The following is a 115,343-nucleotide window of genomic DNA, read 5'->3' on the forward strand; positions in this document are numbered from 1 at the left end:
CACCCTCACCCTCACCCTCACCCTCACCCTCACCCTCACCCTCACCCTCACCCTCACCCTCGCCCTCACCCTCCGCAGCGTCGGTTACGGTGATGAGCCGCACGCTTCGGGTATGGGCGACCGCGCCCTCGGGTGTGGCAATCGTCAATTGAACGGTGTAGGCCCCCCGGTGCGCATAGGTGTGCGACGGATGTTGTTCGTTCGACACGGCTCCGTCGCCGAAGGACCAGAACCAGGTGGAGATGGCGGCATCCGCGGCGGAGGAACGGTCCGTGAAGCGCACCGCGAGCGGCGCGGATCCCGACGTTGGCGCGGCGTCAAAGGCGACCCATAGCCCACCCTCGCCTTCACCTTCACCTTCACCCTCGCCTTCACCTTCACCTTCACCTTCACCTTCACCTTCACCTTCACCTTCACCTTCACCTTCACCTTCACCTTCGCCTTCGCCTTCGCCCTCGCCCTCGCCCTCGCCCTCGCCTTCGCCTTCGCCTTCACCCTCACCTTCACCCTCACCTTCACCTTCACCTTCACCTTCACCTTCACCTTCACCTTCACCTTCACCTTCACCTTCACCTTCACCTTCACCTTCACCTTCACCTTCACCTTCACCTTCACCTTCACCTTCACCTTCACCTTCACCTTCACCTTCACCTTCACCTTCGCCTTCGCCTTCGCCTTCGCCCTCACCCTCACCCTCACCCTCACCCTCACCTTCACCTTCGCCTTCACCTTCGCCCTCGCCTTCACCCTCACCCTCACCCTCACCCTCACCCTCACCCTCACCCTCACCCTCACCCTCACCCTCACCTTCGCCTTCGCCTTCACCCTCGCCTTCACCTTCCGCCGCGGCAGGCGGAGCCGCGAGCACGAAAACTCCCGGGGTGTTGCTTCGGAACGTGACGGTTCGGCTTGTCGGATCATGAACCACCGACGCGATGTCGTCCTGGGTGAATCCGGTCCCTTCGACATGGCGGAACGGCGTCAATTGCGCCACCTCAAGCCCGTCCACTTCGTCGATCGTGTAGGCCAGGGTGAATTCCGCGGGCGCTACCTGCGCAAGGGAGAAATCCGATTCGGAACTGAAAAACTGGACAACGCGTGAGGCCTTCAGGAGGCCCGGGATCGCGTCTCCGGGGTCGTCAACGGCATTTATGTCCACGATGCAGTTAAACGCGCGGTCTCCGGTGCGGGTCCCGGCGCTGTAGAGCGTGAAGCGATCGCCCGCGGCGTTGCCGGCCGTTCCGAGCCAGGCGCCCGGCGTGTTGTCACCCTCTTCGCGCGGGAATTCCAGCGGCAGGACCGTGCTCTCGGGGCGCTCGGGGTCGGTGTTGGAGACCCGGATCTCGTAATCGTCCAGGATGCCGTCGCCATCCGTATCGATGTCGGGCGCGACATCGGCCACGGCGTCGATCTCCGGCGTCATGTAACCCAGTGGACCGTTCAGGAAGTCGATGAACGCGGAAATGCGGATAAAATGAAAGCGTTGCAGACCGGCGGGCTGGCCGCTGGCGTCAACGGCCCAGGCGATGTCGATGGCGTCGCCGCCGCCGCTGCCCGGGGTCAGCCCGGTGCGGAATGGGTCATCGGGCCGGACGTAGTTGTCCAGGTACTCCTGCTGCGTGGGCGACAGATCGAGGTAGCCCCAGTCGTATTCCGTGCCGTCGGCGTTGGGGTTGATCACGAATCCCGCCATCGGCGGCGTGGGGTTTTCGATGCCGTCGGGAAGAATATTTGCGCCCAGCATGCGGCTGCCCGGGATCACGTACCAGGGATCGTCGGGTATGCCGTTTCCGTTGACGTCCTCGCTGATTTCGATGAGGCCCGGTTCCGAAAACTTCCGCAGCGGATCGCCCCCGACCCAGTAGGCGTTGCCGTAGACGATGAAATCCAAGCCCATCGGGTTATTCGGGTCGTCTTCGACGGGGGTGTCGAAGGCGAGCACGATGTAACTGCCCGGCGTTCCGATGGAGTGGAGGCTGCCGTTGTTCGCGGCGAAGGTTCCGCCTCCGGTGGGTTTTCCGATGGCCTTTTCCGGCGTGTTGAAGCCTGGGTTTGGATTGATCGCGAGCACGTCGGCGACACGGTCCGCCCACGGATCATCGGCGCGCGCGGCCAGGGCCAGCGCGCAACAAATGGCGGATAGAAACCAGACCACCCGGGCCAGGCGGCCCGCGGCTATGTGGCCATGCTTCGGCATGGGCAACCCCTCGGTTAAACGCAGTAAAGGGGGCCATGCCTGGGGGGAGGAGGGGTGAATACGGCAACTCGCCGGGGCGCTTGAAACGCCCGCCATGCGCCGGCCCATCCCTCGGGGCCCCCGGGTGTATGGCGCACCCGTGGATTACTCGGCTGGCAGGTCTTCGGACTTTCAGGCGACCCCGATCCGTCGGGATTTCCTACCGGGCGCTGCTTCCCAACCCTGTATCGCCAGGATCAGTGCATTTCTTCCGGGCTCTTACGAACCCTTTGCGCCTTTCGTTCCTGATTACCGCTGCGGGGCAGTTCCGGACTTACACCGGATTCCCTCTTAGCGCACGAACGCGCGACCGCGTCCGTGAGAACCAGCACGCTCAGAATACTGCAAGCGGGCGCCGGGTGTCAATGACGGGTGAAGGGTGAAGGTGCGGCACGTCCGCCGCAGGCGGAAAGGGTGATGGGCGAAGATTAGGGTGAACTTCTGATACTACCGATTGGTGAACACGTGCAGTTGCCGATTCCCATTAACGCGTTGTAACCCGCAACAAATTCTATGGTACGGGCTTTCAGCCCTGGCCATTCTTGTTCGCCATTTGCCTGGGCCGTTGGCCCAGGCTGGTATGGGTGGCGCCTTTGGCGCCAAAGATGGTCCTGGTTTCTTTCAGGGCCGAAGGTCCGATCCATACCAGCATGGGGCAACGCCCCATGAATCGAGGCGCCAAACTTATCAAGGGCTGAAAGCCCGCATCATCGATCGGCCAATCGATTCATCGGTAATATCAGAGCTTCACCCGAAGATTAGATCGCGTTTTCTCGTGGCGCTGTTCCGCGGAGCGGAACGGAATGCATTCCCACGGGGGACCGTGGGAACGAGTTCCGGGGGTGAGGCACGTCCGCCGCAGGCGGAAAGGGTGAAGTGGCGGGGTGTCGCTGGTATTATCGGGGTTCGCGGATGGGCCGTGGGAGAGCGGACGATGATGGCATTTCTGGCGTTGACGCCGGTGTTGGCCGTGGCGATATTGCTGGTGGGGCTTCGGTGGCCGGCGAGCCGCGCGATGCCGGTGTGCTATATCGTGGCGGCGGGGCTCGCCGTGTGGGCGTGGGGCGTGCCGGGCGCACAGGTGGCCGCGGCGACCATCAACGGGGTGATTATCGCGCTGAGCCTGGTGTTCATCATCTTTGGCGCGATCCTGTTGCTCAACACGCTGCACGAAAGCGGCGGATTGCAGGTCATCCGATCCGGCTTCACGGGGGTGACGCCGGATGCGCGGATCCAGGTGATCATCGTGGCGTGGCTCTTCGGATCCTTCATCGAAGGCGCGGCGGGCTTTGGCACGCCGGCGGCGGTCGCGGTGCCGCTGATGGTCGGGCTGGGATTTCCGGCCATGGCGGCGGTGGTCGCCGGGATGATCATCCAGAGCACGCCGGTGTCATTCGGGGCGGCGGGCACCCCGATTCTGGTGGGGATCCGCAAGGGCCTCGAGAACAACGAGGCGGTGAACGGGTATATCGCGCAGCAGCAACTTGGCGACATTGACCTGCTGCTCTCGCACATTGGCGTTCGCGTGGCCCTGCTGCATGGCGCCGCGGGCGCGCTCGTTCCGCTGATTGTGGTGGTCTTCATGACGCGTTTTTTCGGGCCAAACCGCAGCGTCCGCGAGGGGCTCGCGGTGTGGCGATTCGCCGTCTTCGCGGCCTTCGCCATGACGGTTCCGTACATGCTGGTGGCCGTGTTCTTCGGCCCTGAGTTCCCCACCATTACGGGCGGCCTGGTCGGGCTCGCGGTGGTGGTGACGGCGGCGCGGAAGGGCTTTCTCATGCCGGATCGAAGCCAGCCCTGGACCTTCGGCCCCGCATCAAACTGGGATCTCGCATGGACGGGCGCGCTGCATGTGGAGGCCCGGCCCGATGCCGGCGCGGGGATGACCGCGTTGCGCGCCTGGTCGCCCTACATCCTCGTGGGTGCGCTGTTGTTTGCCACGCGGCTGAAGTTTCTGCCATTAGGCGCGTGGTTGCGGGCGTGGACCATCGAGTATCCCGAAATCCTCGGCACAAACATCACCGCGTCCGTGCAGCCGCTGTACCTGCCCGGCACGGTGTTCGTCGCCGTGTCGCTGATTACCTTCGCGCTGCATCGCATGGACCGCGAATCCTACCGGCGCGCGTGGGCCGCGTCGCTGCGCACCACGCGCGCGGCGTCCGTGGCGCTGATTTTCACCGTGCCGATGGTGCAGGTGTTCATTCACTCCGGCGGCGGGAGCGGCGGTCTCGATGCGATGCCGATGGTGCTCGCGTCGGCGGTCGCGGGCGTCGCGGGGCAGGCGTGGCCGCTCTGCGCGCCGCTCATTGGGGGGATGGGGGCCTTTATCGCGGGGAGCAACACCGTGTCGAACATGATGTTCAGCCTGTTTCAATTCGACGTGGGGCAGCGCATCGGGGCGGACCCCGCGTGGGTGGTGGCGCTGCAGGCGGTCGGCGGCGCGGCGGGGAATATGGTCTGCGTGCACAATGTCGTGGCCGCCTCGGCCGTAGCCGGGCTATTCGGGAAGGAGGGGGTCATCCTGCGTAAGACGGCGCTCCCCTTCGCGTATTACGCGCTGGTCACCGGGCTGATCGGCCTCGTGGTGTATGCCCTGGCTTCTTGAGTCGCGAGGCCGCGGTCAGAGCACTTCGTTCTGCCAGATTTGCTCCAGCGGCTGGCGCTTGCGGATGAGACGGAACGCGCCCGGGCCCTCGCGCAGCAATTCCGCGCATTCGGGGAACGAATTGTAGTTTCGAGACGCCATGCTGGCGCAGTAGGCGCCCGCGCCCTCGATCACCAGGAAGTCGCCGGGGCGCGCTTCGGTCAGTTCGCGCTCCAGCAGCCCCTCGGGATTGCCCGGCTCGGGCGTGAGGATGTCGCCGCTCTCGCAGCAGTGCCCCGCGACCAGGTACGTGCCGTGTCCCCGGGATTCGTTCGCTGCGGGAACCACCACGATGGGGTGCTGCGCGCCGTACATCGCGGGCCGGACGATCTCCGTCATCCCCGCGTCGATCTTCAAGAACGTGTGGCCGTCCTCGCCCGTGTCGACGACATCCGCCACCGAACACACCAGCGCGCCGGCGTTGGCGACCAGGAAGGTTCCCGGCTCCACCTCCAGGTGCAGCTTGCGCCCGTGCTGGCTCGCGAAGGCCACGAAGTCCTGCATGACCCGGTTGCCGATCAGGGCCATGTCGGCGGAGATCTCGCCCGCCATTCGACCGACCTTGAAGCCGCCCCCGAGGCTCAGGCGGGTGACCTCCGGGAGGCGCTCCACAATGCCCAGCGAGAGGCCGGCGCAATGCGCCCAGGTGTCGGGATCGGATCCCGATCCGATGTGGGTATGCATCCCGGTGAGCCGGAGCCGATGCCGCGCACAGATTTCCTTAATCTCGTCCAGGTGCTCGTGCCAGATCCCGAAGCTGGAGGAGGGGCCGCCGACGTTCGTCCGGTTGCTGTGGCCCGATCCGAGGCCGGGGTTGATGCGCGCGGAGATTTCCGTGCCGGGAGAGAGCCGGCCATAGGCTTCGAGCTGGTTCAGCGAGCAGGCGTTGAACAGCACGCCGCGGTCCACGAGTTCCTTCAGATTTCTCGGAAGCTCCTGCGCCGTGATCTGAATCTGCTCCGGCGCGACACCCGCGCGCAGGGCGCGCTCGGCCTCGTAGCCGCTGCTGGCGTCGATATGAAGACCCGCTTCGTTCAGGAGCCGGATGATCGCCGCCGTCGGTAGCGCCTTCATCGCATAGCGCGCGGTTATCCCGAACGCATTGGGAAACGCCAGCAACGCCGCCGCCTGCACCCGCAGGGTGGCGGCGTCGTAAACGTACACGGGCGTGCCATGCTCGGCGGCAACCTGGCGGACTTCTTCGGGATTCAAGAAACGGAGCGTTTCCATGTGCGCTTCTTCCTTTTTTCGGAGGGGACGGTGCGTGGTGGCCCGGAAAACCGCGTATTGCGGCGGCGAATTGGTGGCGGATTCTAACAAGTTAACCTGTCCTGATGCACCCCGGGCATGCGCATGCGGGCGACGACCGGCGCCGGATTTATCGATGTTGGGCGACTATTATGTGTCATATTGGAGCATCGGCGGCGGAGATTGCCCGGAACCCTCCTCGTATGTTACTCTTATCTTACAGAAATTAAAGGACTTATAGGGTATCCATGCTCCAGATTCGACCCGCCGCTACCGATCCTCGTGTTCGCGCGATGACCCGTCTCGCGCGGCGGGCGTGTTTGGTGCTGGTCGTACTGTCGCTGGTCGCCTCGGGCGAAGAGGTCACACGCGATGGCGGGGTCGTGTTCCAAAACAGTACGTTTCGCGAGGTGCCTTTTACCGTCGCCTGGATCGATTTGGAGCAGGAGGATTTAGAGCTTTTCTGGAAACGCCCCGACGGCGAGGCCCTGCACCATTTCCACGGATTGCGGGATTGGCTCCTTAGCCAGGGCCGCGAACTCGTGCTCGCCACGAATGCGGGGATCTATGCGGAGGATCGTACGCCGCTCGGGCTCCATGTGGAGCGCGGCCAGGAACTGCGGCCCCTGAACCCGCACAAGGGCGGCCGCGGCAACTTCGCGCTGAAACCGAACGGGGTCTTCTACATCGATGACGCGGGCGCGCACATCCGCACGACCGAGGACTACGCGGCATCGGGCGTGAAGCCGTCGCTGGCGGTTCAATCGGGTCCGATGCTGGTAATCGAGAACGCACTTCACCCGAAATTTGAGGCGGACTCCACCAGCGTATACGTTCGCAATGGCATTGGTGTGCAGACCGGGAAGCGCATCGCAATTGTGATTTCAGACTGGCCCGTCAACCTTCATACCTTCGCTTCGTTTTTCAAGGACGAGCTGGGGTGTCCCGATGCGCTCTACCTGGACGGGTCACTTTCCGGATTGTACGCCGCCGCGCTCGATCGGACCCCCGCCGGCGCGGAATACGTCGGGATGCTTGCGGTGACGCGGGCGCGGAAGGCGGGGGAGGAGGGGCATGAGTAAGGTCAAGTCGCACTTCGTCTGCCAGTCCTGCGGCGCGGTGACCGCCCGCTGGATGGGCAAGTGTCCGGAGTGCGCCGAATGGAATACACTGGCGGAGGAGGCGATGCTGGAGGAGGGGACCCACACGCGCCCGAGCATTGTCGCCGCGAGCCGCCCGATCCCGGTGTCCGACGGGAGCCAGGCGCCGCCGGCGCGCATTCCGACGGGCATGTCGGAATGCGATCGCGTCCTGGGCGGGGGCATTGTCCCGGGCTCCCTGACGCTGGTCGGCGGCGACCCGGGCATCGGCAAGTCCACGATGATGCTCCAGCTGTCGCGCTACCTGGCGGCGGAACACGGGCCGGTGCTGTACGTGTCGGGGGAGGAATCCTTCAGCCAGGCGCGGCTCCGGGCGGACCGGCTGAACGCGGTGCACGAGCGCCTTTTTATCTACACGGAGACCTCGGTCGCCAGCATTGCGAAGGAGATTCAGAAGGGCGGCTACGCGTTTGTGGTGGTGGACTCGATCCAGTCGGTCTACAGCAGCCAGCTTTCGGGGGTGCCGGGTAGCCTGAGCCAGGTGCGTGAATGCGCCAACGAGTTTTTGCGTCTGGCCAAGGGACGCCAGGTTCCGGTTTTCCTGGTGGGCCACGTGACGAAGGACGGATCGATCGCGGGACCGCGCCTGCTGGAGCACCTGGTGGACACCGTCCTGTATTTTGAAGGCGAAGGGCGGCAGTCGCTCCGGATCCTGCGCGGCGTGAAAAACCGCTTCGGCTCGACGAACGAAATCGGCGTGTTCGAAATGCGGGACACCGGGCTGCACCCGGTGCCCAACCCGAGCGCGCTGTTTTTGAGCGAGCGCCCGGTCGGCGTGAGCGGCACCGTGGTGATCCCGAGTATCGAGGGCACCCGCCCGCTCCTGGTGGAGGTGCAGGCGCTCGTGGGCGACAGCCACGCGGGTTCGCCGCGCCGCACGGTCACCGGGGTGAACCCCAACCGGGTGAACCTGCTGCTGGCGGTGCTGGAGAAGCGCGCGGGCCTGCATTTTTCGGATCGCGATGTGTTTGTAAACGTGGCGGGCGGCGTTCGGCTGGACGAGCCCGCGGCGGATCTCGCGGTGGCGCTGGCGCTGGTGTCCAGCTTCCGCGACGCGCCGGCCCCGGCGCACCTGGCCGCCTTCGGCGAGGTGGGCCTGGCGGGGGAGGTGCGCGCGGTGGACATGGCGCAGCAGCGCGTGGCGGAGGCGGCGAAGTTCGGATTCAGCCGGTGTATACTCCCCCGGGGATGTGCGAAGAATATTGCGGTGGACGGCGTGGCCCTCCACCCGGCAGGCGAGCTGGAGGCAGCCCTCGAACTGGCCATGGAGGCGTAAAGGTTGGCACGGAAGAAGAAACTGACAAGCGAAGAGGCGTTCCGCCAGGCGCTCCTGGTGATGGCGCCGGGCACCTCGATACGGGAGGCGATCTCCACGATCCTCCAGGCCGGCACGGGCGCGCTGCTATGCTTCGGCAATCCACGCCGCCTGCTCGACCTCTCCGAGGGCGGCGTGATGCTGGACGAGGAGGTGACGCCGCAGATGCTCTACGAGCTCTCGAAGATGGACGGCGCGATCATCCTCAACGAGAGCGGCACGCGCATCCACGCGGCGAATCGCTTTCTGAAGCCCAAAGCCAATATTCACAGCGATGAAACGGGCACCCGGCACCGGACGGCCCAGCGCCTGGCGAACCAGGCTGGCTGCGTGGTCATCGCGGTGTCGCAGCGGCGCTCCAGCGTGACCCTCTACGTGCACGACAAGCGGCATATCCTCGACAGCATCCAGACGCTGGTCAACAAGGCGGTCCAGGCCGTGCAGACGCTGGAAAAGTACATGAACGTGCTGAACCAGGCGATGCTGGATCTGACGGTGCGCGAGTTTCAGGACGTGGTCACGATTTTCGACGTCTGCAAGGCCGTCCAGCGGATGGAAATGGTCATGCGCATCGCCGAGGAGATCGAGCCCTATATCATTGAACTCGGTACGGAAGGCCGCCTCATCGAAATGCAGATGGAGGAGTTGATGCTTCCGGTAAAGGAAGCCGAACTGGTGATCAAGGACTACTTCCGGGAACGCCAGAACGTTACGTACGAAACCGTCCGCGAGCGGATAAGCGAAATATCGCAGCAGGACCTGCTCAATCTGGGCAGCATCAGCCATGCCCTGGGCTACGGGCCGGCCCTCCGCAGTGTCGACACCTACCTCAGCCCCCGCGGGTACCGCGTGCTCACCAGCACCCACCGGCTGTCCAACCAGATTATCGACAACCTGGTCCAACGATTCGGGACGCTCCAGCAGGTGCTTCGCGCGCCCAAGGACGACCTGGTCGAAGTGGACGGCGTCGGCGAAGTACTCGCCGAACGGATCCGCGTGAGCCTGAGCCTGCTTCGCAACCAACTCATCATCGATGAACGGAGATAATCACCGTATGCCCTTCGTAGCCGACTGCGAAATCACGGCCCACATGGAAGTGGCTCCCGGCCACTACCGGCTCGTGCTGCATGCGCCCGACATCGCCGCAAACGCGACGGCGGGCCAGTTCTGCATGCTGGAGGTCCAGGAAGGCTTCTACCCCTTCCTGCGGCGCCCCATGTGCTTTGAAAAAATTTTTCGCGACAGCATCTCCATCCTCTACAAAGTGGAAGGTGAGGGGACGCGGATGATGTCGAAATTGACGCCGGGCCAGTCAATGAGCGTGCAGGGGCCGCTCGGCCAACCCTTTCCGCTGGACAGCGCCTACAACCGGCACATCCTGGTGGCCGGGGGCATCGGGGTGGCCCCGTTTCCCGCGCTGGCGGAGGCGCTTATCCGCGAGCTGGGCGCAAAGCCGGAGGTCATTATCGCGGCGCGCACGGAATCGATGCTGCTCTGTGAGGCGGATTTCCACGAAATGGGCTGCAAGGTGCACCTCGCGACGGACGACGGTTCCGCCGGGACGCACGGATTCGCCTCCGAAGTGCTTCGGCAACTGGCGCCGGGACCGGGCGCGCGGGTGTACTGCTGCGGGCCGATGCCCATGATGCGCGCGACGCACGATGTATGCCAGGAGTTTGGTATCTCGTGTCTCGCCTCGCTGGAAGCCGAAATGGCCTGCGGCGATGGCGTCTGTCTCGGCTGCGTGGTCGAGGCGAACGTGGAAATTGAGGCCGAGCGCATGGTGCGGGTCTGCTACGATGGCCCAGTGTTTGAAAGTTCGTTGATCAATTGGAATGCCTACTGAGTCTGGTGGACTGAGTGGACTGAGTGGACGAAGTGGACGTGTCCAACTGGTCTAACCTGTACACTTGGTCCAGAGTTCCCGAAGAAGGCGCGTAGAAAGCCCTGAGCCATGGCCAATCTTGAAGTAAACGTCGGCGGTCTGAAAATGAAGAACCCGGTCACTGTAGGATCCGGGACCTTCGCCTACGGGCAGGAGTACGACCGCTATTTCGATGTGTCGCGCCTCGGCGCGGTGACCACCAAGAGCCTCTCCCTGGAGCCGCGCGCGGGCAACAAGCCGCCGCGCCTGGTGGAGACGCCCGCGGGCATGCTCAACGCAATTGGCCTGCAGAACGTGGGCATCGAGGCCTACCTGCGCGACAAGGCGCCCTTCCTGCGCGAAAAGGGCTGCACGATTATCGGCAACATCTACGGTAAGACGCCGGAGGACTACGCGACGCTCGCAGCGCGCCTGGACGAAGCGGGCGCGGCGGACGCCATCGAGGCGAATTTGTCTTGCCCGAATGTGCACGACGCGCGGACGGCGCGCGGCTGCACGCTGGTGGCGCAAATCCCGGAGCAGGTGCAGGAATACACCCGCGCGATCAAGGCGGCGACGAAACTGCCCGTGTTCATTAAGCTGAGTCCGAATATCATCGACATCGCCGAGCCCGCGCTGGCGGCGGAAGAGGCCGGCGCGGACGGCATCGCGATCATCAATACCCTGCTCGGCATCGGCATCAATCCCGAGACCCGCAAACCCATCCTCAGCAACATTGTCGGCGGACTGAGCGGGCCCGCGATCCGGCCGGTGGCGGTGAAGATGGTCTGGGACTGCGCGAAGGTGCTGAAGATTCCGATTATCGGCATGGGCGGCATCTGCAACGCGAGCGACGCGATGCAATTCATCCTTGCGGGCGCCACGGCGGTCGCGGTGGGAAGTTACTCCTTCCGCCAGCCCGACGCGGCGATCAAGGTGGTGGAGGGGCTGGACGCGTATTGCGAGAAGCACGGCGTGGGCAGTATTACCGAACTGATCGGCGGGATGATCGTGTAGGATCCGCCTTCGGAGGCCCCGCGGTTCGTTTCGGTAGCCCTTCGGGACTGGCTCCCGCTCCACATGATAGCTCTGTCGCAAATGCGATGTCGTGTGCGCGTGGCGAGGGCGCCTGCACTGAAATTTCAAAGGTAGCCGCGGGTGCCACGTTCAAGCTCCGCGGCTCCGCCGCGAAGGCTTGAGCGTGCGAGACTTCAGTGAAGCGCCAGCAGTCAGGGGCAGTCTTTCGTCTTTAACGGGTGACGCAACGCGTCATGAACGGCTGCTCTGAAAAACGCCTCCGCATCACCACAACTACCTCACACAAACCAGATTACAGCATCTCTCTCAAGGAAGCGTCAAAGGCTGGGAGCGCAGGCGTCCCCGCCTGCCAGGCGGCGAAGCCGCCGTCCATTTTCAACCTTAACGAGTGACGCAACGTGTCATAATAGGCTGTACCTTGGAGCCCTCGCGAACATGCAACCCCAAAGGAGCCTGACTCAATGACCCGACATGTCGTCCTGGCCCTGCTGCTGGCCCTCTGCACCCTTCCCGCCGCCGCCGAATTCCGCGCGGCCTGCGTCCAGGTGGACATCACGCCGGACACGCCGCAATGGCTCCACGGCTACGCGCCGCGCCAGTCCACGGGCGTTCACGACCGTATCTACCACCGCATCGCCGCGCTCGACGACGGAGAGACTACCTTCTATCTGGTGGCGACCGACTGCTGCACGATATCGCCCTCGTACTACGACGCGATGACGCGGCAACTCGAAGCGGAGACCGGGATCACGCCGGCGCAGATCTGGTGGTCCACCACGCACACCCATTCCGCGCCGCATGTCGGGCCGCAGGACCTCGGCCAGCTCTTCGGCGGCACGCTCGGCGATCGCTTCTCTATCACGCACGACACCGCCTACTGGGACCGGGTCACCCGCGCCCTGATTGAGGGCGTGAAGGAGGCGCGCGCGAAGCTGGAGCCCGCGCGGCTCGGCGTCGGCATTGGTGAGGCCCGCGCGAACATCAACCGCCGCGAATTGCGGGACGGCCAAATCGTGCTCGGCGAGAACCCGGAGGGCCCGGTGGACCGGCAGCTCGGACTTATCCGGCTGGAGCGCTCCGACGGCTCGCCCATCGGCCTCATCGCCAATTACGCCATCCACGGCACCTGCCTCCACGGCGGCAATACCCAGATCAGCGGCGACGCCCCCGGCTGGGTCTCGCAGTACGTGGAGGCGAAGCTCGGCGTTCCCCTCCTTTTCGTGAACGGCGCCGAGGGCAACGTCGCGCCCTTCCCCACGGTGGGCAACGACATCACGGACCCGCGCATCAAGAGCTTCGAGAGCACCCTGGGCGACCCCATCCTCGCACTGAACGCGTCGATCCAGGAATGCGCCAGCGATGTCTCCCTGCGTCTCTCGCAAACGAATATCGTGACCCCGCGCAAGGAGGGGCTGGGCTGGATCGACGAACTCGCGGACTACGCCCGGGTTGTCGACGGCGTCGACCATGTGCGAATCCCGATTCGAGGGCTCGTCATCAACGGCGACACGGCAATCTGGGCCGCGCCGCTGGAGCTGTTCAGCGAAATCGCGATGAACATCCGCGAGGCGTCGCCCTTCGCGCGCACGATGTACTTCGGGCTCACCAACGGCTCCCTGCTTTACCTGCCCACGAAAGCCGCCTTCGCCGAAGGCGGCTACGAGCCCAACGTGTCCCCCTTCCGGGAACAGGCCGAAGAAGATTTCACGTCGGGCGTGTCGGCGTGGCTGACGGGGCTGAAATAGCGTTGGCTTCACGCGGGATCGCGCATGGGCGGCACGCATACCTGGTCATCATGCCGCCGCATACAACGTCTTTGCTTCCTTCAGTACCTCGTCGCGGAAATACTTGCTCAGAGAATCCGGGGTGTTGAGCTCAGCCTTTCGCCCGAAAAACTCGGAGAGGGCGCACTCGATCTCGTTGAAACGAAAGAGTTTCATTTTCGTCTCCGGCTCGAACTCCACCAGGAGGACGATGTCGCTCTCCGACGTGAAATCATCTCGCAAGGCGGAGCCGAAGAGCTTCAGCGAACGGATACGATGCTCCGCGCAAAAGGCCCGGAGGGCTTCGTCGGATACAGTAATGGCGCCTGCTTGCATGGCTTGATTCCTCTGTCCATAGTGTACCCCCGCCGCGCCCGCAGGGCAAGCGGGCCGTGCGGGATGGGTAATTGTATTGAAACCCGATCTCGGTATATGGACATAACTTTGAGTCGATTTAGAACCTTGAATCAACGAATGTGCGCGTTTTGGAGCGCCGGCATCTGTGCCGGCAGAGATGCCAGCGCTCCAACACGCGCCCTTTGGAACATTCGTAACACTTTAGCGGTCTGAAGTGCGGAACAGTATGAGTTCGTACTATTGGAGACGGTGTGTATGGAGCGCCGGCGGCCCGCCGGCATTACACCGAAGGTGCAAGAATACGTTGCCGGAGTCCTCCGACGACACGCGGATTCTGATGCGACGGTAGCATTTCCAGAACGCTGCCTTGCGCCGGTGGCGCAATCTGCCGGCGGGCCGCCGGCGCTCCATAGTTGCACGTAGCCTTTATTCGGCAAGTCGCTCTCGATTGGCCACGGTGCTTCGTTCGGCTAAAGTGATACGAACATTCAAAGTGGTTCATCGGGCGCCCGGCTCGAGTTGGAAGTTTAATTGCGATTGCCCTCGCCGTGCGGGATGGGTATGCCAAATCCCGGGCCGATGCCCCGGCCTCCGGTCGTCTCCCGCGCCCTCCGATCCACCCCCCTTTTGAATTGAGGTCGCTGAATCGATACGATGGGCCATGGCGGCGCCGCTGCTCGGGCAAGGCCGGGCGCCGGCGCGATGGCGCTATGGGGGGCTGGCGATTTCGTTTCATTCACGCGCCCGGTCGGACCGGGGAAGGAGAGGCAGGCATGATATCCATGTTAATCCCGATGATTGTTTTTGCGGCGCTGGTTGTGTTCGCCGTGTTGTTTGTGATTGTGGTTTACAACAAACTGGTTACGCTCCGCAATCGCTTCAAGAACGCCTACGCGCAGATTGACGTGCAGCTCAAACGCCGCTATGACCTGATTCCAAATCTGGTCGAGACGGCGAAGGGCTACATCAAGCACGAGCGCGAGACGCTCGAAGCGGTGATCGCCGCGCGCAATGCGGCCTCCAGTGCGAATGCGGGCGCGGCCGCGAATCCCGGCGATCCCGGCGCGATGCAGCAGCTTGCCAGCGCGGAGGGCCTGCTGGGCGGGGCGCTGGGCCGCCTGTTTGCGCTTTCGGAGGCCTACCCCGATCTCAAAGCGAATACGACAATGAACGGTCTGATGGAGGAGCTGACGAGCACGGAGAACAAGGTCTCCTTCGCGCGACAGGCCTACAACGACGCCGTGATGGCCTACAATACGCAGCGCGAAGTCTTCCCGAGCAACATCGTCGCGGGCATGTTGAATTTCAGCGCGGCCGAGTTCTTCGCCGTCGAAGAGCCCGAACAGCGCGAGGCGCCCAAGGTCTCGTTCTCCTGAATGGCTGCGTGACGCTCCGGGCCGCCGCGCGCGCCTAAGCGGTTCGGGCTTGGGTTTCGGACGGTTCAAGGACGGCATCGATGGACTTTTTTGCGCATCAAGACAGGGCACGGCGGAATACAAAGGTCCTGGTTTTCTATTTTGCGATGGCCGTGGCGTGTATCACCGTCTCGGTGTATTTCGCGTGTCTCCTGCTTTTCTACGGCTGGCTTGCCCAGCAGGGGAGCACGGTCGGCCAGGGTGGGATCTCCTGGTGGCAGCCCTGGCTTCTGTTGTACGTCGCGGCGGGCACGCTCGGCGTGGTGTTCCTGGGAAGCCTCTACAAGACGGTGACCCTGCTCCGGGGCGGCGGGGCCATCGCCCGGGCGCTTGGCGGGCGGCTCCTGGTCCCCGGCACGCTCGATCCGGACGAGCGCAAATTGCAGAACGTGGTTGAGGAGATGGTGATCGCGTCCGGCACGCCGGTTCCCGAGGTGTATGTGCTCGACCACGAGAAGGGCATCAACGCATTTGCGGCGGGCCGCTCGCTCGACGACGCGGCCATCGGCGTTACGCGCGGCTGCATGACCCAGCTCAGCCGGGACGAATTGCAGGGCGTGATCGCGCACGAGTTCAGCCATATCCTCAACGGCGACATGCGGCTGAATCTGCGTGTGATGGGCGTTGTCTTCGGCATTCTCTGCCTCACGGTAATCGGGCGCGTGCTCCTGCACACGCGGGGCGGGCGCGACCGGAATCCGCTGATATTCCTGGGGCTTGCCCTGGTGGTCATTGGCTGGGTGGGCGTGTTTTTCGGGCGGCTCATCCAGGCGGCGCTCAGCCGCCAGCGGGAATTCCTGGCGGACGCCGCCGCCATACAGTTCACCCGCAACCCGACCGGCCTTTCAGGCGCCCTCAAAAAGATTGGTGGCGCGGGATCCCGGATCCACTCCGCCCACGCTGAAGAGGCCAGCCACATGTTCTTCGGAAACGGCATGGGCACGCCGTTCATGAACTCCTTTGCGACCCACCCGCCGCTGGAAGAACGTATACGCCGCATCGATCCGGGCTGGGATGGGAAGTTCAAGTTTCCCGATTCCCCGGCGCCGCGCGTGGCAAAGGTGCGGGATGCGAGAAAAGCTTCGGCCCCGCGTGAAGCCCCGGCCCGGCGTGGGCCGGTTCCGGCGATCCCCGCGATTCCGGGCTTTCCGGGCGCGGCGGATGGGGCCGCGGGCGTCGCCGGTGCGGCGGTAGCGATGGGCGCGCTCCTCCCCGGCGTTGGCAAGCCGACGGGGGCGCACTTGCGCCTGGCGGAGGAAATGCTGGGTTCGTTTTCCGAGCGCCTGAAGGACGCCGCGCACGCGCCGCAGGGAGCCGCCGCCATTGTGTTCGCGATGCTGCTCAGCGGGGAAGACGCTTTGCGGGAGCGGCAGCGCGCGGAACTGGCGCTGAAAGCCGCGCCGCGCGTGGCCGAGGAGCTCGACGCATTGTGGCGCGAGGTGGCGGGCGTGCCCCGGCCCGCGCGGCTTTCGCTGCTCAACCTCGCCCTGCCGGCCCTGCGCCAGCTCCCGGCGGACGAATTCCAGCGCTTCAGCGAGACGCTGCACTGGTTGATCGAGAGCGATAATCGGGTAGATCTCTTTGAGTTCGTGCTGCAGAAGATTGTACGCCGCCATCTGGCCGCCCGCGCGGGGAAGAAACAGGCGAGAGGCGGCCAGTTCTACGCGCTGAAACCGCTCCTGCCGGATTGCGGCGTGCTCCTGTCCGCGCTGGCCCACGCCGGAAGCCGCGAAAGCGGGGAGGTTGAAGCGGCGTTTGCCGCAGGCGCATTCCGCCTGGGGGCGGGGAAAGGGCCGCAATTGCTGCCGCGGGGCGAGATCGGACTGCAATCCATCGACGCCGCGCTGGATCGGCTTGCGCTCGCCTCGCCGGCCATCAAGAAGAAGTTCATCGAAGCCTGCGTGCAGGCCGCCGGTGCGGATGGCGTAATCCAGGTGCGCGAAGCGGAGTTGCTCCGCGCCATTGGTGAAACCCTGGAGTGCCCCATGCCGCCAATTCTTGCGCCTGGCGGCGGCGCGTAGGGAATGGACGGGCCGCCCGACCCGCGTTGGGTGTGGCGGGGTCTCTGGGTGCTATAATGTCCGCTCCAACCAACCCGAGGAAGGATTGCGCCTTGTCCCACCGTACTGAATTGATTACCGTGCTTGATGTGGATACGCTGGCGGAGGCCCGCCGCATTATTGACGCGAGCGCGGGCTGTGACTGGTATAAGATTGGCTCCCAGCTGTTCACCCGAACGGGACCGGATTTCGTTCGCGAGGTCCAGGGGCTGGGCCGCCGGGTGATGCTGGATTTGAAGTTTCACGATATCCCGAACACGGTGGCGCACGCGGCGGCGGCGGCGGCTGCGCTGGAGGTGGGGTTGTTCACGCTGCACGCGTCGGGCGGGCGGAACATGATCGCGGCGGCGCGGAAGGCGGTTGAGGACTCAGATACCCGGATCCTCGCGGTGACGATCCTGACGAGTTTTTCGGATGCCGATCTGCGCGGCGATATCGGGCTGCATGAAACGGCGGCGGAAGCGGTCCCCAGGTTGGCGAAGCTGGCGGTGGAGGCGGGCGCCCACGGGATTGTCTGCTCGCCCCAGGAGATCGGACTCGTCCGCGCGGCGGTGGGTCCAGATCCCATCGTGGTGACGCCGGGGATTCGCCCGGCGTGGTCGGCGAAGGACGACCAGGAGCGCATCATGACGCCGCGGGACGCCGCGCGCGCGGGCGCCTCGATGATTGTGGTGGGGCGGCCCATCCTGAAGCATGAAAACCCGGCGGAAGCGGTCCGTCTGATACAAGAGGAACTCGCGCAATGACCGAAGCGGAAGTGATTGAGACCTTTAAGAAAGCCGGCGCGTTGCTGGAGGGCCATTTTATCTACGCGAGCGGGCGGCATGGGCGCCAGTTCCTGCAGGCGGCGCGGGTATTGCAATTCCCGGAGTACACCGGGCCGTTGTGCGCGGCGATGGCGGATCAGTTCCGCGCGGATGGTGTCCAGCTGGTGGCGGGACCCGCGACCGGCGGCATCATTCTCGCCTACGAGACCGCGCGCAGCCTGGGTTGCCGCGGGGTCTTTGCGGAGAAGGAGCCGGACGGGAGCATGGCCGTGAAGCGCGGTTTCTCCATTCCGAAAGGTATCCGCACCCTGGTCGTGGAGGATATCACGACGACGGGTGGATCGGTATTGAAAACGATCGAGCACCTGGAGGCGCGCGGGGCGGAGATTGTCGGTGTGTCGGCCCTGATCGACCGGAGCGGGGGCAAAGTTTCCTTCGCGTATCCCTTCCGCCCGGTGGCGCGGCTGAATATGGAGAGCTGGGCGCCGGATGAAGTGCCCGAGGAGTTGGCCGCCGTTCCGGTGATGGAGCCGGACGATCTGGTGATCTGAATCGAAAAACTGCTGAACTTGGCCGGGCAGGGCGTGGATAGCGCGCCCTGCCCGGCTTTTTTTGTGCGTTCGCAGGTACAGCCTTTCAGGACGCTTCGCGTCACCCACTAAGGTTGAGACGCCGGCTGCTTCGCAACCGGTACACAGCCGGGACGGCTGTGCCACGTTCTTTGCACGCTTCACCTTGGTTCGTAAGAGTACCTTTGAAGGAATGTGGCACAGGCGTCCCGCCTGTGTATTTTCCGAGCAGCAGCACCGGGAAAAACTTCTTCGCCAGTCGGGCGGGGCGTCGGCTTCGCACGGCGGCGGGCCTACGTATTCGTGTCTCGGGGGGTGCTGAGTTACGTGGTGGTAGGTTTACAGCGTCGCGTCACGTTCATTCTTCCGCGTTGTTTTCGCGAAAAGTACTGCAAATAGAGGCTTTTCCATGTCTGAATCGAAATTGGCACGGGGTTTGCGCTATAGCTGGCAGGTCTGGAATGGCCGGTGAAGACGCGGCAGGTGAATCCGGGTTTTCAGCGATTCCTTCAAAAGACCTATGCCTCCCAACGCTTTGGCCGGGCCGGGCAGCCCCCGACCTGTCCGGCTCGGCCGAAGCTGAAAAAGGAGGCGCTCCAGTTGGATCCCACGGCGCCGCGGGCGGACCAGGATGCTCCGTTGTCCCGCATCCTGGCCGCCCGCAGGGCCGGCTAAGCCGCCCGCCGTTGCAATAGCTTTTCAGGCCCCCCGCCACCGGGGCGGCTTCCGGGTAGACACGGTTCGCGGCGAAACGGCCCCCGCGAGGGCAAGAACAGAAGGATACGATGAAGTACGGTTACCTGATAGACATGGATGGCGTAATCTACCGCAGCAATGATGTGATACCCGGTGCGGACGCTTTCATCAACCAACTCGTGGCGGAAGGAACCCCGTTCCGGTTCCTCACGAACAACAGCCAGCGGACGCGGCGCGACATGGTCGCGAAACTGAACCGCATGGGTTTCAAGGTGGGCGAGGAGCACATCTATACCTGCGCCATGGCGACCGCGCGTTACCTGGCGGGCCAGAAACCCGACGGCACGGCCTACGTGATCGGCGAGGGCGGCCTGCTCAACGCGCTGCACAACAACGGCTACGCGATCGTGGATCACGCGCCGGACTACGTGGTGGTGGGGGAGGGGCGCACGGTGAATTTCGAGGTCATCGAGACCGCCGTGAATATGATTCTCAAGGGCGCCAAGCTGGTGGCGACGAACATGGACCCGAACTGCCCGACCTCCACCGGGACCCGCCCCGGGTGCGGGGCGATCGTGGCCATGCTCGAATCCGCAACCGGCGTGAAGGCCTTCAGTGTGGGAAAACCCAGTCCGATCATGATGCGCGCTGCTCGGATTGAGATGGGATTACGTGCCGCGCAAACCATCATGATTGGAGACACCATGGAAACCGACATTATCGGCGGCGTGCAGCTCGGCTACAAGACGGTACTCGTGCTCTCGGGCGGAACCGGGGAATCAGACCTGAGCCGGTACGCCTACCAACCCGATCTTGTCGTGGAATCCATCGCGAATTTGAACCCGGCCGAACTTTTCCTGGAGCACGCCCCCGCCCTGGCGCGGGTGAGCCGGGCCGCGGTCTGATACACCACAGTTGAAACGCTTTTAAACGGCGCCCGGGGTTTTCACCAGGGCCAGTAACACTGCCTTGCCGGCGGGGTCGCTCTCTCCACCCGCCGGTCCACTCAAGGCCCTGGCTGAATCCTCATGCGCGCATTGCAACGATGCGACTTGTTTGCCCAATACACAGCTCATCCTTCCTTGCAGTACCCCGGGCGCCGTTTCCCTCCCTTCCCGACACCGCCGCGGCCCACTGGCCCGCCTTTTCGGCAAACGCCCATTTCTTGACATTGCCACAGGCCGCCCGTTAGCCTCTTGGGTACAGGAGAATCGGGAACAAGCGCACCCGGGCAAACGCGGGCTGGCGGCACGAGGAGGATTTCCCTGCATGATAGAAAGGATTACGATCCTTGGCGGGAGCAGTGTTTACATCCCCGAACTAATCCTTTCCATCATTGCCCGAAACGTCAATGTCAAAGAGATCGTGCTGCTGGGTCAGGAAGGGCGCAAGCTCCAGTTGGTGGCGGGCTTCTGCCAGCGCCTCCTCAACAAAAGCGGATTCCCCGCGCAGATCATCGCTTCCACGGACGTGCGGCAGTCTGTGGCCGGCGCCAAATACGTCCTCAATCACATTCGCGTCGGCGGCATGCAGGCGCGTATGCGCGACGAGATGTTGCCGCCCAAATTCAACATGATTGGCGACGAAAATCTCGGGGCGGGCGGCTTTTCCAACGGGCTTCGTACGCTCCCGGTCATTTTCGACATCGCGAAGCAAATCGAGGAGGTAAATCCCGACGCCACCTTCATCAACCTCACCAACCCGATGAGCATTGTGGTGGAGGGGCTGATGAAATACACGCGCCTGAAGGTGGTGGGCGTGAGCGATTTGCCCGGCGTCTACATGCGCAAGATCGCGAGCGTCCTGCAGGAAAACGTCGAAAACCTCCATTTCGACTACGTCGGCCTGAACCACTTGGGCTGGATACAGGACGTCAAGCTGGATCGCCGAAGCTGCATGAGCCGGCTGCTCGAAATCCTGGAGGCGCACACCGAGGATGGCTTCGATTATGAGCTTATCGACCTGTTTCGCATGATTCCCACACGGCAGACCGGCATGTATTTCCACCGCGCCGAAGTGCTCAAGAAACAGAAGGCCTGCTCGCGCTTTCGCGCGGAGATCCTGCACGAAGCCGAACAGCGCATCCTGAAGCTCTACGAAGATCAGCATCTGTACGAAGTGCCCGACTTGACCCGGCAGCGTAACGCGGTCTGGTATGAAGAGACGATTCTGCCGCTCATCGAGGCGTTGGAAGATTCCCGCCCGCGAAGTGTAGTATTGTGTGTGCGAAATGAAGGCTGTATCCGTGATTTGCCTGAAGACAGCAGTGTAGAGGTCCCGGCCCTGGTAAGCCAGAGCGGAATCGAGCCGCAGAAAGTAGGCAGCCTGCCGCGTTTTCTGCGTGGCGTATTCCTCGGCACCAAGGAAAGTGACCGGTTGACCGTGGAGGCCGTCCGGCACCGCAGTTGGGAGTATGCGCTCCAGGCGCTTACGATCAACCCGTTTGTGCCCTCACTGGAGACGGCCAGAAAATACTTGGAGCGAGTGGTTAAAGATGAACACATTGAATTGCATTAAGCACTTTCTGAACAAGCGCGTTCCGGCCGCCCTGCTCGCGGCCTCCCTCCTTTTCTCGCAGGGCGCCCCGGCCCAGGAGGTTCGCGGCGGCGGCGGCGCCTCGCTGGGAAGCATCGCGGGTTCCGAAACCCTGGTCACCGTGGTGCTCAAGGCCGGCGCGGAGGACCCCAACCTCCAGGTGTCCGAGGTGCGGGGCGAGACCATCAGCTTCACGAATCCAAAGGGGAATGAGACGGTATATCGCAAAGGCGATATCGACCACATCCGCGTTCAGGGCGATGTGGTCCAGCGCCGCCTGCCCATCGTTCGCGGCTCGGTGGCCCTGCGCCCCGAGGACCAGATGATCGTGGATCAGGCGCGCAGCCGCGCCGGCGAGATCTTCCGGACCAGCCAGGACAACCAGGAACTGCGGATCCAGGCCGCCGCCCTGACCGCCTATGCCGGAGACGAGGAAGCCGCCGGCTACCTGACCTCCCTGGCCGAATCGAACAATATTCGCACCCAGATCGATGCCGCGCGCGGGCTCTACCTCGCCGGAAAACCCGCTCCGGGCGCGGTCATCACCGGCGCGCTGGACAGCAACAACCGCAACGTTCGCGCCGCGGGCGCCGAGCTGGCCGGCCTCTTCAAGATCGAGGCAAGCACCCCCGTCTTGATGAATATGTTCAGTGACCGGTCCGCCCAGTATGCGGCCCCCGCCGCGGTGGCGCTCGCTCGCCTGGGAAACCGCGAGATCATTCCCGGCCTCTTCGATATGATCGGCAGCATCAGCGACGAGAAAAACAAGGCCGGTGTGCGCGCCTTGATTATTCTGGGCGGCGAGGATGTGATTGAATCGACAAGGCGCCGCATCCGGGAGACCCAGGGCCTCGAGCGTTTCCGGCTTATTCGCGTCCTGTTCGCGCTGGGCGACGAGGACGGGCGCAAGGAACTGATCCGGGTGTTTAACGAGGAGCTTACGATTACCCCGGAAGCCGCCCTGCTGCTCGCCTCCGACCAGTATTGGGACGCCGCCAAGTACCTCCAGGACCGGCTGCGCCGCCGCGAGGACGATACCTACGAGAACATGTCCTTCCGCGCGCGCAATGCGAACGCGCTGATGACAGGCGGCGATCCGTCCGCGGTCCACGTGTTTCAAGATCTGCTGCGCCGCGATGACAACAAGATCAAGGCCGAAGTGCTGGACCTGATCGCCGAGTCGGGCGCGCGCGACATGCTCAAGCTCATCCAGACATCCATCACAAACGTAGATCCGGCGCTATCAATTATGGCGAGCAATGCCGCGATGGCCATCGCCAATCCGAGTTTTCGCGAGCGCTTGCTGGACCTGCGGGTAAGCCCCTGATATGCAGCGGGTCCGTGTCCTGATCCGGGGGCGAGTTCAGGGCGTGGGTTTCCGTTTCTATACCTGCGCGCAGGCGCGTGAACTGGGCCTGTGCGGATGGGTTCGGAATCTGGCCGGCGGAGAGGTGGAGGCCGAGTTTGAAGGGCCGGAGAGCGCGATAGAGACGGTTCTGGTCCGGTGCGGGCGGGGCCCGGCGCTGGCCCGGGTTCTGGAACTTCTGGAGCTGGAGCGAGAGACCGTTGACGTGGCGCGAAATCCCGGTTTTTCCATGCGATCCTGAGCCGCCGCCTCGCGCTGGCGAGTTCGCGACGCCATCGCGCTATGGCGGGTGGGCGCCACGATACTTGCGGGGTGCGTGGAAGGCGGAGCGAGCTTGAATGCAGTCTAAACTCTCCAGACTCCGGGAGAAACTGGCCCTGGCCCGCGCCAAGTCAGTCGAAGACTCCGCGGCGCTCGAACGCATAAAGCTACTCCTGGCCAAAGCCGACGCGCGCCGGCTGGCCGTTCCCGAGGAGGCCCGCCGCTGGAACAAAGCCCTCGAAAACATGGAGCGATCCCTCGACGTGGTCCGCGCGCGGTGCGCCCATTCGCTGGCGCTGGTCGCGCGCCTTGAATCCGATCTGGCTCGCCTCGAAGCCGGCGGGGAGGAGGCCGCCGACGCCGGAAAAGACGCGCTGGCTGATGCGTCAATCGACGAGGAGTGGCGTGATCCGCTCGAGCGGTTGGATGGCTTCAACCTGGAGCAGGCGAGCCAGTTGCAAGCGCGGCTGGATGCCGGCGAAATCGAGGATCCCCAACTTGAGGTGGGCTTGGAACTCGCCAACCAGCTCCGATCCGATTCGCCCCCGCGGCCCGGAGAGCGGGAGCCCCGCCGTCAACTGGTGCTCCGCGCCGCGGTCGAGAAGATTAAGCGGCGGGATTTCGACGCCATGACCTTCGATGAGATCAAGCTGGTCATTTCCTGCCACGCGCTACTGACCCGCCGCCTGGAGCCGACCCCCCGCGACGAGCGCCTTCGCCGGATACTGGATGGCGCGATCCGCGTCCTGCGAAAGAAGAAGGACGAAATGGAAGGGCGTTAGTTCCGTCTTCTTACGTGCGCGCCACGTTCGCCGCGCGCGGGTGCTTTTTTGCAATAGGCACGCCCACCGTTTATCATACGGCAACCCCCGGAACGGCCCCAAATCCCTCACGCCCCACGGCTGTGGTCGCGCGTTCGACCGCCCGTCCCAGGCGCGTTCCGGCGCACGTATGAGTTTTGCCCCTTTTTTACCAGGAGACGAGCGTGACCTCGCCATTTGATCTATCTTCCTTCTCCCGAGAACATCTGCTTGACGCCGGGCGCGGTAACCTGTTTGGCGCGGACGCGCCGCGCCTGCCCCTGCCGAACATGCTTATGATGGACCGGGTTACCCATATCGACCGCGACGGCGGCGCCCACGGCAAAGGACAGATTATCGCCGAGCTGGACGTGCGACCGGATTTGTGGTTCTTTGGGTGCCACTTCGACAGCGACCCGGTGATGCCCGGATGTCTCGGGCTCGACGCGATGTGGCAGCTCGCCGGGTTTTACATGGCCTGGGCCGGGCACAAGGGCAAGGGGCGCGCGCTGGGCGTGAAAGAGGTCAAATTCACCGGCCAGATACTACCGACCGCCCGAAAAGTGGTGTACCGCATCGATATCCGGCGCCTGCTCGCCCTGAAGCTCGTCATGATCTTGGCCGACGGCTCGGTTGAGGTGGACGGCCGCGAAATCTACAAGGCCAAGGAACTCAAGGTCGGGCTGTTCGAGGACACCTCGGGCTTTTAGTTCGGCCAGGGGACGTCCAGCCCGAGCGCCTCGGGTCTTTCGTCGATGTAGTACAGGTCGAATTCCATCCATCCATTGCCGCCGGGCTGATCGTCCAGGTAGATCCTTGCGGTGTACCCGTTCTTCGCGCTCGGCTGTTCCAACACAAACGGGTGCAATGGGCGCGACTCGATATCGATCGGGATCACCGTGACTTCCCGTTCGGGCAGGGGGCCGTGGAATGTGAAATCCTGTACATGCGCCCCGTCCCACTGGATGTGGTCGATGCTGTATGTGTCCCCCGCCACGTTCACGATGTCGCGTCCGTCCACCAGGATACGCGCGTGGGCGAACTTCACCGCGTCGCCCTTGCGCTCGGCCAGCACCTCGCGATACCGCGCCTGCTGGCGGGCGATGGTTTCCTCGAGCCGGGCGCGGTCCGGCGCGGCGGCGAGGGTCTCCCGGGCGGCCTCGACGTCCTCCAGGGCCGCGTCCATCGCGGTCAACAGTTCCTCAATGCCCCAGAGGATGTAACCATATCCCGGGACGCTCCGGAAGGCTTCAAAGGTGCGGTGCGTATTCTGGACCGCCTCGGCGAGCCGTTCCCGGCGCGCCGGTGATGGGGCGTCGAAATAATCGAAGTAGGCGAAGATGCCCTCCGCATAGCGCAGGTTGGTTTCGACCAGGCGGCGGGTCATCTCCAGGCGATTATTCACCTCCTTCACGAGCGCGGGGTCCTTCAGCAGCGGCGCCACGCGATCGAACTGCGCTATCATCGCCTCGGCGACCGTAAGGCCCCGCTGGATGTCCGCCAGGGTGTCTACTTCCCACGGTTTGCAGCGGAGGTAGATGCGCCGGAGCCATTCCAGGTGCTCCCGGCCATGGTCGATGTTCGGGTAGCCCTGGACCGGGAACTCGCCCACGCGCATGTGGTAGTGGGAATTGAACTGGCCGTAGGATATCGGCTCCAGGTGCAGCCCGTACTTATAGGCGCGCGGCGACATCAGGTAGATCTCCGCCATGCCCTCCGCCGCATCCGGCCCGAAGTGAATCGCACAGAAATCCCGGGCAATCTGCGCCATGTCCGCGTCGGGCTCCCAGATCAGGCGGTGGAGCACGTACCCGTAGGCTTCCGATGTACCCCAGCCGTCGCCCCGGATGTTCGCCAACATCGCCATGCCGCGGACATTGTTGTCCCCCGGAACCATAAAGGTCTGGAGCCCGCGCTGGAAGTACTCGCCGGAAAACGTCGGGAAGATGTTGGCGCGCCCGCTCTCGTAGTAGTTCATCGTCTCGAAAAGGACGATCGCGTCGTGGGGAGACTGGTTGAAGGTCGGGTTGTAGGGCTGGTGCCACCACCGGTCCGCGCGCGTGACCTTCGGCATCACGTAGAAATTGTTCGTGGGGATTTCTTCCGTAAAAATCTCGCGGAACACTGCGGGCTGCGTATGTACTTCGTGGTCAACGAGGCTCCACGTGAAATGGAAGTACTGCTTGTCGAACTCATCCGACACCACCTCGTGCACCTTCTTGACGAAGGTCCGGAATCGCTTCGGGTACGACCAGTCCGCCTCCGGCGCCTCGTGCATGATGTCGAAGGGCAGGTAGTTGTCCCAGAATCCGGAAATATCGTCGTTGCACAGCTCGATACCGTCGAGTTCCGGGAGGGCGGTGAACAACATCCGGAATTTGTCCTGGATCGCGTCCCAGAATTTCGGGTCGCCCGGGGAAAGGGTGGCGCCGTGCTTCTCGAGGAGGGAGGGGTGATACGTGAAGGCGTTCGCGAAACTGAAATAATTCATGTGCAGGGAATGCGCATAGGCGATCAGCGCGCGGGTCTTTTCCCGGTTCTCCGCGTTGATAGTGGCTTCCGGTTCCGAGTCCCACGGGACGAGGTCCAGGATGGCGGTTCCCGGCACCCAGTTGATGCTGTTGCGCAGCGCGATCCGCATGGCGGCCTCGCTTTGCCCGCCGAAACCGTAGCGGTGCCACGCGCCGCCCAGCCTCACCGGGAAGGCCGGCTCGCGCGCGCAGTCGATGTCGCGGGGGATTGCCCGGTTCACCAGCATTCGGTCGCGGATCCAGAACAAGCCGTAGGCGTGGCCTAGCGGACCTCGCGAGGTGAGCAGCAGGCGCGTCTGCCCGCCATCCTCCAGCGGCAATATCCGGAAACCCTCCGGGTTCTCCGGTGGCGCCGGGAGGTCCGGTACGCCGCCGGCGATCCGCGCAGACTGCCGGTTTTCGCCCGGCCCACCGAGCAGGATGGCATGACCCGCCGGCGCGGCGCTGTCATCCGCAGCTACGAGCACGACGCCGATTCGGGCCGCTGTTTCGACCAGGTCGTCCATCGCCACCGAAACGGCGGTGTCGGCGCGCAGCGCCTCGGGAACGACCACCGTCCATTGGGCGGATGCCGGGGCGGAGAGAAGGCCGGCGATGCAGAGCGGCAGCGCGCAGCGGAAGAAGTTGGGGGCACACATCAAGGTACTTCCTTCCTGGACGTCGTTTAAGCGTCCAAAGGTTTGGCGGGCGAACGCCGGGCGCTGAACTCCACGCCCGCGACGCCCGCCGCGAAACCCGCGACGGCCACCAGCAGGACAAGCGTCGGCAGTCCCTGGTTTTCGAATTGTTCGAGCTGCAACACCCGCGAGACGAACTCCGGCGCGTAGCCGGTGGCCAGCAGGATGGCGAACGTGTTGTTCAGCAGGTGGACGAGGATGCCGGCATGGATCGAGCCCGTGCGGACCGTCAGATAGCTCAGGACAACTCCGAGCACCGCGATGGGCGGGATGCGGTAAACGCTGATGTGAAAGATGCCGAAAAGGACACCGGAAAGGAGGATGGCGGGCCAGTTGCCCATGCGCGATCGAAACCCGGAAAGCAGTACGCCGCGGAACATGACCTCCTCGCAAATGGCCGGCGAGACCGCGGCGACGAAGAGCAGGGCGGCGAGCTGGGGCAGTCCCCTCGTGTCCCCGAACAACTTCGCCATCTCCTCCTGAAACTCCTGGGGCACCGGCAGCACGCGGTTGAACCAGTAGCCGAGCTGAATGACCAGGATGACCGCAAAGAAGCCGGTAACGAGGGACGCGGCCGCGCCACCCGGCGAAATGGGGTAGAGGTTCAGCGCCGGGCGGAAGTTGACGCGCGTATACCAGAGCAAGAGCAGAATCGGCGCCAGGATCATGATCCATTCGGTAATCAGGAGGCCCGGGAGCAGGCTCCAGGTCTGAACCGTGCTGCCCACGTAGAAGAGCATGATCAGCATGACGACAAACAGGGCGACCGACATCCCAGCGGTGATCGTGTCGCGCGGCCGGAACTCGCTCCGTCGCCAGGTGAGCGGGAAGCCCTTTTCCTCCGAGAGGATGACCTCCTCGCGCTGGAACAGCCACGCCGCGAAGAGCAGCGCGAGCGCCGCAAACGCCACCGTGCTCAGGAAGACGGCGAACATCATCTCGAATTCGGCCTTCCCGGTCAGCATGTCCCGGAACAGCAGGATGACGTTCGCCACGGGTAGAAACTGTGTGGCCGCGTTCAGCTTGACGCCCGGCATACTGGAGAAAAACACGGGAACCATGAGCACCAGGAAGAAGGGCGTGACGTAGTTCTGCGCCTCCTTGAAGCTCCGCGCGAAAACGGCCACCGCCATCATGACGGCGGAAACGAAAAAGGCGAGCGGCACCATGATAATGAGGAAAACGGCTGCGGCGCTCGGTGGAAATTGGAGATCAAACCGGATGGCTTCCCCGAGCACGGGCCGCAACTGGCCCGCCACGAAGGCGAAGGTGGCCGCCATGCTCCCCAGGTTGAGCAGGCCCGTGGCCATCGCCAGCAGGAACACCGTGCCGAACTTGCCCGCCACGATTTCCAGCTTCGTGGTGGGGGTGGAGAGCAGCGTCTCGAAGGTCCCGCGCTCCTTTTCCCCCGCGGTCACGTCCACCGCCGGGTAGAAGGCCCCCAGCGCGAGCATGACCACCATCAGCACCGGCAGCACGATGCCCAGCGCGTTGCCCGTGGCCTTGGCCGGCGGCGCGGTGTCCTTTCGTTCGAGCCGCAGTGGATGAATGTAGTCCATCTCGATTTGCAGGTCGGCCAGCCGGGATTCCAGCAGCGCGTCCCGGTCCTTTTCGAGGCCCTCGCGCAGGCGCGTGGCGGCCCCGGAAGATTCAAACTCCGTGGAGTCATACAGGATTTCCACCTGGACCGTTTTTCCCTCGGCGAGCGCCGCCACGACGGGGCCATCAACCCGAACAACGGCCTGCAGGCCGCCGTCCCGCAACGCGCCAGCCGGATTGTCCGAGTCGACAATCTCGATCTTCTCGATGTCTTCCAGCCACGCGCGCACGGCCTCCGGCTCGGGGGACTGTATCGCGACCTTGGACACGGAGCGGTCCAGCGAGGCGATCTGGACAAGCGCGCCCTGCATGCCCACGATGACCAGCGTGGGGTAGAGGAGCACGGGGACGCCAATCATCATGATCAGGGTGCGCTTGTCCCGCACCGTGTCGAGCATTTCTTTCTTGAATATCGTCCTGACCGTGCGCAGGTTCATGCGGGCTGCTCCGCGACGTTGTCCACAAGTTTCAGGAAGGCTTCCTGGAGGGTTCGCGCCCCCGCCCGCGCGCAGATCGCGTCCATCGTGTCCACGGCGAACAGATCGCCGGCGAAAATCAGGCCAACACGGTCGCAGAGCACTTCGGCCTCCGTCATGTAGTGGGTCGAGAAAATTATGCTGTGCCCGCGCTCCCGCGCGTGGAGAATGAAGTCGAGGATAGTCCGGCTCGTCATGATATCGAGCCCCAGGGTGGGTTCATCCAGAATGAGCACCTTCGGGTCGTGCAGGATCACCCGCGCGATCGATACCTTCTGCGTCTGCCCCGTGGAAAGCGCTTCGCAGCGGCGGTGCAGGAAGGATTCCATGTCCAGCATCCGCGCCAGTTCCTCGATCCGCGACGCGATCCGGTCATCGGGCATGCCGTAGAGGCGCCCGAAGTAATACAGCACTTCCGACGCCGTAAGGCGACCGTAGAGTTTGGTATTCCCAGACAGGAAGCCAATGTCCCGGCGGATGTCGTCACGCGCCTCGTCCGTGCGGACGCCGCCGATCCAGCAGTGCCCGGAGGTGGGGGAGATGATCGTCCCCAACATCCGCAGGAGGGTTGTTTTGCCCGCGCCATTGGGGCCAAGCAGGCCAAACACTTCGCCCGGATCCACCGAAAATGTGGCGCCCTTCACCGCTTCCACCGCCGCGCCGCGGGGCGGATAAAAGACTTTTCGGAGGGATTCGGCGCGCAGCATGGGTACTCCTTCTACTAAGCGGCCCGGAAAGCGTTGCAATTCCGCGCCGGGCATGTCAAGAGCGGTCCCGCGCAACCGGCGCCGCAATCCGCTCACTTCTTTCCGCGAAACACGGAATCCACCACGTTGCGCAGGTATTGTTCGTCCGTGAGGCCAAGCGTCGCCTCCTCGGGAAACGCCGCTTTCTCGCGGAAATGCGCCGCAAGCCGGGCGTACAGCGCGATCCGGTCCGCGGCCTCGAGCGTTTCCCGCCGGATCAGGGACTGCACAAGCAAATCCGCCTCTTCCGGGGCCACCTGCTGGCGCAGCCGCGCCTCGAGGTGGGGATACTCCCGGAAGGAATTGTACTTGCCCGGGAGCACCTGGTTGAAATCGGGCGCGGCATCCCGCGGGAGGCATGTAACAATGCAATTCGCCGCAATATCCCCGAGCCGCTGGTGGTGGCGGTTCAACAGCATGGTCAGCCCGCCCAACAGGTAGGCGACGGGCAGGCCGTCCACGAGGCGAAGCAGGTTGCGCAGCACAATCTGGCTCGGGTGCAGGCGCAGCCCGGAAATGTCCATCACGCGGAGCCGGAGGAGGCGCTTGCCGATGGTCTGGCCACGAAAGCGCCATTCCATCACGATGCGGTACGCGAAACTCGAGGCGAATATGAATAAAATCGCGACCGCCATCGCGATTCCGCCCACCAGCGTAAAAAGGTACGTGGTCCCGCTGATGACGGACGTCTGAAAGGCCGCCAGAATCGCGACATCCACCAGCCACGCCAGAAAACGGGTGAAGGGCCCCGCAAGATAAAGCGAAAACGCCACGCCCTCCGGCGTCCGTATCTCGATCTTACGGCGCAGGTCATTGATCACGCGCGATCTCCTCCCGCGCGCCGACCGGCCCGGCCTCGCTTTCCGCGCCGCGGCCCGACCAGCCCAGGTAGGCCCAGAGCAACGCGAGTTCCGCGGTCCCGAAGGCGATCTTGATTTCATACGGGAGGAAGGGCTCGTGATATTGGGAAAAGAAGGCCTCCACGATGCCCGCCCAGACCAGCATCAGCGCAACGCCGGCAATCAGGGTGACGAGGTCCGGCCCCACGTCGCGCAGCCGGTCGCGCAGGGCGCGATCCGACCCGAATCCGATGAGGGTGTGCCCGAGCACGAGGCCCGCCTGGCCCGCCAGAAAGATGGCGGGCAGCTCGATGCTGCCGTGGGGAAGCAACCACCCCAGCAGGAACACCGTCTGCCCATCGGCCACATAGTCGAACGCCACCGCCCCCAGTATGATTCCGTTGTAAAACAGCAGCAGAAACGTGCCGAGGCCAAAGGTCATCCCGAGCGCCAGCGCGAATATACTCACGCGGATGTTGTTCTGCATCAGTTGTGCGGAAAAAAGGCTCCGGTGGCCTTGCATCCGATCGTCCGTGGCCGATTCTTCATTCGCTACGCGTTCCGACGGGGACCCCAGCAGGTGCTCGAAGGGCATCAGGGCGCCTTTCGCGTCGGGGTCGACGCCCACGACCAGGGCCCCGAAGAGCGCGCCCGCCAGGGTAACCGCCAGGGTAAGCTGGAACGCGCGAATATGGCGGCGAAACGTCGTGGGGAACGTAACGCGGATCCAGTGTGCGGCGTCGAACCGCGCGCGCCGTTGGCGAACTTCGTGGACCTCCGCATACGCGCGCGCGACCAGGTTTTCCAGGTACGCGCGGGTGGCCGGCTCCGCGGAAAACGTCCGGATGCGGGCCAGATCCGAGGCGGTGCGCTGGTAGAGGTAGTTGAATCGCTTAACCTGGTCCAGCGTGAGCGCGTGGCCGGTGCGGCTCTCCAGCAGGTCCAGCGTGGCGTTCAATTCGCTCCAGTAGGGCGCTTCCGCCGCAATAAATCGTTCCAGGTCAATAATCATAGTAATTGCCGCTGTTTTACGTTGACGTACTGCGCCACCAGATCCCCGCAGAGCCGCTCGTGCGCCGTCAGGTGCATGTCCACGCCGTGCCGGTGCAGCGCGCGCTGGGTCTCCCGGAGGCTCTGCCACTGGAGATGTCCGCCGAGGTGGGCGTAGACGTCGTCATCGCCATGCGCTTCGGCGCTGAAGACGGGCCGGACATACGGCGGCGTGATCATGTTGACGAGGACCAGGTGCCGGTTCGAAAGCAGCTCCAGATTCCGCGTCAGGGTCTCGGCGAGCACGGGGTCGTCCAGGTTTGTTAGCAATACGACCAGCGCCCGGCGCCGCAGCCGCATCCGCAGGAATGCGCAGACCTCCTCGAAGTCGGGGTTTAGCAGCCGCGGCTGTAGCGCGCAGAGCGCCTCGCGGCACTGGGCGAAATGGGCGTGCCCCTTGCCCGCCCGGATAAAGGTGTGTACGCGGTCGCTGAATGTCGCGAGGCCAAAGAAATCGCCCTGTTTCTCCGCGGCCAGGCCCAGCAGAAGCGCCGCGCGCAGGAGGTGCTCCAGTTGGGGCTCCGCCGCCGCCCCGGGCAACGCGCGCGCGCTCAGGCGCGAGGCGTCCACCACAACATAGATCTCCTGGGTGCGCTCGATCTGAAACATCTTCGTCACCGGGTAGCCGCGCCGCGCCGTGGCCTTCCAGTGGATGTCTTCAAAACTGTCGCCCGGGAGGTAATCGCGCAGTTGTTCGAAATCCCGGCCCTTGCCCACCTGGCGCTGGGCGTGGATTCCGGCGCCCTGCCGGTTCAAGAATACCGAAGCGAGGCGGTTGCGCTCTTCGATCAGGTTCGGATAGACCCGGATCTCCCCCCGGGCGGGTAGGGAGCAGCGAATGGTCCAGAGGCCAAGTGGCGAGGGGCGTTCCAGGCGCGCCCCGGACACCGTGAAGCGCCCGCGTTCCCGGGGCGTACAGCGCCACGTCAGGGAATAGCGCCCCGGCTCGCCGGGCAGGCGAATCGACTGAACGGCGTCATCCGGCGCGATTTCGGGCGGAAGGAGCAGGCCAACCCGCAAGGTGAGCCCGGGGCGCACGGGTTCTTCCACGGCAAGCGTGGCGGTATAGGCGCCCTCGCGCATCCGGGAGAATCGCGCAACTTCCGGGAGCTGTATCGTGAGCGCCGGCGCATAACGAAGGCCCGCGATCAGGTCCAGGACGGCCACCAGCGCGGCGGTCAGGGCCAGTGCGACGCATGGCAATGCGAGCGTTGGCGCGGCCGCGGCGATGATCGCCAGCGGAATTGCCGTCCAGGCGGTCCAGAACAAGAGTCTGTTCGCGGGGGCCGTCATCGGGGAACCGCCACCCCCACAAGCAACTCCTGAAGGACCTCGTCCACCGTGAGCCCCTCGATTTCGAATTCCGGCCGCAGCACGATCCGGTGCGCCAGCACCGGCCCGGCCAGGTACTTGATGTCGTCCGGCGTCACGAAATCGCGCCCCCGGAGCGCGGCGTGCACCCGGCTCGCCAGAAGAATCGCCTGGGTCGCGCGCGGGCCGGCCCCCACGAGGATGCTGCTGTAGGCGCGCGTCTTCCGGACGATGGTCACGGCGTAGCGAAGCACTTCCTCCCGCACCGCGATGGACTCGAGCGCCTGGCGGCATCCCGCCAGCGCGCCGCCCGTGAGCACCGGCGCCACAGCGTCCCGTTCCAGCACGCGTTCCGGCGCCTCCGCGGACAGCGAACGCAGCGCGAGCGTGATCTCGTCGGTCTCCCCCGGACAGTCCATCCGGATCTTCAGCAGAAACCGGTCCTTCTGCGCTTCCGGCAGGGGGTACGTGCCCTCGTATTCGATGGGGTTCTGCGTGGCGAACACGGTGAAGTCCGGATCGAGCGCGTGGGTTTCCCGGTCAATGGTTACACAGCGTTCCTGCATCGCCTGGAGCAGCGCGCTTTGCGTCTTGGCCGGCGCGCGGTTGATCTCGTCGGCCAGCAGGAAGGTCGTAAACACGGGGCCCTTCACCAGCGTGAACGCGTTTTCCTTGAGGTTGAACACGTTCGTGCCCGTGATGTCCGCCGGCATCAGATCCGGGGTGAACTGGATCCGGCCGAAGTCGCAGCCCAGCACCCGCGCGAGCGTCCGCACCAGCAGGGTCTTGGCGACTCCGGGCACGCCCTCGACCAGCGCGTGCTGGCCCGCGAATATCGTAATCAGCGCCTGGTCTACGACGGGCTCCTGGCCGATGATCACCTTCGCAATCTCGGCGCGGGTGCGCCCGAGTATCTCCTGCAGTTGTGCAACGCTTTCGTTCACGCGTTCGGTCCTTTCCGCGGCGCGTTGAGTCCCGCGCCATTTCCGCTGAATTCCATTACTGCCGCCGCCTCATTTCGCGCACGAGACGATTGTACCGTTCCGAGATGGTTTCCCGCGCGCCGCCCGGCTCGCGGAGGCCGGCGTGAAGCGCCTCGACCGCATCGGCCCGGGGATGGCCGTGAAAATGCCCCCGCCATTCCTTCATGCACGTTTCGAGCAGTTGTCCCCGAGGGATGAAACGCACCAGCAAGTTGTCCAGCCCTTCCTGGTGGCTTCGCGCGCTGCCCGCCGCCTCGCGCGGCGCGCGCTCCACACGGGGCAACAACGCCGTCGCGTTCTTCCACACAAACAGGCCGCCGATCAGGATAGCCGCCAGCAGGACCCCATGCAGGCGGTAACGCCGCACCAGGGTCATAATCCGGTCTCGTTGTTGCGTGCCCAGGTGCGCCTCGCTGAACAGGATCCGGCTCCGGTCGCCCGCGAGCCACGCGAGAAATCCGCTCGCCCGGTGCTTGCGCAGCGCCTCATTGCTCAAGAAGTAGGAGTCGCTGCACAATACAATGGAGCCCGATCCCAGAACCATCTCCATGGCCACGATCCACGGGCGCTCCGTACTGCCGCCCGGACGCAGGTAAACCGGATCCCAGCGCGGGGCCGCCCCGCGGAAATACAGGCCCGAGACGGAGGCGAGCACCGCTTCGATATTCTCCCGATCACCCGCGCGCACCGCGCCAAAGCCACCTTCGGCCTGCTGGAAATCGTAGGAAAAGCCCCAGCGCTCGGAAATATCGACCACTTTCGCATCCTCGTCCTTCTTGGCTCCCGCGCGCCCGTCTTCTGGGGCCTCGTCCGCGTCCGGCGGCGCGGCGGAGTCACCGGCGTGATTGGTTTCTGGGGCCTCCTCGGGATGCGTATCGTCTTGATCGTCCGCGGAACGGTCCGGCGGCTCGCTATCGCCTTCGTCGCCGGGCTCTTCGTCCATTTGATCGGAACTGGGTTTCTCGTCTGGCTCGTCGCGCGATTTCGAGGCGCGCTCCCGGACCTTCAAATCATCCAGCAAGAAGTTCAGCGCGAATCGGTCGGTCAACGGGCGGAAGGCAATCACAACCCGGCCGCCCTGCATCGCGAAGGCCTCCACATTCTCCAGCACTTCCACGGGATCCGGGCCCAGGCTGGCCCCCGCGATAAACAGCGCCGCGTCCTGCCCGTCCGGGATGCGATCGAAGGGCCGGATGTACCGCTCCAGCGTGGTGTCTGGCAGCGCATCCAGGGCCTCGTAGAGCGCCATTGCGCCCTGGGGATCCGCGCGGTAGGTGGAGTACGGCGCGTACACTTCGCCGGAGGCGGCGTGCAGCCGGAATACGGCGGCCACCGCGATCACGAAGCCCAGCAGCGCCGCCAGGCCCGCCGATATGACCCATTTCGCATTACTGAACCGCATCGCGCAGGCGCTCCCGGCAGGTGTGCAATTCGTCCAGCGTTTCCGGCCCGGCCGTATGCTCCCCGTACCACACGCACTCGTAGATCAGGGCGCCCCGCGAAAAGGCCGCCGGCGCGCCGCCCAGAATGGCCGCGCGCCGGTTGATTTCGCGATCATAGTCGTAATTCGACTTGTGCCGGGCGATCCGGATGATTTCCCGTCCCGCGAGGGTCGCGAGAATCGCAAAAAATGCTGCGCGGGATGCGAGACGGTATTCGCCCCGGGCCGCCAGTTCGCGCGCCAGTTGCAGCCACTCGTCTTCCGGCAGGGCCGCCGCGCTGGTTTCTTCTTTTTCGATGTCGGGGCGCTCCGCGGGCGACGCCAGGGCGGGCTCCGCCGCGGGCTGGCGCGTGCGCCAGGTGCGCCATAGCAGGAAGACCGTGGCGAAGGTCAGCACAACGGCCAATAGTGCAATGAGCAGCCGTATCGACGGATTGAAGGCCCCCGTCCGCCACCCGGATCCCCCGTCGGCGTTACCGCCACGGAGCCAGGTCATGAAACGGTCCCACATATCCTTGACGAAATCAATGGCGCGCTTGACTCCATCGCGAATGGTCTCGCCCAGGTCGGCCAGGGCCCGGATTAGCCAGGGCGTATCCACGTTGGGGCTGGCCTCGCGCGGCATACGCCACGTGTACTTGATCTCGGCGAGTTCGCGCTCGATCGCCTCGTCGAGCGCGGCCTGGTCCACCTTGGGCGAGGCGGTTTGTGCGCCGGCGGGGGTTGATCCAAGCGCAAGCAGTAGCAACACAGCCGCGGCCCCGGCTGCCGCGGCCCGGTTCGCCTGGCGCCGCAGTGTCTCCAGCCGCACCCGCAAGTCCGCGCCCGTGCGCGTGGACGTCCCCTGGTGGCAGCGAAGTACGCAAGCGGCCTTTAAAATGGGGTCCAGACAGATATACGTGAGACAGGCCGCCAGCGCGGCCAGGGTGGGATTGCCCATGACCGCGCCCGGATTCAGGGCGTACAGGGTTTGCGCGCCGGTGAGAATGTGAAAGAATTCGATGGCGAACGCGAGCCCGGTGAATACGTTCACGAATACGATACAGGGGAAGGGGGAGAGCGGCAGGACCGCCAGCAGGATGGCGCCGCCGTAGGCGTAGCCAATAAGCAGCACAAGCGGATCGTCCGAACCCGACGGCGCCAGCGCGTCCAGTAGCGGAAAACTCACAAGATATGTGAGCGCGCCGGTGCACACGAGCAGGGGGCTGCACGCCCAGAGCAGCATATGCGCCTGGCGCGGCCATCGCATGGCTTCCGTGCCGGCATTCAACACGATCTCGCGGCATCCAGACGGGCGCCCGTGTTCCAGCGCCGAGGCGTTCTGGTAGAAGGTCGCCGCGATCCCCATCGGGATGATCGTCAGGAAGGCCGCCGGATACACGATCACCGCGGTCGCGTGCAGGGCCCCCTGGCGGCACAGGGCGTACAGCAATTCCGGCGCGCGCCAGCGTTCGGGGGCCGTATCATGAAGCCGCGCCGCCAGATGCATCGCAAAGCGCGCGTGCATGGCCTTCATCCACAAAAAGAGCAGCGCGAGTCCGAGCGCGCCGGCGCTCGCGTAGTGGTGCGCGAAGGCGCTGCTGGTCATCGCGGCCCAGTAGGCGAGGAGTCCCGCAATAAAGGGGAGGGTTCCGACCAGGTACAGCGATGCCGGCAGGGGGCCGGCGCGAACGATGAGCTCAAGCGCCGCCTCCGCCAGGACGAACGGAGACGCCGGCGGGGCGGCCTGCTCGGTTGCGCGCCGGAATTTCATGGCGCGTCCTCCACGCCGTCCCGGGCCGCGGGCGCCGCGTTGCCCAGCGCGCCGTTGAACGCGTCGTGAAAACTGGAAGGGAGCAAGAGGAGGGTTTGACCGGCGGCGAAAAAAACCAGCCAAAGCACGGTCAGGGCCGCGACAAACTGAAAAAACGCGCGAAAGGGCACGATTCGGGCGGGCCGCTCTGCGGGCTCGGCCAGGGCTGCTTTCAGGCACCCGGCGCACAGCAGCCGGTGCTCGTGTTCCGTCACGCACTCCCGGCAAAAATGCCGGCGGCACGACGGGCAACGGGCGACCGCTTCGCGCTGGTCGTGATTAAAGCATTTCGTGTGCGTGAGGGAAGCCAAATACAGTCCTTCTGGAAGCTGTAGCCGCATGCCCGGCTTACCGGCCCCCGCGGGGCCCGGCCGGAGGCCCATCTGCCGCGTACTACAGTACCGATAGGCGCGCGCTACATCAAGTGGCCGCGCGCGGCCCCGGGCCGCCCTTAATTGCACCCGTCTTCCCGGGAACAGCGCGTTCCCGGCGATTTCCGAAAAAGGAGCGCGGAGATGGCAAGGCGGTTGCGCGCGATGCGCCGGTACGCCCACCCCGCGCCCGGCAGTGCAAAGCACCAGGCGAAAAAGCGCCCGCCGGGCATCATGGCCAGCAACGGGGGAAAGGCTTTCTCGGCGGCAAAACAGCGCCCGTCGGGAAGCACCAGTTGCATCGCCTCCAGGCAATCCTCAAGCGATACCATCGGCGCGCGCCGCGATCGCTCCAAATCCTGGCAGGGCAGTGACTCCAGGCGATCGGGCGGTATGCGCTGCTCCAGCCAGCGCCGCGCGCGCTGGCAGAGCGGGCAATTCCCGTCATAAATCAGCAAGGCGGGCTCCGCCACGACGCCCGGCGGGCGCTCTGGCGCGGCCTTGGTCATTTCTCGCGTTTCTTGCGGAGTTGATCCGGAATCACCATCCGGTTGCCGAGCCGACCGCCCTGGGGGGGCGCGGGCAACTCGGGCACGATCACTTTCCGCCGCTGTTTCGCGGATTTTCGCCGTTCTTCCACCGCGTCGATCACATCGTTCATTTCCGTGCTGTCACGGGCCATGATGCGCGCGCGCATTTCGTGCATCGCGGTGGCGCATTCCCGGTCCAGCGCCATCAGACACTTGCGACAGAGGCGCTTGGTTTCGCTGATGGCCGGCGCCCCGCAGCGGCCGCATTTCGCGTCGGAGTCGTGGGCGATGTTCTCGATTCGCCCCTCGCGCAGCATGCGGAGCACACAGTCGAAAGAGACGTCGGCCTCCAGCGCCACCTGTTCCGCGGTCATATCCGGCGCCCGCAGCAGCGCATCGCGAATCCGGGCGTAGTCCGCGTCCTCCGCGGGCTGGCAGGCATTGCACACCTCGGACAGAATCCGGTTGTACAATTTGTTGCAGCGCGCGCATTTGGCAAGTCGGACGTTCAATCGAATTCTCCCGCGTTTCACCACCTAGTATACCACCCATGGTAGCCTGAACGGCTATCTTCGGGCAAAACGTATGATTTTTTTGAGCGCGGAGACCACTTCGTGGACGTTTCGGTCCGTCAGCTGGGGATGCAGGGGCAGCGAAAGGACTTCCCGGGAGGCGCGGGTCGCCACGGGGAACATTTCCGGTCGCAATCCGAGCGCTTCCCGGTAGTAGGCGTGGAGGTGAAGGCCATAAAAATGCACGCCCGTGCCGATATTTTCCTGGCGCAGCGCATGTGCAATCTCGTCGCGGGACAGACGCAACCGTTCCAGATTCAGGCGGATGGCGTACAGGTGCCAGGCGTGGTCCACTTCGGGACGGACGGCGGGAAGCTGGATCTCCTCGACATCGCGCAGCACTTCGGTATACATCCGCGCCAGCCGCCTGCGCGCGGAACGGAACGACGCAAACTTCTTCAATTGCGCTACGCCCATCGCCGCGCTCACATTTCCCATCAGGTACTTGAAGCCCGGCTCCCGCACTTCCAGGGGCCGCGCCAGCGCGCTGCGCCCGTAACGGTCCCACGCCGTGTTGTCGAGCCCGTTGGTCGCCAGCATCCGGATATGGGCCGCGCGATCCGGATCCGATAGCGCGATCATGCCGCCTTCCATGGTGGTGATGTTCTTGATGGAGTAGAAGCTGAAGCAGGCCGCCGGGCTTTCCGAGCCGATCGGCGCGCCCCGCCAGGCGGCCCCCAGGGCGTGGGCGGCATCTTCCACCACGGGTAGGCCGTACTTCTTGGCCACGGCCCGGATCGCGTCCAGATCGCAGGGATGCCCGCCCAGGTGTACGGGGATAATGGCCCGGGTGCGTTCCGTGATGGCCGCTTCGAGCGCGGCCGGGTCCAGGTTGAGCGTATCGGGGTCCACATCCGCGAAGACAATACGCGCGCCCATATTCAAGATCGTGTTGCCGGTCGAGGCCCATGTGATCGGTGGCGAGATGACCTCGTCGCCCGGCCCCACGCCCAGATCCACGAGGCAAAGGTGAATCGCCGCTGTGCAGGACGTGACCGCGACGGTATGCCGCGCCTGGACGCTATCCGAAAACGCCGCCTCAAACGCGGGTATCTGGTGACCCGAGGTCAGCCAGCCGCTGCGCAGCGTCTCCAGCACGGCCTGTTCCTCCTCCTCGCCGAGCGAAGGGCGGCTCAAGGGCACAAAGCGTGACGCCGCCGGGTCCCCGCCCTCGGGGACGGGTGTATTGCGCAGGCGCTGGATACGGCGAACGTTGAAATAGGGTTCATCGAAGGGATCGCCCTGCATGGAACGGACGCAATCCGATATCTCCGCGACCCCGCTTTCCAGCGTGTGTTCACACTGAAAGCCCAGGCGGGCGGCAAGTTTTTCGACATTTATGCGGAAGCTGCGCCGATCGTCGTCGTCGATGGCCCGGTCGACGCTCGTCCCCGGAATAAGCCCCGCTACCGCGTCCGCCAGCGCACGGATCGGCAGGTTCAGCGCCGCGTTGCCGAGGTTGAAGATCTCCCCGCCGGGCGCCGGGGCGGAAAGCATCGCCCCATAGGCCCGCGCCGCGTCGTCCACATGGATAAACGACCGCCACTGGTTTCCACCGCCACGGACCTCGATGCGCCCGTCTCGCAATGCGGTGGCGACCATCTGGTTGATGGCGAGATCGAAGCGCATGCGCGGGGACACGCCAAAAAGCGTGCCCGAGCGCACGATGACAGGTTCGAAGTGGGCGCCGGCAAGCGACAGCAGCCCCCGCTCCGCGGCCAGCTTCGATTGCGCGAACGCGGTCACCGGATTGGGGGGACTGGCCTCGTCGAGCCACTCGAAGGCAGCCCGGCCATACACCGCGCAGGTGGAGGCAAACACCAGGCGGCGGATCCCGGCCTGGATCGCGCGGCGCGCCAACTCCAGCGTGCTTTCCACGTTGATATCCGCCGCCATTTCGGGATCAAGGTCGCAAGAGGGGTCGTTGACGAGGGCGGCGAGATGTATGATGGCGTCCACACCCTCCAGCAGTTGCTCGTGTTCTTGCAGGCGCCTTATATCGCCCTCCACCAGCTCGAGGTCTGGGTTCTGAAGGCAGGCGCGAAGACCGTCAAAGCCGAAACAGCCCCGGTCAAATACCCGGACCGCCCAGCCCGCCTCCAGAAGCCGCGGAACCAGGCGGCAGCCCAGGTAGCCCGCGCCACCCGTAATCAGGACGCGCATGCCGTAGCTCTCCCTCGTGCCGGTGAAATCATGGCCGGAGTATACCATGGCGCGGCGCCGGCGGCGACTTCCAGAAGGGCCGGCGGTTTTGCTATTGTTTGGGCGGCGGCGGCCCGAAAAAGCATCCCGGCTGGGGCCGCAATAACCTGCGGAGCGGCGCCCATGGGCCGAGGACGAGCCGAAACAGAGGACAGCGGGCAACTGGAGTTCGGATTCGAAACCCTTGCCCCGCACGTTCCACGGCAACTCGTGCTTCACCGGGAACCCGCCGCGGAGCCCGCCGGACTGCGCGCCGCGGTTCCGAATGCGGTTCCGCCCGCGACGGCGCCCGCGCAAGATGCCCGCGCTTCCACCCAGGCGCGCGCGGACGCCCTGTGGCGGCATCTCACTCAGGCGACCGGAGTGCCCATCCGGCTGCGCATTACGAACAACAGCTCGACAATGATGAGCTTGCGCTATCACCGGGACGGGAAGACGGCCCTGATCGGTCTGCACCACATGTTCCTCGACGCGCCCTTCGATATCTGGAAGGCCCTTTCGGCCTGGGTGCTCAAGCCCAGGGCGCGCGCGGCGGGCCAGAAACTCGAAGCCTTTATCGCCGGCAACCGGCACTTGATCCGGAACGCGCCCCGGCGCGGCGCCGCGCTGCGCGCGCGCGGACATGTCTTCGATTTGGACGAGCTGTACCGTGAAGTCAACGCGGATGAATTCGGCGGCGCGGTGGCCGCGCCCATCACCTGGGGCAAGATGCCCAACCTGCGGCGGCGGCGCTCCATCCGCTTCGGCAGTTATTCCCCGGGCGAAAACCTCATTCGCATTCATCCCTTGCTCGATCAGGATTTCGTTCCGCGCTTTTTCGTCCGCTATATCGTTTTCCACGAAATGCTGCACGCCCATATGGGCATTGAAGAGGCTCCGGGCGGAAGGCGCCTGATCCATCCCCCCGCCTTTCGTGCCCGGGAAGCGGAATACCCGGATTTTGAGCGCGCCGTCGCCTGGATGGATGAGCCGCGGAATCTCCGGCGCCTGCTGGGCGCCCGGCGCGACACGCCGTGACCCCCTCCCGGAGCGCGTCCGGGGCGGGCGCCCGCCGGGCGCTCGCCGGGGTCCTGTTCGCGGCGCTGTCGGTGGGTCTGGCCTGCGCCGCGATGGTCGTCTCCTTCCTGGTGGTGCGCCACCTGGCGGGCCCGGCCCGCGGCCGGGAGGAACTGGACCCGGCGGTGCTCCAACGCGCGAGAATTCTACGTGGCTTCAGCAACGAACTCGTGACGCTGTGCAACGACTACCACCGCCGCTTTCCCGCCGGGATGGCCGGCGCCGGCGCCTCGAACCGCCAATGGGCGGATCGGGTCTTTCGGCGTGACCTTCAATTCCTTCAGGACCGAATCGATGCTATACTACCCGATACCCTGCCGGAATACGTGAATCTGCGGGCGGCGGTGCACCGTTGCGCGGCGATGGCGCGCCACCCGGGGGATCAATTGCTCCGCGAGCAAACGCTGCGCGAAGTCGCCCGGGCGACAGAGGCGATCGAGGCGCACCTGAGGGCGCTGGGGGCGGAGGTCAAGGCCGGCCCGCCCCGGGTGCGGCCGCGATTCGGCGGTGACGCCGCGCCCGTAACGCCGTAAACTGCTCCCGGCGCTGTGGTTGAATTGCTACCGGCAGGTTTCGTTGGCTCCGAAAGGGTTTCATGTGATGTTTCTCCGGCTCGCTTGTAGGATGCGTGTAAGGCAAACTGGAAGGGAAACGGCATGGCGAGCGAGCTGCGGTCCGTCGCGGAGTCACGTATGAGCGGCGCGCACGACCAGACCGACGAGCAGTTGATGGCGGCGCTGGACGCTGGCGACGATCAGGCGCTGGCCGCCCTCGTCGAGCGCTACCAGAACGACATATTCCGGTTCTGCCTGCATTACCTGAAGAATGTCGAATCCGCCCGCGAAATGGCGCAAGAGACCTTCCTGCGGATCTACACCGCGCGCGCGCGCTTCGAAGTGGACCGCAAGTTCAAGCCCTGGATGCTCTGTATCGCCCGGAACCTCTGTCTGAACGAGTTGAAGCGGCGAAAAACGGTGCAGATCGAGGCGCTGGAAGACTTTGCGGGCGCCATGCGCGAAAGCCGTACCGGTCCGCCGGAGGAGAATCCGTACGAAATCCTCCTGGCGCAGGAGCGGCACCGCTTTCTATTGGGCATTCTGGACGCCCTGCCCGACGATGCCCGCGAAATCGTCGTGCTTCGTTATTTTCAAAAGCTGTCCGCGCGCGAAATTGCGGATATCGTAAACAGCACCGAAGGCGCCGTGCGGACGCGCCTCCACCGGATCCTAAAGCAGATGCGAGACGATTACGCGCTCGCCCGAGACGACATGTGATCGCTGACGACAAAAACTACAACGAGCAGATGGCCCTGCTGCTGGATCGGCCCGGCGCCGGCGCGGACCTGGCCGCCGCGCGCGACCGCCTACAGCGGGACAGCGCGTTTCGCGCGGATTTCGAGTCCCTCAATCGGGTGGCGGGCGATCTGGAAGCCCTGGGTGGCGCGTTGCATGATGGCGCGGGCCGCGTTGATTTGCGGGAGGACATTCGCGACGCCATTATCCACCATGCCATCGAAGACCTTGCCGTCGCGCAAGCCAGCCCCTTCGCCGATCTTGAGGACGCGCTGGGAGCCCTTCGTTCCAGCTTCAATGCCGCGTCGGGCGAGGTCTCGCTGGTGCGCGACGTGATGGACGCGGTGGCCGCCGCCCGGAAAAGCGATTTCGAACTGGAGCTTCCCTTCTCTGAGGAGACCCGCCGGTTGCGCGCCCTGGGCGAGGAGATTCGCGCGCATGCGCCGCGGGCGGATCTGCTCGATCCCGTGTTGTCCGAGGTGGCCACGCGCCGAGGCGCACGCGTACTGGCGCCCATGCGGGCCCGGCCTGCCGCGGCCGGCACGGTCCGTGTCGCCCCCGCAAACCGGCGCGCAAGCCGGTTCCTCATGGGGCTGGCCGCTGCGGCCTGCGCGATTCTGGCCGCAATCGGCCTCTACGCGCGTTTTGCGCAAGAGCGCCCGGATGCGCCGCAAGTCACGGAGCGAGCCGGCGGGCCGGAAGGCGACGCCGCGCGCGAGAACGAAGAAATGGCGGCCTTGCGGGAAATCGAATTCCCCGTGGCGGATCCCGGCTCGGTCGTGATAGAGCCCCCGGCTTCGGACGTGGAGCCCGAGGAATCCCGGCCCCGGATGAACGAGCGGGAGCCGCTCACGCTTCAAGAAGTCATCAACGCGCGGCGCCGGGACCTGGTGAATGATACGCGGGCCGTGGCGGCGCTGGCGTCGCTCACGGAAGACGAGGCGAGCGAACTCCTGAAGTCGATGGATCTCTCGGTGGAAGCCCTGATTGGCGCCACCCAGTTTCTGTCCATCGAAGAGGCCATCGCGGTGCTCCGGGCCGCCATTGCGGAGAATCCGGACGATCCCCACCTGCGGTATGCGCTGGCGCAAAACCTTGCCGGCGATCCCGGCGCGGCCCTGGAGCGCCAGGAACACCTCGCCCGGCTGGCGGCGGCCGACGGGGAGAACGGCCTGCCGCATTACCTGATGGCGTCGGACTACCTGGCCCGCGGGGAGACCGCCCTGGGCCTCGACGCCCTGTCGCGCGGCTCCGCATACAATGAGTCTTCGGCCTACGCCCTGGAGGCGGCGCGCCAGCGGGAAGCCGCGTTCATCGCAAGCGGTCTCGACCGCGACGTCGCGCGCTTCCTGGCGCTCGCCGGAGCGGGGGACGCAGAGTATGGGGATATCGCCACACTCCGGAATGAACTGCTGGACTACGGTGCGCATTACGAGGAGATGGGCGAGTTCGAGACCGCGCGGCAGATCTACAACGCCGTAAACCAGTTGGGCCAGCAGATCGCCGTCGGCGCCGACCTGGCCGTGGAGCGGCATTCCGGACTCGAAACCCAGCAGGAAGCCATCCTTGCCATTCAAGGCATCGCCGAGGCCTTCCAGGATCCGGAAATTGTGGCCTTCCTTGGCAACCAGTTGGCCAATCTCGCTTCCGGAATCGCCAACGTGACCCACTATATCAGCGCCCGGCAGGACATGGTAATGAACCCGGCGACCGCGTCCCGGCTGAACTGGCCCGCCCTGCTGGATCGCATGATCACGAGCGGCGACCTGGATATTGGCGATTTCTTGAATTGACCCGGATAGCGGCGCTTTCAGCGTGGCGCGATTGGCGCCTCGCGTAGACCTTCGCAGGCGTCCGCCACGATGGTCGCGACCGCCTCGGACATGGCTTGCGCGAGCCGCGCCAGGGCCGTATCCGAGATGGGGGACGCGGGGTTGGCGCCGTCCAGGGAAACCGAGGCGAGCAGCTGGCCTTCCCAGGTGTTCGCCACGCCGCCGCCTTCCCGCACGACGAGGTGTACTTCCACGACCGCCTCGGGCGCTTCTCCCGTGAAATCGGCCTCGAAGCGAACCAGTTCGCCCGTCAACATGTAATCCGGTCGCGCCATGTCGGCCGCGTTCCCTGCGTCGCGAAAGAGCCCCAACTGCTGTATGCCCTGAAGCAGCGCGCGATCCAGGACAGCCGCGGGCGTTTCGGCCCACTCCGCCCGAGGAAAATAGGCCAGGCGGTTCGGCTCGTCGGTATACGCGATCTCGGCCCTGTAGGGTCTCGCCGACGCAAGCGGACGAATTCCGAGCGTCGTTCCGCTGCTTTCCGCGGGCGCCACCGAAATCTCGGGGCGCACCGTGTAATAGCGGATCGGCGCCACCACGGGCGTTGAAAGGCAGCCCGCCAGGGCGAGCGCGAAGCATCCAAGGATTGTTTGGCGCGGTAAACGCATGGGATCCTATTCCTTAATCCGTCCCTTGCCACGAACCAGGGACGAGGGGTCTTGTCTCAGTTGGTTCAGCAGTGAGTCCAGCGTCAGCAGCGTTTCGCTCGTACTCTGGAGCGTCGTGCGCAGACTGTGCTCTATATTGTCCGCCTCGTGCAGCATGGTCGCCGAAGAATTATCCAGGTTCTCCACGGACGCGCGCAGTTGCACCGTCAGCGAGGCGATGTCTTCCAGAGCACGCTCCACTCCGGAGCCCAGGGCCTTCACGTCGATCTCCTCGGCCTTGGCCGTCGCCACCCGAAGAAACTCGCTTGCGTCCGCCGAGGTGGCCCGCAGATCGCGGCCCAGCGCCAGCGCCTCGTCCGCGAGCGGCTCTATCCTGCCATCCAGCTTCTCGATGGAACCCTGCGCGGTGCGGATCGTCGCGCTCAGATCGTCGCCCACAGTCTGCATTTTCTCGATCGTGGCCCGCGCATGCTCAATCAAATTCGTGAGCTGCCCCGGCTCCAGGCCCCGGAATCCCTCCTCGAATTTGCCGACAATCACCGTGACATCGTCCATCAGCGCCTCCACCTTCGTGCTGATCGCGGCAAAGGCGGAGGGGCGGGACGGGATCTGGCTCCCCGGGGGGAGCGGGCCCGCGTCCGTGTCGCCACCGGACAATTCAATGGCCATGGTGCCCGCCGCCAGGCTGTAGAGCACCAGCTTCGCCTCCACGCCCCGCTGCAGTTCAATCTTATCGGGATTGATCAGAATTTCGATATTGGCCCGGTTCGTGGGCGTCACGGAGATGTTCGAAACCTTGCCAATCGGCACGCCGAGATACTGGACGATTCCGCCCTCGTACACGCCGAGCACCGATTCCTGGAATTCCAGCCAGTACGGGACGCCTTGAGACGTATAGGTCCCGGAAATGTACGCGAGTGAGCCGGCGATGAGCGTCCCGCACACGGTCAGGAACACGCCAACCTTTATCTTTACTTTTTTCGTCGCCACGGCGAACTCCTGCGTGCGCGTTGCGATAGCGGCCCCCGCGGGCCGCGCCGCCGCTCACGAAATATTGCGCTGCGCGATAAACTCATCCGGACGGCGGTCGAACATCTGCCGGACGCGTTCCACGTCCGTGTTTTCCGCCTCTTCCAGCGTGCCCGTGAAGATCACCTTGCCGCGGTCCAGCATCATAACGCGGTCGGCCACTTCGCGGATCGAATCGAGCTCGTGCGTTACGATAACAAATGTGAGCCCCAGAAGCTTGCGCATGTCCAGAATCAACTGGTCCAGCCCGGCCGCCATAATCGGGTCCAGGCCGGCCGAAGGCTCGTCAAAAAACACCAGCGGCGGGTCCAGCGCAATGGCCCGGGCCAGGCCCGCGCGCTTGCGCATGCCGCCGGAAAGCTCGCTCGGCATCAGGTGCGCCGCATGTCCGAGGCCGACCAGGCTCAACTTCATTCGGACAATGGCCTCCACCAGCGTTTCGTCGATATTCCCGTACTCCCGAAGCGGCAGCGCCACGTTGTCGCCGACCGTCATCGAATTGAACAGGCCGCTGGACTGAAACGCGATACCGATCGTGCGCTGGAGCGTCGCCAGCTCGTCCTCGTCGAGCGCGCAGAGGTCTTGGTCGCGGTAGACAATACTGCCGCTCGTTGCGCGGTGCAACCCGCACATGTGCCGCAACAGGGTCGTCTTGCCGCACCCGCTGCCGCCCATAATCACGAAGATCTCGCCCGGACTTACGGCGCACGATATCCCGTCCAGGATAAGCGTGCTCCCGTAATGCGTCACGAGGTCTTTCACTTCAATGATGGGGGAATTCATGCCGGGGAACGCCTGGATTCGTCTGCCGTATGCCGCGAGACGCGCCGGGCGGCGTCATGCGAGCACATAATAAAATATCGCCGCGAAGATGATATCACACGTAATCAGCATGAAGATATCCATCACCACGGCCCGCGTCGTCATCAGCCCGACGCCGCGGGAGCCGCCGCTGACCCGGAAGCCGTTGTGGCACCCGATTAGCACGATGCCAATCGAGAAGATCACGGTCTTGAGGAAACCCTGAAACAGATCCTCCATGTAGGCCGAGTTGAGTGTCTGGTTGAACCAGACCGAGGGCTGGAATCCGAGCACGAAAATTCCCCAGACGGACCCGCCCAGAATACCCGACACCATGCCCAGCGCGACCAGACAGGGAAGCACAATCAGCAGCGCCAGCAGCTTGGGCGCGACCAGAAACTGGCTTACGTTAAGCCCCATGCCGCGGAGCGCGTCGATCTCCTCCTGCACCTTCATCGTGGCTATCTCGGCGGCGATCGCCGCGCCCGTCCTCGCCGAAACAACTACGGCGGTCATGATTGCGGCGAGCTCGCGCGCAAAGCCGATCATGATGATGTCGGCCACGAAAATGGTGATACCGTAGGCCTCCGCCTGTTTTGCCATCAGCATCGCGATGATCAGTCCGAGCAGAAAGTTCATCAGGCACACGATGCCGACCGCGCGCACGCCCATTTCATGCATCTCGTCGATGAAGATGTTCCAGCGGAAGCCCCGGCCCTCCAGGGGGGCGACCACCGTCCAGTAGACCGCGTCAATGCACAGGTCCAGAAAGGCCAGGAATTCGGTATACCACGTGATGGCGTTGCCGCCGAAGTTCTCAAAAAAGCCTACGCGCGGCGGAGCCGCCATCGCGCCGGGCTCCAGCGCCGGCTGCACCAGCTCCACGAGCTCCGCCACGTGCCCCGCCTGGCCGTCCAGCCGGATTTCCGCCTCCCGCGCGTGAATATGCGCCGCCATCTTGACGAGCCAGGCCCCGCCCAGTGTGTCCATGTCGCGGGTCCTGGACAGGTCGATGACGACCGTGGACCCTGGCGCGATGGGCGATTTCCGGAGAGTCTCCCACACGCCTTTCCCGGTGTCGCGGTCCAGGATCTCGGGGCAGGGCACCACGCGGTCGCTCATTCCCCGCCCTCCAACAGCGCCCGGAACCCGTCTTCGTCCAGGACCGGCACGCCCAGTTTGGCGGCTTTCTCCATCTTGGATCCGGCGTTTTCCCCCGCAATCAGGTAGTCCGTCTTCTTGCTGATGCTGCCCGACGCTTTCCCACCCAGCGCCTGAATTATTTCGTGGATTTCGTCCCGCGTATATTGCGAGAGTTTGCCGGTGACCACGAAGGTCCTCCCGGTGATGCGCGGGTTCTCCGTTACTTCGGCGGCGCGGTCCGCGTCGAGACGGACGCCGCTTTCGCGAAGCCGCGCAATCAAGGCCTGGTTCTCGGGGACCTCGAAAAAGTCCACGATGCTCTGCGCCACCACATCGCCGATCTCGTTGACCGCCTTCAGGTCTTCCACGGACGCGGCCATGAGGTCGTCTATCGCGCCAAACGTCCGCGCCAGAATATCGGCGATGGTGCTGCCGACATGCCGGATGCCCAGCGCATGTAAAAGATATCGGAGGCCGCGCCCCTTGCTGGCTTCAATCGCCGCGACCAGGTTTGCGGACGATTTCTTACCCATCCGATCAAGGCCCTCGACGGTCTCCGCGTCCAGCGCGTAGAGATCGGCGGGGCCCTGGACCAGCCCGCGTTGAACCAACTGCTCCACGATCGCCGGCCCGAGCCCCTCGATATCCATCGCCTGGCGGCTGGCGAAATGGGCGAGCCGTTCCTTCAGTTGGGCGGGACAGGCCAGGTTGACGCACCGCAACACGGCGTCGTCCGGGTCCTTGTGGACCTCGGATTCGCAGACGGGGCACGCCGCCGGCACGGGAAACGGTGTGCTGTCGTCCGGCCGCAATTCGGGAATATACCGCAATACCTGGGGGATTATCTCGCCGGCCTTCTGGACCTCCACCGTGTCGCCCACGCGCAGATCCTTCTTGGCCAGATCTTCGAAGTTGTACAGGGAGGCCCGCTTCACAACGGTCCCCGCCAGCGGCACAGGGTCGAGCTCCGCCACCGGCGTCAGCGCCCCGGATTTGCCTACCTGTACCGAAATGGCGTTCAGTTTCGTGCGTGCGGTCTCGGCGGGGAATTTGTAGGCGATGGCCCAGCGCGGCGACTTGGATCGGAACCCCAGGTGGCGCCGGTGCTCCGGATCGTCCACCTTGACCACCATGCCGTCGATTTCGTAGTCCAGTTCAAAGCGGCGCTGCGCCCAGGCGTCGCACGCCGCGATAACGCCCTCGATATCATCGCAACGTGTGTAATGCGGGTTCACGGGAAATCCATACGCCGCAAGGCGCGCCAGAGTCTCCGCGTGCCGCGTCGCGGGCGCGTTATCATCCGGGACGATGTCGTACAGGCAGATCGACAGCCGCCGCCGGGCCACCTCCCGCGAGTCGAGCAGCTTCAGCGTGCCCGCCGTCGTGTTTCGCGGGTTCCGGTAGGGCTCCTCGCCCGCAGCCTCCCGAATCTCGTTCAAGCGCTCCAGTTCCGCCCGCGTCATGAAGACTTCCCCGCGAACCTCCATCGTTGCGGGGGCGTCTTCGCTCAGGCGCAGCGGCAGGGATCGGATCGTCCGCGCGTTTTGCGTAATGTCGTCGCCCTGGCTGCCGTCGCCCCGGGTGATCGCCTGCCGGAAGGCGCCGTTTTCATAACGCAGGGCGATGGCCACCCCGTCGAGCTTGAGCTCCACTACGTACGCCGGGGCCTCGCCCTCGAGGCGCTGGCGCACCCGCCCGTCAAATTCGCGCAATTCCGCCTCGCTGTACGTATTGTCGATCGAAAGCATGGGAACCCGGTGCGCCACCGTCTCAAAGTGGTCCAGGGGCGCCCCGCCCACCCGCTGGGAAGGGGAGTCGGGGGTGCGCAGGACCGGCCAGCGGTTCTCCAGGGCTTCCAGCTCCCGAAGCAGTGCGTCAAATTCCGCGTCGCTGATCTCCGGCCGCGCCTCGACATAGTAAAGCCGGGAATGCCGCTCGATATCCGCCTTCAGGGCGTCGTAGCGGGCTTGCGTTGGCATGTCGGGAAGGTCGTCGGGGTTCTGCATGGGCCGCATTATAGCCAAACCCGCCCGGCGGTTAGTAGGGTGGGAGTGGATGACACAAACCGAAGGGATCGGGGAATATACTCCCTGTCCCGGTCGCGAACACACCCCGCGCCCGGGGCGAAGCGATTCTCCGGGCGCGCCGATCAGTTGCAGCGCGGCGCTACCATCGGTTACAACGTACTCCGGGCGTGGCCTTTCGTTTGGAGAATGAGTACGATGGTAGACCTCACAGCGCTCAAGGACGCGGCCGAGTGGTCGCGGGCGCGCAAGGAGATACTGGAGGCGGTGAAGGATGTGATCGGGCAGCGAGCGTCCAATACAACGGATTTGCAGCTCAACGTGGTGGACGAAGACGATTTTCCGAATTACGTACGTAAGCGCGTGAATTACTTCGTGGATGAATGGACGCGGATCTCCGCGTGGCTGTTTGTTCCGAACGAACGGGAGGAGATGCCGGCTGTCTTGTGTTGTCACCAGGAGTGCCGGCAGGGCAAGAACGAACCCGCCGGACTGGAGGGTAACGGGAGAATGGCGTTTGCCACCCACTACGCCGAACGGGGATATATTACCCTCGCGCCGGACTGCATTACCGCGGGCGAACGTGTATCCAGCCGCCTCCAAGCCTGGGACCCGAGCCTGTTCTACGCCGATCACCCCCAGGTCTCGCTGCTCGGGAAGATGCTCGACGATCACGCCCGCGCGCTCGACGTTCTGGAACGGGAACGCCTGGTCGACCCCGCCCGTATCGGCGTCATCGGCCACGGCATCGGAGGAACGAACGCCCTGCTGCTCGCCGCGCTCGACGGGCGCGTGCAGTGTTGCGTCGCCAGCTGCGGGTTTACACGCTTTTCGACGGATTCGGGCGTGGATCGATGGTTCAAGTTCCTGCCCGGGCTCAAGTCCGCCGCGGAGTCCGGGGAATACCCTTTCGACTGGGAGCATGTGCTCGCCCTGGCGGCGCCCAGCGCCGTCCTCGCGATCACCGCGATCGGCGGGTCGGGCCAGGCCAATCCCGAAAGCTGCGCGGAGGCGGTCGCGCAGGTGGAACGTTTGTACAAGTTCGTGGGCGCGCCCCGCGCCATCGAACATTTCATGCATGACGATGGGGATCAGATGACCTTTGAGACCCTGGACATGGCCGACGACTGGTTTGAGCGATGGCTGTAGAATAGTCGGGCGAGCGGGACCGCCCGAAGCGGTTCCGAAATACCAACACATCCAACGGAGAGAGCATGGACGCGCAGATCGCAGCGAAGATTCAGCAGCTACTGGACAACATCGAACAGGTGGTCTACGGCAAGCACGACGTGGTTAAGCTCTGCGTCATCGGCCTCCTTGCGCGCGGGCACGTGCTCATTGAGGACGTGCCCGGCATCGGCAAGACGACCATCGCACAAAGCATCGCCAAGTCGCTCGATTGCTCGTTCAACCGGATCCAGTTCACCAGCGACATGCTCCCTTCCGATATTCTCGGCGTCTCCATGCTGGAGCCAAAATCGAATTCGTTCGAATTTCGTAAGGGGCCGATATTCGCCAGTATCGTGCTCGCCGATGAGGTGAACCGGACCCCCCCGAAAACCCAGAGCGCGCTCCTGGAAGCCATGAGCGAAAACCAGGTTTCCATCGATGGCAAGACCCATGTCCTGCCGCAGCCCTTCATGGTCATGGCCACTCAAAACCCCATCGAATACGAGGGCACCTACATCCTGCCAGAGTCCCAGCTGGACCGTTTCTCCATCCGCGTCGAAATGGGTTACCCGCCGCCCGCCGACGAAATACGCATTATGCGGCGGCGCAATCCACACCGGTTCATACAAGACCTGGAACCCGTGCTCACCGTCGAGGACGTCCTGGAGCTTCAGGACAAGGTGGGCGAGGTGATCGTGGACGATTCCGTCGCGCGTTTCATGCTCGCGATCGTCGAGGGCACCCGCACCCACGAGCAGGTGCAGCTGGGCGCCAGCCCCCGAGGATCGCTGGCCTACTATGAAATCTGCCAGGCCCGCGCCCTGGTGGAGGGGCGCGATTATGTGACCCCCGGGGACGTAAAGGAAATGGCGGTCCCCGTGCTGAGCCACCGCCTCCTCGTCAAGTCGCGCGGCGCGGATCTCTCCATGGCCGCGCAGGAACGCGCCCGCGTGATTCGGGAAATCCTCAAGCGGACCGAAGTGCCGGTATGATGTTTGGAAAGCAGGTTAACAAGAAGCGATATATACGGGTATGCGCCCCGGGCTGGTGGTTTGTATTTATCCTGCTGCCCGTCCTCCTGGCCGCATGGAATACCGCATTCAACCTGCTCTATCTCGTCCTCGGCGGCCTCGTAAGCTTCCTCGCCCTCTCCTTCCTGCTCGCGTCGGTGGCGCTCAAGAACGTAGAGCTCTACCGGAACGCGCCGCGAGCGGCCTACCGCAATCAACCGTTCCAGGTTCACGTGCGGCTCGAAAACAAGCGCCGGTGGTGGCCGCTGGTATCGGTGCGTGTGGAGCGCCTCGGATCCGAGCCAGCGCCCGTCGCCTACATCCTTCGCGTGCCGCCCGGCGAAGCCGCCCGGGTCGCGGTGGAGGAGGTGTTTACCCGCCGCGGCGTGCACAAATTGCCCGCGTACCGGCTCGTATGCGGTTTTCCCTTCGGGCTGGTGGAGGGCTGCTACATACACCGCGACGGAGCGGAAGTCCTCGTATACCCGCGCGTGCACAACGTGCGCGCCAATGCGCTCGATCGCGTTCCCAGCAGCTCCCATACGGCCACGCAAGGCGCGGACGACGGCGACGAGTTCTACGCCTTGCGCGAATACGTCGTCGGAGACGACATTCGCCGGATCGTCTGGCGCGTGAGCGCCCGCATGGGCAAATGGATTGTTCGGGAGCTTGCGCGATACAACTCCCGCCTCGTAATCCTGGCGCTGGACACCACCTACAACCCATCGCTCGACAACTTCGACGAGCGCTTCGAGGAAACCGTGGAGACGGTGGCGTCGGTGGCCATCATGCTGCTTCGCCGCCGGCACGAGGTCTCCATCATTACACCAGACGATTTTCTTCCCGGCGGCGATGGAAAAGCCCATGAACGCAAGGTGCTTCGCATGCTCGCGCGGGTCGGCCCAACCGACGGGGCGAAGCCTTTCCAGGAAAAGATTGACGCCCTGGAGACGCTCGACTCCATGGTGGTGTACGCCTCGCCCGACCCCGAACTGTGGGGTACGCAGACGGGGCATGGGAAAGTGCTCGATCCCAGGGAACTGGTCCATGGTTAGCGAACACCGAACCTACTTGAAATGGGCGACCGCAAGCCTCGTCACCGCCGGTTACCTCGCCCTCGCTTCCGTGAGCGCCATCGGCCCGGCCATCCTTCTCATTCCGCTCCTGTTTCTGTCCCTCGCCACCTACGGGGAACGGCTCGACCAGCGCTACCCTTCCTATAGCGTCCTTACGCGCGCGATCACCATCGCATACTTCTGCTTTCTGCCGCTGACCCTCATCAACATGCATCTCCTGCCCGCGGTCGTTACGCTGGCCATTTACATTCAGTGCTACACGCTGGTTCACAAGAAAAACGTCCGGAATTATTACCACCTCTACCTCATGTCGCTATTCCTGCTGCTGGCGGCATGCGTGCAGTCCCCCGAACCTTTCATCGGCTTCGTCATGCTGCTCTTCCTCATCAGCGCGGTATGGGCCAACGTGATGCTCCGCATCGTCGTCGAGGAAGAGGGGCTCGAAAAGCACGTTATGGTGGAGTACGTTTCGCTGGACTACCTGGCGAGGCAAGGCCGCGCCGGAACCGCCGCGGGGCACAGGCGCGCCGTGCCCGCCATGGCCGGACTCCTCACCCTCGCCGTCATGCTCATTACGGCCGCTACCTTCGTCCTTACGCCCCGCATGGAGGCCGGGATCCTCGGGCGTGGAGAGACCGTGATCGAGACCACCGGCCTCAGCGACTCCATAGATCTTGATGCCAGCGGGATGATCACGCAGGACGACACGCCGGTCATGATGGTTCGATTTCCGCAGGAACCCGGCGGCCAGCTGGCGAATGAGGACTGGCTTTACTGGCGCGTCACGACGCTGAACGTGTACGAAGGGAGCCGATGGAGCAGCGACGATGTAATGCTACTCGATCCGGGGATTCGCGCGCTCTCCAACAACCGGAGACCCGACCAGGGCGCCCATGGCGTCGAGAGAAACATGCGGACCGGCGCGAAGCTCGTCTACCAGTCCATCTACATGGACGAAGTGCCCCATATGGGCGTGCCCGCACTCGATCTCGTGCAACGTGTCGAAGTCGACCAGGACATTCGCGGCGTGGAGCTCATGTGGAGCAACAATCGCGACTATACGGTTCGCCTGAACAAGGTGGGCTCGCGGCGCTTGAACTACGAGGTCTGGTCCGAACCCGGCGAGCCGGATCCCCAGGACCTGCGCTCAGCCCCCATGGTCTTTGACGGCGTGGGCGCCGGGGACTACCAATTGTTGACGGATCAGAATCTGACCGATCCCTCCCGCCAGCTTGCCGCGCAGCTTACCGATCCCCACGACACGCTCTACGACAAAGTCCGCGCTATTGAAGAATTCCTCAGCGGGCCGCAGTTCCTCTACACGCTGAATGTGCCGGAGGTCGAATCAGGCCCCGTGATAGACGCCTTTCTCCATCAGTCGCGCATGGGCCATTGCGAACTCTTCGCGACCGCGATGGCACTCATGGTGCGGAGTATTGGCGTGCCAGCGCGCGTCGTGAGCGGTTTTCGCGGCGGCGAATGGAACGACTCCGACCAAACCTACACCATCCGCGCCAACATGGCGCACCTCTGGGTGGAAGTCTGGTTTCCGGGCTACGGCTGGATCAAATTCGACCCCTCGCCCCAGGGCGACGACGTCGAGCTCAGCGGAATGGACCGCATGAAATTGCTGGTGTCCCGCGCAATCTTGAAATCCAAAATGTTCTGGTTCCAGGAAGTCGTCGGATTTGATCGGGGCGCGCAGATCGAACGACTCCGCAATTTCACGCTCGGGATCGCAGGCGTATTTCGGGGCGGCGCGGAATCGTCCGCCTCGCGCTCCGCTGGCTCGGCATCGTGGGCCGGCGTACTTGTGTCGCTTACCGCCGTTGCGCTGCTGATTGCCGGCGGGTTCGTCACCCTGCTTCGCGTGCCGTGGGTCCGAGTTCCGCGCGGTTTGCAGTTGACCGCCGACCAGATCCGCCTGGTGCGTCTGTATCTGCTGCTGCGCCGGCGGCTCCAGCATTTCGGCGTGTCCTGCGCGGGGAGAACCGCTGAGGATATCGGCCGCGAACTGCGCACGGATCGCTGGGGCGCGCCCGCCGAGGCGCTTCAAGTGCTGGAACTATACAATGCCGTCCGATTTGGCGGCGAGCCGCTGAACGGCGCGAATCTGGCCGGGCTGCGTAAGGCCATTATGCAACTGCGGCCGTCCGAGGCGCCCTGATTCGCACCGCTACTCGCTCAGCAGGAGCCCCACGGAGTTGAGGCCCCACAGCGCGACGGCCAGGTCCGTCTTGCCATTCAGATTGAGGTCGGCGGCGCAAAGGGCCCGGGGCTGGCCGTCCTTAAAGGTGTAGGACTTCCGGTTGAACTCCAGGAACGCCTTGTTCTTGCTATTGTCCGCCGTAAGCACCATCACTTCGCCGGAAGCAAAGCAGGCCGCCGCAATGTCCGGAAAACCGTCGCCATTGAAATCCCCCACGGCAATATCCTGGATGTTCTTTTCCATCACGTTCCGGTCCGTGCCCAGCATGATCTCCTGGGAGACCCGGAAGGAGAGGCGTCCGCTGCCATAGAATATGACGATGGTATCGTCCACATGCTTGTGCGAGACCACCAGATCCTTCTGGCCGTCCTGGTTGATGTCGGCCACCTCAAGCCGGTGGGGAAGGAGCCCCCGGCTCGAAAAACGGTCCGCCTCCTTGAATCCGCCCGTCCCGTCCCCTTGCCAGACCGAAACCTCGTTGGTCGCCATCAGCGTAACCGCGAAGTCCAGGTGGCCGTCGTGGTTCAGGTCCGCCAGCGCAATAGAGAAGGGACCGCCGGGAACCGGTATCAGCACGGGCTCCGCAAAGTACTTCTCCGCATGGCCGGGGAAATAGACCACCACGTCGCTGCTCCAGCCCGCCGCGACGGCGTCGCGGAGGCCATCGCGGTTTACATCGCCCACGGCCACCGACGTGAGTCCCGGGCGGTGGAATACGGGCAGTCCGTCCCCATCGACCTGGCGCTCGTATCCGATCCCTTCCTGCGGCACTTCGAAATATTCCGGCTTGAAAATCCCCTCGTCATGCAAGTTCAGGAACAGGCTGAGATCGCGCCTGCGCGTCGCGTGGAAACTTGCCACCAGGATGTCGGGCCACTTGTGCGCGTCAATATTCGCCACCGCGATCGCATAAGGGCCGAAATCCGTCTTCAGCGAAGGGTGGTGCTTCTCGTAGCGCAGGTCGCCGCGCGCGAGCAGCAGGGAAAGTTCATCATTGGCGGGCCGCTCCTCGCGAAGATCGCCCAACTGCCCCCGATCCGCCGTTATGATTTCGGGCCAGCCGTCGCCATTGATGTCTACCGCCACGATAGCCGATGGGTTCGGGCCCACCTGGCCGGGTAAAAGGCGAGCCCGCATCTGGCCGCTGGCAAGCGTCGCCGGCAGCAGCGAAAGCATCAGGAGGGCGCGTTTCCATCGGTGCGCCATCATCGCCGCCCTCCGAGGCGCGCGGCGAGCTGGATCGCCGACAAGAGGCTGTCCTCCCGGGCGAGGCCGCGCCCGGCAATGTCGAATGCGGTCCCGTGATCCACCGAGGTGCGCACGATAGGGATGCCCAGCGTAATGTTTACGCCCTCGTCCATGGCAATGAGTTTCAGCGGAATATGACCCTGATCGTGGTACATGGCCACGACAAGATCCAGCGCGCCCTCGCGCATGGCGCGGAATACCGTGTCGGGCGGGTACGGCCCGCTGCAATCGATGCCGGCCGCGCGGCACGTCGCGACGGCCGGCGCGATCTCTTCGATCTCCTCGCGCCCAAAGGCGCCCGCCTCTCCGGCATGCGGGTTCAAGCCGGCCACCCCGATCCGCGGTGACGCAACGCCCAGGCGCACCAGCGCATCACGACCGATCTCGACCGATCGCACGATCCGGTCGTGGCGCACGTGCTCGATCGCGTCCCGAAGCGAAAGATGGCCCGTGATATGTACGATGCGCATGTCTCCGGCGAACAGGCACATACGGTAATCCGGAGCGCCGGAGCGATCGGCCACCAGTTCCGTGTGTCCGGTATAGGGGCAGCCCGCAAGATAGATGCACTCCTTGCTGATGGGGCAGGTGACCATTGCGTCCAGACCTCCCGAGACGCATGCGTCCACCGCCGCTTCGATCCACGCCACCGCGCTCGCCCCCGCCGCCGGATTGAGCTGACCAAACTCAACTTCGGGGCCCGGCGCGCCGGCGTCCCACACCGGAATACAACCGGAAGGCGCCGGAGCGTCCAGCGAGGGAAGCAAATGTACGGGAGGCATGCCCGGGGCAAGTTCCGCCACGCTGCGCAGGGCGCGCCCGGAGCCAATGACAACAGGCGCGCAAAGGGAAACCGGATCGCGCCGGGCGAAGAGCTTCGCCACAAGCTCCGGGCCGATGCCGTTGACATCGCCCATCGTGATGCCGATACGGGGTAGGGTCATAATACGCCTTTATTCTGGTCGAGACGGGAGAGCCGCCACGCTGGTGAATTGACCCGCGGCAGCCCCGGGCAAAGCGGAATCGTAACACAGTCCCCGCGTGCATTCCCATTGGCGGGCCAACCCGCCATTTGCGGTCGTGCGCCCCAAAGGCCGCGAAAAGCCCCGTTTTTGCTGGCGTTTTCATTTTGCGCTTGCGTTGCTCGGGAACGGATGCTATACTGACCCTCCGTACCGGGAATCGCGGCCAGGTGCCGTTGGGAGGGCTGGTCCCGCAGCCCGGTTTCGGGTTGGAGTGCGTGTATCAACGCAAGAACTACAGTATACGTCCCGGGAGAAGTGTGCCTGCTCGGCGGCCGGAGTCTGCAAGATTATGAACCGTTTTCCTGACGTCACGGATGCCCTGATGGAGTCCATGCGCGTTCAGGCGGCGGCCTCCGCGCAAGGCTTCGATTGGGACGCGGCAGCGGGCGTCCTGGATAAGGTGGAGGAGGAGGCGCGTGAGATCCGGGAGGCCCTCGAAGCGGGCGACCTCGAACACGCGAGACGGGAATTGGGCGATCTGCTGCTTGTTGCCGTCAATTTAGCCCGCTTTCTGGATGCAAGCCCCCGAGACGTCCTGCTCGGCGCCACCGCGCGCTTCGAAAACCGCTTCGAGGCGCTTCGCAAAGCACTGGACGCGGAAGGCAAGGCCATCCGCGAATGCAGTTCCGAGGAGCTGGAGGCGTATTGGCAGCGCGTGAAACCCGCTGCCGATGAACTACTTAGGAAGAGGCTTGACACGGGCGCGCCCCGTGGTGCAAACTCAAGGCCCTGATCGCTTAAAAGCCTTGATTTTAAAGGCTGAAATGAGGGTGTGGATAACCTGTTGGGAACCGGTGGAAAACCGGTGGAAAACACGGTTTCGGGATGGTCGGGGTACTGCCCGTGGTGTGAAATTGTTAATGATAACGGCATAACTATTGTTGTGCCAATGCCTGGGCGCGGAAGCGAGAATTGACCTGGTAGTTGTGACGGTTGGACGGGAGTGAGAATGGCCGCAAAGAGTGATGTGAATCCATGGCAGCTGGCGCAGAAGCACCTGCAAGACGCGCTGGATGAATACAGTTACAAGAACTGGTTCGCTCAGACCCGATTCGAGTCCTGTGCGAACGGGCAGTTGCTCGTCGGTGTTCCCAGCCAGTTCTTCGCCGACTGGCTTCGCGACCACTACATGGACGCCGTGTGCGACTCGCTCCGCAAGGTGATGCCCGACTTTCAGTCCGTCGATTTCATACCGCGGCCGGAACCGGCGCCGGAATCGCCGGAAGTCCGGTTGCCCAGGCCGATGCAGGCCGCGCCCGCCGTGGCGGCCTCTCGCGCGGCGGCGTCTCGCCGTCCCGTGCGCAACGGCCGCAGCTACAATGGCTTTAACCCGCGCTATACGTTTGATCGCTTCGTGATCGGTTCAGGAAACCGCTTCGCCCACGCCGCCGCGCGCGCGGTGGCGGAGTCGCCCGGCCGCGCCTACAACCCGCTCTTTCTCTATGGCGGAACCGGGCTCGGCAAGACCCACCTCATGCAGGGCATCGGGCAGTTCCTCCTGTCAAAGCAGCCCGATCTGCGCTGTGTGTTCATCTCGTCCGAGCACTTCACAAACCAGCTCATTCAGAGCATCGCCGAAAAATCGACCCAGCAATTCCGCGCGAAGTATCGGAAAGTGGACGTGCTGCTGATCGACGATATCCAGTTTATTGCGGGCAAAGAAGCCACGCAGGAGGAGTTTTTCCATACCTTCAATGTGCTCTTCGATATGCACAAGCAGATCGTGCTCTCCAGCGACCGCAGCCCGAAGGAAATGCGCGGGATCGAAGAGCGCCTGATCTCCCGTTTTGAGTGGGGCCTGGTGACCGATATCCAGCCGCCGGATCTCGAAACCCGGGTGGCTATCCTGCAGCGCAAGGCGCAGGAAGAGAACCTCAGCATTCCCGACGACGTGATGCGCTACATTGCGACCTACATCACCACGAATATCAGGGAACTGGAGGGCGCGCTCATCACCGTGCTCGCCTACAGCCGCCTGACCGAGGAAAAAATATCGATCGCCATGGTCGAGGAAGTACTCCGCGATCTCATCGGCTCCGAGAAGATCAAGCCGGTGACCATTGAGCAGGTCCAGCGCGCCGTCGCCGATCACTTCGACGTGCGCATTGCCGACCTCCACGGTCGCAGCCGCCAACGTCAGATCGTCAAGCCGCGCCAGCTCGCGATGTACCTCTGCAAGGAGCTCATCCCGAGCCTGTCCCTGAGCGATGTGGGCGACGCCTTCGGCGGCAAGGATCACACGACCGTGCTCTACGCCTGCGAGAAAGTGTCCGAGGAAGTGCGGGAGTCGCCCGCCGCGCGGCAGATGGTGGAGCAGCTCACCAAGACCATCCGTTCGTAGCCGCTGCCTCGCAAGTTTCCCCGCGTCGCGCCCTTCGTCGTGAACCCCTCCGTGATCGCCGGCAGAGGTGGTTCTGTATCACCATCCGTCAACTTCTTGCTTTTTCGTAATACTTTAGCCGTATGAAGTAGCGCCAGCCCATTCTTGTCATGCCGCGATACTACGACGAGAGCGCGCAAGGCTGGGAGCGAAGGTCGAAGACGCGCCGCAGGAGGGCGTCCCCGCCTGCAATGCACCGGAGGTGCATGGCGTACTTGCAATATCGGCACACTTGATCGGCGAGACAATTGGAGCCGGACTACCGCTGATTAGCAGACTCGCGCCTCCGGCGCGTTGCGGGCGGCCCGGCGCCCGGTGGATCCCGCTACAAATCCGATGCTGAACAATCCGAACAGGCCACGTCGAAAATTGCCCGCCGCCACCGCCAGGCCTCAATCTCCGGAACGGTTTTCTATCCGTGACATCCGTGGTCAAGAATCCTGATCGCGGCCAGCCCCTGCTCCCGGTGAATTCGTGTGCATTCGTGGTTCAATCGCTGTAACAGTTTGGCCGTCTGAAGCAAAGAAGATTTTCAACCACGAATTAACACGAATTCACACGAATAAGAGAGACTATTGACCCGGTTCAAAGATGGAATGGTAATAGGTCCGCCTTTTATCCCCTTTGAACCTATGAAGAGAAGAATTATTTTCGGCGAAAGAGTTGATCATGTTCGCCGCGGCCAATCAGGTTTCTCGTTGCTTGGATGCCTGGCTGAGGGCCTGGGTAAGGGCCGGCTTCATGAATCGAATCTCGGTTTCTTATTCGTGTCTATTCGTGTCCATTCGTGGTTAAACTGCTATTCAACTTCAGGCCGCTAAAGTGTTACCAGTCGCTTAAGGAACGCGTGAAGCCCAGGCCAGCTCCTTTGCGTCTCTGCGCCTTCGCGTGAATTGGCGGCCACCGCCGCCATGTGCTATTCTAGACCGAGGAGAATAAAGCATGGCTGTGCTGAATGTTGTTCTTTACCCGGATGATCCGCTCACCCGTAAATCCACCCCGATCGAGACCTTCGGTCCGGAGTTGCTTGGCCTCGCCAGCGATATGCTCGAGACGATGCATGCCTACGATGGCGTGGGCCTGGCCGGTCCCCAAATCGGGCTTGCGAAGCGAATTTTCGTCTATCAGGAGCCCGGCGGCGAGCCTGGGTGCCTGATCAATCCCGAATTCGTCGCGATGGAAGGCCGCGAAGAGGGAGAAGAAGGTTGTCTGAGCCTGCCCCGCGTATATTCAAGCCGCGTGCCCCGCGCCACCTATGTGCAGGTGCGCGGTTTTGATGAGACCGGTTCCCCGATTCAGTTTGAGGCCCGCGATTTCCTCGCCCGCATTTTGCAGCACGAGTACGATCACCTCGAAGGCGTCTTGTTCCCCGACCGGCTGGATATCCTCTCCCGCGAGGCCGTGCTCCAGGAATGGCAGGCGGTTCGCGAAGAGATCCGCGCCGGCGTCGCCAACCGTCTGGAATAGCCCTTCCATGCTGCTGAATTCACCCGCGGTCGAGCGGTTGGTGGAGGCCTTTCGGCGTCTGCCCGGTGTCGGCAAGCGATCCGCCGAGCGCATGGCGCTCCACCTTCTGAGCGCGCCCCACGAAGACGCCATGCGCCTCAGCGAGGCCATTCGTGAGGCTCGCGAGCGCATTACCACCTGCTCCGTCTGCCGGAACCTCACGGAAAGCGACCCCTGTTCCATCTGCGCCGATGATCGCCGCGACGCGGGCCTGGTTTGCGTTGTGGAGCAGCCCGCGGGCGCCATGGCCATCGAAAAAGGCGGCGGCTATCGGGGGCGGTACCACGTGCTGCACGGCGTGCTGAATCCCCTCGAAGGCATCGGCCCGGCGGAATTGTGTCTCGACCGCTTGTTCGCCCGGCTCAAATCCGGCGAGGTGCGCGAAGTCATCGTCGCGACCAACGCCACGGCCGAAGGCGAGGCCACCGCGCTTTACCTGTCCCGCCAACTGCGGCAACTCGGGATCGCCGCCAGCCGCATCGCCCACGGGGTGCCCATGGGGGGCGGGCTGGAATTCGCCGACGACGCCACGCTTTCGCATGCCATGCAGGGGAGAACACCGCTGGCGTAGGCGCAGCCGCGATTACTCGGCGGCTTGGGGCGCGGCGGCGGGCGTTGCGGGGAACATGCGCTGGAAGTAATCTTTCAGCTTGGCTTCGACCCCGGCCACAGTCGCGTCGACGACGTACGTTTCCTCTTCAGGCCGCCAGGCTTTCTCCGTCGTTAACACCAGGCCGTAACGAACCTGGAGATCCCGCGTCAACATCGTCAGGCCCATGCCCGCAATGAATTCCAGTTGCCTGCCCTCATCGGGGTCGGCGTGAATTCGCACCTGGATCACCAGGGTGTCCTGATCCTTAAAGTCCACGGCGAAGCGTACATCACGAACGCCTGGCAGCAGCGGGAACAGCAGCTGGCCCTGTTGGGTCTGTCGCATCAGGTCGAGGTTGGTGTTCCATATCGGGGCCAGCGCGCCCAGGATCGCCAGGATGTCCCCGTTCCGGTTATCGATGACTCCTTCCGCCATATGTCCCCCGGAGAGCGCCAGGAGTTCCGCGGGCGGGTCCGCTTGCCACGTCGCGCGGACTTCTTCCTCGAGCGCCGGCGGTAGTTCCAGGTGGCCCCGGGCCGTTAAGACGCCCCGCTGGCTGAGGCTGAAGCCCGGATCGTCCCACGCGATCGCCTCGATCGCTTGCCGGAACCGCGTCCGCGTGTTCAGGTAATACGGAAGCGCCGGCCCCCCGCGTTGTTCATTGACAAACAGCGTCAAATTGAATCGGCCCTCCCGGAAATCGGAGCCGCCCAGCACGGCGACCTCACGCGGCGCCACACGCGGAAGCAGGGCGGGGAGATCCCAGGGAAGCCACGCCGGCTTCGGAAGATCCGCCGGGAAGTAACGTGTCAGATCCTCGCCCAGCCGGAGGGTATTGGCATACAGGCGAAAGCGCGTGTCCGCCGTCGCCAGGGTCGCATGGCTCACGGGTTCGGCCGGAAGCCAGCCGTATTGCTGGTTCAGGCGGAAGCCCGCCACCAGGGCGGCGGCGCCAAGGACACCGACAAGTACAAGTACAACGATAAGCCACTTTTTCACGAACGATTGAACTCCGGAGGGTGTCGGCGGCGCCCGACGAGGAGCCGCCGGTGAAAAAATACCTGTCGGGCTGGTGGCGGTTCAAGTTGGGGCGGCGCTTCGCCCGATCAACGCCCATCTCGCCGGGTAGTGTCCAACCTCCATGGTGTTTGATTCCAAAAACGGCCAATGACTACAATGGCGTGGTCCAACGGGCTCCATCAAGCTGGTTTCCGTCGCCATCCGTGTGTTCGCGAGCCTGCCGCCGTCAATGCCGGGATGCGATGTCACGGCCTCGGAGGCTTGGGTGGAAGTTGGGCGGCGGTGATCGTGCACACCGAGGGATCTGAATGCGCGGGCTGGGTCCGGTATGTCCTCCGGAACTTGCGGGTGTCAGGCGATTGCAGTTCGAGCCTATCTCGGCGCCAGGCCATGGGGCAACAAGGAATGTGGTGGGATGACGGTGGAACACAGCGCGGAGAAGGATAAGAGCCGAAGCCCGCAATCGGATTCGGAGGGCGCGCCGCTCGCCATCAATGGCAAAGAAGGTTCGCTCTGGCTCCGCATTACCCTCACACTCGCCATTCTGGCCGCCGGCGTCCTGGGGATGGCCGGCCTGTCCAATCTCAAAAAAGCGCCCGCCGAGGCTACCGCCGCCGAGCCCGTGCTCCCCGTCGAAGTGCTCGCCGCCGTACCGGAAGATGTCCCCGTCATCGTGTCGGGCTTGGGCGAGGCACGGGCGCTAAATGTTGTGCCTGTCTCCCCCGAAATTCCAGGAGTTGTCGTCGAAATTCACCCCCGCCTTGAAGTGGGCGAACGAATTCCCGCCGGCGAGCTCCTTTTCCGTATCGACCAGCGGAACTACCAGGCCGCGCGCGATCAGGCCCTGGCGCAGGTCGCGCAGACCGAGAAAACCATCGAGCGCCTCGAACGGCAGTACCGCATTGACCAGGATCGTCTCGCCACCCTCGAACGAAACCAGAACCTCATGGCGCAGGAATTCGAGCGCGTGAAAGCCCTCTATGAGGAGGACGAAGTCGGGACGCAATCTGCCGTCAACCAGGCGGAAATGACCTTGAATCAGACCGCCGACGCCCGCGATCAGCTCGCGCAGGCGGTCGCCCTGTACCCGGTGCGGATTCAGGAAGCACGAAGCGGCCTGGAAGCCGCCCGCGCCCAACTCGCGCTCGCGGACGTCAATCTGGAGCGCACCGAGTTTCGGGCGGACTTCGACGCTCGCGTCAAATCCGTCGCCCTGGAGGCGGGCCAGTATGTCACCCCCGGCGCGCCCGTGCTGACCCTGGCCGACGACAGAATCCTCGAAATCTCGGTGTCCCTCGATAGCCGTGATGTGCGCGATTGGCTGATTTTCGACGCGGATAACAGCGAAACGCCCGGAGCCTGGTTCGGGAGCCTGAAACCCGTCACGTGCGCCGTTCGCTGGACGGAATCGCCGGGCGCCCAGCATTGGGAGGGCGTGGTGCACCGCGTGGAGACCTTCGACCCCGCCACCCGCACCGTGAACGTCGCGGTTCGCGTGTCGCAAGAGGCCGCGCGCGGCGGAGAGGGCGGGCTGCCGCTGGTGGAGGGGATGTTCTGCCGGGTCGACATCCCGGGCAGGACGATGCATCAGGTGTACCGCCTGCCGCGCTGGGCCGTGAGCTTCGAGGGGAACGTCTTCGTCTCGCGGGACAATCGGCTCGCGATCCTGCCCGTCGAAGTGATCCGGAGCCAGGGCGAGGAGACCTTCGTTCGCGGCGGCCTGGAGCCGGGCGCCGAAGTTATCACAACCCGCCTCGTGAACCCGCTGCCCAATCACCTCCTGGCGGTGGACCGGAACCCGGATGCGGCATCATGAGAGCCCTGCTCGCCGCCTTCACCCGGAATACGGTGTTCGCGAATATCCTCCTGCTGTTTTTCTTTGTCGTCGGGTACATGTCGGCCAAAAACATGGTCCGGGAGACCTTCCCCGAGTTCAGTCTCGACTATATCGTGGTGACTGTCCCCTGGCCCGGCGCGGATCCGGAGGAGGTGGAGGAGGGGATATGCCGAAAAATCGAGGAAGCCATCGAGGGCATTGAGGGGATCAAGACGTATACGTCGACCTCCCGCGAGAACGGCGGATCGGTCCTGATCGAGGTGGACGAACGTTTCGACACAGCCGTCGTGAAGGAGAAGGTCCGCAACGACGTCGAGGCGATATCGACATTTCCACTCGAAGCGGAAAAGCCCGTCACCGAGGAAGTCCTCCTGCGCACCGAAGTGCTCATGATCTCCCTGGCCGGCGACAATCTGGACGAACGCCAGCTGAAAGAATGGGCGGAGCGCGTCAAGGAATCGGTACAGCTCCTGCCGCCGGTCAGCCAGGTGCAGATCATCGGCGCGCGCGATTACGAAATCGGCATCGAGGTCTCCGAGAAACGCCTTCGCGAGTATGGCCTGACCTTCGCCCAGGTTTCCCAGGCGGTGCGGCAGAGCAGCCTCAATCTGTCCGGCGGCGTCGTTCGCACCCAGGGCGAGGACATCCGGCTGCGCACCATTGGCCGCAAGTACACCGGCGAGGAGTTGGCCCGCATCGTCGTGCTGGCCGGCCCGCGCGGCGAAATCGTGACCCTCGACCGGATCGCCACCATTGACGATGGATTCGTTGACGAGAGCCTGGTTTCGCGCCTCAACGGGAAGCCCGCGATCACCGTCGCCGTGCTGAAGACCCAGGAGGAAGACGCGCTGGCCATTGCGGGCGCGGTCAAGGACTGGGTCGGAACCCAGAAGGCCGCGCTGCCCGCAGGGCTTGAAATGGCCATCTGGAACGATACGAGCATTATGCTCCAGGAGCGCATTTCATTGCTGCTGCGCAATGGCGCGATCGGATTGGTCATTGTGTTTGTCGCACTCTGGCTCTTTCTCGATCTCCGCCTGAGCTTCTGGGCCGGAATGGGCATGCCCATCAGCATCACCGGCGCCCTGGGGATTATGTGGGCGCTCGACGCCACCCTCAACATGATCTCCCTTTTTGCACTCATCATGGTGCTCGGCATCATCGTGGACGACGCCATCGTCGTGGGCGAATCGATCTATGTCGCCCGAAAGCGGGGCGCCTCCCGGATGAACGCCGCCATCGACGGCGCGCGCGAGGTTGCGCTGCCCGTTATCGGCGCGGTAACCACAACCATCGTCGCCTTCATCCCGCTCGCCTTCGTCGGCGGCATCATGGGAAAGTTCATCGCCATCGTGCCCGTCGTGGTGATCTCCTGTCTGCTCATTTCCCTCGTCGAATGCCTCGTGCTGTTGCCGGCGCACCTCAACAATCTCCCGGATCCCGCCGACAAGACGCGCCGCGAGTCATTCCTCCACGTACACCGCCACACCAATGCGTGGCTCGAGTGGTTCATGGAGTACGTCTACGGCCCCTTTATTCGCGCATCGCTGCGCTGGCGCTACGTCTCCCTGGCCGCCGCCGTCACCATCATGCTTCTCGCCGTCGGTATCGTGAGTGGTGGCATCATCCAGTTCGAGGTCTTCCCAAGCATCGACTCGGATATCCTCACCGCGAGCGTCGAGTTTCCCGACGGCACGCCGATACGCGTCACGCAAGGCGCCGTCGTGCAACTGGAAGATGCGCTCAAACGCATCGCCGCGCGCGAACCCACACTCACCGGCGAGCCACTCATAAAAAACACCTTCTCCCTCGTGGGCTCTCTCATCGAAGAGGGGCCCCCGCGATACGGAAACAACCTCGGCGCGGTTCGCGTGGAACTGCTCGAATCCCAGAGCCGCGGCGTTTTCTTCGAGAAGCTTGCGGCGGACTGGGAGGCCGAGGCCGGCGCCATCCCCGGAGTCATTTCGCTCTCCATCTCCGGCATGGAGACCGGCCCCCCCGGAGCCGCCATCGAAGTGTGGCTGCAGGGACACAATCTAGAGTTGCTCCGCGCCGCCGCCGGCGACCTGAAAAGCGAACTCGCAACCTACGATGGCGTCTACCAGATTCAGGACGACTACCGGCCCGGAAAGAACGAACTGAAATTCTCGCTCAAACCGGAGGCGCGCACCCTGGGAATTACCGTGGCCGACCTGGCGCGCCAGGTGTATGCCGGCTACTTCGGCGAAGAGGCCTTCCGGCTGCAGCGCGGCCGCGACGATATACGCGTGCGCGTCCGATACACGCGCGAGGAGCGCAGCCAGATTGCCGAGCTGGCGCAGCGCCGCATCCGCACGCCCCAGGGATATGAAGTGCCCCTGCATTCCGTGGCGGACATCGAATACGGCGCCGGGCTGACCGATATCAAGCGTACCGACGGCATGCGCCGCATCGCCGTTACCGCCGAAGTCGACACTTCCAAAGCGAACACCGATAGCATCATCGCGGACATGGAATCCGGTTATTTTCCCGATCTGAAGTCCAAGTTTCCGGGGCTCGTCGTCGACTTCCAGGGAGAAAAGCGGAAATCCCAGGAGTCCCTGGGCAGCCTGGCCATATCGTTCCCCGTGGCCCTCATCGGCATCTATATCATCATCGCCACCATCTTCCGCTCCTACATCCAACCCATGATCATCATGATCACCGTCCCCTTCGGCATCATCGGCGCCATTCTCGGCCACCTCCTTCTCGGATACAATCTCTCGATGATGAGCATGTTCGGGATGGTCGCCCTCTCCGGAGTCGTCGTGAACGACGCCATTGTGCTCATCGAGTGCATCAATAACTTCGTCGCCCGGGGCATGCCCATTCGCGAAGCCATCTGGCGGGGCGGGGTGCGGCGGTTCCGGGCCGTGTTCCTCACCACAATCAGTACCGTCGGCGGCCTGACGCCGCTGATTATGGAGCGGGATATCCAGGCCCAGTTTCTGGTGCCCATGGCCGTCTCCCTTGCCGCCGGTGTCGCCTTCGCCACCTTGCTGACCCTCATTCTGATCCCGTGCCTGCTGCTGGTGCTGAACGACCTTCGCCGTTTCCTGTACTGGACTCTCCGGCGCCGGTGGCCATCACGGGAGGAAGTGGAACCGGCCCGCACGCGCTACCTGGCGGATCACGAAGACGACGCCGCGGGAGATCCCGAGACGGGCGCCTTGCTCGGGGAGGCGACCCGTGCGTGAGGAGGTAGCCCGAATGACGTCAAACGACGTAGGAATGCGCTGGATTCGGCGCCTGATACCGGCCGTGACGCGTGTCGCCCTCGCCACCGCGCCGTTGCTTCTTGTGGCTGCCGCCGCCACGGAGACCGGCGACGTCGCACCCGAAGTCGCGGAGGCCGCCCCCGCCCCCGAGTTCCCCGCGGAAGGGGCGGAAGCCTGTAGGGAGGACGCCACACCGGACCGCGTGCCGGAAACCCACACGGAAGAGAGCGCGCCGCTCCCGCTCGTGCTCGATCTGGAAGCCGCGCAGCGGACCGCCCTCGAACGGAATCCCAGCCTCTTCGCAGCCGCCGCCCGCGTGGACCAGGCGCGATCCCGCGTTCGGCAGGCGCAGTCGCTCTACCTGCCTCGGCTCGACGCGGAGTACACGGCATCGCGTACCCATCTCCCGGCAAGCACCGTCAATCCCGCGAAGGATCAGGCCCTGTTCGGCCCCATCTCATCGTCCGTGACCGGGGGGCTCTCCCAGCTCCTCTTCAATCCCAACCAGGGCGGCGGGCTGGCCGGGCTGGGCTTCTCCGCCGCCTCCGGCGTGTTCTCGGGAATCCAGGCCCGCGGCGCCTTTGATGAGGATATCGAGAATTACCGGGCGACCCTGACCGCCAGCTACATTCTGTTTGACGGCTTCTCCCGGCGCTATACAAACGCCATGGCCCGTTTTGGCCGCCAGGAGAGCGACGCCGCGCGCCGGGAAGTTACCCGCCTGGTGCTCGATGCGGTCGCCCAGAGCTATTATGGCGTCCAGCTCGCCCGGGAGAACGTGGCCATTGCACGCGCGGACGAAGCCTTCAACGAGCGCCTGCTTTCGGAGGCGCGCGCGAGGCGCGAGCGGGGGGCCGGCTCCAAGAGCGATGTACTCAACTTCGAAGTCGCCCTGCGCGCCGCCCAGTCCGCCCGAATTCAAGCCGAGGGCCAGGAGCGGGTGGCCCGCGTGGCGCTGGCGGCCTTGATGGGGCTGCCCGAGGCGACCCTGGGCGACTCCGTGGACATTGCCCCGCTTCCGGAGGAAACCGTCGAATACCTCGAGCTGGATCCCGTGGAAACCCTGCTCGCCAGCGCGGAGGCGCAACGGCCCGATGTCCAGCAGGGATTGTTCCAGGTCGCCCGGCTCCGCGCCCAGGTGGGGGAGCGGAAATCCGTGTACTACCCGAAAGTGAATGCCTTTGCGACCCAGGACGCCCAGCGCTCCGAAAACTCGCGTATCGATCGGGATGATTTCGCCGGAACCGTCGGCGTGAACGTTTCCTACAACCTCTTTGCCGGCGGGCGGAACCGGGCCAGCATTTCCGAGGCGCGCCACACGCTCGCCGAGGCGGAATTTCTCCTGGAGGAGACCCGCCTGGACGTCGCGCGCGAGGTGCGCCAGGGCGCCATCGATCTCGAAACCGCCCGGGCGGCCCTCGTGCTCCAACGCACCACCGCCGAATACGTGGAAGAGAATCGCGCCCTCGTCGAGAAAGAGTTCCGCGCCGGGCAGGGCAGCCTCGTCCGGCTGAACCAGGCCCAGCGCGACCTGGTGGAGGCCCAGGCCCGGTTGGCGTTGGCCCGCGTGGCGCTGTATTCCGCCCGGCACGCCCTCGAGACCGCCACCGGAGAAACTATTTCGCGTTTCGCGGGATACATCACAGGTGGGGAGCAGGAATCCGAATAGGGGATACCGTCCAGTTTAATTCCCGGTCCCCGCTGTGGTACGGTACTTTTCCGTTTTTACTCAGATTTTCCCGAAATTCCATACAGGGTAGTTCCATGAATTTTGCCGAGACATTTTCCAACCCGTCCATGTTACACGCGGCCGCTGTTCATATGCCTATCGCCGGCGCGGGCCTGGGGCTATTGCTCATCATTCTGAGCGCGCTCTTTCACCGGAACAACATCGTGCGGGCCATCGCCGCCCTGATATTCCTGGTCGTGGCCGGATCCGCCTGGGTCGCCATTGAAACCGGGGAGCGCGCCCGTGACCTGGTGCCCAATTCAATGCCGGCCGCTATCTGGGATCAAGTGTCCGCCCATGCCAGCTATGCGGAAAATGTCGTCTATGGCGCCGTATTCACGCTGGCCGCTCTGCTGATCGCGCTCATTCGCATCGATTCCGTGCGAATCGCCGGACTCCTGCTTGCGGCCATCGGCGCCATCGTGACCAACGTCTTCGTCATTCAGACCGGCCACCTGGGCGGTACGCTGGTGTATACCCACGGCCTCGGCACCCCCATGATGCACGCGGCGTCCCAACCCGCCCCGGCGCCGACGCCCGAACCGGCCCCGGCGCCGACGCCCGAACCGGTGCCGACGCCCGAACCGGCGCCGATGCCCGAACCGGCCCCAGCGCCTGAACCAGCGCCCGAAACCGAAACCGCGCCGGAGCCCGCGCCCGAAACCGAAACCGCGCCAGAGCCCGCGCCGGAGCCGGAGCCCGCGCCTGAACCCGCGCCCGAAACCGAAACCGCCCCCGAGCCTACCCCCGAAGTGCCGGCGGATCCCGCCGCGGAAACGCCGGCGGATCCCGCTATGGAAACTCCCGACGAACCTGCGCCTGCCGAACCCGCCGCAGAAACATCCGACGAACCTGCGCCTGCCGAACCCGCCGCGGAAACTCCCGCCGATCCCGACACCGAAGCCCCGGCGCCGGAAACGGCTGTGGAGGCAAATGCTGCGCCGCAGCCCGCCGACAACCCCGACTGGCTCCCGATTCGCCCCATCTCCCGGGAAGAGGCCGAGGCCATCAGCTTCCAGCGCGACGTATTTCCCATTCTGGACGACCAGTGCATTTACTGCCACAAGGGCAGGAAACCCGATGGCGAGTTTCTGATGACCTCCGTAGCGGACATGCTGAAGGGCGGCAAGAAGGGCGGCCCCGGCGTTGTGCCCGGCCAGCCCGACGAAAGCTCCATCGTCAAGTATATTCGCGGTATCAATAACCCCCGCATGCCCGAAGACGAACCCCCGCTTACCGAAGACATGCTCCACACGATCCGACTCTGGATCGCCGCCGGCGCCGTGGACGATAGCGACGATGCCGCGCCCGCGCCGGAAGCGGATCCGGCGCCCGTCCAAGCGGAAGCCCCCGACACGCCGGAAGAAGCGTCCGAAACAGACGCCGCTCCCGCCGCATAGCCTGCCCAGGCCCCTCAGGCCTATCCCAACAGCCCCGTGCCACACGATCGCGCTCCCGGCGTAATCGTGTGCCCGGAGCAACGCCAGCTCACCACTGCCAACACCACCCCACACGAGCGGCTCCACACGCTCCCCACACCCCATGCTCCAGCCCTTCACCCTCCCCGCGTGCCACGGACAAGCCCGCACATCAACCCACGTGCCACGCGATCGCGCTCTTGCGCGTTCGTGTGCCAGGAGCAACGCAAACCCACCAGCGCCAACACCACCTCACACGAGCGGCTCCACACACCCCACACACCCCACACACCAGCTCTCCACCCGCACGGCGTGCCACGGACAAGCCCCCCAGGGCTTGCCCGTGCCAAGATTCGAGTAGCGCACAAACAGTCAGGGGCGGTATTTCACCCCCCTAACGGCTGACGCAACGCCCCACGACCGGCTTTTACCCCAAACCACGGGACAGACCCGGACGAAACGGCCACCCCACGTCGGCCCGGTGTTTCGCCCGACGACCGGCAGCGCCGCGAAGCCTCCGCGTCGGGTCCGTGTCTGTCGCTGCGGGGCGCCACCTTGGAGACGGAGTCCATCGCCTATCCGCCTGCGGCGGACTTTCGGCGCGTTTTTTTCTGCCAAGGGACAGCGCGCGTGCACGGGGTACGTCCCTTTCCGGCGCGTGTAGGTGTGGAATTCCGTCGGGCTAGGCATGGTCGAAGGTGCGCCGTGGCGGGATGCCTATCTTCCGAGTTGACGGCGGGTTAGACGGGGCGATGCGGCTGTATCAAGTTCATACGATCAGCTTGTAATACACGATGCGACAAAAAAAGCGCCGCGAACCAGGCGTCTGGTCCACGGCGCGAACTGCTTTCGATGTCGCGGGCTACTTCATTTCCTGAATCTTCATCTCTTTGGCAAGCGCGACGCCCTCGCGCAGGTTGGAAGCGCTGCCGATGGCGTAATCGTCCTCCACCACGGTCACCTTCAACTGGCCGACGGGGCGCTGGCGGTGGGCGATTACACGCCCGCCGACTTCAATGGGGTCGCCATCTTCGAGAATTTTGAACACCGTGCCTTCCTTCACGCCGTGCTTCGCGCCGAGGTTGATGATGATGGCGTCGTTCTCCGAGGCGTCCGCGATCAGGCCCTTGAGCGGTTCGCTCGCCGCGAGCTTATCCGTCAGTGCGCTCACGACCGCCTCGACAGTCTCCCGCGGCTTCGAATCGTCAATGGTTACCGAAGTCTGGAAGAAGATGCCCGTCGTCTCGGAATCGATCAGCCGCAGGTAAAGCATCGTGTCGGCGCCGGCCCGCGCAAAATCGATGAAGCCCAGGTGGCCCGCCGAGAGCACCTGGCCCAGGCGGCGCTGCGTGTCGGCGCTGGCCAATTCCGAACTGCCCAGGTTCAGCTCTTGAAGCAGCTTGTCGAGCATGATGCGCTCGACCACCTGGATGCCATTCTTGCCCTGCACCTGCGATTCGATCTCGCGCTGCACGACCATATCGGTGCCCGCGCGGTCGAACACGAAGCGGCCCTTGGTCTCCCCAGGCAGAAACGCCAGTACAACCGGGCGCGAACTCCAATCGTCCGCCGGCGACGCCTCGCCGCTGGCCTTCATTTCCTGATAGCGCTTGCTCAGATCCTCGATCATGTTCTTGATCAATTCGCCGCGCTTGAGGTCGTTGGCTTCCTGCAATTCCGCCTGCACCTGTTGCAGCATCAACGCGGTCATCTCGTCCGGGCGGATCGCCGACGCCTTCTCCAGCGTCGCCTTGGCGCGTTCCAGGTCTTCGGCGGAGCCCCGCTCGCGGTAGGCCGCGCCTTCGTTGCTCAGCGCCTCGACGTTATACTGATCCAGCGACTGCGCCTTCGTGTATTGCGCCACCGCCGCATCCAGATTCCCGCTCGCGTGCGCCAGGCGGCCCTGCGCGTTTACCGCTTCGGACTTCTGCCAGCCCGGCAGCGGGCTCGCGGCCGCGCGGTCAAGCGCCGCCGCCGCATCGTCGAGTTCGCCAGCCTTCATCAGCGCCTCGCCCTTCACCGCCTGCGCGTACCCGTTGTCGCCCGCCCGATCCGCCGCCGCGATGGCGCCGGTCAGATCGCCGCGTTCCAGGGCAACCTTTGCGATACCTGCATCCGAACCAATGGCGCCGAATTCCTTCTCGGCGTCGTCCAATTTGCCCTCGGCCACCAGGATATGCCCGTTCAATTCCTTCACCGCCGCCGCGTCTTCACCGCTTTCCAGTGCAGTCGTCGCCACGGCCGCCGCCTTATCCGTCTTCCGTTGCTGGAAGAGGTTCTCCGCCACCTCCTTCAGGATATTGGCCTGCTCCGAGCTCGTGCCGCGCAGTACCCGTTCGATCGTGCGCTGCGGCGTGTGCACGAACAGGGTAAGCGGGAGTTGGCTCACGTCCTTGTACCACGCCGCGCTCTTTACCGCTTCGTCCGCAAGGAGGAAATATTGGATCTTGAGGCTGTCCGCGAATTGCTGGAGCGCGGCCTTGTCCGATTCCATGCCCAGGGCGATGATTGAGAGATCATCCCCGGAGTACAGCCGCTTCAGCGCCTGTAATTTGGCCGCGATGGGCTTGCCGTTTTCCGGCGTGAAGAAGAACAGGATCACCAGATCCGGATTCTGATCCAGAATCGCGTTCAGGTCCACCGGATTGCCGAAAATGTCCTGCGCCTGAATCTCGGGCACGGCGTCCCCGGAAAAAAAGTCCGCTTTCGCGATGCCGGAGAACAACAACAGGCCTGCCATGAGGCCCAATACACCAAACAGTCGCAATCGTCGCATCATACTCTCCCCAACCTCTGCAAGGTCAATGGTTTAGACTCGTTTACCGGTTCGGGGGCGGCTGGTGATAGCAGTCCGCATTCCACCCGGATGGAACCGTCCCGGCAGGGTTTGGCCGGGATGCCCAATTTTACCACCTAACCGGGAATAATACGAACCGACCGGGCGCGGAACCCGGATCAGACACCCGGTGGCGGCAGTACAATTTCGACCATGGCGGCGCTGTCGGGCGCGTGGGCCGGCGGGATGTTGGCGACGCGGATGCTGGACTCCGCCGGATTGGTGGGGGAGGGGATGTGCGCGCGATACCGCAAGTTGTCGGCTTTACGCGCGGCGGGGATCTCGACGAAATCGCCCGAGCTCTGGTACTCCATCTCCGTCACGGTGGCGCCATCCGCGTCCACCAGCTCGATCGGAAACGGCCCCAGCACGTCATCCAGCTTGCCGTCCAGATCGTCCAGAGTCACTTCGCCCGCATCAAACTTGCGGTAATCTTCCAGATTCTTTGCGCGCAGGATATTGAAGCTTACCATCGTGTAGAAATTCGCCGCCGCCGCCTCAGCCGAGGGGCTGGTCGTGGGCGTTGCCGCGGCGGGCGTCGCGGGCGTCTCGTCGCCGCCCCCACCCAACATCAACGCGCCCAGCCCCACCACCACAACCGCCGCCGCGATGCCGCCGCCAACCAAAAGGCCCTTGCCCGGGGCCGCCGGGGAATCGGGCGCGCCGGACGGTGCGGGTGGCGCGCCGCCGGGGACCGTGGCGGAGACATCCGCCGCGCGATTTCCCGGCTGCGTGTCTCCGGCGGGCGGACCGCCCGGCACCGTGGCGTCGGGCCCGCTCTCCGCAATGGTCGTCGCCTGGCTGGAGGGCCGCGCGCCCGGGACCGTGGCCACGAGGTCTTCGTTCGGCGGTCCGGCGCTTATGACCGTGGCGTCCTGTGCGGGGGCCGGAGTCCCGCCGGGAACGGTTGCCCCCAGGGCCGCCGCCTGGCTCGGATCCAGTATCGCCGGATCCGGATTCTCCTTCAGACTTTCGCGTAGCGCCGCCGCCATTTCCCGGCCAGTCCGGTAGCGGTTCGCGGGGCGCTTGCTCAGGGCCTTGAGGATGACCTGGGCGAGGGCATCCGGCACGTTGAAGTTCAGTTCTGCCGGGCTTACGGGATCGGTTTTGATCACGTGATGCATCACTGTACTCAGGGCCTCGCCGCCAAAGGGCTTTTCCCCGGTGGTCAACTCGTAGAGGATGTTGCCCACGGAAAACAGGTCCGATCGCCCGTCCAGCTTCTGGCCCATGAACTGCTCCGGGCTCATATAGTGCGGCGTGCCGATCAGCGCGCCGTCCTGCGTCAGGTTCGAATCGCTGACGTGTGCAATCCCGAAATCCGCCACCTTCAGCGGCTGGCCGGTGGGCGTCAGGATATTCGCCGGCTTGATGTCGCGGTGCACCACGCCCCGGTCGTGCGCCACCGCGAGCGCCTCGCAGATGCTCGCGCCGATCTCCACGATTTCGTCCATACCCAGGCGCCTTTTCGATTCCATGACATCGCCGAGATCGCCGCCCTCCAGATACTCCATGGCGATGTACGCGATGCCGTTTTCTTCGGCCGCATCGTAGATCGTGATGATATTCGGGTGGCTCAAAGCCCCCGCCGCCTGCGCCTCCCGAAGGAACCGCTCCATCATCTCGTCCGCCATGCCCGAGGCCTCCACCACCTCGCGCCGCGTCGTCTTGATGGCCACCCGCCGCCCGATATTCGGATCCCGCCCCTCGTACACCACGCCCATGGCGCCTTTGCCGAGCTCCCGTATTACTTCATAACGCCCGAGTTTCTCTGGCATCTTCGCATCAGCCACGGTATTCGTCCTTCCTGATTTGGGTCACTGCTTGAGTTTCTCGATCCACGCCCGCACCTCCGCCGTGTCCTCCGCGCCGGGAGACAGGGCCAGATACGCCTCGAAATGCCGGATGGCCTGCGCAGCCTCGCCCTGGGCCGAAAGGCTCAGCGCGAGATTGTAATGCACGCCCGGCGCGCTGTCGTTCAGCCGCAGGGCATCCCGGAAATGGCGAATGGCCTCCGCGTGCTTTCCCGCACGGCGGTGCGCCTCGCCCAGATCATTGTGGCTGCGCGCGTCCTCCGGCGCAAGCCGGAGCGCCTCCGCAAAAACCGCCGCCGCGTCCTCGTACTGCCGCGCGCGAAGGTAGAGCCGCCCAAGGTTCCGCTTGACCGCGACGGAGTCCGGGCGCAACGCGTCGGCGCGCAGGTAGGCTTTCGCCGCCGCCTCCAGATCCCCCGCCGACGATTCGGCCAGGGCCAGGTTGAAGTGCGCCTCGAAAAAAGCTGGCAATAGCGTCGTGGCGAGCCCGTACGCGGCGATTTTTTCCTCCACGCCATCCGCCGACACGCCCCGGTTGTACGCATCAATCGCCCGCAGCTCCGCCTCGGACGCGCCCGGCGCCGGAACCAGCCTGCCCGCCTCCGCGAAGTCGTCGCCCAGCAAACGCGCGCCGATCGATTTCAGAAGCGGGTAGGCGTTGTTAATCTTGTTCACAATGGTGAAATCCACCTCGGTCAGCCCGCCGCTGATCAGCCCGATCAGGCGGCCCTCCCGATCAAAGACCGGCCCCCCGCTCGACCCGTGGGTCGCCGTCAGCGAGACCAGCAGCACCGGATAGCCGTTGTACTCTTTCGACGGATTCGACACCGTTCCGCTCACCGTTGCGAATTCCAGGTTCCTGGGCGAGGCGATGGAAACGATCGGCGCCCCGCTGCGAACCGTGAGCGCGTCGCCGATGGGCGCGTGCGCCGGAAGCGGGCGGTCCGTCTTGAACAGCGCGTACTCGATCGCGGGTTCAGAGCGGACCAGCGAAAGCGGCACGCGCGTTCCATCCGCGAACTGGCCCTCGAAATCCCGAACCCCTTCCGCCTGGTGCGCCGTCGCGAGAACGTAACCGTCGGGATGCACCACGCAGCCGCTGCCCTGTACCCGCGCGCCGGTGTCCGCGCGCGTCCCGTGTATGAGGATCACGGCGGGGAGCGCTCTCGCGGCGATGGCCTCCACATCGGCCTCCGCGATGGCCCGCCACGCAAGCAGCGCCAGCGCGGCGCACGCAATTCGCAATACACGCCCGTTCATAGGTCTTCCTCGGCCTTTCGTCACAACGCGTAATCATAGGCGGACGCCCCCGCGCAGTCAATTCGCAAGGGCGCCGCCCAGCCTCGATCCGCTGGGGATGCTACGGCGCGCGGGGCTGTGGTACGATGCTCCCGCGACGTGAACCGGCAGGAGATAGCATCGTGTTGATTCGACTGGCATGCGGCCTGGCGTTGCTGGGCCTCTGCGGCGGCGTTCCGGCCCAGGGCATGATGTCCGATGTGATGTCGGGCAAACTGGTCAATCCGGAGGTCGGCGTTTTCGCCTGGTACAATCTCAAGGACGCGGCCACGGGCCAGGAGTTTTTTCTGCGGCAGGCCATCACGGGAAAGGAACGGGTCAAACGCAAGGACGCCTACTGGCTGGAGACCGAGCTCCAGCCCCGGTTGGGTTATCCCTCCGTTTACAAAATGCTGCTGACCGGCCCCGCGAGCAATCCGAAGAATGTCCACCGCTTACTCATTCGCGAGGGCAATGGCGCGGTGCGGGAGGTGGCGCTGGAGCAGGGCGAGCACGGCGGTGTGGATTCCGATTCGCCCCGCGCGTCCGTGGGTGCGGAGGAAGTGGCGCTTCCGAACGAAACCATTCTTGCGGAGCGCTTCGTGATCGGTGAGGGCAACGAGACCACGGATATCTGGGTGAGCGACCAGGTTCCGCCCATGGGAATTGTGAAGATGCGATCATCCCTGGGAGAACTGGTGCTCCAGCGATATGGTAAGGGCGGGAAGGACGGAGAAAGCGCCATCCCCGTGCCGTCTGAATCCCGCGAGTCCGAAAATGCCGGCGAGCCCGGGGAACCGGCGGAGGAGGAAGTAACCGCGGGCGATGATCGGGAAGTGCGCCGCAATTTTGGCGCCGGAAGGCGGGGCCGCCGATGATGCGCATCGGATCATGGTCCGCGGGTATGCTCCTCGGCCTGCTGGCCCTCTGCGGCGCAAGCGGCTGCAAGACCGTCCCGCCCAACGAAGAGCCCTACCCGCGCGCGGCGTCGCGCATTCCGTTCGTGCCCCAGGTGCGCCAGGTCGCCATCCAGGCGGGCGGAGGCGTCTATCCCAATCTGTTTACGGGCGCCTCGCACGCGATCTGGAACCCTGCCGAATCCCACCCGGGCGCCCCGCTGGCCTCTCCGCCGGGAGCCTTCGATTCGCCGGCGGCGCCGGTGGCGGGTAAGACGGCCGATCCCGTCGCGCTGGCGGATCCGGTAGAGTCCGCCATGGAAGCGGATCGCGACGCCGTGCCCGCGCCGCCCCGGGGCGGCCCGCTCGTCATTCGGTGTCGCCTGGAGTCCGTTTTTCAGGATCGGAGCATCGCTTATGATGCGGTGGGCCTGCGCGGCCTGGAAGTCTACCTGCGCCTCCCTGACGGACAGGAAGTCTTGCCCGCGCAGCGGGAGTTGGGCGCGGAATTGACCGAGGAGCAGGTGGGCGCGCTCCGGCGCTACGCGCGCGAGGTGACCCTCTACTTCCCGTCCGGCGATTTCCGCGTGGAGAACCCCGCGGCCAATCCCGCGGCCCCGGGCGTCCGGCTGGTGATCGAAGGGCACAACTCGGCCCACTACTTCGAGTGGCGCCCGCTGCCCAACGCCTCGGTCCACCTCGAACCCCGCGCGGACTATAAGGCCCGCGAGGCTATCAAAAAGGGGTACCGCGCGACGTCGGACCGCGCAAAACGCATCTCGCACACCTTCGACTGACACCGGGCGCAAGGATAAAGGGCCGCCTTCTTGAAAGCCGCACTCAAGCTCATCATGACCGTTACCGGGCTGCTTCTGATCGCCGTGTCGGTTGGGCTCGTCCTGCTGATAACCCGGTTTGAGGGCGTGTTGCGGAGCGGACTGACCCACCAGGCGGGCCAGATCCTGCAAGCCGAAGTGCGCCTCGAAGCCGTACGGCTCGATTGGGCGGAGCAGGCGCTCCTGTTCAAAGGGGTCTCGGTCTACAACCCCGGCGGCTTTACCGATCGCGAGGCGCTCCGCATCGAGACGTTGCGCGTGCGCCCCAATCTGCTCACGGTATTCGCGCGGACCCCCGAAATCCACGATATCTCCCTGGGCGCCGCCTCACTCCACCTCCAGCATCAGCGTGGCTCGGGTACGAATCTCGGCGCCATGCTCGAACACGCGCGCGCCTGGACCGGGCAACAGGAAGACGGCGAGCGGCGCATCTGGGGGCGGCGAATGAAAGTCGCCGCATTGCGCGCGGGTCCCGCCTCCCTCAACGTGCGCCCCGTGGATGGACCCGAGCAGAACCTCGCCCTGGACGCATTCGCGGAGCCCGAACCGGCGGGGGACGAAACGGTCACCGGCGCCCGCGTTATGCACCTCATACTGCACGCCCTGATCCGCAAGCTCGCCGCCGCCGAGACGCTACCCGCGTCCGTGCGCGAAGTGGTGATGGAGGAGGCGGCCCGGGACTTCGCCGGCGAAGCCTGAGCCCGCCCGCCGTGTTTGCGCCCCCGATGAAGCCTCCGGTATCATCCACCAGCCTCCTCCGGGGGGCGCTGGCGCCACCTGAACGGAAGGATCGGACCCCTTGGCGAATGTGACCCTGCGCAACGTGCACAAGACCTACGCGGGCGGGGTGCACGCCGTCCGCGATGTGAATCTCGCCATCGCCGACCGGGAATTTCTCGTGCTCGTCGGCCCGTCCGGCTGTGGCAAGTCCACCACCCTCCGCATGATTGCGGGCCTGGAGGAGATCTCCGCCGGCGAGATCGAAATCGGCGAGCAGCTCGTCAATGACGTTCCCCCCAAAGACCGCGACATCGCGATGGTCTTCCAGAATTACGCGCTCTACCCCCACAAGAACGTCTACAAAAACATGTCCTTCGGCCTGGAGATGCGGCGCTATCCGAAGGACGAAATTGACCGCCGCGTCCGCGAGGCCGCCGAGATCCTCGGCATAACCGACTTGCTCCAGCGCCGCCCCAAGGCCCTGTCCGGCGGCCAGCGCCAGCGGGTGGCCGTCGGGCGCGCCATTGTTCGGAAGCCGAAGGTCTTCCTTTTCGACGAGCCCCTGTCGAACCTGGACGCAAAGCTCCGCGTGTTGATGCGCGCCGAAATCTCCAAGTTGCACCAGCGGCTCCAGTCCACCATGATCTATGTCACCCACGATCAGGTGGAAGCCATGACCATGGGCGATCGCATCGTCGTCATGCTCGATGGCGTCATCCAGCAGGTCGACGCTCCGCTCGACCTCTACCACCGGCCCGCCAACCGCTTCGTCGCCACCTTTATCGGCAGCCCGCCGATGAATATCTTCGAGGGCGCGATACAGGCCGGCGCGCAGGGGCTTGTTTTCGAGGCGCGGGAGCAGGCCTTTCGCCTCCACCTGCCCGACGCCGCGCAGGCCGCCCTCGCGCCCTACGCCGGCCGCACCGTCCTGCTCGGGATCCGTCCCGAAGACTTCGCCGAACAGGCCGGCCAGGTCCACATTCCGGGCGAGACCATCGAAGCCCGGGTCGAGGTTATCGAGCCCATGGGCGCGGAAATCTACCTCTACCTCAGCATCGCCGGGCAGACCATTACCGCCCGCGTCGCACCCTCCGCCTCGCCCGCGGTTGGCGCCCCGTACATACTCGCCGTGAACCGGGATCACCTGCATTTTTTCGATCCCGCGACCGAGGCCGCCATTCGCTGAGTCGCGATCGAATAGACGGATATTCATGCCCGCTATCCCACCACGCGCGCCCAAACCACGAGCGGCGCACAGGATCGCGGGCATTCCCGCGGCAACGGCCGCCCCCGACACCACAACACTGCACCCTCCTGAATGCACCCCGCCGCAACCGCCGTCCCACACTATGGCGTCCCAGCGCTTTCGTGTGCCCGGAGCAACAATACCCCAACCCCACCAGCACCGCCCCACACGAGCGACGCACAGGAGGTTGGGCATCCTGCCCGACACAACGAAAGCCCAGGACCCCGCAACACCGTCCTTCCTGCCAATCCACCTTCATATCGCACGCACAGGATCGCGCGCATTCCCGCAGCAACGGCCGCCCCCGACACCATAACACCGCACACTCCTAAATGCATCCCGCCGCAACCGCCGTCCCACACTATGGCGTCCCAGCGCTTTCGTGTGCCCGGAGAAACGCGAACTCCGCGCCTGCAAGAATTCCCCGCACGACCGGCGCAACACGACGTCGGGCATCAGCCCCACGTGTTCACGCCGCAGCCTCCCCGATGCATCTTCATTCGTACTACTATCCGTCATTTTCTTGTTCTTGGGGGATAAGAATGAAAAATATAGGCCATAAGTAATTGAAATAAAAAGTGTTACGAATGGGTTCTGAGTCCGTAAAATATCCGATCGATTCGTGTCAATTCGTGTGCATTCGTGGTTCAAAATCTTGGTTGCGGCCCAAGGCTGGGAGGCTGCGCCGGGTTCTCTGTGTACTTTGTGCTCTTTGTGGCTCCCAATCCGATCCGCCACCCGCATCGGTTTTAAGAGACTTCTTTCTTCGTGGACTTCGTGCCCTTCGTGGTGATCAATTCCTTGCTTACGGCCAGAGGCCGCCCTGTGTTCATACGTGGTTCAGGTTTCCAGCTTGGCGCCAGAGGCTGCGCTGCGTCCAGTCGTGCTTTCATTCTCATCGATCACACATCATTTCCCCGTTGCGGTGGCCTGATGGCGCCCTCCTTCTCGCGCTTACAGGTGGAGTATTTGATAGTACGAAGTAAGATAAATGCGAATATATCGTAGTCAAAACCCGCATTCCGCGAACTTGTGAGAAAAAAATCGCGGGGCTTGCGAATAATTACACGGCATGGCATACTTCTTCCGGTGGCTTCGTGATCGTGTGTGCGATTTGATTGATCAGGGGGCGCAACGTGCAGGGATGCGCCGTATTCAGGCCTCTCGCCTGACAGGGAGCGGAAGTATGCGTAAACGAACGGTCTTAAACGGTCAAGCCGGTCTAAGTCTTGTCGAGATTGTGCTGGCCGTCGCCATTTTCTCCGTCGTCATCGGAGCTACAGCGCAGTCCTTGATGTCGTTCTATGTGGGTATAGACGCACAAGAACAGCGCATTGAGGCCCTGTCCGCCGCCCGTGGCGTGCTCGACGGCTTGCGGGAAAAACGCTACGAGTTCAGGAACGACTTTCCCGATGGGCTCATCGCCTGGGTGGAGGAGAACAACGCCACGGGCTGGTCGGCGGTGGTTCCGCTCGACGGCTATTACGGCAGGCTTCCCGATCGTGCGATAGAAGCGCGCTGCTACGACACGGAGGGGAACCCGGCCAGTGACGGCGACAATCCCATCCTGGTGGAAGTGACCACGACGTGGACCGGCGGGCGCGGTCGCGCCATGTCCGCGACCGCGGTCAGCATGTTGACCAATGAGTAAAGGGCGCTTGAATATGGGCAATCGCGGTTACAGCCTGCTTGAAATGATGGTTGCATCGGCCGTCCTCACCACGGTCTCTCTACTCGGGTTTATCGCCGTGCAGTCATCCGCCTCTTCGGCGCAACTAAGCAACGCCAAGGTGGACGTGCAGAACAACCTTCGCGATACGATGGCCGCGATAACCGTGGAGTTGCGGGAAGGCGTGACCGCCACGACCGCGCAGGCCACGGGGGCGCCGCCGGACTTGCATGGGGTCGTGGTGTCGGAGAACGGTCGGGAGCTCACGTTCCAGACCCCCATTCCCGCGGAGGGCGAGCGCATGTTCCGTTATTCGACCCCGATTACGTTCCGCCTCGAAAATGAGGATGCAAACGGGAATGGGCGCCTCGATCCCGGCGAGGACGCGGACGGGGATGGCGCCCTGACACGCCGGATCGTTCGCGTCCAGGACGGCGAGACCCGCTCCCTGGCGGGCGCCACAACCATCGACAATGTAGGATTCCAATTGGTGGAGCACCAGGCAGCGGGCAACTCCACGGCTACGACAGTCCGGATCAGGCTGGAGGGAAGCAAGCGTTACGGCCCGGGTGAAGGGAAACTCGTGCGCGCTTCGCTGGACTCCAGCATCCGGCTCGTAAACTAGGAAAGGGCCCATTATGAAACGGATCTGCCGTACGAAAAGGAAGCAGGCTGGCGTCGCGCTCATTTTTGCCATGCTCGCGATCATTGTTATTCTCGCCGCGCTCGGCGCGGTCATGAGCGGGCTCGTCCGCGCCAAAAGTGAAACCGACCACGCGTACCGGGCCATCCTGCTGGAGGAGGCGGCCCAGGCCGGCATCGACTGGGGTATCGAGCGCGTCTGGAACCAATACCGCCAGGGCAGCGGCAACACCACCGGAAACGTCGCGTCGTATAAGTATTTTCTCGACAACGTGCTCGCTCTGCCCATTAATGAAGATCTGAACTTCAACGGCGTGCGCGATCCGGGCGAGGAGGGAAATGGCGACGGCACCTTCCACACGCTCCCCCAGGGCATGGACCCGCGCGGCGCGCAGTTGCTGCAGGAACCGATGCCCCTCAAGAAACCAGGTGAGGATACGGTGTACGCCATACTGGAAAGCGTGCACGTGGCCCGATATGACACGGTCTACGACTCGCGCCTGACCATTCGCGCCACCGCCACCCGGGACGGGGCATCCCGGACCGCCGTGCAGGTGCTGCGGATAGGCGGGTCCCCCTTTGATCACGGCCAGTTCGCCATCCTGGCCAACAACATCAGCTGCATCCTGTGCCACGCCGAGATCCGCTCGCTTGACCTCGAACAAAACGCCGACCCCGGCCTCTACGGCACATTCGACCGCATCAAAGTTGCCGCGCTGGAATCTCTGCTGGTGCGTACCGGCAGCGAGCCCAATTCCGCCGTGGCGGGAACGGTATATACCCGGGGCCGCGTCTACAAGCCCAACGGCAACGAGTATACCGCCGCCGAGTTGCAGTCGACCGCCTTCAACAGTTACCGGTTCAGTACCGACGATGGAAAGCTCGCCCAGGACGGGACCGGCAGGATGGCGCAAACCAATCTCGTAAACGCGTCGGCGAACGCCCAGGGGCAGCTCGACCCCTTCGCCAATCTCTACCTCGAATACCCCATGGATCCCGACCTGCAAACCGACGGGCCGCTTCCGGGCTCGTTTCCCGCCCCGTATCCGGACGAAAACGGCGACCGCTATGTTGACGATTCCGAATTTGAAGTGATCGTCAATACATCTACGGGAAGCATCGGTTTTGAGGTCGGCGAAACGGACCCGAGCGGCCAGATCACCAATGGCGTCGCCTACGGCCTGCCCAAAGGAAGCGCCTTCACGGGAACCGCGTTGCCGGCCTCCTCGAACAGCGCGCTCAGCGCCCTGGAGCAGGATGGCTACTACACCGGAAACCTCATTCTCATCGGCACCCCGGATGACCCTATCCAGATTAAGAATACCGTCGCCGTGGACGGCGATCTGGTCATCAAGGGGGTCATCGAAGGCGAGGGCCGCCTCCTCGTGCGCGGCAACACCTATATCATCGGCGATGTCACCTACAACGATGCGCCCGGCGAGTTCGGCAGGAACGAAGCCGGTGAAACCAACGCCTTTGCGCTGGTTTCGGGCGGAAGCGTGATGATGGGCGACTATACCACCATTCGCGGTGTGAACCACAGTTCGCGCAATAACGAAAAATATCCCGACTGGAAGCAATACAGCATCCACGCGCGGGACCGACACCGCAGTAACAACGTGTCCAGATACGGGCAAACCGAGACCCTGGAATGGGGGTATTTCGACCGCTGGTCCACCGATCCGAACGAGGTGGTTCCCGGAAAACCCGGCCAGCAATTCAGTTTCACGACCTCCGAGCTGCAAATCTTCAACAACCTGGAGTTGGACAAGGCCGTGGCGGACCCGAACTATGTCCCCCGCTTCTACGGGCTGCGCGAGAGCCAGCCGGACAACATCTGGGTATACGACTCGACCGATGAGCACGCGGTGCGCTACTCCGAAAGCGCGGTCAAACTGCTCAGCGACTATATCATCGAGATGGGGTATCCGCTGGAAATCCTCGACCGCGCCGCGATCCACTACCTGAACCCGGAGGGGAACTGGCTGTCCGAGGATCAGCTTCGGGAATTCTGGTACGCGGACGAAATGACGCGCCCCAGCAGCGGCCGGCCCTACCAATTCGACGGCCTCCTCTACAGCAACAACTCGATTTTCAATATCGCGCGGAGCTACACGCGCCATTATTCGAACTCGAAAGGCAAGATGAATATCCGGGGCGGCGTCATCGCGGCGGACCTCGGTGTCTTCGTTCCCGAAGGGCTCAATGTGCTATACGACCCCCGCGTGGAGCGCTTCCTGAACGTGGCCGACACCGAACAAGTGGTGTTCGCCCGCGCCGCGTTCTACTTCGAGCGCGGTTGAGACCGCCCGTGAAATTCGCTCCAACGACAGGAAGGACCAACGTGATGCGCATGGTGATCTGGGGCGGCGCGGTCGCGCTCATGGCGTGGGCCGCCGCCGCATATGCGGACACGATCCACTTGAAAAACGGCATCCGCTTCGATGGCGTCGTTACGCCCGTACCGGATCAGGAAGGCATGTACCGCGTGAAAGCGGGCCGGCGAAATCTAATCTATCGCGCCGATGAAATTGAGCGCATCGAAAAGAACGACAAGACCGGCCACCTCGATCGGGACGCCTTGCGCGCGCGCTGGGAGGCCACGAACAAGGCCCTCACCGAGGAAACCGGCCTTACCGCGGAGCAGCGACGTCTCGTTCGCGGGCTGATCTTCGAATTGAAATCGGAAAGCGACGCGAGGCGGCGGGCCATCCGCGAGCAGCTCGCCGCGCTTCAGGCCGAGTTCGACGCCTTCGGCTATATCGTATTCATGTATCCCGAGCTGTCCAGTCTGCTCGCGCCAGCCGTTCTGGAGACGCTGTTCGCGATCGACCCGCCTCGCAGCCTGGAAACGATCATGGCCGGCGCCGAAAGCGCCTATTTTGGCGTTCGCGCCATGGCCATCGACCTTCTGGGCCGCGCCGCGCCGCCGGGCGCCGTGCCCCTCGTCGCCCGCGGCCTGGCGGATCACATGCCGGAAGTTCGGATCGCGGCCGCCTACGCGCTCGCGTCCCTCGGTGCGCGCGAAGCCACCCCGGCGCTGATAGGCCAGTTGTCCTACCTCGATCAGCGGGTATCGAACGCCGCGCGCGAGGCGCTTGCAAGCGTCTGGGGTGAGCGCCTCGGCGAGCAGAGGCCGGCAACGGTCGACGAATGGAATGCGTTCTGGTCCGCCCAATCCGTCTCCGGAGCAACGATCGCGCTCGACAAGCTCAAACCCCTAATCGCCCCCGAGGACGAGCAGACGGTAAGCTACGACGCGAACCACTGAAAACAATGAAGGGTTCTTCCGTCGCCCCGTGAAGGAAGAACCCTGATTCGTATTCCGCGCCACCAGGCGCAAAGGATCGCGGATTATTTCTGTCCGCAGTAACGCGAGCCCGACCTACCCCCAAGTCACACGTCTCTCTGCCCGCGCCCGCGACTTCCGATGCCATTGCCTCGGAGCAAGCTCCCGGGACTCTCGAAATCCAAACCGGCTTCAGTCCCGGTCATGCCTAGAACGGGCCTGTCAACCCTCCATCCAAAAACCATGAAAAGAATTCACACTGCCCAATTGCTCTCAAGGAAGATTTCGCGCCTGGCAAGCGCTTGATCTAAAATAACTCCGCCCCTCCACGGCGGGGGCGCGATGTGATGTCGACCCGATTCCAGGAGCCCGCGCCCATGAACCTGACCCGTACCTTCGTTTTCCTCGCCAGCGTCTGTGCGATTGGCGCTATGCCCTGCGCCGCGGCGGTTGGTTCGGTCAGCTTCGATCCCGAAGCCCCGCCCGCCCGGCACATCTCCGAATACAACCTGTTCAAGGATCCCGCGCGTCAGATTCCAAACGACGGCGTGCTGCCCTACGACCTGAACACCCCGCTCTTCTCGGATTACGCCAGCAAGCACCGCTTCGTCTGGATGCCGCCGGGGACTGCGGCGCGCTACGATCGGCGCGGCCCCTTTGAATTCCCCGTCGGCGCCGTGCTCGTGAAAACATTCAGCTATCCCCATGACCTGCGTGCCCCGGAAAAGGGCGAGCGCCTCATCGAGACGCGCCTCCTCGTGCACAAGCCCGAGGGTTGGCTGGGCTTCTCGTACATCTGGAACGAGGATGCCACCGACGCGCGGCTCGCCGTGGCCGGCGGGCGCGTGGATGTCTCCTGGATACACTACGATGGCGGGCAGCGCGAGTTGAAGGGTTACATCATCCCCAACATGAACGAGTGCAAGCAGTGCCACGAGCTTGGCGGGCGCCTCCAGCCCATCGGCCCCCAGGCCCGCCACCTGAATAAGGATTATGACTACGGGGACGCCATCATGAACCAACTCGCCCGCTGGACCGATGCGGGCTACCTCGAAGGCGCCCCGGCCCCCGACGAGGCGCCCCGCGTACCGGATGCGGATAATCCCGCAAGCGGCTCGCTCGCCGAACGCGCCCGCGCCTACCTGGACATCAACTGCGCCCACTGTCACAACCCCCGCGGACCAGCCCACATGTCCGGCCTGGACCTGTCCTACCGTCAGGACGACCCCGCCAGGTTCGGTGTCTTCAAGCCCCCCATCGCGGCGGGGCGCGGCTCCGGCGGACACCGCTTCGGCATCGAGCCCGGCAGCCCCGATACCTCCATCCTCATCCACCGCATCGAAAGCACCGAACCCGGCGTCATGATGCCCCCGCTGCCCCTCCGCACGAACCACGACGAGGGCATCGCCCTGCTCCGGCAGTGGGTCCTCGAAATGCAGGCGGAAGTCGGCGCCGACAACCGGGTGACCCTGGGGGAATAGGGGAAGGCCGGAGCGGACAGCACTCAGTCCGTCGCGAAATCCGAGCGCCAGAGGTGCTCCGCGCGTTCAGCCAGTTTCCGCTGGCGCAACGCGATGCGCTCCGGTGTCCATTCCTCGGGGGCCATATCGGAAATGCGTTTTGTGAGTTGGTAGGCGCTGCCGGCGTAAGCGCCAACTTTGTCTGGGTACGGCGAATTTCCAGCCTGTCGGTTCATCCCCGACTCCAGTAGGGTGAGGTTGCCCAGCCGGTAGGTGTACCGGTCCCGCCGATCCTGCGGGAAGTCGCTGTCCCAGGTCTCGTCGGGATTCTCCGGGAGAATGTGCTCAATGGTAGCGGGGTCGGTTAGATAGTCGCAGGCGCGGCCCGACGCATCCTGCTCCAGCGCGCAAAGGACATACCGAACGAGTCTCTTTCTTGGACCTTTCGTGGATATTTCCATGCTGGCAAACGCCTGGATGAATGGCTCCCGCTCGACATAGATCGGCTGGAGCCGGGCGAAAAGTTCGGCGGGGGATTTAACCAGGCCATCCAGCAGCGCCTTGGCGGCGTGGTGGCACACCGGCTCCAGTTCGTTGGTATTCAGACCGGCAACCACGGTGTACCGAAATGCGAATCGCGAGATCAATTTGAGCACACGCGCGAACTCGTTCTTGCGCAGCATCTCCCACGCCGCATATAGGACCGGCGTGAACTGGCGGACACCGAAGAGTTTCAATTCCTGGATATACGGACGGCAAGCGGGATCATCAATCCAGTATTCATGCCCCGGATCGCCCAGCGCGGAGAACAACTCCGACCGCTGCTCCAGTTCGTCCATCAGGCGCAACACGTCAGCCGGCGAACTAATGCGGTCTCTGACAATCTTGAACAGCCGCTGGGTGCGGACTTTGGGTAGTTCGCAAAGGAGGTGGTAGCGCAGGAACTCGGGAAAACGCTCCTGCCGGACCGTACTGACCAGCGATTTCCACCGCCGCTGGAGCGAGTCCAGGTCGCTCCTGGCCTTTACCAGGGAAAACAGATAATTCTTCAAGAGGTCGGTGGCGGAGAGTTCGAGCCCGCGCGCGTTGAGCGTTTCGAATACCGTGTACGCGTTGATCTCGTCGTCCACCGTGATAAGAATAAACAGCAACTGCCGACCGATGCACTCATTCAATAACGTCGCCAGCCCCCTTCCGGAATCGGCGAGGTTCGATTCAGCACGAATGGACTTCTCATAGTATTGGAAGCACTTCCAGAGCTGTCCGTTCGAAGCGGAGAGCCCCCGCGCGTTGGCGGGGGTGCGGAGCTGGACCAGATAGTCCTGGTAAAAGCCGTTGTCATTCTCGTTCAGGAAGAGCTTGCTGCTCTCCACAAGAGACGCGGGGTCCCGCTCGCCGATGAAGCGCTTTCGGAGGTCGGTCGCGCGGGTTGTATTGTCTTCCGGTTCTACCCCTTCGGCGGCAAGCCCCCCCAGGCGGGCCAGGATTGCGAGCGCGATAATGCTCAGGGTCGCGAGGCGCTGCTGCCCGTCAATAATCTCGTATTCCCGGTCGCTCTTCCCCTCAACCACCAGCGCGCCCATGTAATGTCTGGCATCGGCGTCATTCCTCAACTCGAGGATGTCATTCCAGAGATCTTCCCACTGCTCCTTCTGCCAGGAGTAGTCTCGCTGGTACGGCGGGACGCGATACACGCGACCGTTGCCTATAAGGTCCAGAAAATTCCGGGTATCCGTGTTCAGAAGCACGCTCTTTGCCATTCACTGACCCCTGGTATCAAGAAGAAACTCGATGGTGTGCTGAAAAATGATACCTTATGGTACCAGTTTGACGGTTATGCAGCCACTATCAGGTTTCGGGCCCCGGCGAATCGCCTCGCGGATTCCGCGCCCGGTGTGCTATACTTGCTTCTTGAGCGCCACGAACCGCAGCCCGCCGAGTTGACAGCCCGCATGATTGTACAGTTGAGTCTAGGGAGCAACCTGGGAGACCGTGCATCCGCGCTGCGGCGGGCCCTGAGAGCGCTGGCGGCGGAGCCGGAGGTGGAATTATTGGCGTGGTCCCATTGTTACGAAACGGAGCCGATCGGTATCGCAGATCAGCCCCCGTTCCTGAATTTGGCGGTTGAGATTGAGACGGCCCTCGCGCCGCTTGAACTCCTGAATGCCGTCAAGGCCATCGAAGCAGCCATCGGCCGCCGGAAGACCGGCCGGTGGGGCCCCCGAGAGATCGATATCGATATCATCCTCTGGGGCGACACCCAGTTCCAGTCGGAACGCCTTACCCTGCCGCACCGGGAATTCCGCGAGCGCGCTTTCGTGCTCGTCCCCATGGCGGAAATCGCGCCGGACGCCGTCGACCCCCTCACCGGGGAGACCGTCACGGCCCTGGCGGGGCGGCCCGGCGTACACGGGTGGATCGAAAAACGCGAGAAAATCTCGCCCTGAACCGCTCCGCTTGGAGCCCAACGGGACCGGGACGGATTCGTCTACGGTTCAGGAGAATGCCACGTGACCCGCGTCACCACCCTTTCATTCGGGGAACGGAAGCAGCGCGGTGAAAAAATCACCGTGCTCACCGCCTACGACTATCCCACCGCCGAGCTGCTCGACGCCGCCGGCGTGGACGCCCTGCTGGTCGGCGATTCCGTCGCCATGGCCGTCATGGGCCTCGAAAACACCCTCGCCGTGACGGTGGACGACATCCTCCACCACACACGCATGGTGGCCCGCGCCGCAAAGCGCGCCATGGTTATCGCCGACATGCCCTTCCTGTCCTACCAGGTCACCCCGGAAGAGGCCGTGCGCAACGCCGGACGCCTCATCGCGGAGGGCGGGGCGCATGCCGTGAAGCTGGAGGGGCCGGTCTCGCGCATCGGAGCCGCACTCGATCGGATCCTGGCGGCGGGCATTCCCGTCATGGGCCACCTCGGCCTCACGCCGCAGTCGGTCCACCAGTTCGGCGGCTTTAAGGTGCAGGGCAAGGCCCCCGAAGCCGGGGCGCGCCTCCTGGAGGACGCGCGCGCGCTGGAGGCCGCCGGCTGCTACGCCATCGTGCTGGAGTGCATTCCCGCGCCGCTGGCGGGTGAAATCACCGCCGCCCTGCGCATCCCGACCATCGGAATCGGCGCGGGCCCCGCCTGTGACGGCCAGGTGCTCGTGCTCCACGACATCCTCGGCTGGGGCAAGGCGCGTTTCGCGCACGCCTTCGCCGACGTTCGGGGCCAGATCGGCCAGGCCGCCTCGGCGTACGTCGAAAGCGTGAAAAGCGGCGCCTATCCTGCCCCGGAGCACACGTACCCATGAAGATCATCCGTGAAAAGGCCGAAATGCGCGCCTGGTCGATTGCCGAGAAGGCCGCGGGACGCCCCGTGGGTTTTGTCCCCACCATGGGCGCCCTCCACGAGGGCCACGCCAGCCTCGTGCGGGCGTCTGTGGCGAATGGCGACCACGCGGTGGCCAGCATCTTCGTAAATCCGACCCAGTTTGCGCCGAACGAGGACCTGGACAAGTACCCGCGCACCTTCGACGAGGACTGCGCCCTGCTGGCGTCCCTCGGGACGCAGGTGGTATACGCACCCGACGCGGCGTCCATGTACCCGGAAGGGTATTCGACCTACGTCACGGTGGAAGGCGTCAGCGAGGGCCTTTGCAGCCTGTCGCGCCCGCACTTCTTCCGGGGCGTCGCCACCGTCGTTACCAAACTCTTCGCCACCGTGTTGCCGGATCGCGCCTATTTCGGGCAGAAGGACGCGCAGCAGTGCGCCGTGATCAAGCGCATGGCCCGCGATCTCGATCTCGGTGTCGAAATCGTCGAAATGCCCATCGTTCGCGAACCGGATGGCCTCGCCATGAGTTCGCGCAACCGCTACCTGGCGCCGGAAGACCGGAAAGCGGCGCTCCGAATATCCGCCGCCCTGTTCCGCGCACGCGACCTGCTGGATGCCGGCGAGCGCGACGCCGCCGTGATTACGAGCGCGGTCCGCCACGCGATGGCGCCGCTCGAAATCGATTACGTGTCCCTCGTGGACGCGGACACCATGCGCCCGCTCGACCGCGTCGCCGGGGAGATTCTCCTGGCCGCCGCCGCGCAGGTCGGTCCCGCGCGCCTCATCGACAACATCAAGTTCACCGCGCCCGCGGACGACGAAAGGGGGGAGTAGACCCATGATGCTTTCCATGTTCAAGAGCAAGATCCACCGTGCGACCGTCACCCAGGCCGAATTGCACTACAAGGGCAGCCTCACGCTGGACCCCGTCTTGATGGAGGCCGCCGACATGCTGCCCAACGAGGAAGTCCATGTCCTCAACATCAATACCGGGGCGCGCTTCACCACCTATATCATCGAAGGCGAGCGGGGGAGTGGTGTGGTCTGCTTGAACGGCGCCGCCGCGCGCCTGGGGCAACCGGGCGACCTCATTATTGCGCTCACCTATTGCCAGATGGATCGCGAGGAGGCCCGGCGCCATGTGCCGGTTGTGGTTCATGTGGACGAGCGGAACCGCATTACCTCGGTCGAAGGTTCGGAGCGGAACTAGCGGCCCGCCGGAGTGACGTGTATCCCCGGCCCGCGATGCGTTAAGATCCGCCCATGACCGCTCCCCGTCTCCACATTACCGAAGGTATGCGCCGTTTTCTGGAGTACCCCAAATTCCGCGGGCGCACGCGCATGCTCGTGCTCGATACCGGCTATTTCTTCGACCGGAGCTGGCTGCGCGCCGCCCGGGATCTCGGATGGCGAACGGCGTCGGTTCCCTCGGTCATCACAGGCAGCCTGACGCGGGACGACATCGCCGCGCTCTTCCAGACCATCGGCGAGTTCAAACCGGATTTCATCCTCACCAGCAACTACGCCGGGATGGATCCCGGCGGCATGTTCGCGCATTTCTTCAACGACGCCAAATTGCCCTACGTCAGCTGGTTTACGGACACGCCCCGGATGATCCTGTTCCAGCGGACCATGTACATCTCCGAATTTGCCGTCGCCGCCACCTGGGAGCGCGTCTACGAACCCCATCTCCGCGAGCGGGGCTTCCAGCACGTGCATTACATGCCGCTGGCCACCGATCCCGCCGTCTTTAACGCCCCGCCCGCCGATACCTTCGACCGGGAGCTCGCCTTTGTCGGTACATCCATGCTGGAGCAGCTCGGCGAGGCCCTCGAAAAGCACCGGGACCTGCCCGAGGTGGTCGCGGCGGTGGAATCGGCCATTCGCGGCGGCCGCGCAACCCGGGAAGCCTATATCGGCGGCGTCGGCGACATTATCGGCGCGCCATTGTACGCCTCCCTCGATGAATCGCGGCAGCGCAACGCCGAATTGCTGCTCAACTACGAGTCCACGTCGCACCAGCGTATCGAACTCGCCCGTTACCTCGAACCCGCGGGCCTCGAAGTGCGGGGCGATCCCGCGTGGTCGCGCATTGTGGGCCGGTGCGGGCCGGGATTGCACTACTTTGACGAGCTTGCGGCGTTTTACCGGAGCACCGCCATCAACCTGAATCAGACGAGCCTGCAAATGCGGGACGCCGTGAACCAGCGCGTCTTCGATTGCCCGGCGGCGGGCGGCTTCCTTATAACGGACGACCAGCCCGATCTTCACGAGCATTTTGACGCCGAAAGCGAGGTGGTGACGTACCGGAGCCTGCCGGAACTCGCCGACAAGGTAACCTACTACCGGAAGCGTCCCGGAGAGCGGCGCGCCATCACCGAGCGTGCGCGGGCGCGTATCCTCGCACAACACACGCACGCGCATCGGCTGCGCGGCCTCGAAACCTTCCTCAAGGCGCGCTTCGCGGCGGGGGAAACGGCGTGATGCTGGAAAAACTGACCGTCCAGCGAGTGCTCTGCTTTGGCGGCATGCTCGTATCCATATTGTTCGTCGTGGCCATGTACAGCCGCTACACCCTTGACTTCCCCTACGCGGATCAGTGGGATTTCGTGCCGCTCCTGGAGAAGGCCTTCGCGGGGGAACTTTCCTGGCGCGATTTTCTCGCCCAGCACAACGAGCACCGGCTGGTCTTTCCCCGCCTGCTTATGTTTGTGCTGGCCCTCGTCAGCGATTGGGACGTCCGCTGGGAGCTGGCGGCGAGTTTCCTCTTCGCTCTCTTCACCTGGGCGTTACTGTGCGTGCAGGCGAGCTTGTCCGGCAAAGATATCGATGCCGGGAGCAATGAAGCCGTCTACCTGGTGTTCGCGCTTCTGATCTTCTCCATGTCGCAATGGGGCAATTGGTTCCTCGGCTGGCAGGTCCAGGAATTCATGAACGTGTTTGCGACCGTGCTGGCGGTCATGGGGCTGACCTGGCGCCGCGCGCCGGGGCCGGGCGTGTATGTGGCGGTGGCCAGCGCCGTCGTGGCCACGTTTTCCTTCGCGAACGGGCTGCTGCTGTGGCCCATCGGCCTTCTGTTGCTGTTCCTCCAGCGGGGACAGAAGGGTTACCGCGCGAAAGCCTTCAAGCGCTATCTCACGGTCTGGTGCGGCGTGGGGGGGGCGGTGGCCATCGTCTACTTCGCCGGATACGCGCGCCCGCCGCATCACGCGCCGCTTTCCTCCGCTCTCGCCCAACCGCGCGCCGTTTTCTTCTACGTCCTGGCCTACCTCGGCCAGCCCGTCGGGCGCCTGGAGGACGTCGCCGTTATCCTCGGCGAAGTAATCCGGGGAAATCCCTCCCGGACACCGCACCTGCTGTCGATTATGACCGGCGCGCTGGGCATGCTGATCTGGACTGTGACCAGCCTTCAGCTTCGTCTGTTCGGTGCGCGGCGCCACGCCCTGCTGCCGTGGCTCGGTCTCGCGCTCTACGCCGTCGGCACCGCGCTCCTGACCGGACTTGGCCGCGTCGATCAGGGGATCGAGCAGGCCCTCAGTTCGCGGTACGTCACCATGGCCAATCTGCTCTGGTTCCCGATCGCCGCGCAGATGCACTGGGCCGGCCAAACCGGCGTCAAGAGCTTTATTCAGTACCTGCTTCCCGTCAAGACCGGGCTGCTCTGCGCGGCCCTCCTGGGAGCCTCCCTCGCAGGGGCCTATCGCTGGAGCGAGCGCTACCACGCTTACGACGCCCTGCGTGGGGAACTGGTGAGCGGAGACGACGCCGAGATCCTGCGCCCCCTCTACCCGCCGGATCCGCAAGTCATCCTCGAGCGCCGCCCGGTGCTCGAACAACACGGCCTGAGCGTTTTTCTGGCCATTGAACCTCCGGCCGAACCGGAAGGCGACTGATACAACCGCTCCGAAGCCCCTCGTCGCGCCAGAATATGGCGCCTCAGAATCCCCGTATGGGTCCCAATACAGAACGAGTTACCGCACGGATAAGAATGCTTCGGGTGCGAGCGTTTCGTGAAGCGCCAACATTCGCGGGCAGCATTTCAATCTGAACGGGTGGCGCAACGCGTCACGAACGTACCCCAACCAAAAACCACGTATCACTCCCGTGCGGTGGCGGCTTCCACAGGAGCCGGGTCTGTGGCGGCGTTCGGATGTTTCTCGTTAAAGGCGTCGATGCTCTCGTTCATGTATTTGAGGTAGCCCGGCGGGATGTCCTGATAGATGCCGTCGCAGAGCCACTCGAACTTACCGTCCATGGCGTCGGCTGAGACGCGGTTGTAGAGGCTGTTGTGGTTCTTCCGGACTGCCTTGAGGTTGGCCTTCACGCGGGCCCGCGCTTCTCGGCAGAAGAGGTCGGCCACGCGCTGCAATTCTTCCTTGTGTTTCGATTTTTCCAGCAGCGCGTCGGTGTAGGAGAGCAGGGCGGCCATGACGAAGAGGTCGGTTCCGATATCGACGAAGTTGGCCATGATGAGCTGTTCGCGCTCGAGTTTCTGCTGGTATCTTGCCATCGTGTGAAACATGGTTCGGGCCAGCTTGCGGGCGTGTCTTCCGATAAAGACGAGGTGGTCGCGGTTGTTGGTGTTGAGATAGCGCGCCTCATGCGAGCCGGACGCCGGGAGCCACTGCCTCGGGTACCATCTGGCGTAGAAGGGCAGAAAACTCTGGAGAAAGTGCTGGAGCTTGTTGCCGCCGGGCATCATCAGCGGCATGATCTGCCGCACGTGCACGTCCATCGCCTCGCGCGCGATGAAGAGGCGCATGATCTCGTCGGTCCCCTCCACGATGCGCGCGATCCGCATGTCGCGCACCATGCGCTCGGCGGGAATGGGCTCTTCTCCGCGCTTCGCCAGGGATTCCGCCGTTTCGTAGCCGCGCCCGCCGCGCAACTGGAGGAAGTCGTCGGCGATCTTGCAGCCGCGGACCGTGGTGAAGTATTTGGCCATGGCGGCTTCCAGACGGATATCGCTGCCGCCGCGGTCGGCCATGGCGCAGCCGAGCCAGGTGACGGCCTCCATGGCGAGGGTGTCGGCGGCGAAGGAGGCCAGCTTCTGGGCGGTGTTCTGGTGCTTGCCGATGGGGGCGCCCCACTGCTCGCGCTCGCGGGCCCATTTGGCGCCCGCGACGATGGCGGCCTTCCCGCCGGCCGCCGTGGTGGCGGGAATAGAGAGGCGACCGGCGTTGAGCGTGACCAGGGCGATTTTCAGCCCTTCGCCCGGCGCGCCGATGATGTTTTCCACGGGCACCTTGACGTTGTCGAAGTTCAGGAGGCCATTCTGGATGCCGCGGATACCCATGAAATCGCAGCGGTGCACCACGTCGAAGCCGGGGGTGTCGGTCTCGACGATAAACGCGGTTATCTGCTTCTTTTCCTTGCCGTTCACGGTGATGGACGGCGTGCGCGCCATCACCACCATCATCTCGGCGGCGGTTCCATTGGTGATCCAGAGTTTTCGCCCGTTGATGATGTAGTGCTGGCCGTCCTCGGTCGGCTCCGCGCGCGTCACCATCTTGGCGGGGTCCGATCCGACGCCGGGCTCGGTGAGCGCGAAGGCGGAGACGGCGCCTTTCGCAAGCCGGGGCAGGTATTTCTTCTTCTGCTCTTCCGTGCCGAAGAGCTTGAGCGGCTGCGGCACCCCGATGCTCTGGTGCGCGGTGATGCCGGCGGCGGTGGAGGCGCAGTAGCTGCTGATGAAGGCGCAGGCGCGGCTGTAGTTGGTCTGGCTGAGGCCGAGTCCACCGTATTCGGCGGGAATCTTCATGCCGTAGGCCCCTACTTCGGCGAGGGCCTTTAGACCTTCGGCGGGAATCAGGCCGGTGCGGTCAACATCGCTGGGATCGATGTGCTTTTCGAGCACGGCACGCAACGTTTCGATGTAGTCGTCGCCGATTTTCCGGTCCTCTTCGGATTGCAGCGGGAAGGGGTGGATGTGGTTCCATTCAAAGTTCCCCTTGAACAGTTCCGCCACGAAGCTGGGCGCCTGCCAGGTGGTCTCGCGCGAATCCTCGGCGACATCAAGGGACGCCTGCTTGGCCTTGTCATCCAACTGCATGTGCTGCCTCCTGTGGGTGGGTTGCGGCGAAGCGGGCGCGCTCCGACCTACCGCTCAGTATATACCACGTATTCCCGCCGCTGTCGAACGGGTGCTCCGGGAAAACGACTCGGGCCGGCCTGATGGGACCGGCCCGGCGGTGATGCATCCGGTTGAGACGCCGCTTCAGGCGTGGCGCAATTCGCGCTTGAGAATCTTGCCCGTGGGGCCTTTGGGGAGCTCCGGCAGGATTTCGACCTCCTTGGGCCATTTGAACTTGGCGGTGTTCGCCTGGAGAAACTCGTGGATTTCCTCGGGGGTAATCACCTGGCCATCGCGCGCGGACACGAAGACCTTCACCTCTTCCCCGCGCATGGGGCAGGGCACGCCGATAACCGCGGCTTCGAGAACCTTGGGATGCGTGTAGAGCACTTCCTCGATCTCGCGCGGGTAGATATTCATACCGCCGCGGATGATCAGGTCCTTCTTGCGATCGACGATGTAGAAGAAGCCTTCCTCGTCGACCTTGCCCATGTCGCCGGAGTGGAACCAGCCATTGACGATGGCCTCGCGCGTGGCTTCGGGGCGGTTGTAGTAGCCCTTCATAATGTTGTGGCCGCGGATGACGACTTCGCCCACCTCGTTGGCGTCGGCGAAGCTGCCGTCTTCCCGCTTGATGGCCACGTCCACGCCCCAGATCGGCTTGCCAATGGACCCCACCTTGAGCTTGTCGCCCGCCTGGCTGAAGGTGGCTACGGGGCTGGTCTCGGAGAGGCCATAGCCTTCGAGGATGGTGATGCCGAAGCGCTCCTGGAAACGCCGGTGGACGTCCTCGGGGAGCGCGGCGCCGCCGGATACCGCGTGGGTGATGGAGGAAAGATCGAAATCGGCTTTTTCGGCCTCGTTGAGCATAAAGAAATACATGGTGGGCACGAGTGCGATGAGCTTGACCTTATCCCGCTCGATGATGCGCAGGGCCTTCTCCGTCTCGAAGCGCGGCAGCAGGGTCATCGTGCCGCCGGAAAGAATCGAGGCGTTCATCAGGCAAGTCTGGCCGAAGGAGTGGAAAAGCGGCAGCGTCGTCAGGCAGACATCGCCCGGCTGCACCATGGTGATTTCGCGGGTGGAGTAATAGGCGTTGAAGAACAGGTTGAAATGCGTGAGCTCCGCCCCCTTCGGCGCGCCCGTGGTGCCGGAGGTGTAGAGGATGACCGCGGTGTCGTCGGGCATGGTCTGCACGGTGTCGAATTCCGGATCCGCGGCCATGACCAGGTGCATGAAATTCTCGCCGACGGGCGGGGCCTCCAGATCGTCCGGCGTGCTCACGGAAATGTAGTGCTTGCAGGTGTCGATCGCGTTGAATGCCTTGACGGCCTCACCCTCGAACATTTTAAAGGCGAAAAAGGCGATCGCTTCGGAGTCCTTGAGGTAGTGCTCGATTTCGTGCTGCGTATAGAGCACATTCACGGGAACGACCGTGGCGCCGGTGTGGAGGATGCCGTAGTAGATGATTGGGAAGTGCGGCGTGTTGGGGATCATCATGGCGACCTTGTCGCCCTGGCCGATTCCCCGGGCGTGCAGGGCGCTGGCCACGCGTTTCGCGGCGCCCGCCACCTCGGGATAGGACATCCGGAGATCGTCGAGTATGACCGCCGTGGTGTCGGGGTGGGCCGCCGCCGTAACGTCAAGAAAATGGGCCAGATTCAGCATGGTTCACTGCTCTCCTTGGTCGATTGGTGGTCAGGGGGCCGGCACGATCAGCCCGCATGGCGCCCTAACTATACCGGGGAGCGCGCCCCGATATCGACCCCGAGCCCCGGCGTCTCAATTGGCCTTGAATTCCGAGACCAGGGCCGTCACGGTGGCCTTGGCGTCTCCGAAGATCATGCGCGTGTTTTCCTTGAAGAAGAGCGGGTTCTGGATGCCGGCGAATCCGGAGGCCATGCTGCGCTTGAGCACGAAAACAGTGTGCGAGAAGTCGACATTGATGATGGGCATCCCGTAGATGGGGCTGGATTCGTCCTCGCGCGCCGCCGGGTTTACCACATCGTTGGCCCCGATGACGATGCAGACGTCCACACTTTCCATCTGGCGGTTGACGTCGTCCATCTCCACGAGCTGCTCGTAGGGCACGTCGGCCTCGGCGAGGAGCACGTTCATGTGCCCGGGCATGCGGCCCGCGACCGGGTGAATTGCGAACTTCACCTCGGCGCCGTTGGCCTCCAGGTGTTCGGCGAGCTCGCGCACGACGTGCTGCGCCTGGGCGACCGCCATGCCGTAGCCGGGCACGAACACGACCGAGTGCGCGGCTTCGAGGATGTAGTAGGCGTCCTGGGCGGTCAGCGCGCGCGCCTCGCCCTGATCCGCGCCGCTGCCGCCGCCGGCCTCCGCGCTGCCGAAGCCGCTGAAGAGCACGTTGGAGAGGGAGCGGTTCATCGCCTTGCACATGATGCTGGTGAGGATGATGCCGCTGGCGCCCACGAGCGACCCGGACACGATCAGCACGGTGTTGCCGATGACGAAGCCGGCCGCGCAGGCCGCCAGGCCGGAGTAGCTGTTCAGCAGCGAAATAACCACCGGCATGTCCGCGCCCCCGATCGGGATGGTCGCCAGCACGCCGAACACGAAGGCCAGGGCGATGGTGGCGTAGAACGCGTACTCCGCGGCGGGCGCGTCGGGGTTGATCACAAAGACGACGCCCGCGGCGAGCACCCCGAGCAGCACGAGGGCGTTCACGATCTGCTGCCCGGCAAACAGGACGGGTTTTCCGTCAATGCGCTCGGCGAGTTTGGCGTAGGCCAGCAGGCTGCCGGTGAAGGTGACGCCGCCAATAAGCACGGAAAGGAAAGTGGCGATGACGGGAACCGCGATGTCGCCCCACGGGACTTCGAGGTAGCGCCCGGCGCCGTTGTGGAAAGCCGCCCACCCGACCAGCAGGCTCGCAAGGCCGCCGGTGCCGTTGAAGAGGGCCACGAACTCCGGCATCGAGGTCATGGGCACGCGCACGGCCGCGATCGCGCCGATCATGCCGCCCAGGAGTATACCCGCCGCAATCCAGCTGTAGGAAACAATCTGCTGGTCGAGCAGGGTCGCCACCACGGCCAGGAGCATGCCGGCCGCGGAAACCCTGTTGCCGCGGACAGCCGTGCCGGGGCGGCCCAGCATTTTCAAGCCGAGAATGAAAAGAACAGCGGAAACGATATAACTCAGTGCGATGGCGGTGCTCACTTGGGCGCATCCTTCGACTTGAACATGGCCAGCATGCGATGGGTCACCCAGTAGCCGCCCACCACGTTGATGCTCGCAAAAACCACCGCGAGAAAGCCGAGGGCGGTCGCCATGGTGTCATTGCCGGCCTGGCCAGCGGCGAGCAGCGCGCCCACGATGGTGATGCCGGAGATCGCGTTCGCGCCCGACATCAGCGGCGTGTGGAGTTGCGACGGCACCTTGTTAATGAGTTCGAAACCGAGAAAAATGGAGAGGACAAAGGTAAAAAGCAGGAGTATCATGGACATTTAGCGGTTCTCCCGGTGTTTCCGAATCAAATCGCTGCACAGTTCGCCGTTGTGCGCCACGAGGCAGCCGCCCATGATCTCGTCGTCGTGATCGAGGCGAATCGCCCCGGCTTCCTTGTCCCAGAAATGCTCAATGAGGTTGGCGAGGTTGGCGGTGTACATTTCGCTCGCGTGGACCGGAACCTGACGCGACAGGTGCGGCAGGCCGACCAGCGTCACGCCGTGGCGCCGGGCGATCTGTCCCATTTCAATCCCTTCGACGTTGCCGCCGCTGTCCACGGCCCCATCGACCACGACGCTGCCCGGGCGCATGCGCTGGAGCATGGCGTCGGTCACGATCACCGGCGCGCGGCGGCCGAAGACCTGCGCGGTCGTGATGACGAGATCGGATTCGGCGATCACCGACGCAATCGCCTCAACTTCCCGCGCCCGCTGCTCCTCGGTCAATTCGACCGCGTAGCCGTCTTTCGTTTCACCGGTCTCGCCGAGATCGACCTTCACGAATTTCGCGCCGAGGGATTTGACTTGTTCCTCGACGGCCGGGCGCGTGTCGAAGGCGTCCACCCGCGCGCCGAGGCGCTTGGCCGTGGCGATCGCCTGAAGCCCAGCCACGCCGACGCCAATGACGAAGACCCGGGCGGGCTTCAGCGTGCCGGCGGGGGTCATCATCATCGGGAGAATCTGCGGCAAGTGGTTGGCGCCGAGCAGCACGGCCGCATAGCCCGCCAGGTTGGTCTGGCTGCTCAACGCGTCCATTTTCTGGGCCAGCGTCGTGCGCGGGATAAGCTCCATCGCGATGGCGTTGACGCCGCGGGCGACCATGCCATCGATGGCGCTCTCCGCCGAAAAAGGATCCAGATAACCGATATAGAGCGCCCCACGCGCTATCGACGCAACCTGATCCGGCGTCGGCCCCTCCAGCCCGATCACCACATCCGCGTCGCCCGGGCCATCCGCCGTTACCGTCGCCCCGGCCAACGAATAGTCCGCGTCGGTCCAGCCGCACGTCACCCCCAGATCGGGCGGGACGCACACCGCAATCCCCAGGTTGGACAGCCGTTTCGCCCCCGTCGGCGTGAGGGATACCCGCGGTTCGTCCGCATGGATCCCTTTGAGTGCATAAAGCTTCACGTGGGTGCTCTCCCTCCAGAAAAGGCGCCACAGCAACACTGCGGGCCACTATACGCCAGCCCGCGCGCACCGCGCAAGCGAACTGGACTTTGAAAAGCGCCAGGTACCGAAGGAGCCGTAATACCACACGCGGCTGTCGGGAAAACGTCTGCTATCTCGTCACCCGCGCGTCGAGGCCGCGGCATGGCGCCGATAACCCTCAACTGCGCATTCTGCGTTTGTCGACGGGCAATTATGGCGCCATTCCGGACCTGCCGATGGCAAACAGGCGCCACAATATATAGAAAATCGATCAAAAATGCCCTGAAACAGCCTTTTTACTGTCCAACTACCATATTTAGTGGGTAGTGACTCTTTGAGAAATCCAGCATCACAAAATTTAGTGGAAAAAAATTCAAAAAAGCGCTTCAAAGGGGTTGACACGCCCTACATGTTGTGCTAAGATGCGTTCGGTGTTTGGGACTAGAGACTGTTGACAAAACAGTCCACGCGTTGTCAGGGAATACCGCAGCCCAAGACCCCTGACCTAATTCGCAACCGTGACCCTCTTGCGCCTGGATACACGGAACTGTAGTCCCAGACATTCCCGCACATGGGCGGTGGATTCCCAAGGTCCACCGCCCCCTTCCTTTTCAGGCGGCGTACGCATCCGGGCTCCCCAGCCCAGCGCGTCAACCCGTGCCACGCGATCGCGCCCCAGCGCGTTCGTGTGCCCGGAGCAACGCAAACCCACCACCGCCAACACCACCCCACACGAGCGGCTCCACACACCCCACGCCACCCTCCCGGCGTGCCACGGACAAGCCCGCAAGGGCTTGCCCGTGCCAATCCCCCAGGGACTGACACGCCAAAACCACACCAACCACCAAATCAGCCCACACGTCCAACAGAGCACAAACCCACACCACAAACACCCCAACCGGCGGGGCTGTCCCGTCGCCGTCCATCCCAGTCCCGGGCGTCAACCCGTGCCACGCGATCGCGCCCCAGCGCGTTCGTGTGCCCGGAGCAACACCAGCCCAACACCGCCATTACCACCCCACACGAGCGGCGAAACCGCCCCACACGAGCGGCAAGACAACCCCACACGAGCGGCTCCACACACCCCACACCCCACGCTCCAGCCCCCCCCTCCCGGCGCGCCACGGACAAGCCCGCAAGTCAACCCGTGCCACGCGATCGCGCCCCAGCGCGTTCGTGTGCCAGGAGCAACACACACCCACCGCCACCAACATCACCCCACACGAGCGGCTCCAAACACCCCACACACCAAGCGCCCCTCCCGGCGCGCCACGGACAAGCCCCGCGCGTCATCCCGTGCCACGCGATCGCGCCCCCAAAGGATCGCGGGCATTCCTGCCTGCGGAAACGACCGCCCCCACCACCACAACGCCGCACCCTCCTCATTCCACCCCAGCCCCGCCCGTCAACCCGTGCCACGCGATCGCGCCCCAGCGCGTTCGTGTGCCAGGAGCAACGCACACCCACCACCGCCAACACCACCCCACACGAGCGGCAAAACCACCCCCTTGCCAAAACACCCATACCGGGCTATACTGACCCCGCAGTCGGGTCGGCCCCGGCGCATCCCTCTGGGCAGGAGGACATGGGAAACAATGGCGGCGGCAGCACACCAAATCAGCCACGCCCGCACCACCGGGTACACCCACGCGCCGCGCGGCGCCAACCTCGAAGCGCCGCCGGGGGGACTGCCGCGCACCCGCAACCCCAATCCCCACACGCGCGCCCGCGTCCACCCGCACACACGGCCCCGGCCCCATCCAGGCAACGTGCGAGGCTGTACCCCAAAAAAGCCTGACCTACACCTACGACCAGTTCGGGCGGATGACCCGCAAGACCGGCGGCGACACCAAGAAATACCGCTACGGCGCGGGCTGGGATGTGCTCAACGAGGAGGACGGCTCCGGGAACTTGCAGGCGACCTACATCCACTCCTCCTGCGGCGGATCTGCGACACCCGGCAAGCAAATCGGGACCGTCCTGGCCACCTCCGAAGGAACCAGCGCGGCCACGGGCACCTGGGCCTATTACTTCCAGGACGCCATCGGATCCACGCGGGGATTGTGGGACCAGGACGGCGACCGCATCGGCAAATACGAATACACCCCCTTCGGCGGCAAATACGCCGACCACGGCGAGGACATCACCGGTCGAAGATCCGCCGCAGGAGGAAAAATTCACCGGTCACGCCTGGGACAGCGAGGCCCGGCTGTACTATACTGCCTACCGATACTACAGCCCCGACGCGAACCGCTGGCTGACCAGGATGTATAACAACGGGTTGGGGATCCGGTGTAAGGAGCGAGGAAGGAGGAGCGAGGAGGTTTGCAACTCGTGTATTTGGTTGTAGTCGGCATGATTCTGGACTCTAGAACACACCGAAGTGGAATTCTTTGCCCCGGGAGCTTACGGCTGTTGACATCTTGGGCCATCTGCGCGGTGGCCTGTATAAGTTTAGTGTCCTGCATAGGGGAGCCTGTAAGGGTATACTCAGTTACTCGGCTACAAGAATCTTTCCTGGGTTTGGATTCAGCGAGCGTTCAGGTTCAAAGTCTGCCGACCTCAGTCATCTCAATTGAAACCGGGTTGATGTTACCCTTTACTCCATCGAGGGGATCGATACAATCGGTCCGCGTTGACATCGGTGGACTCTCAATCCAGCCGTATTTGATGGGAAACCTCTATGGCGACCTCTTTTCAGCAGTTATATTGATTGCAAATCACGGGGACACGGTCTACAAGGTGCCTTTAGGAGCCATCACCTTGAAAGCCGATCCCAAGATGCCGCCAGGTGTCCATCCGCCACAAAGTCAGAAGACTAGTCAGAGGGCGCTGAGGGACGTTGTCACTGAAAAGTGCTCATTGAGTGACTGGGAAGCTGCTGTCAATGCAGAAACCGACAATGAAGCCCCGCCCGGCGGCGAAGTCGGACAACTATCAAATTCACGTAGCCAAAAACTGCTGGTTGGGGGCCTTTTCCAGCATGCGGAGACCTTTGAGTTATCGTGGAAAGATTTTCAGTCGGAAAGCGACAGCAATAGCAACGGGCAGTCGACAGCCTTCTACGTAGAAGCGGAAAAATGCGTTCGGGTAATCGCGTCGTTTCACGATTTCCTTCAGGATGGTGAAGGAGGGCTACTGGAAGTAGTGGTTGAGGATGTCGAGACCAAGAGACAACACAAGGTGGTGTTTGTAATAAACCAGACGATGTGGGCTCGGAGGATAATGTACTGAGAAAATTAGGGGATAGGGAGAGACAGTCCATTATGGGGCTTCGTCCACGACCAGTTCGGCCGCATTACGCAGAGGACGCAGGGTAGCGAAACGGCCATCTATTATTACCGTTAAGACGGGACAGCCCCGGACGAGACGGCCACCCCACGACCGCCCGGTGATCCGCCCGGCGACCGGCCGTACTGCCAGGCCTCCGCTCCGGGGCCGTGTCGGTCCCTGCGAAGCGCCGACAACCCGGGGGGCGTGATTCAGGCCCAGTCGCGCCGCGGCCGCGCGATCATGGCGTTTGCTTCGTCGTCGTTGGTGAAGGTTTCTTTTGCCGGGTCCCACTCGAGGACCTTGCCCATGCGCTGGATGGCGATGTTCCAGAGGTGGCAGATGCTGGCGGTGCGGTGGCCGGTTTCGACGGGCTCCAGGGGGTCCTGGCGGGTCTTGACGCAATCGATGAAGTTGCGGACATGATCGCCGTAGTAGTCGCCCATTTCGGCGAAGGTGCGCTCGGGGTTGGAGACGGGAAGGCGGAGGTCGTTGGGGCCGAGCTCGACGCTTTCGATGGCCTTGCTGGAGGCCTCGACCTTGCCGAAGAGGCCGTACTTCACCCAGCCCTCGGTCCCTTCAAAGCGGACGCCCATGTACTCGTCGTTGCTTTCGCCGAAAAGCTCCACGCCGTTGGCGTAGCGCGCGCGGAATTTGGCCTCGAAGGCGGTGGTGAAGAGGCTGCCCGGCTCCGGCCAGGTGGCGCCGAGGCCCTCGAATTCGACCGGGGCGGTGTGGTCGGATCCGTTGCCCCACTGGGCGATGTCGATGCTGTGCGCGCCGAGGTTGGTGATCTGGCCGCCGGAATAGTCGAGCCCGAAGCGGAATTTATAGATGCAGCGCATCTCGTGGTAGAGGACCATCGGCGCGGGCCCAAGCCAGAGGTCGTAGTCGAAGCCCTCGGGGATCGGCATGGGCTGCCAGCCGGGCCCGGGGCCGACTTTGTTGTTGTAGCCGATGTTGATGTGCATGGACTTGAGCTCGCCGATGTAGCCATTGCGGACGAGCTCGCAGATGTGGCGCGCGCGGCAGTTGGAGCGGTACTGGCTCCCGGTCTGGAAGACACGCCCGTGCCTGCGGACGGCGGCGATCATCTCGGGCCCCTCGGCGAGGGTGAGGGTCATGGGCTTCTGGCAGAAGATGTCCTTCCCGGCCTCCGCCGCCATCACGGTCATCGGCGCGTGCCAGTGATCGGGGGTGACGATCACGACAGCGTCGATGTCGTCGCGCTGGATGATCTCGCGGAAGTCGATGCAGGCGTCCACGCCGTCGTACTCGGCGGCGCCGGTCTTCTTTGCGTAGTGGCCGTTCGCGATCTGGAGCGCCGGCTCGCGGCCCATGATCGCATCCTCGTTGCGGTAGCCCTTGCTCGCGGTGTTCACGTCGCAGATGGCGCGGATCTGGACGTCGTCGTGCTTCATGAACTGCTGCATGTCGGGCGTGCCGCGCGTGCCCAGGCCGATCACGCCCACGTTGATGCGGTTGCTCGGGGCGTTGGCCCCACGGGCGGAAGCGGGGAGGATCATGGGGAAGCCCGCGGCCACGGCGGTCGCGGCGGTGGACTTGAGGAAATCCCGGCGGGTGGAGATGCGTGTCTTGATGCGTTTCACGGTGTCTGCTGCTCCATGGGGGAGATGGGCGGTCGCGCCCACCGTGTCCCCGGTCTCGATGGCCAATCCAAGGCCTATTGAACCGCAACCAGGACCCGGATCGCAAGGCGGCGAACGAAAAATACGTAAATATTCGCTTGCGTTGCGGGATATTCCGGGGTACAATTCCTCCAGATTGGCCGCAAACAAACCACGGAGGGTTTGCCCATGACGGGAATTTCGGGCGTCGGCGAGACGCTCTCCACGCAACAGATTGAATTGCAGCGGACCGTGCAAACGGCGCGCCTCCTCAAGGATGCGGCGGAGCTCCAGGGCGACCTGGCGCTGCAGTTGCTCGAATCGGCGACGGTCGATGGGACCGGCCAGCGCCTCAATGTGCAGGTTTAGCCTGTAAACCCATCGCGTTGGGTTTTTGTTGGGAATGACACGGCGGCGGAGCGGCGCATTCTTCAGGAGGAGCCCGCAGACGACTTTCGGCGCGGTCCGGTTATCCGGATCTCGCCGAACCGTTTTCAGTCGGCCCCATCGGCGATGGCTTTGAGCTGGCGCGCGAGCGGATCGAGCTCGCGGCGCCGGTCGCGGGCGCCGGCGGCCAGGCTGATCACCGGCACGAGGGCGAGTTCGGGCAGGAGAAAAAAGAGGATCCCGATCACAGGGAGCATGAAGGCCCAGATCAGAAGCGGCGGAGCGCTTCGCCACCATTCGCGGACGCCCTCGCCGCGCCGGGGCCGGTAGCACACGCGGTACTGGATGGTCCGGTTGTCCATCCGCCACACATCGAGCTCGTTGAAGTGCAGCAGGCGGGACGCCCGCCGGTCGCGCACCTGCACGCGGCAATGATCGCGGCGGCAGCGGACGATCCGCGCGGGCGCGGCGGCCAGGCCGGGGAAGAGGTCGCCGCGGGCGGCATGGCAGGCGACTCGGTGCACGAAGTCTTCGGGAACGTAGAGGGTGTGAATGTCTTGCTCGAGGGGTGTGAATTGCATGCGGCCTACCGGGGCTTTCGGCGCGCGCCGAACCAAAACGCTACCTGCCGTACCTTACCGCGCGGCTCCCGGGTTTATTCGATCCGTACATGCAAAACGGGCCGGGCGCCTTCCCCGCGCCCGGCCCGCACATCGTTGGTGACGGGGTATTAGAGAATGGCCTGGCCGCTCAGGTTGCCAACATCCAGATCGTCCCACTCATCACCGGCCTCCTCGGCCGCGAGGGCGTCTTCAATGGCCTGGATAACCTCCGGCGCGTCGGGTTTTGCATCGGGCTTGAAGCGGGCAATCACCTGGCCGTCCCGGCCGATCAGGAACTTGGTGAAGTTCCACTCGATTTCGCCGCCGAAGTCGCCGTTGGTTTCCTTGGACGTGAGATACGCGTAGAAGGGGGCCTTCTCCTCGCCCTTGACGGGAATCTTCGAGAACAGGTCAAACTTCACGCCGTAGGTCGACGTGCAGAATTCCTTGATCTCGGCGTCCGTGCCGGGCTCTTCGGCGTCGAAGTCGTTGGAGGGGAACGCGAGGATGGCGAAGCCCTTTTCCCGGTACTTCTCGTGGATCGCGGCAAGCTCCTTGTACTGGGGGGTGAGGCCGCATTTCGAGGCGACATTCACGACCAGGCACACCTTGCCTGCGTATTTCTCCGCGAGGTTGATCTCCTTGCCGTCGATATCCTTCACGGTGAAGTCAAGCGGGCCCTCGGGGGCCTTTGCGAAGGCCGGCGCAACGGTCAGGGCCAGCGCAAGCGCAAACAGAGCAGGGGCGTATCGGCGCATGATGGGGGTACTCCTTGGTTTCCAGGATGGATACACCACAGGCCGGAACGGGGTCCCGGCCTGTGCAAAACTACATGATTCGAAACTCGCTTACAGGATGGCCTGGCCGCTCAGGTTGCCAACGTCCAGATCGTCCCACTCGTCGCCGGCGTCTTCGGCCGCGAGGGCGTCTTCGATGGCCTTCACCACTTCGGGGGCGTCCGGCTTAACCTTCGGCGCGAAGCGGGCGACAACCTTGCCGTCCTTGCCAACGAGGAACTTGGCGAAGTTCCACTCGATCTCGCCGCCGTGGTCGCCGTTGGTTTCCTCGGAGGTGAGGTACTTATAAATCGGGGCCTGATCATCGCCCTTAACGGAGACCTTGGAGTACATATCGAAGCTCACGCCATAGGTCGACGTGCAGAATTCCTTGATTTCGTCGTTCGATCCGGGCTCCTGCCCGCCGAAATTGTTCGCCGGGAAGCCGATCACGGCCAGGCCCTGCTCCTGGTACTTCTTGTGGATCGCTTCAAGCTGCTCGTACTGCGGCGTGTTGCCGCACTTCGAGGCCACATTCACGATCAGGCAAACCTTGCCTTCGTACTTCTTGGCCAGCTCCACATCCTTGCCGTCGATGTCCTTCACGGTGAAGTCCAGCGGGCCGGACGGCGCCTTGTCTTCCGCGTGGACGAAGCCCGCAAGCACAAGGGCCACACAGGCGGTCAGTATGAGGGATACGCGTTTCATGTTATTCTCCTGTCAGTAAAACGTTCTGCTGAAAACCCGAACGGGTATGCCAAACTGGTCTGCCGTGGCCCTATACGCTACTATATGCACGGTCCGGCAATCAAACCGGGCGCGGCATCGCGCGGGCGCACGGGCGGCGCGATGCGCCACTACGGATACAACGATTCAACGGCAAATGTATTCAAAATTTCGCCCGGAGCGGGTCATTTCGCCCGCCCCTGTTCAAGAAAACACCGCAGCGGGAACGGCTTGTTCCCCGGGCGGGCAGAACGAACCACCGGTAATCCAAAATGGAACTGCTGCGATCCATACAGCGCTACGCCGAAACCTCCAACCACCCGGGATACACAAACAATGCCCTTGCGCCCGGAAGATGAGCTGAATCTGCCCGACGCGCCCGATTTCATCTCGCGCCCGCCGGTGTACACCGCCGGCGAGATGGCGCGGCTGTGCGAGCCGATGCTGCCCCACTGGAACCGCGCGCGCATCGCATCGCCGCCCCCGCCCTTCACCGGGCCGCGCTTCCGGCTCTATCCGGAAGATTGGGCGGACGGGGAGTAGCACCGATTCCCGGGGGGAGGCAGGGCAATCGCAGTTGAACTCGATCTCGGTATATGGGCGTAAACCTGAGTCGATTTGGAACCTTCAATCAACGATAGTGAGCGTTTTGGAGCGCCGGCATCTGTGCCGGCAAGGTCAGGGATTCGCCGTAGGCGAAATGCCAGCGCTCCAACACGCGCCCTTTTTAACATTGAAGGTGGTTCATGTGGCGCTCGGCTCGAGTTGGAAGTTTAAATGCGATTGCCCTGCGGGGGGCCGCAACGCGCCCGGGCGGCCTGCGAAAAAGCTGGTATACTTACGTCGTTCCGGCGGGAGTTGACCCGCCACAACCCCCTGAAAGGAAGATACCCTCTCCCCATGGCCGACCTGGTAGTACGAGGCGCCGCGAACGCCGACGATTGCGCCCTGGCGCTGGACCTCATGGCGAAAAGCTTCGGCCCGGATTATTTCTTCGTGGCGCGCCGCCTCGACGCGCTCATGGCGGGCTATCCCGGGTTTCACCGGGAGCACACGCGCCTCGCGTTCCGGCAGGGGCAGATCGCGGGAGCCCTCCGCATCACCACCGACACCATCCGCATCGGTGAGGCGCGCCTGAAGATGGGGGGGCTCGGGTGGATCGCCGTGGCCGGGGAATTTCGCGGGCAGGGCATCGCCAGCGCCATGATCGAGGATGCGCTGGCCTACATGCGGCGCCACAGCTACCACGTCTCGATGCTGTTTGGCATTGTGGACTTCTACCACCGATTCGGCTTCACCACCATGCTCTCCGACTACGTAACCGCCGTCGACGTGCTGGAGGCCGAGCACGCGGAACACGCGCCCTATAAGGTGCGGCTCGGCAAACCCGGCGACATCCCCGCGATCCAGAAGCTGCACAACGCCGGCGAAGCGGACGTGGCCTGCTCCATCGTGCGATCGAGCGCGCACCTCACCAACCAGTGGGAACGCTGGAAGGCCGTCCGCGTCATCACCGACGCGCGCGGCAAGGTGCAGGGCTATTTCCTCCCACGCGACGTCCCCGAAGGCCTCCTCGTCGAAGAAATCGGCCTGGCCTCCCGCGATACCTGCGGCGCCCTCCTCCACGCCTGCGCCCACCTCGCCCTGGACCGGCACGCCCCGAAAATCCGCTTCACCGCCCCCCCAAGCCACCTCTTCCTCAAATACCTCCTCCAGTACGAATCCAAATACGAAATGCAGGTCAAGCGCAACCGCGGCGGCATGATGGCCGTGGTGAACCTCGAGGAAACCCTCGAATCCATGATCCCCGAGTGGGAGAGCGGCCTCCAGCAAACCGCGCTCGCCCGCGAAAACGCCGAAGTCACCCTGCTCGTCGACCGCAAACCCTTCCGCGTCCGCGCCCACCGCGGCGCCCTCGACGTCACCCCCGTCTCCGGCGACAACAAATTCTCCATCAGCCCCGCCGAATTCGTCCAGCTCCTCAGCGGCTACCGCTACCTCGACGAAGTCATCCCCGGCCAGCGGCGCATCCTCACCGCCACCGGCCGCGCGCTCCTGCACATTCTCTTCCCCAAGCGCCTGCCCTTCGTGTGGCCACTCGACCACTTCTAGCCGCCAACAAATTGCACCGGCCCGCCCCCGGGCGCTATACTTCCCGTCCCGCGCCGGGGTGGCGAAATTGGCAGACGCAGCGGACTCAAAATCCGCCGGTAGCAATACCATAGGGGTTCGACCCCCCTCCCCGGTACCATATTGAATCGCACAGGGCCCGCGCCAAATACGCGCGGGCCCGTTTTCTTATTCAGAAGCGATATTGATAGTACCGATGAATCGTTTGGGCTATCGATAGTGCGGGCTCTCAGCCCTTCACAGGTTTTGACCCGCGATTCATGGGCGTTGCCCCACGCTCGCAAGGATCGGGCCTTCGGCACTAAAAAATCCGGGAACATCTTCAGCACCGAAGGTGCGCCCCATGCCAGCCTGGGCCAACGGCCCAGGTAAATGGTGGAAGTATCCGGCCAGGGCTGAAGGCCCGCATCATAATGGGTTTCCAGCGCGGTGCAAATGCCGGGTATGCATAAAACCCCCATAGACAGGCCAACCCTCCGGTGCGGGCCTGCTCTAACCCGGACATCCAACAGATAAGCAGCCCTTATTGAACATCAGCGAAGACAACCACGACCGCCTCACCCAGGCGTCCGCAATCCAGGTCGGCGGCGCGCCCGCCGACAGCAAGGCGACCCTCTGCATCTACGCGGACGCCCTCGATCCCGATTTTGTCAGCGAGACCGTGGCGCGCCGGCCCACCAGCGCACGCCGGAAAGGGGAACGCGACGCGAGGCGTCCCTCCATTCCGCCCGCAACAGTGGGGCAGTGGTTCCTCGAAGCGCCGGACCCACTGCCGTTCGTGGAGAAGATACAATTCCTGCTGGACGCGACCACGGATCTCGAGGGCAATTGGCGCACCCTCGCGGAATCACACCGCCTGGAACTGCGCACCGCCATTTTCCTCCGCTCCTGGACCGAAGGCTTCGAGCTCTCCAGCGACGTGCTCGCCGAAATCGCCCGGCGCCACTGGCATTTCTCCCTCTCCATGTACAGCGCCGACGGCGACGAAATCGTCGAGTCGTTTCTCGGCCCGGCCATCCCCCGGGACCCCACGCGACACTGAGATCATCGCGCGGGCCCCGGCGGGCATCACATGGTTCGCGATGGATACCTCCAGCCGGCCAGTACAAACAACGCGAGCCCAAGGAAAAAGAGATCTCCGGCGGCGCCCCGGATTGACTCGACGAAGCGTTTCCCACTCTGGGGGCAACCAACAGGCGCTTCACCCTCACCCTCACCCTCGCCCTCGCCTTCACCTTCACCTTCACCTTCACCTTCACCCTCGCCTTCACCTTCACCTTCACCCTCGCCTTCGCCTTCGCCCTCGCCCTCGCCCTCGCCTTCACCTTCGCCTTCGCCCTCGCCTTCACCTTCACCTTCACCTTCGCCTTCACCTTCACCTTCACCTTCACCTTCACCTTCGCCTTCACCCTCGCCTTCACCTTCGCCTTCACCTTCGCCTTCACCCTCGCCTTCACCTTCGCCTTCACCTTCGCCTTCACCCTCGCCGCCCCCGGTAGCCAGGCTCTTGAACGTGACGTGAACAGACGTATCGTGGTCCATTGTCAAGGAGAGACGATTGCCGAAAATGGGGTGCGAATTCGGCGCCCCATCAACATCGATACGTTCGATGTACGACTGTCCCGCCACAGATTCAATGCGGACATCGACGTCGCTATCCACAAGGTAGCGCCCGCCTTCCGTCGCGCCATCCAGGGCGGGATCCAGGGCGGTGAGGACGCCGTTACCGACTTTGGTGAGCCGGAGTACATGAGTCTGCTGAAGTATCAGAGCGTCCTCCAACACAAATTCCCGCTCCAGGCCGCCCAACTCTGTGATGGCGACTTCGACGGCCCGGCTCTTTCCTTCTACCGGGAGCAACGTCAAAACGGGCGAAATGACGTGTAGCACGTGGCCATTCGCGGCGAAGTCCTCGTCCGAATCCGTCGCGGTGTCCAGCCGGAAGGCCGCCGGCTGGCCATCGAAAAAAACGGACATCTGGCTCTCCGCTTCCTCGACGGACAGCGGCTGGAGCAGGGGAAACAAGCCATGCAAAGTAAGCGGTGTGGCCATGCCCGCGGGCAGGACGCCCGGCGCGACCGAGTCCAGCGCCAGATAGGCGCCCGGGCCGCTCGAAGGATCGGCGGGATCAGTGCCACCGAATAGTTCGAACGCGTCGGGGAAACCGTCTCCGTCCGTGTCGGCGGACGCTGGGTCGGTACCGATGTGAAGCTCGTATTCGTCGGCCAGACCATCGCCATCGGTGTCACCGCCGCAGGAGCCCGTTGTCAGCACATTGGCGCCTCGCGCCTGGAGGGCGGGGACGTCCACGCAGAGGGATGATTGGGAAAGAGGATTCAGCGTCGCGTCAAGATAACTTTGTTCACCCAGGCCACCAACTTGCGTTAACGGCGAAAGATCACGGATGAGGTTTCCCGTAATATATAGATCCAGCAGCGCGTGCATTTCTTCGAGCGGCGCAATGTCCCGAATTTGGTTGTCCGACAGGTAAAGCGCCAGCATGCCGGTCATGCCGCGGAGTGGCTCTACATCCGAGATCCGGTTCTCGAAAATCCACAGCCCCTCAAGTTGCGTGAGATTCGCAAGCGGCTGGAGATCGGAAATCTCGTTTCCGGAAAGGTTCAGGTAAATCAGACTCCGCAAGTCCGCAAGGGCGG

91 protein-coding genes, 1 tRNA gene, 1 pseudogene and 1 riboswitch (1 of these 94 running past the window's edge) are annotated in these 115,343 nt (G+C 64.0%); of the genes and pseudogenes, 55 read left to right on the top strand and 38 right to left on the bottom strand.

Annotated elements, in window-relative coordinates; translation table 11 throughout:
* Positions 1 to 139 precede the first annotated feature (139 nt).
* Positions 140 to 2,305, bottom strand: a pseudogene (locus KF886_16485) (PKD domain-containing protein).
* Positions 2,306 to 2,333: 28 nt separating this feature from the next.
* Positions 2,334 to 2,581, bottom strand: a riboswitch (cobalamin riboswitch).
* A 589-nt stretch (positions 2,582 to 3,170) separates the two neighbouring features.
* Between KF886_16485 and KF886_16490 the strand changes: the two are divergent.
* A complete protein-coding gene (locus tag KF886_16490) occupies positions 3,171 to 4,841 on the top strand; it encodes an L-lactate permease (GenBank protein MBX3178954.1) in 1,671 nt (556 codons plus the stop codon).
* Between the two features lie 15 nt (positions 4,842 to 4,856).
* Here the strand turns inward: KF886_16490 and KF886_16495 are convergent, their stop codons facing one another.
* Entirely contained in the window at positions 4,857 to 6,110 is a 1,254-nt protein-coding gene (locus KF886_16495; protein ID MBX3178955.1) for a diaminopimelate decarboxylase, read from the bottom strand.
* Positions 6,111 to 6,376: 266 nt separating this feature from the next.
* Between KF886_16495 and KF886_16500 the strand changes: the two genes are divergently transcribed.
* The 6 genes from KF886_16500 to KF886_16525 all read left to right on the top strand — a co-directional run bounded on the left by KF886_16500 (position 6,377) and on the right by KF886_16525 (position 13,250).
* On the top strand, positions 6,377 to 7,210 hold the full coding sequence (locus KF886_16500) for a phosphodiester glycosidase family protein (GenBank protein ID MBX3178956.1): 834 nt from the start codon (positions 6,377 to 6,379) through the stop codon (positions 7,208 to 7,210).
* Positions 7,203 to 8,564, top strand: coding sequence for a DNA repair protein RadA (gene radA, locus KF886_16505; protein MBX3178957.1), 1,362 nt, complete (start codon positions 7,203 to 7,205; stop codon positions 8,562 to 8,564). The genes KF886_16500 and radA overlap by 8 nt, the downstream gene beginning before the upstream one ends.
* A 3-nt stretch (positions 8,565 to 8,567) precedes the next feature.
* A complete protein-coding gene (gene disA / locus KF886_16510; GenBank protein ID MBX3178958.1) occupies positions 8,568 to 9,650 on the top strand; it encodes a DNA integrity scanning diadenylate cyclase DisA in 1,083 nt (360 codons plus the stop codon).
* Positions 9,651 to 9,657: 7 nt separating this feature from the next.
* A complete protein-coding gene (locus KF886_16515) occupies positions 9,658 to 10,449 on the top strand; it encodes a dihydroorotate dehydrogenase electron transfer subunit (GenBank protein ID MBX3178959.1) in 792 nt (263 codons plus the stop codon).
* A gap of 108 nt (positions 10,450 to 10,557) precedes the next feature.
* Positions 10,558 to 11,484, top strand: coding sequence for a dihydroorotate dehydrogenase (locus tag KF886_16520; protein ID MBX3178960.1), 927 nt, complete (start codon positions 10,558 to 10,560; stop codon positions 11,482 to 11,484).
* A 482-nt stretch (positions 11,485 to 11,966) separates the two neighbouring features.
* Positions 11,967 to 13,250 (top strand): neutral/alkaline non-lysosomal ceramidase N-terminal domain-containing protein, encoded by a 1,284-nt coding sequence (locus KF886_16525; protein ID MBX3178961.1) that lies wholly within the window; start codon positions 11,967 to 11,969, stop codon positions 13,248 to 13,250.
* A gap of 48 nt (positions 13,251 to 13,298) precedes the next feature.
* On the opposite strand, the gene KF886_16530 is transcribed toward KF886_16525, so the two are convergent.
* Positions 13,299 to 13,604, bottom strand: a complete 306-nt coding sequence (locus tag KF886_16530; GenBank protein ID MBX3178962.1) for a nucleotidyltransferase domain-containing protein — start codon at positions 13,602 to 13,604, stop codon at positions 13,299 to 13,301.
* A gap of 803 nt (positions 13,605 to 14,407) precedes the next feature.
* Here KF886_16530 and KF886_16535 point away from each other — a divergent pair.
* The 10 genes from KF886_16535 to fabA all read left to right on the top strand — a co-directional run bounded on the left by KF886_16535 (position 14,408) and on the right by fabA (position 24,804).
* A complete protein-coding gene (locus tag KF886_16535; GenBank protein ID MBX3178963.1) occupies positions 14,408 to 15,001 on the top strand; it encodes a LemA family protein in 594 nt (197 codons plus the stop codon).
* An 80-nt stretch (positions 15,002 to 15,081) separates the two neighbouring features.
* Complete coding sequence (locus KF886_16540; GenBank protein ID MBX3178964.1) at positions 15,082 to 17,061, top strand: M48 family metalloprotease; 1,980 nt, start codon at positions 15,082 to 15,084, stop codon at positions 17,059 to 17,061.
* 56 nt (positions 17,062 to 17,117) lie between these two features.
* The gene (gene pyrF, locus KF886_16545; protein MBX3178965.1) at positions 17,118 to 17,846 is read left to right on the top strand and encodes an orotidine-5'-phosphate decarboxylase; all 729 of its coding nucleotides are present in this window, start codon (positions 17,118 to 17,120) and stop codon (positions 17,844 to 17,846) included.
* Positions 17,843 to 18,418: an orotate phosphoribosyltransferase gene (pyrE, locus tag KF886_16550; GenBank protein ID MBX3178966.1), complete on the top strand. Its 576-nt coding sequence runs from the start codon at positions 17,843 to 17,845 to the stop codon at positions 18,416 to 18,418. Before pyrF ends, pyrE begins: the two co-directional genes overlap by 4 nt.
* A gap of 803 nt (positions 18,419 to 19,221) precedes the next feature.
* The gene (locus tag KF886_16555) at positions 19,222 to 20,037 is read left to right on the top strand and encodes an HAD family hydrolase (protein ID MBX3178967.1); all 816 of its coding nucleotides are present in this window, start codon (positions 19,222 to 19,224) and stop codon (positions 20,035 to 20,037) included.
* Positions 20,038 to 20,188: 151 nt separating this feature from the next.
* On the top strand, positions 20,189 to 21,649 hold the full coding sequence (locus tag KF886_16560; GenBank protein MBX3178968.1) for a hypothetical protein: 1,461 nt from the start codon (positions 20,189 to 20,191) through the stop codon (positions 21,647 to 21,649).
* A complete protein-coding gene (locus KF886_16565; GenBank protein ID MBX3178969.1) occupies positions 21,627 to 22,994 on the top strand; it encodes a hypothetical protein in 1,368 nt (455 codons plus the stop codon). Before KF886_16560 ends, KF886_16565 begins: the two co-directional genes overlap by 23 nt.
* 1 nt (position 22,995) lies before the next feature.
* The gene (locus KF886_16570; protein ID MBX3178970.1) at positions 22,996 to 23,274 is read left to right on the top strand and encodes an acylphosphatase; all 279 of its coding nucleotides are present in this window, start codon (positions 22,996 to 22,998) and stop codon (positions 23,272 to 23,274) included.
* A 97-nt stretch (positions 23,275 to 23,371) separates the two neighbouring features.
* A complete protein-coding gene (locus KF886_16575; GenBank protein MBX3178971.1) occupies positions 23,372 to 24,076 on the top strand; it encodes a hypothetical protein in 705 nt (234 codons plus the stop codon).
* Between the two features lie 203 nt (positions 24,077 to 24,279).
* Positions 24,280 to 24,804 carry a bifunctional 3-hydroxydecanoyl-ACP dehydratase/trans-2-decenoyl-ACP isomerase gene (gene fabA / locus KF886_16580; GenBank protein ID MBX3178972.1) on the top strand — a complete coding sequence of 175 codons (525 nt, stop codon included), beginning with the start codon at positions 24,280 to 24,282 and terminating at the stop codon, positions 24,802 to 24,804.
* On the opposite strand, the gene KF886_16585 is transcribed toward fabA, so the two are convergent.
* From KF886_16585 to KF886_16645, 13 genes are all read right to left on the bottom strand, one after another.
* Positions 24,801 to 27,263, bottom strand: coding sequence for a hypothetical protein (locus KF886_16585; GenBank protein MBX3178973.1), 2,463 nt, complete (start codon positions 27,261 to 27,263; stop codon positions 24,801 to 24,803). The genes fabA and KF886_16585 overlap by 4 nt on opposite strands.
* A gap of 26 nt (positions 27,264 to 27,289) precedes the next feature.
* Complete coding sequence (locus KF886_16590; GenBank protein MBX3178974.1) at positions 27,290 to 29,338, bottom strand: CPBP family intramembrane metalloprotease; 2,049 nt, start codon at positions 29,336 to 29,338, stop codon at positions 27,290 to 27,292.
* Positions 29,335 to 30,084, bottom strand: coding sequence for an ATP-binding cassette domain-containing protein (locus KF886_16595; protein ID MBX3178975.1), 750 nt, complete (start codon positions 30,082 to 30,084; stop codon positions 29,335 to 29,337). Before KF886_16595 ends, KF886_16590 begins: the two co-directional genes overlap by 4 nt.
* A gap of 92 nt (positions 30,085 to 30,176) precedes the next feature.
* Positions 30,177 to 30,944 (bottom strand): RDD family protein, encoded by a 768-nt coding sequence (locus tag KF886_16600; protein MBX3178976.1) that lies wholly within the window; start codon positions 30,942 to 30,944, stop codon positions 30,177 to 30,179.
* Positions 30,934 to 31,974 (bottom strand): stage II sporulation protein M, encoded by a 1,041-nt coding sequence (locus KF886_16605; GenBank protein MBX3178977.1) that lies wholly within the window; start codon positions 31,972 to 31,974, stop codon positions 30,934 to 30,936. The genes KF886_16600 and KF886_16605 overlap by 11 nt, the downstream gene beginning before the upstream one ends.
* Entirely contained in the window at positions 31,971 to 33,305 is a 1,335-nt protein-coding gene (locus KF886_16610) for a DUF58 domain-containing protein (protein ID MBX3178978.1), read from the bottom strand. The genes KF886_16605 and KF886_16610 overlap by 4 nt, the downstream gene beginning before the upstream one ends.
* Positions 33,302 to 34,267 carry a MoxR family ATPase gene (locus tag KF886_16615; GenBank protein MBX3178979.1) on the bottom strand — a complete coding sequence of 322 codons (966 nt, stop codon included), beginning with the start codon at positions 34,265 to 34,267 and terminating at the stop codon, positions 33,302 to 33,304. Before KF886_16615 ends, KF886_16610 begins: the two co-directional genes overlap by 4 nt.
* Positions 34,268 to 34,322: 55 nt before the next feature.
* The gene (locus KF886_16620; protein MBX3178980.1) at positions 34,323 to 35,708 is read right to left on the bottom strand and encodes a DUF4350 domain-containing protein; all 1,386 of its coding nucleotides are present in this window, start codon (positions 35,706 to 35,708) and stop codon (positions 34,323 to 34,325) included.
* Positions 35,695 to 37,500 (bottom strand): hypothetical protein, encoded by a 1,806-nt coding sequence (locus KF886_16625; protein ID MBX3178981.1) that lies wholly within the window; start codon positions 37,498 to 37,500, stop codon positions 35,695 to 35,697. The genes KF886_16620 and KF886_16625 overlap by 14 nt, the downstream gene beginning before the upstream one ends.
* The gene (locus KF886_16630; protein ID MBX3178982.1) at positions 37,497 to 37,850 is read right to left on the bottom strand and encodes a rhomboid family protein; all 354 of its coding nucleotides are present in this window, start codon (positions 37,848 to 37,850) and stop codon (positions 37,497 to 37,499) included. The genes KF886_16625 and KF886_16630 overlap by 4 nt, the downstream gene beginning before the upstream one ends.
* 140 nt (positions 37,851 to 37,990) lie before the next feature.
* Positions 37,991 to 38,419, bottom strand: a complete 429-nt coding sequence (locus KF886_16635) for a DUF393 domain-containing protein (protein MBX3178983.1) — start codon at positions 38,417 to 38,419, stop codon at positions 37,991 to 37,993.
* Positions 38,416 to 38,952 (bottom strand): hypothetical protein, encoded by a 537-nt coding sequence (locus KF886_16640; protein MBX3178984.1) that lies wholly within the window; start codon positions 38,950 to 38,952, stop codon positions 38,416 to 38,418. The genes KF886_16635 and KF886_16640 overlap by 4 nt, the downstream gene beginning before the upstream one ends.
* A gap of 54 nt (positions 38,953 to 39,006) precedes the next feature.
* Positions 39,007 to 41,175 (bottom strand): aminotransferase class I/II-fold pyridoxal phosphate-dependent enzyme, encoded by a 2,169-nt coding sequence (locus KF886_16645; protein MBX3178985.1) that lies wholly within the window; start codon positions 41,173 to 41,175, stop codon positions 39,007 to 39,009.
* A gap of 162 nt (positions 41,176 to 41,337) precedes the next feature.
* Here KF886_16645 and KF886_16650 point away from each other — a divergent pair, with 162 nt between their 5' ends.
* The 4 genes from KF886_16650 (at position 41,338) to KF886_16665 (ending at position 45,355) form a co-directional block, all read left to right on the top strand.
* Complete coding sequence (locus KF886_16650; GenBank protein ID MBX3178986.1) at positions 41,338 to 42,231, top strand: M48 family metallopeptidase; 894 nt, start codon at positions 41,338 to 41,340, stop codon at positions 42,229 to 42,231.
* The gene (locus tag KF886_16655) at positions 42,228 to 42,803 is read left to right on the top strand and encodes a hypothetical protein (GenBank protein MBX3178987.1); all 576 of its coding nucleotides are present in this window, start codon (positions 42,228 to 42,230) and stop codon (positions 42,801 to 42,803) included. The genes KF886_16650 and KF886_16655 overlap by 4 nt, the downstream gene beginning before the upstream one ends.
* Before the next feature lie 159 nt (positions 42,804 to 42,962).
* Positions 42,963 to 43,544: an RNA polymerase sigma factor gene (locus KF886_16660; GenBank protein ID MBX3178988.1), complete on the top strand. Its 582-nt coding sequence runs from the start codon at positions 42,963 to 42,965 to the stop codon at positions 43,542 to 43,544.
* Positions 43,541 to 45,355, top strand: coding sequence for a hypothetical protein (locus KF886_16665; GenBank protein ID MBX3178989.1), 1,815 nt, complete (start codon positions 43,541 to 43,543; stop codon positions 45,353 to 45,355). The genes KF886_16660 and KF886_16665 overlap by 4 nt, the downstream gene beginning before the upstream one ends.
* A 17-nt stretch (positions 45,356 to 45,372) precedes the next feature.
* Here the strand turns inward: KF886_16665 and KF886_16670 are convergent, their stop codons facing one another.
* Genes KF886_16670 through ligA form a run of 5 tightly spaced genes read right to left on the bottom strand, consistent with a single transcriptional unit; the run spans position 45,373 to position 50,954 of the window.
* Positions 45,373 to 46,002, bottom strand: coding sequence for a membrane integrity-associated transporter subunit PqiC (locus KF886_16670; protein MBX3178990.1), 630 nt, complete (start codon positions 46,000 to 46,002; stop codon positions 45,373 to 45,375).
* Between the two features lie 6 nt (positions 46,003 to 46,008).
* Entirely contained in the window at positions 46,009 to 46,992 is a 984-nt protein-coding gene (locus KF886_16675; protein ID MBX3178991.1) for an MCE family protein, read from the bottom strand.
* A 54-nt stretch (positions 46,993 to 47,046) separates the two neighbouring features.
* Complete coding sequence (locus KF886_16680) at positions 47,047 to 47,814, bottom strand: ABC transporter ATP-binding protein (GenBank protein MBX3178992.1); 768 nt, start codon at positions 47,812 to 47,814, stop codon at positions 47,047 to 47,049.
* A gap of 54 nt (positions 47,815 to 47,868) precedes the next feature.
* Positions 47,869 to 48,954, bottom strand: a complete 1,086-nt coding sequence (locus KF886_16685; protein MBX3178993.1) for an ABC transporter permease — start codon at positions 48,952 to 48,954, stop codon at positions 47,869 to 47,871.
* Entirely contained in the window at positions 48,951 to 50,954 is a 2,004-nt protein-coding gene (gene ligA, locus KF886_16690) for an NAD-dependent DNA ligase LigA (protein ID MBX3178994.1), read from the bottom strand. The genes KF886_16685 and ligA overlap by 4 nt, the downstream gene beginning before the upstream one ends.
* A 243-nt stretch (positions 50,955 to 51,197) precedes the next feature.
* On the opposite strand from ligA, the gene KF886_16695 reads away from it, so the two are divergent.
* The 4 genes from KF886_16695 to KF886_16710 all read left to right on the top strand — a co-directional run bounded on the left by KF886_16695 (position 51,198) and on the right by KF886_16710 (position 56,422).
* On the top strand, positions 51,198 to 52,148 hold the full coding sequence (locus KF886_16695; protein ID MBX3178995.1) for a dienelactone hydrolase family protein: 951 nt from the start codon (positions 51,198 to 51,200) through the stop codon (positions 52,146 to 52,148).
* A gap of 65 nt (positions 52,149 to 52,213) precedes the next feature.
* Positions 52,214 to 53,161 carry a MoxR family ATPase gene (locus KF886_16700; GenBank protein MBX3178996.1) on the top strand — a complete coding sequence of 316 codons (948 nt, stop codon included), beginning with the start codon at positions 52,214 to 52,216 and terminating at the stop codon, positions 53,159 to 53,161.
* On the top strand, positions 53,158 to 54,234 hold the full coding sequence (locus tag KF886_16705) for a DUF58 domain-containing protein (GenBank protein ID MBX3178997.1): 1,077 nt from the start codon (positions 53,158 to 53,160) through the stop codon (positions 54,232 to 54,234). Before KF886_16700 ends, KF886_16705 begins: the two co-directional genes overlap by 4 nt.
* Complete coding sequence (locus KF886_16710) at positions 54,227 to 56,422, top strand: DUF3488 domain-containing protein (GenBank protein ID MBX3178998.1); 2,196 nt, start codon at positions 54,227 to 54,229, stop codon at positions 56,420 to 56,422. Before KF886_16705 ends, KF886_16710 begins: the two co-directional genes overlap by 8 nt.
* A 9-nt stretch (positions 56,423 to 56,431) precedes the next feature.
* On the opposite strand, the gene KF886_16715 is transcribed toward KF886_16710, so the two are convergent.
* Together KF886_16715 and pdxA are read right to left on the bottom strand one after the other, a co-directional pair.
* Positions 56,432 to 57,673 (bottom strand): VCBS repeat-containing protein, encoded by a 1,242-nt coding sequence (locus KF886_16715; protein MBX3178999.1) that lies wholly within the window; start codon positions 57,671 to 57,673, stop codon positions 56,432 to 56,434.
* Positions 57,670 to 58,656: a 4-hydroxythreonine-4-phosphate dehydrogenase PdxA gene (pdxA, locus tag KF886_16720; GenBank protein ID MBX3179000.1), complete on the bottom strand. Its 987-nt coding sequence runs from the start codon at positions 58,654 to 58,656 to the stop codon at positions 57,670 to 57,672. Before pdxA ends, KF886_16715 begins: the two co-directional genes overlap by 4 nt.
* A gap of 370 nt (positions 58,657 to 59,026) precedes the next feature.
* On the opposite strand from pdxA, the gene KF886_16725 reads away from it, so the two are divergent.
* From KF886_16725 to recR, 4 genes are all read left to right on the top strand, one after another.
* Entirely contained in the window at positions 59,027 to 59,470 is a 444-nt protein-coding gene (locus KF886_16725; GenBank protein ID MBX3179001.1) for a hypothetical protein, read from the top strand.
* 216 nt (positions 59,471 to 59,686) lie between these two features.
* The gene (gene dnaA, locus KF886_16730; protein ID MBX3179002.1) at positions 59,687 to 61,078 is read left to right on the top strand and encodes a chromosomal replication initiator protein DnaA; all 1,392 of its coding nucleotides are present in this window, start codon (positions 59,687 to 59,689) and stop codon (positions 61,076 to 61,078) included.
* A gap of 981 nt (positions 61,079 to 62,059) precedes the next feature.
* Complete coding sequence (def, locus tag KF886_16735; GenBank protein ID MBX3179003.1) at positions 62,060 to 62,584, top strand: peptide deformylase; 525 nt, start codon at positions 62,060 to 62,062, stop codon at positions 62,582 to 62,584.
* A 7-nt stretch (positions 62,585 to 62,591) separates the two neighbouring features.
* Positions 62,592 to 63,194, top strand: a complete 603-nt coding sequence (recR, locus tag KF886_16740; GenBank protein MBX3179004.1) for a recombination mediator RecR — start codon at positions 62,592 to 62,594, stop codon at positions 63,192 to 63,194.
* A 12-nt stretch (positions 63,195 to 63,206) separates the two neighbouring features.
* Here recR and KF886_16745 read toward each other — a convergent pair whose 3' ends face one another.
* The gene (locus tag KF886_16745; protein ID MBX3179005.1) at positions 63,207 to 64,214 is read right to left on the bottom strand and encodes a hypothetical protein; all 1,008 of its coding nucleotides are present in this window, start codon (positions 64,212 to 64,214) and stop codon (positions 63,207 to 63,209) included.
* A 436-nt stretch (positions 64,215 to 64,650) separates the two neighbouring features.
* Here KF886_16745 and KF886_16750 point away from each other — a divergent pair, with 436 nt between their 5' ends.
* The 4 genes from KF886_16750 (at position 64,651) to KF886_16765 (ending at position 72,437) form a co-directional block, all read left to right on the top strand.
* Entirely contained in the window at positions 64,651 to 66,051 is a 1,401-nt protein-coding gene (locus KF886_16750; GenBank protein ID MBX3179006.1) for a biotin/lipoyl-binding protein, read from the top strand.
* The gene (locus tag KF886_16755; protein MBX3179007.1) at positions 66,048 to 69,287 is read left to right on the top strand and encodes an efflux RND transporter permease subunit; all 3,240 of its coding nucleotides are present in this window, start codon (positions 66,048 to 66,050) and stop codon (positions 69,285 to 69,287) included. Before KF886_16750 ends, KF886_16755 begins: the two co-directional genes overlap by 4 nt.
* A 13-nt stretch (positions 69,288 to 69,300) precedes the next feature.
* The gene (locus tag KF886_16760) at positions 69,301 to 70,977 is read left to right on the top strand and encodes a TolC family protein (protein ID MBX3179008.1); all 1,677 of its coding nucleotides are present in this window, start codon (positions 69,301 to 69,303) and stop codon (positions 70,975 to 70,977) included.
* A gap of 95 nt (positions 70,978 to 71,072) precedes the next feature.
* A complete protein-coding gene (locus tag KF886_16765; GenBank protein MBX3179009.1) occupies positions 71,073 to 72,437 on the top strand; it encodes a hypothetical protein in 1,365 nt (454 codons plus the stop codon).
* 880 nt (positions 72,438 to 73,317) lie between these two features.
* Here KF886_16765 and KF886_16770 read toward each other — a convergent pair.
* The 3 genes from KF886_16770 to KF886_16780 all read right to left on the bottom strand — a co-directional run bounded on the left by KF886_16770 (position 73,318) and on the right by KF886_16780 (position 78,365).
* Positions 73,318 to 75,231: a tetratricopeptide repeat protein gene (locus KF886_16770; GenBank protein MBX3179010.1), complete on the bottom strand. Its 1,914-nt coding sequence runs from the start codon at positions 75,229 to 75,231 to the stop codon at positions 73,318 to 73,320.
* Positions 75,232 to 75,410: 179 nt separating this feature from the next.
* Positions 75,411 to 77,084, bottom strand: coding sequence for a protein kinase (locus tag KF886_16775; protein ID MBX3179011.1), 1,674 nt, complete (start codon positions 77,082 to 77,084; stop codon positions 75,411 to 75,413).
* Positions 77,085 to 77,108: 24 nt separating this feature from the next.
* Entirely contained in the window at positions 77,109 to 78,365 is a 1,257-nt protein-coding gene (locus KF886_16780; protein MBX3179012.1) for a serine protease, read from the bottom strand.
* Positions 78,366 to 78,526: 161 nt separating this feature from the next.
* Between KF886_16780 and KF886_16785 the strand changes: the two genes are divergently transcribed.
* The 9 genes from KF886_16785 to KF886_16825 all read left to right on the top strand — a co-directional run bounded on the left by KF886_16785 (position 78,527) and on the right by KF886_16825 (position 89,162).
* Positions 78,527 to 79,261, top strand: a complete 735-nt coding sequence (locus tag KF886_16785) for a hypothetical protein (GenBank protein ID MBX3179013.1) — start codon at positions 78,527 to 78,529, stop codon at positions 79,259 to 79,261.
* On the top strand, positions 79,258 to 80,076 hold the full coding sequence (locus KF886_16790; GenBank protein ID MBX3179014.1) for a hypothetical protein: 819 nt from the start codon (positions 79,258 to 79,260) through the stop codon (positions 80,074 to 80,076). Before KF886_16785 ends, KF886_16790 begins: the two co-directional genes overlap by 4 nt.
* A gap of 30 nt (positions 80,077 to 80,106) precedes the next feature.
* A complete protein-coding gene (locus KF886_16795) occupies positions 80,107 to 80,814 on the top strand; it encodes a hypothetical protein (protein ID MBX3179015.1) in 708 nt (235 codons plus the stop codon).
* Between the two features lie 100 nt (positions 80,815 to 80,914).
* On the top strand, positions 80,915 to 82,021 hold the full coding sequence (gene ugpC / locus KF886_16800; protein MBX3179016.1) for a sn-glycerol-3-phosphate ABC transporter ATP-binding protein UgpC: 1,107 nt from the start codon (positions 80,915 to 80,917) through the stop codon (positions 82,019 to 82,021).
* Between the two features lie 1,246 nt (positions 82,022 to 83,267).
* Positions 83,268 to 83,732, top strand: a complete 465-nt coding sequence (locus tag KF886_16805) for a type II secretion system protein (GenBank protein ID MBX3179017.1) — start codon at positions 83,268 to 83,270, stop codon at positions 83,730 to 83,732.
* A gap of 13 nt (positions 83,733 to 83,745) precedes the next feature.
* Positions 83,746 to 84,375, top strand: coding sequence for a prepilin-type N-terminal cleavage/methylation domain-containing protein (locus KF886_16810; GenBank protein MBX3179018.1), 630 nt, complete (start codon positions 83,746 to 83,748; stop codon positions 84,373 to 84,375).
* A gap of 13 nt (positions 84,376 to 84,388) precedes the next feature.
* Positions 84,389 to 86,695, top strand: a complete 2,307-nt coding sequence (locus tag KF886_16815) for a hypothetical protein (protein ID MBX3179019.1) — start codon at positions 84,389 to 84,391, stop codon at positions 86,693 to 86,695.
* Positions 86,696 to 86,736: 41 nt separating this feature from the next.
* Positions 86,737 to 87,663 (top strand): HEAT repeat domain-containing protein, encoded by a 927-nt coding sequence (locus tag KF886_16820; GenBank protein MBX3179020.1) that lies wholly within the window; start codon positions 86,737 to 86,739, stop codon positions 87,661 to 87,663.
* A 449-nt stretch (positions 87,664 to 88,112) separates the two neighbouring features.
* On the top strand, positions 88,113 to 89,162 hold the full coding sequence (locus KF886_16825) for a hypothetical protein (GenBank protein ID MBX3179021.1): 1,050 nt from the start codon (positions 88,113 to 88,115) through the stop codon (positions 89,160 to 89,162).
* A gap of 23 nt (positions 89,163 to 89,185) precedes the next feature.
* Here KF886_16825 and KF886_16830 read toward each other — a convergent pair whose 3' ends face one another.
* Positions 89,186 to 90,901: a DUF262 domain-containing protein gene (locus tag KF886_16830; GenBank protein ID MBX3179022.1), complete on the bottom strand. Its 1,716-nt coding sequence runs from the start codon at positions 90,899 to 90,901 to the stop codon at positions 89,186 to 89,188.
* A gap of 192 nt (positions 90,902 to 91,093) precedes the next feature.
* Between KF886_16830 and folK the strand changes: the two genes are divergently transcribed.
* The 6 genes from folK to KF886_16860 all read left to right on the top strand — a co-directional run bounded on the left by folK (position 91,094) and on the right by KF886_16860 (position 96,362).
* Positions 91,094 to 91,588, top strand: coding sequence for a 2-amino-4-hydroxy-6-hydroxymethyldihydropteridine diphosphokinase (gene folK / locus KF886_16835; GenBank protein ID MBX3179023.1), 495 nt, complete (start codon positions 91,094 to 91,096; stop codon positions 91,586 to 91,588).
* Between the two features lie 63 nt (positions 91,589 to 91,651).
* Positions 91,652 to 92,446, top strand: a complete 795-nt coding sequence (gene panB, locus KF886_16840; protein ID MBX3179024.1) for a 3-methyl-2-oxobutanoate hydroxymethyltransferase — start codon at positions 91,652 to 91,654, stop codon at positions 92,444 to 92,446.
* Positions 92,443 to 93,303 (top strand): pantoate--beta-alanine ligase, encoded by an 861-nt coding sequence (gene panC, locus KF886_16845; protein MBX3179025.1) that lies wholly within the window; start codon positions 92,443 to 92,445, stop codon positions 93,301 to 93,303. Before panB ends, panC begins: the two co-directional genes overlap by 4 nt.
* A 4-nt stretch (positions 93,304 to 93,307) precedes the next feature.
* A complete protein-coding gene (locus KF886_16850) occupies positions 93,308 to 93,679 on the top strand; it encodes an aspartate 1-decarboxylase (protein MBX3179026.1) in 372 nt (123 codons plus the stop codon).
* Between the two features lie 53 nt (positions 93,680 to 93,732).
* Positions 93,733 to 94,953 carry a glycosyltransferase gene (locus KF886_16855; GenBank protein ID MBX3179027.1) on the top strand — a complete coding sequence of 407 codons (1,221 nt, stop codon included), beginning with the start codon at positions 93,733 to 93,735 and terminating at the stop codon, positions 94,951 to 94,953.
* Positions 94,953 to 96,362 (top strand): hypothetical protein, encoded by a 1,410-nt coding sequence (locus KF886_16860; GenBank protein ID MBX3179028.1) that lies wholly within the window; start codon positions 94,953 to 94,955, stop codon positions 96,360 to 96,362. The genes KF886_16855 and KF886_16860 overlap by 1 nt, the downstream gene beginning before the upstream one ends.
* A gap of 203 nt (positions 96,363 to 96,565) precedes the next feature.
* Here KF886_16860 and KF886_16865 read toward each other — a convergent pair whose 3' ends face one another.
* The 5 genes from KF886_16865 to KF886_16885 all read right to left on the bottom strand — a co-directional run bounded on the left by KF886_16865 (position 96,566) and on the right by KF886_16885 (position 103,146).
* Complete coding sequence (locus KF886_16865) at positions 96,566 to 98,521, bottom strand: acyl-CoA dehydrogenase family protein (protein MBX3179029.1); 1,956 nt, start codon at positions 98,519 to 98,521, stop codon at positions 96,566 to 96,568.
* A 165-nt stretch (positions 98,522 to 98,686) separates the two neighbouring features.
* On the bottom strand, positions 98,687 to 100,210 hold the full coding sequence (locus KF886_16870) for a long-chain fatty acid--CoA ligase (protein MBX3179030.1): 1,524 nt from the start codon (positions 100,208 to 100,210) through the stop codon (positions 98,687 to 98,689).
* Positions 100,211 to 100,324: 114 nt separating this feature from the next.
* Complete coding sequence (locus KF886_16875; GenBank protein MBX3179031.1) at positions 100,325 to 101,665, bottom strand: NAD(P)(+) transhydrogenase (Re/Si-specific) subunit beta; 1,341 nt, start codon at positions 101,663 to 101,665, stop codon at positions 100,325 to 100,327.
* A gap of 59 nt (positions 101,666 to 101,724) precedes the next feature.
* Entirely contained in the window at positions 101,725 to 102,015 is a 291-nt protein-coding gene (locus tag KF886_16880; GenBank protein MBX3179032.1) for an NAD(P) transhydrogenase subunit alpha, read from the bottom strand.
* Positions 102,016 to 103,146 carry an NAD(P) transhydrogenase subunit alpha gene (locus tag KF886_16885; GenBank protein ID MBX3179033.1) on the bottom strand — a complete coding sequence of 377 codons (1,131 nt, stop codon included), beginning with the start codon at positions 103,144 to 103,146 and terminating at the stop codon, positions 102,016 to 102,018.
* Between the two features lie 1,845 nt (positions 103,147 to 104,991).
* Here KF886_16885 and KF886_16890 point away from each other — a divergent pair.
* Together KF886_16890 and KF886_16895 are read left to right on the top strand one after the other, a co-directional pair.
* Entirely contained in the window at positions 104,992 to 105,441 is a 450-nt protein-coding gene (locus KF886_16890; protein MBX3179034.1) for a hypothetical protein, read from the top strand.
* A 315-nt stretch (positions 105,442 to 105,756) separates the two neighbouring features.
* Positions 105,757 to 106,401 carry a hypothetical protein gene (locus KF886_16895; protein ID MBX3179035.1) on the top strand — a complete coding sequence of 215 codons (645 nt, stop codon included), beginning with the start codon at positions 105,757 to 105,759 and terminating at the stop codon, positions 106,399 to 106,401.
* Positions 106,402 to 106,649: 248 nt separating this feature from the next.
* Here the strand turns inward: KF886_16895 and KF886_16900 are convergent, their stop codons facing one another.
* Positions 106,650 to 108,047, bottom strand: a complete 1,398-nt coding sequence (locus tag KF886_16900) for a Gfo/Idh/MocA family oxidoreductase (protein MBX3179036.1) — start codon at positions 108,045 to 108,047, stop codon at positions 106,650 to 106,652.
* Positions 108,048 to 108,254: 207 nt separating this feature from the next.
* Between KF886_16900 and KF886_16905 the strand changes: the two genes are divergently transcribed.
* Positions 108,255 to 108,434 carry a hypothetical protein gene (locus KF886_16905; GenBank protein ID MBX3179037.1) on the top strand — a complete coding sequence of 60 codons (180 nt, stop codon included), beginning with the start codon at positions 108,255 to 108,257 and terminating at the stop codon, positions 108,432 to 108,434.
* 125 nt (positions 108,435 to 108,559) lie between these two features.
* On the opposite strand, the gene KF886_16910 is transcribed toward KF886_16905, so the two are convergent.
* The 3 genes from KF886_16910 to KF886_16920 form a co-directional block, all read right to left on the bottom strand.
* A complete protein-coding gene (locus KF886_16910; protein ID MBX3179038.1) occupies positions 108,560 to 109,033 on the bottom strand; it encodes a hypothetical protein in 474 nt (157 codons plus the stop codon).
* Between the two features lie 149 nt (positions 109,034 to 109,182).
* Positions 109,183 to 109,812 (bottom strand): glutathione peroxidase, encoded by a 630-nt coding sequence (locus tag KF886_16915; protein ID MBX3179039.1) that lies wholly within the window; start codon positions 109,810 to 109,812, stop codon positions 109,183 to 109,185.
* A gap of 90 nt (positions 109,813 to 109,902) precedes the next feature.
* Positions 109,903 to 110,538 carry a glutathione peroxidase gene (locus KF886_16920; GenBank protein MBX3179040.1) on the bottom strand — a complete coding sequence of 212 codons (636 nt, stop codon included), beginning with the start codon at positions 110,536 to 110,538 and terminating at the stop codon, positions 109,903 to 109,905.
* A gap of 354 nt (positions 110,539 to 110,892) precedes the next feature.
* Between KF886_16920 and KF886_16925 the strand changes: the two genes are divergently transcribed.
* From KF886_16925 to KF886_16940, 4 genes are all read left to right on the top strand, one after another.
* Entirely contained in the window at positions 110,893 to 111,099 is a 207-nt protein-coding gene (locus KF886_16925; GenBank protein ID MBX3179041.1) for a hypothetical protein, read from the top strand.
* Positions 111,100 to 111,456: 357 nt separating this feature from the next.
* Positions 111,457 to 112,668, top strand: coding sequence for a GNAT family N-acetyltransferase (locus KF886_16930; GenBank protein MBX3179042.1), 1,212 nt, complete (start codon positions 111,457 to 111,459; stop codon positions 112,666 to 112,668).
* Positions 112,669 to 112,720: 52 nt separating this feature from the next.
* A tRNA-Leu gene (locus KF886_16935) sits at positions 112,721 to 112,807 on the top strand.
* Positions 112,808 to 113,212: 405 nt separating this feature from the next.
* Positions 113,213 to 113,728, top strand: a complete 516-nt coding sequence (locus KF886_16940; protein ID MBX3179043.1) for a DUF4279 domain-containing protein — start codon at positions 113,213 to 113,215, stop codon at positions 113,726 to 113,728.
* A gap of 26 nt (positions 113,729 to 113,754) precedes the next feature.
* Here the strand turns inward: KF886_16940 and KF886_16945 are convergent, their stop codons facing one another.
* Positions 113,755 to 115,343: the 3' portion of a leucine-rich repeat domain-containing protein gene (locus tag KF886_16945; protein MBX3179044.1), read on the bottom strand. The gene runs 3,352 nt beyond the window's last position; 1,589 of the gene's 4,941 nt are visible here — the last part of the coding sequence; its start codon lies beyond the right edge, outside the window; it ends in the stop codon at positions 113,755 to 113,757.

Source organism: Candidatus Hydrogenedentota bacterium (genome assembly GCA_019637335.1).
Lineage (GTDB): Bacteria > Hydrogenedentota > Hydrogenedentia > Hydrogenedentales > JAEUWI01 > JAEUWI01.

What these genes read in the sequence shown, in the direction of transcription:
- KF886_16490 (MBX3178954.1), top strand. Translation starts at nt 3,171, where the DNA reads ATGATGGCATTTCTGGCGTTGACGCCGGTGTTGGCCGTGGCGATATTG.
- KF886_16495 (MBX3178955.1), bottom strand. Translation starts at nt 6,110, where the DNA reads ATGGAAACGCTCCGTTTCTTGAATCCCGAAGAAGTCCGCCAGGTTGCC.
- KF886_16500 (MBX3178956.1), top strand. Translation starts at nt 6,377, where the DNA reads ATGCTCCAGATTCGACCCGCCGCTACCGATCCTCGTGTTCGCGCGATG.
- radA (MBX3178957.1), top strand. Translation starts at nt 7,203, where the DNA reads ATGAGTAAGGTCAAGTCGCACTTCGTCTGCCAGTCCTGCGGCGCGGTG.
- KF886_16515 (MBX3178959.1), top strand. Translation starts at nt 9,658, where the DNA reads ATGCCCTTCGTAGCCGACTGCGAAATCACGGCCCACATGGAAGTGGCT.
- KF886_16520 (MBX3178960.1), top strand. Translation starts at nt 10,558, where the DNA reads ATGGCCAATCTTGAAGTAAACGTCGGCGGTCTGAAAATGAAGAACCCG.
- KF886_16525 (MBX3178961.1), top strand. Translation starts at nt 11,967, where the DNA reads ATGACCCGACATGTCGTCCTGGCCCTGCTGCTGGCCCTCTGCACCCTT.
- KF886_16530 (MBX3178962.1), bottom strand. Translation starts at nt 13,604, where the DNA reads ATGCAAGCAGGCGCCATTACTGTATCCGACGAAGCCCTCCGGGCCTTT.
- KF886_16535 (MBX3178963.1), top strand. Translation starts at nt 14,408, where the DNA reads ATGTTAATCCCGATGATTGTTTTTGCGGCGCTGGTTGTGTTCGCCGTG.
- KF886_16540 (MBX3178964.1), top strand. Translation starts at nt 15,082, where the DNA reads ATGGACTTTTTTGCGCATCAAGACAGGGCACGGCGGAATACAAAGGTC.
- pyrF (MBX3178965.1), top strand. Translation starts at nt 17,118, where the DNA reads ATGTCCGCTCCAACCAACCCGAGGAAGGATTGCGCCTTGTCCCACCGT.
- pyrE (MBX3178966.1), top strand. Translation starts at nt 17,843, where the DNA reads ATGACCGAAGCGGAAGTGATTGAGACCTTTAAGAAAGCCGGCGCGTTG.
- KF886_16555 (MBX3178967.1), top strand. Translation starts at nt 19,222, where the DNA reads ATGAAGTACGGTTACCTGATAGACATGGATGGCGTAATCTACCGCAGC.
- KF886_16565 (MBX3178969.1), top strand. Translation starts at nt 21,627, where the DNA reads ATGAACACATTGAATTGCATTAAGCACTTTCTGAACAAGCGCGTTCCG.
- KF886_16570 (MBX3178970.1), top strand. Translation starts at nt 22,996, where the DNA reads ATGCAGCGGGTCCGTGTCCTGATCCGGGGGCGAGTTCAGGGCGTGGGT.
- KF886_16575 (MBX3178971.1), top strand. Translation starts at nt 23,372, where the DNA reads ATGCAGTCTAAACTCTCCAGACTCCGGGAGAAACTGGCCCTGGCCCGC.
- KF886_16585 (MBX3178973.1), bottom strand. Translation starts at nt 27,263, where the DNA reads ATGTGTGCCCCCAACTTCTTCCGCTGCGCGCTGCCGCTCTGCATCGCC.
- KF886_16590 (MBX3178974.1), bottom strand. Translation starts at nt 29,338, where the DNA reads ATGAACCTGCGCACGGTCAGGACGATATTCAAGAAAGAAATGCTCGAC.
- KF886_16595 (MBX3178975.1), bottom strand. Translation starts at nt 30,084, where the DNA reads ATGCTGCGCGCCGAATCCCTCCGAAAAGTCTTTTATCCGCCCCGCGGC.
- KF886_16605 (MBX3178977.1), bottom strand. Translation starts at nt 31,974, where the DNA reads ATGATTATTGACCTGGAACGATTTATTGCGGCGGAAGCGCCCTACTGG.
- KF886_16610 (MBX3178978.1), bottom strand. Translation starts at nt 33,305, where the DNA reads ATGACGGCCCCCGCGAACAGACTCTTGTTCTGGACCGCCTGGACGGCA.
- KF886_16620 (MBX3178980.1), bottom strand. Translation starts at nt 35,708, where the DNA reads ATGCGGTTCAGTAATGCGAAATGGGTCATATCGGCGGGCCTGGCGGCG.
- KF886_16625 (MBX3178981.1), bottom strand. Translation starts at nt 37,500, where the DNA reads ATGAAATTCCGGCGCGCAACCGAGCAGGCCGCCCCGCCGGCGTCTCCG.
- KF886_16635 (MBX3178983.1), bottom strand. Translation starts at nt 38,419, where the DNA reads ATGACCAAGGCCGCGCCAGAGCGCCCGCCGGGCGTCGTGGCGGAGCCC.
- KF886_16645 (MBX3178985.1), bottom strand. Translation starts at nt 41,175, where the DNA reads ATGCGCGTCCTGATTACGGGTGGCGCGGGCTACCTGGGCTGCCGCCTG.
- KF886_16650 (MBX3178986.1), top strand. Translation starts at nt 41,338, where the DNA reads ATGGGCCGAGGACGAGCCGAAACAGAGGACAGCGGGCAACTGGAGTTC.
- KF886_16660 (MBX3178988.1), top strand. Translation starts at nt 42,963, where the DNA reads ATGAGCGGCGCGCACGACCAGACCGACGAGCAGTTGATGGCGGCGCTG.
- KF886_16670 (MBX3178990.1), bottom strand. Translation starts at nt 46,002, where the DNA reads ATGCGTTTACCGCGCCAAACAATCCTTGGATGCTTCGCGCTCGCCCTG.
- KF886_16680 (MBX3178992.1), bottom strand. Translation starts at nt 47,814, where the DNA reads ATGAATTCCCCCATCATTGAAGTGAAAGACCTCGTGACGCATTACGGG.
- KF886_16685 (MBX3178993.1), bottom strand. Translation starts at nt 48,954, where the DNA reads ATGAGCGACCGCGTGGTGCCCTGCCCCGAGATCCTGGACCGCGACACC.
- ligA (MBX3178994.1), bottom strand. Translation starts at nt 50,954, where the DNA reads ATGCCAACGCAAGCCCGCTACGACGCCCTGAAGGCGGATATCGAGCGG.
- KF886_16695 (MBX3178995.1), top strand. Translation starts at nt 51,198, where the DNA reads ATGGTAGACCTCACAGCGCTCAAGGACGCGGCCGAGTGGTCGCGGGCG.
- KF886_16700 (MBX3178996.1), top strand. Translation starts at nt 52,214, where the DNA reads ATGGACGCGCAGATCGCAGCGAAGATTCAGCAGCTACTGGACAACATC.
- KF886_16705 (MBX3178997.1), top strand. Translation starts at nt 53,158, where the DNA reads ATGATGTTTGGAAAGCAGGTTAACAAGAAGCGATATATACGGGTATGC.
- KF886_16710 (MBX3178998.1), top strand. Translation starts at nt 54,227, where the DNA reads ATGGTTAGCGAACACCGAACCTACTTGAAATGGGCGACCGCAAGCCTC.
- KF886_16715 (MBX3178999.1), bottom strand. Translation starts at nt 57,673, where the DNA reads ATGATGGCGCACCGATGGAAACGCGCCCTCCTGATGCTTTCGCTGCTG.
- pdxA (MBX3179000.1), bottom strand. Translation starts at nt 58,656, where the DNA reads ATGACCCTACCCCGTATCGGCATCACGATGGGCGATGTCAACGGCATC.
- KF886_16725 (MBX3179001.1), top strand. Translation starts at nt 59,027, where the DNA reads ATGAACCGTTTTCCTGACGTCACGGATGCCCTGATGGAGTCCATGCGC.
- dnaA (MBX3179002.1), top strand. Translation starts at nt 59,687, where the DNA reads ATGGCCGCAAAGAGTGATGTGAATCCATGGCAGCTGGCGCAGAAGCAC.
- def (MBX3179003.1), top strand. Translation starts at nt 62,060, where the DNA reads ATGGCTGTGCTGAATGTTGTTCTTTACCCGGATGATCCGCTCACCCGT.
- recR (MBX3179004.1), top strand. Translation starts at nt 62,592, where the DNA reads ATGCTGCTGAATTCACCCGCGGTCGAGCGGTTGGTGGAGGCCTTTCGG.
- KF886_16750 (MBX3179006.1), top strand. Translation starts at nt 64,651, where the DNA reads ATGACGGTGGAACACAGCGCGGAGAAGGATAAGAGCCGAAGCCCGCAA.
- KF886_16755 (MBX3179007.1), top strand. Translation starts at nt 66,048, where the DNA reads ATGAGAGCCCTGCTCGCCGCCTTCACCCGGAATACGGTGTTCGCGAAT.
- KF886_16760 (MBX3179008.1), top strand. Translation starts at nt 69,301, where the DNA reads ATGACGTCAAACGACGTAGGAATGCGCTGGATTCGGCGCCTGATACCG.
- KF886_16765 (MBX3179009.1), top strand. Translation starts at nt 71,073, where the DNA reads ATGAATTTTGCCGAGACATTTTCCAACCCGTCCATGTTACACGCGGCC.
- KF886_16770 (MBX3179010.1), bottom strand. Translation starts at nt 75,231, where the DNA reads ATGCGACGATTGCGACTGTTTGGTGTATTGGGCCTCATGGCAGGCCTG.
- KF886_16780 (MBX3179012.1), bottom strand. Translation starts at nt 78,365, where the DNA reads ATGAACGGGCGTGTATTGCGAATTGCGTGCGCCGCGCTGGCGCTGCTT.
- KF886_16790 (MBX3179014.1), top strand. Translation starts at nt 79,258, where the DNA reads ATGATGCGCATCGGATCATGGTCCGCGGGTATGCTCCTCGGCCTGCTG.
- KF886_16805 (MBX3179017.1), top strand. Translation starts at nt 83,268, where the DNA reads ATGCGTAAACGAACGGTCTTAAACGGTCAAGCCGGTCTAAGTCTTGTC.
- KF886_16810 (MBX3179018.1), top strand. Translation starts at nt 83,746, where the DNA reads ATGGGCAATCGCGGTTACAGCCTGCTTGAAATGATGGTTGCATCGGCC.
- KF886_16815 (MBX3179019.1), top strand. Translation starts at nt 84,389, where the DNA reads ATGAAACGGATCTGCCGTACGAAAAGGAAGCAGGCTGGCGTCGCGCTC.
- KF886_16825 (MBX3179021.1), top strand. Translation starts at nt 88,113, where the DNA reads ATGCCCTGCGCCGCGGCGGTTGGTTCGGTCAGCTTCGATCCCGAAGCC.
- KF886_16830 (MBX3179022.1), bottom strand. Translation starts at nt 90,901, where the DNA reads ATGGCAAAGAGCGTGCTTCTGAACACGGATACCCGGAATTTTCTGGAC.
- folK (MBX3179023.1), top strand. Translation starts at nt 91,094, where the DNA reads ATGATTGTACAGTTGAGTCTAGGGAGCAACCTGGGAGACCGTGCATCC.
- panC (MBX3179025.1), top strand. Translation starts at nt 92,443, where the DNA reads ATGAAGATCATCCGTGAAAAGGCCGAAATGCGCGCCTGGTCGATTGCC.
- KF886_16850 (MBX3179026.1), top strand. Translation starts at nt 93,308, where the DNA reads ATGATGCTTTCCATGTTCAAGAGCAAGATCCACCGTGCGACCGTCACC.
- KF886_16855 (MBX3179027.1), top strand. Translation starts at nt 93,733, where the DNA reads ATGACCGCTCCCCGTCTCCACATTACCGAAGGTATGCGCCGTTTTCTG.
- KF886_16860 (MBX3179028.1), top strand. Translation starts at nt 94,953, where the DNA reads ATGCTGGAAAAACTGACCGTCCAGCGAGTGCTCTGCTTTGGCGGCATG.
- KF886_16865 (MBX3179029.1), bottom strand. Translation starts at nt 98,521, where the DNA reads ATGCAGTTGGATGACAAGGCCAAGCAGGCGTCCCTTGATGTCGCCGAG.
- KF886_16870 (MBX3179030.1), bottom strand. Translation starts at nt 100,210, where the DNA reads ATGCTGAATCTGGCCCATTTTCTTGACGTTACGGCGGCGGCCCACCCC.
- KF886_16875 (MBX3179031.1), bottom strand. Translation starts at nt 101,665, where the DNA reads ATGCTGGGCCGCCCCGGCACGGCTGTCCGCGGCAACAGGGTTTCCGCG.
- KF886_16880 (MBX3179032.1), bottom strand. Translation starts at nt 102,015, where the DNA reads ATGTCCATGATACTCCTGCTTTTTACCTTTGTCCTCTCCATTTTTCTC.
- KF886_16890 (MBX3179034.1), top strand. Translation starts at nt 104,992, where the DNA reads ATGACCCGCAAGACCGGCGGCGACACCAAGAAATACCGCTACGGCGCG.
- KF886_16895 (MBX3179035.1), top strand. Translation starts at nt 105,757, where the DNA reads ATGTTACCCTTTACTCCATCGAGGGGATCGATACAATCGGTCCGCGTT.
- KF886_16905 (MBX3179037.1), top strand. Translation starts at nt 108,255, where the DNA reads ATGACGGGAATTTCGGGCGTCGGCGAGACGCTCTCCACGCAACAGATT.
- KF886_16910 (MBX3179038.1), bottom strand. Translation starts at nt 109,033, where the DNA reads ATGCAATTCACACCCCTCGAGCAAGACATTCACACCCTCTACGTTCCC.
- KF886_16915 (MBX3179039.1), bottom strand. Translation starts at nt 109,812, where the DNA reads ATGCGCCGATACGCCCCTGCTCTGTTTGCGCTTGCGCTGGCCCTGACC.
- KF886_16920 (MBX3179040.1), bottom strand. Translation starts at nt 110,538, where the DNA reads ATGAAACGCGTATCCCTCATACTGACCGCCTGTGTGGCCCTTGTGCTT.
- KF886_16925 (MBX3179041.1), top strand. Translation starts at nt 110,893, where the DNA reads ATGCCCTTGCGCCCGGAAGATGAGCTGAATCTGCCCGACGCGCCCGAT.
- KF886_16930 (MBX3179042.1), top strand. Translation starts at nt 111,457, where the DNA reads ATGGCCGACCTGGTAGTACGAGGCGCCGCGAACGCCGACGATTGCGCC.